This is a genomic window from Mesorhizobium sp. M0185, assembly GCF_040322175.1.
Taxonomy (GTDB): domain Bacteria; phylum Pseudomonadota; class Alphaproteobacteria; order Rhizobiales; family Rhizobiaceae; genus Mesorhizobium.
The window spans coordinates 1-80,778 of the sequence record NZ_JAMYSY010000027.1 but is presented as its reverse complement, the minus strand read 5'-3'; the positions used below and the strand labels follow the sequence as shown (position 1 = coordinate 80,778).

The 80,778-nt window shown below is 59.2% G+C and carries 66 protein-coding genes, 10 pseudogenes and 1 riboswitch; of the genes and pseudogenes, 38 read left to right on the top strand and 38 right to left on the bottom strand.

The window, feature by feature from the left end:
• From NKJ20_RS21010 to NKJ20_RS20990, 5 genes and pseudogenes are all read left to right on the top strand, one after another.
• Positions 1-584: TCP-1/cpn60 chaperonin family protein (locus tag NKJ20_RS21010; protein WP_352746546.1), on the top strand; the 584-nt coding region annotated here is incomplete at its 5' end.
• Positions 585-769: 185 nt separating this feature from the next.
• A complete protein-coding gene (locus NKJ20_RS21005) occupies positions 770-925 on the top strand; it encodes a hypothetical protein (RefSeq protein ID WP_352746543.1) in 156 nt (51 codons plus the stop codon).
• Positions 894-1,043 (top strand): hypothetical protein, encoded by a 150-nt coding sequence (locus NKJ20_RS21000; RefSeq protein WP_352711326.1) that lies wholly within the window; start codon positions 894-896, stop codon positions 1,041-1,043. Before NKJ20_RS21005 ends, NKJ20_RS21000 begins: the two co-directional genes overlap by 32 nt.
• Before the next feature lie 93 nt (positions 1,044-1,136).
• Positions 1,137-1,370, top strand: a complete 234-nt coding sequence (locus NKJ20_RS20995) for an ABC transporter permease family protein (RefSeq protein WP_352746541.1) — start codon at positions 1,137-1,139, stop codon at positions 1,368-1,370.
• A 644-nt stretch (positions 1,371-2,014) separates the two neighbouring features.
• Positions 2,015-3,098: pseudogene (locus NKJ20_RS20990) on the top strand (HPP family protein).
• 449 nt (positions 3,099-3,547) lie between these two features.
• On the opposite strand, the gene NKJ20_RS20985 reads toward NKJ20_RS20990, so the two are convergent.
• A complete protein-coding gene (locus NKJ20_RS20985; RefSeq protein ID WP_352746539.1) occupies positions 3,548-3,832 on the bottom strand; it encodes a hypothetical protein in 285 nt (94 codons plus the stop codon).
• Positions 3,833-4,687: 855 nt separating this feature from the next.
• On the opposite strand from NKJ20_RS20985, the gene NKJ20_RS20980 reads away from it, so the two are divergent.
• A complete protein-coding gene (locus NKJ20_RS20980) occupies positions 4,688-6,343 on the top strand; it encodes an MFS transporter (RefSeq protein ID WP_352746537.1) in 1,656 nt (551 codons plus the stop codon).
• Positions 6,344-6,375: 32 nt separating this feature from the next.
• Positions 6,376-6,918: pseudogene (locus tag NKJ20_RS20975) on the top strand (ABC transporter transmembrane domain-containing protein); the annotation flags it as partial.
• Here NKJ20_RS20975 and NKJ20_RS20970 read toward each other — a convergent pair.
• Positions 6,893-7,510 carry a cold-shock protein gene (locus tag NKJ20_RS20970; protein ID WP_352746535.1) on the bottom strand — a complete coding sequence of 206 codons (618 nt, stop codon included), beginning with the start codon at positions 7,508-7,510 and terminating at the stop codon, positions 6,893-6,895. The pseudogene NKJ20_RS20975 and the gene NKJ20_RS20970 sit on opposite strands and share 26 nt — an antisense overlap.
• A 261-nt stretch (positions 7,511-7,771) precedes the next feature.
• Positions 7,772-7,988: pseudogene (locus NKJ20_RS20965) on the bottom strand (3-methyl-2-oxobutanoate hydroxymethyltransferase); the annotation flags it as partial.
• A gap of 147 nt (positions 7,989-8,135) precedes the next feature.
• Here NKJ20_RS20965 and NKJ20_RS20960 point away from each other — a divergent pair.
• Positions 8,136-9,098: an NUDIX hydrolase gene (locus NKJ20_RS20960; protein ID WP_352746532.1), complete on the top strand. Its 963-nt coding sequence runs from the start codon at positions 8,136-8,138 to the stop codon at positions 9,096-9,098.
• 73 nt (positions 9,099-9,171) lie between these two features.
• On the opposite strand, the pseudogene NKJ20_RS20955 reads toward NKJ20_RS20960, so the two are convergent.
• Positions 9,172-9,381, bottom strand: a pseudogene (locus NKJ20_RS20955) (IS630 family transposase); the annotation flags it as partial.
• 209 nt (positions 9,382-9,590) lie between these two features.
• On the opposite strand from NKJ20_RS20955, the gene NKJ20_RS20950 reads away from it, so the two are divergent.
• Positions 9,591-9,875 carry a hypothetical protein gene (locus NKJ20_RS20950; protein ID WP_352746530.1) on the top strand — a complete coding sequence of 95 codons (285 nt, stop codon included), beginning with the start codon at positions 9,591-9,593 and terminating at the stop codon, positions 9,873-9,875.
• A gap of 166 nt (positions 9,876-10,041) precedes the next feature.
• On the opposite strand, the gene NKJ20_RS20945 is transcribed toward NKJ20_RS20950, so the two are convergent.
• The gene (locus tag NKJ20_RS20945; protein WP_352474847.1) at positions 10,042-10,728 is read right to left on the bottom strand and encodes an isopentenyl transferase family protein; all 687 of its coding nucleotides are present in this window, start codon (positions 10,726-10,728) and stop codon (positions 10,042-10,044) included.
• Between the two features lie 734 nt (positions 10,729-11,462).
• Here NKJ20_RS20945 and NKJ20_RS20940 point away from each other — a divergent pair.
• Positions 11,463-11,803: pseudogene (locus tag NKJ20_RS20940) on the top strand (PIN domain-containing protein); the annotation flags it as partial.
• 227 nt (positions 11,804-12,030) lie between these two features.
• Here the strand turns inward: NKJ20_RS20940 and hemN are convergent.
• Positions 12,031-13,371, bottom strand: a complete 1,341-nt coding sequence (gene hemN, locus NKJ20_RS20935) for an oxygen-independent coproporphyrinogen III oxidase (RefSeq protein ID WP_352746527.1) — start codon at positions 13,369-13,371, stop codon at positions 12,031-12,033.
• A gap of 1,044 nt (positions 13,372-14,415) precedes the next feature.
• Between hemN and NKJ20_RS20930 the strand changes: the two genes are divergently transcribed.
• The 10 genes and pseudogenes from NKJ20_RS20930 to NKJ20_RS20885 all read left to right on the top strand — a co-directional run bounded on the left by NKJ20_RS20930 (position 14,416) and on the right by NKJ20_RS20885 (position 24,292).
• Positions 14,416-15,576: a porin gene (locus NKJ20_RS20930; protein WP_352746524.1), complete on the top strand. Its 1,161-nt coding sequence runs from the start codon at positions 14,416-14,418 to the stop codon at positions 15,574-15,576.
• Between the two features lie 14 nt (positions 15,577-15,590).
• Positions 15,591-15,800 (top strand): annotated as a pseudogene (locus tag NKJ20_RS20925) (bifunctional hydroxymethylpyrimidine kinase/phosphomethylpyrimidine kinase); the annotation flags it as partial.
• Positions 15,801-16,203: 403 nt separating this feature from the next.
• The gene (locus NKJ20_RS20920) at positions 16,204-17,736 is read left to right on the top strand and encodes a Fic family protein (protein WP_352746522.1); all 1,533 of its coding nucleotides are present in this window, start codon (positions 16,204-16,206) and stop codon (positions 17,734-17,736) included.
• A gap of 15 nt (positions 17,737-17,751) precedes the next feature.
• Complete coding sequence (locus tag NKJ20_RS20915; protein WP_352746520.1) at positions 17,752-17,874, top strand: hypothetical protein; 123 nt, start codon at positions 17,752-17,754, stop codon at positions 17,872-17,874.
• Positions 17,875-18,296: 422 nt separating this feature from the next.
• Entirely contained in the window at positions 18,297-18,653 is a 357-nt protein-coding gene (locus NKJ20_RS20910) for a hypothetical protein (RefSeq protein ID WP_352746518.1), read from the top strand.
• A 229-nt stretch (positions 18,654-18,882) separates the two neighbouring features.
• Entirely contained in the window at positions 18,883-19,422 is a 540-nt protein-coding gene (locus tag NKJ20_RS20905; RefSeq protein ID WP_352746516.1) for a hypothetical protein, read from the top strand.
• Between the two features lie 73 nt (positions 19,423-19,495).
• Positions 19,496-19,705, top strand: coding sequence for a hypothetical protein (locus tag NKJ20_RS20900; protein WP_352474793.1), 210 nt, complete (start codon positions 19,496-19,498; stop codon positions 19,703-19,705).
• Between the two features lie 917 nt (positions 19,706-20,622).
• A pseudogene (gene glyA / locus NKJ20_RS20895) lies at positions 20,623-21,961 on the top strand (serine hydroxymethyltransferase).
• A 53-nt stretch (positions 21,962-22,014) separates the two neighbouring features.
• Positions 22,015-23,190, top strand: coding sequence for a methionine adenosyltransferase (metK, locus tag NKJ20_RS20890; RefSeq protein ID WP_352542141.1), 1,176 nt, complete (start codon positions 22,015-22,017; stop codon positions 23,188-23,190).
• Positions 23,191-23,299: 109 nt separating this feature from the next.
• Positions 23,300-24,292: an adenosine kinase gene (locus NKJ20_RS20885; protein ID WP_352746514.1), complete on the top strand. Its 993-nt coding sequence runs from the start codon at positions 23,300-23,302 to the stop codon at positions 24,290-24,292.
• A 32-nt stretch (positions 24,293-24,324) separates the two neighbouring features.
• Here NKJ20_RS20885 and NKJ20_RS20880 read toward each other — a convergent pair whose 3' ends face one another.
• On the bottom strand, positions 24,325-25,002 hold the full coding sequence (locus NKJ20_RS20880; RefSeq protein ID WP_245274818.1) for a transposase: 678 nt from the start codon (positions 25,000-25,002) through the stop codon (positions 24,325-24,327).
• Between the two features lie 204 nt (positions 25,003-25,206).
• Positions 25,207-26,014: pseudogene (locus tag NKJ20_RS20875) on the bottom strand (IS5 family transposase); the annotation flags it as partial.
• 247 nt (positions 26,015-26,261) lie between these two features.
• Between NKJ20_RS20875 and NKJ20_RS20870 the strand changes: the two are divergent.
• The 4 genes and pseudogenes from NKJ20_RS20870 to NKJ20_RS20855 all read left to right on the top strand — a co-directional run bounded on the left by NKJ20_RS20870 (position 26,262) and on the right by NKJ20_RS20855 (position 30,794).
• Positions 26,262-26,498 (top strand): hypothetical protein, encoded by a 237-nt coding sequence (locus tag NKJ20_RS20870; RefSeq protein WP_352691541.1) that lies wholly within the window; start codon positions 26,262-26,264, stop codon positions 26,496-26,498.
• A 446-nt stretch (positions 26,499-26,944) separates the two neighbouring features.
• Positions 26,945-28,204, top strand: coding sequence for a tyrosine--tRNA ligase (gene tyrS / locus NKJ20_RS20865; protein WP_352746511.1), 1,260 nt, complete (start codon positions 26,945-26,947; stop codon positions 28,202-28,204).
• 230 nt (positions 28,205-28,434) lie between these two features.
• Positions 28,435-29,749 (top strand): annotated as a pseudogene (locus NKJ20_RS20860) (MFS transporter); the annotation flags it as partial.
• 211 nt (positions 29,750-29,960) lie between these two features.
• Positions 29,961-30,794, top strand: coding sequence for a helix-turn-helix transcriptional regulator (locus tag NKJ20_RS20855; RefSeq protein WP_352746508.1), 834 nt, complete (start codon positions 29,961-29,963; stop codon positions 30,792-30,794).
• Between the two features lie 22 nt (positions 30,795-30,816).
• Here NKJ20_RS20855 and NKJ20_RS20850 read toward each other — a convergent pair whose 3' ends face one another.
• Positions 30,817-31,497 (bottom strand): hypothetical protein, encoded by a 681-nt coding sequence (locus NKJ20_RS20850; RefSeq protein ID WP_352746506.1) that lies wholly within the window; start codon positions 31,495-31,497, stop codon positions 30,817-30,819.
• Between the two features lie 412 nt (positions 31,498-31,909).
• Positions 31,910-32,110: riboswitch (cobalamin riboswitch) on the top strand.
• Between the two features lie 95 nt (positions 32,111-32,205).
• Between NKJ20_RS20850 and metE the strand changes: the two genes are divergently transcribed.
• Positions 32,206-34,551: a 5-methyltetrahydropteroyltriglutamate--homocysteine S-methyltransferase gene (metE, locus tag NKJ20_RS20845; protein WP_352746503.1), complete on the top strand. Its 2,346-nt coding sequence runs from the start codon at positions 32,206-32,208 to the stop codon at positions 34,549-34,551.
• 265 nt (positions 34,552-34,816) lie between these two features.
• Here metE and NKJ20_RS20840 read toward each other — a convergent pair whose 3' ends face one another.
• The gene (locus tag NKJ20_RS20840; RefSeq protein WP_352746500.1) at positions 34,817-35,719 is read right to left on the bottom strand and encodes a dihydrodipicolinate synthase family protein; all 903 of its coding nucleotides are present in this window, start codon (positions 35,717-35,719) and stop codon (positions 34,817-34,819) included.
• Positions 35,720-35,771: 52 nt separating this feature from the next.
• A complete protein-coding gene (locus NKJ20_RS20835) occupies positions 35,772-37,004 on the bottom strand; it encodes a trans-sulfuration enzyme family protein (RefSeq protein ID WP_352746498.1) in 1,233 nt (410 codons plus the stop codon).
• A 74-nt stretch (positions 37,005-37,078) separates the two neighbouring features.
• On the opposite strand from NKJ20_RS20835, the gene pdxR reads away from it, so the two are divergent.
• The 4 genes from pdxR to NKJ20_RS20815 all read left to right on the top strand — a co-directional run bounded on the left by pdxR (position 37,079) and on the right by NKJ20_RS20815 (position 40,516).
• Positions 37,079-38,584: a MocR-like pyridoxine biosynthesis transcription factor PdxR gene (gene pdxR, locus NKJ20_RS20830; protein ID WP_352746560.1), complete on the top strand. Its 1,506-nt coding sequence runs from the start codon at positions 37,079-37,081 to the stop codon at positions 38,582-38,584.
• Between the two features lie 87 nt (positions 38,585-38,671).
• On the top strand, positions 38,672-38,824 hold the full coding sequence (locus NKJ20_RS20825) for a hypothetical protein (RefSeq protein WP_352650871.1): 153 nt from the start codon (positions 38,672-38,674) through the stop codon (positions 38,822-38,824).
• 215 nt (positions 38,825-39,039) lie between these two features.
• Positions 39,040-39,747 carry a B3/B4 domain-containing protein gene (locus NKJ20_RS20820; RefSeq protein ID WP_352458254.1) on the top strand — a complete coding sequence of 236 codons (708 nt, stop codon included), beginning with the start codon at positions 39,040-39,042 and terminating at the stop codon, positions 39,745-39,747.
• Between the two features lie 439 nt (positions 39,748-40,186).
• Positions 40,187-40,516 carry a helix-turn-helix domain-containing protein gene (locus NKJ20_RS20815; protein ID WP_023679674.1) on the top strand — a complete coding sequence of 110 codons (330 nt, stop codon included), beginning with the start codon at positions 40,187-40,189 and terminating at the stop codon, positions 40,514-40,516.
• A 277-nt stretch (positions 40,517-40,793) separates the two neighbouring features.
• Here the strand turns inward: NKJ20_RS20815 and NKJ20_RS20810 are convergent, their stop codons facing one another.
• Together NKJ20_RS20810 and NKJ20_RS20805 are read right to left on the bottom strand one after the other, a co-directional pair.
• Positions 40,794-41,849, bottom strand: a complete 1,056-nt coding sequence (locus tag NKJ20_RS20810) for a cytochrome-c peroxidase (protein WP_352746495.1) — start codon at positions 41,847-41,849, stop codon at positions 40,794-40,796.
• 782 nt (positions 41,850-42,631) lie between these two features.
• A complete protein-coding gene (locus NKJ20_RS20805; RefSeq protein WP_352746494.1) occupies positions 42,632-42,952 on the bottom strand; it encodes a DUF982 domain-containing protein in 321 nt (106 codons plus the stop codon).
• A gap of 560 nt (positions 42,953-43,512) precedes the next feature.
• Between NKJ20_RS20805 and NKJ20_RS20800 the strand changes: the two genes are divergently transcribed.
• Positions 43,513-43,983, top strand: a complete 471-nt coding sequence (locus NKJ20_RS20800; protein ID WP_352452644.1) for a Ros/MucR family transcriptional regulator — start codon at positions 43,513-43,515, stop codon at positions 43,981-43,983.
• A gap of 227 nt (positions 43,984-44,210) precedes the next feature.
• On the opposite strand, the gene NKJ20_RS20795 is transcribed toward NKJ20_RS20800, so the two are convergent.
• The gene (locus NKJ20_RS20795; protein WP_023679670.1) at positions 44,211-44,423 is read right to left on the bottom strand and encodes a cold-shock protein; all 213 of its coding nucleotides are present in this window, start codon (positions 44,421-44,423) and stop codon (positions 44,211-44,213) included.
• Positions 44,424-44,796: 373 nt separating this feature from the next.
• On the opposite strand from NKJ20_RS20795, the gene NKJ20_RS20790 reads away from it, so the two are divergent.
• The 3 genes from NKJ20_RS20790 to NKJ20_RS20780 all read left to right on the top strand — a co-directional run bounded on the left by NKJ20_RS20790 (position 44,797) and on the right by NKJ20_RS20780 (position 49,366).
• Positions 44,797-45,024 (top strand): hypothetical protein, encoded by a 228-nt coding sequence (locus tag NKJ20_RS20790; protein WP_352572122.1) that lies wholly within the window; start codon positions 44,797-44,799, stop codon positions 45,022-45,024.
• A gap of 953 nt (positions 45,025-45,977) precedes the next feature.
• The gene (locus NKJ20_RS20785) at positions 45,978-47,399 is read left to right on the top strand and encodes a M16 family metallopeptidase (protein ID WP_352746491.1); all 1,422 of its coding nucleotides are present in this window, start codon (positions 45,978-45,980) and stop codon (positions 47,397-47,399) included.
• Positions 47,400-47,908: 509 nt separating this feature from the next.
• The gene (locus tag NKJ20_RS20780; protein WP_352746558.1) at positions 47,909-49,366 is read left to right on the top strand and encodes an NAD-dependent succinate-semialdehyde dehydrogenase; all 1,458 of its coding nucleotides are present in this window, start codon (positions 47,909-47,911) and stop codon (positions 49,364-49,366) included.
• Between the two features lie 372 nt (positions 49,367-49,738).
• Here the strand turns inward: NKJ20_RS20780 and NKJ20_RS20775 are convergent, their stop codons facing one another.
• The 7 genes from NKJ20_RS20775 to NKJ20_RS20745 form a co-directional block, all read right to left on the bottom strand.
• Entirely contained in the window at positions 49,739-50,062 is a 324-nt protein-coding gene (locus tag NKJ20_RS20775; RefSeq protein ID WP_352746490.1) for a hypothetical protein, read from the bottom strand.
• Between the two features lie 129 nt (positions 50,063-50,191).
• Positions 50,192-52,369, bottom strand: coding sequence for a class I tRNA ligase family protein (locus tag NKJ20_RS20770; RefSeq protein ID WP_352746487.1), 2,178 nt, complete (start codon positions 52,367-52,369; stop codon positions 50,192-50,194).
• Between the two features lie 161 nt (positions 52,370-52,530).
• Positions 52,531-53,310 carry a phytanoyl-CoA dioxygenase family protein gene (locus tag NKJ20_RS20765; protein WP_352746485.1) on the bottom strand — a complete coding sequence of 260 codons (780 nt, stop codon included), beginning with the start codon at positions 53,308-53,310 and terminating at the stop codon, positions 52,531-52,533.
• A 45-nt stretch (positions 53,311-53,355) separates the two neighbouring features.
• A complete protein-coding gene (locus tag NKJ20_RS20760) occupies positions 53,356-53,820 on the bottom strand; it encodes an FAD-dependent oxidoreductase (protein WP_352746482.1) in 465 nt (154 codons plus the stop codon).
• Positions 53,817-55,121, bottom strand: a complete 1,305-nt coding sequence (locus NKJ20_RS20755) for a lysine N(6)-hydroxylase/L-ornithine N(5)-oxygenase family protein (RefSeq protein ID WP_352746479.1) — start codon at positions 55,119-55,121, stop codon at positions 53,817-53,819. Before NKJ20_RS20755 ends, NKJ20_RS20760 begins: the two co-directional genes overlap by 4 nt.
• A 246-nt stretch (positions 55,122-55,367) precedes the next feature.
• On the bottom strand, positions 55,368-55,631 hold the full coding sequence (locus tag NKJ20_RS20750) for an iron-sulfur cluster assembly accessory protein (protein WP_352746476.1): 264 nt from the start codon (positions 55,629-55,631) through the stop codon (positions 55,368-55,370).
• A gap of 603 nt (positions 55,632-56,234) precedes the next feature.
• Positions 56,235-56,360 carry a hypothetical protein gene (locus tag NKJ20_RS20745; RefSeq protein WP_352618636.1) on the bottom strand — a complete coding sequence of 42 codons (126 nt, stop codon included), beginning with the start codon at positions 56,358-56,360 and terminating at the stop codon, positions 56,235-56,237.
• Between the two features lie 357 nt (positions 56,361-56,717).
• On the opposite strand from NKJ20_RS20745, the gene NKJ20_RS20740 reads away from it, so the two are divergent.
• Positions 56,718-57,398 carry an OmpW/AlkL family protein gene (locus NKJ20_RS20740; protein WP_352746556.1) on the top strand — a complete coding sequence of 227 codons (681 nt, stop codon included), beginning with the start codon at positions 56,718-56,720 and terminating at the stop codon, positions 57,396-57,398.
• A 377-nt stretch (positions 57,399-57,775) separates the two neighbouring features.
• Here NKJ20_RS20740 and NKJ20_RS20735 read toward each other — a convergent pair.
• The 3 genes and pseudogenes from NKJ20_RS20735 to NKJ20_RS20725 all read right to left on the bottom strand — a co-directional run.
• Positions 57,776-57,973: pseudogene (locus NKJ20_RS20735) on the bottom strand (ArdC-like ssDNA-binding domain-containing protein); the annotation flags it as partial.
• A 446-nt stretch (positions 57,974-58,419) separates the two neighbouring features.
• Positions 58,420-58,578 (bottom strand): helix-turn-helix domain-containing protein, encoded by a 159-nt coding sequence (locus NKJ20_RS20730; RefSeq protein ID WP_352746474.1) that lies wholly within the window; start codon positions 58,576-58,578, stop codon positions 58,420-58,422.
• 230 nt (positions 58,579-58,808) lie between these two features.
• A complete protein-coding gene (locus NKJ20_RS20725) occupies positions 58,809-58,955 on the bottom strand; it encodes a transcriptional regulator (RefSeq protein WP_352746554.1) in 147 nt (48 codons plus the stop codon).
• Positions 58,956-59,170: 215 nt separating this feature from the next.
• Between NKJ20_RS20725 and NKJ20_RS20720 the strand changes: the two genes are divergently transcribed.
• On the top strand, positions 59,171-59,446 hold the full coding sequence (locus NKJ20_RS20720; protein ID WP_352473864.1) for a DNA -binding domain-containing protein: 276 nt from the start codon (positions 59,171-59,173) through the stop codon (positions 59,444-59,446).
• Positions 59,447-59,458: 12 nt separating this feature from the next.
• On the opposite strand, the gene NKJ20_RS20715 is transcribed toward NKJ20_RS20720, so the two are convergent.
• From NKJ20_RS20715 to NKJ20_RS20650, 14 genes are all read right to left on the bottom strand, one after another.
• Complete coding sequence (locus NKJ20_RS20715; RefSeq protein ID WP_352746552.1) at positions 59,459-59,734, bottom strand: DNA -binding domain-containing protein; 276 nt, start codon at positions 59,732-59,734, stop codon at positions 59,459-59,461.
• 277 nt (positions 59,735-60,011) lie between these two features.
• Positions 60,012-60,269 (bottom strand): transcriptional regulator domain-containing protein, encoded by a 258-nt coding sequence (locus NKJ20_RS20710; RefSeq protein ID WP_352746472.1) that lies wholly within the window; start codon positions 60,267-60,269, stop codon positions 60,012-60,014.
• Between the two features lie 33 nt (positions 60,270-60,302).
• Positions 60,303-60,929 carry an acyl-homoserine-lactone synthase gene (locus tag NKJ20_RS20705; RefSeq protein ID WP_352746470.1) on the bottom strand — a complete coding sequence of 209 codons (627 nt, stop codon included), beginning with the start codon at positions 60,927-60,929 and terminating at the stop codon, positions 60,303-60,305.
• 90 nt (positions 60,930-61,019) lie between these two features.
• Positions 61,020-61,748, bottom strand: coding sequence for a helix-turn-helix transcriptional regulator (locus NKJ20_RS20700; RefSeq protein ID WP_352746467.1), 729 nt, complete (start codon positions 61,746-61,748; stop codon positions 61,020-61,022).
• Positions 61,749-62,252: 504 nt separating this feature from the next.
• Positions 62,253-63,659 carry an aminotransferase gene (locus NKJ20_RS20695; protein ID WP_352746465.1) on the bottom strand — a complete coding sequence of 469 codons (1,407 nt, stop codon included), beginning with the start codon at positions 63,657-63,659 and terminating at the stop codon, positions 62,253-62,255.
• Positions 63,660-64,614: 955 nt separating this feature from the next.
• Complete coding sequence (locus tag NKJ20_RS20690; RefSeq protein ID WP_352746463.1) at positions 64,615-65,112, bottom strand: Mov34/MPN/PAD-1 family protein; 498 nt, start codon at positions 65,110-65,112, stop codon at positions 64,615-64,617.
• Positions 65,109-66,545 (bottom strand): ThiF family adenylyltransferase, encoded by a 1,437-nt coding sequence (locus NKJ20_RS20685; protein ID WP_352746461.1) that lies wholly within the window; start codon positions 66,543-66,545, stop codon positions 65,109-65,111. The genes NKJ20_RS20690 and NKJ20_RS20685 overlap by 4 nt, the downstream gene beginning before the upstream one ends.
• Positions 66,546-67,344: 799 nt before the next feature.
• Positions 67,345-67,842 carry an Lrp/AsnC family transcriptional regulator gene (locus tag NKJ20_RS20680; RefSeq protein WP_352746458.1) on the bottom strand — a complete coding sequence of 166 codons (498 nt, stop codon included), beginning with the start codon at positions 67,840-67,842 and terminating at the stop codon, positions 67,345-67,347.
• Between the two features lie 479 nt (positions 67,843-68,321).
• Entirely contained in the window at positions 68,322-69,866 is a 1,545-nt protein-coding gene (locus tag NKJ20_RS20675) for a fumarate hydratase (RefSeq protein ID WP_352746456.1), read from the bottom strand.
• A 6-nt stretch (positions 69,867-69,872) separates the two neighbouring features.
• Positions 69,873-71,306, bottom strand: a complete 1,434-nt coding sequence (locus NKJ20_RS20670; RefSeq protein ID WP_352746454.1) for an NAD-dependent succinate-semialdehyde dehydrogenase — start codon at positions 71,304-71,306, stop codon at positions 69,873-69,875.
• A 199-nt stretch (positions 71,307-71,505) separates the two neighbouring features.
• Complete coding sequence (locus NKJ20_RS20665; protein ID WP_352746549.1) at positions 71,506-72,432, bottom strand: LysR family transcriptional regulator; 927 nt, start codon at positions 72,430-72,432, stop codon at positions 71,506-71,508.
• Positions 72,433-72,554: 122 nt separating this feature from the next.
• Positions 72,555-73,451, bottom strand: coding sequence for an HpcH/HpaI aldolase/citrate lyase family protein (locus NKJ20_RS20660; protein WP_352746452.1), 897 nt, complete (start codon positions 73,449-73,451; stop codon positions 72,555-72,557).
• 132 nt (positions 73,452-73,583) lie between these two features.
• Positions 73,584-74,735, bottom strand: a complete 1,152-nt coding sequence (locus NKJ20_RS20655) for a CaiB/BaiF CoA transferase family protein (RefSeq protein WP_352746450.1) — start codon at positions 74,733-74,735, stop codon at positions 73,584-73,586.
• A 15-nt stretch (positions 74,736-74,750) separates the two neighbouring features.
• A complete protein-coding gene (locus NKJ20_RS20650) occupies positions 74,751-76,004 on the bottom strand; it encodes a methylaspartate ammonia-lyase (protein ID WP_352746448.1) in 1,254 nt (417 codons plus the stop codon).
• A 533-nt stretch (positions 76,005-76,537) separates the two neighbouring features.
• On the opposite strand from NKJ20_RS20650, the gene NKJ20_RS20645 reads away from it, so the two are divergent.
• From NKJ20_RS20645 to NKJ20_RS20635, 3 genes are all read left to right on the top strand, one after another.
• Positions 76,538-76,834 carry a hypothetical protein gene (locus NKJ20_RS20645; RefSeq protein ID WP_352746445.1) on the top strand — a complete coding sequence of 99 codons (297 nt, stop codon included), beginning with the start codon at positions 76,538-76,540 and terminating at the stop codon, positions 76,832-76,834.
• Between the two features lie 188 nt (positions 76,835-77,022).
• Complete coding sequence (locus NKJ20_RS20640) at positions 77,023-78,351, top strand: aspartate aminotransferase family protein (protein WP_352746444.1); 1,329 nt, start codon at positions 77,023-77,025, stop codon at positions 78,349-78,351.
• Between the two features lie 14 nt (positions 78,352-78,365).
• Positions 78,366-79,445, top strand: a complete 1,080-nt coding sequence (locus NKJ20_RS20635; protein ID WP_352746441.1) for a phosphotransferase — start codon at positions 78,366-78,368, stop codon at positions 79,443-79,445.
• The last annotated feature ends 1,333 nt before the right edge of the window (positions 79,446-80,778 follow it).

The following is an 80,778-nucleotide window of genomic DNA, read 5'->3' as shown; positions in this document are numbered from 1 at the left end:
CGGACTACGACAAGGAGAAGCTGCAGGAACGTCTCGCCAAGCTGGCGGGCGGCGTTGCCGTCATCCGCGTCGGCGGTGCGACCGAGATCGAAGTCAAGGAAAAGAAGGACCGCGTCGATGACGCCCTCAACGCGACCCGTGCGGCCGTCGAAGAAGGCATCGTTCCCGGCGGCGGCGTCGCCCTGCTGCGCGCTTCGCTGGCCATCACCGTCACTGGCGCCAACTCCGACCAGACCGCGGGCATCGCCATCGTGCGTCGCGCGCTGCAGGCTCCGGCCCGCCAGATCGCGGCCAACGCCGGTGCGGAAGCATCGATCGTTGCCGGCAAGATCCTCGAGAACAAGGGGGCGACCTTCGGCTACAACGCCCAGACCGGCGAATATGGCGACATGATCGCCATGGGTATCGTCGATCCGGTCAAGGTTGTGCGCACGGCTCTGCAGGACGCGGCCTCGGTCGCCGGCCTGCTGGTCACCACCGAAGCCATGATCGCGGAGGCTCCGAAGAAGGAGTCGGCTGGCGGCGGCATGCCGGCTGGTATGCCCGGCGGTGGCATGGGCGGCATGGGCGGTATGGATTTCTAATCCAGCCCCCTATCAATCTACAGCGGAAAGGGCGGCAGCAATGCCGCCCTTTTTTGTGTGCCGAGCATGATCGACAGCTTGGAGGTGCAAGTCCTCTACCCAGCTGATGGCGGCGAAGCGCAACGGCGTCGTCGTGAGACGGGTCTGGCCGTGTCCTTTCGTTCAGCCGCTGGTCGAAACTCACGATGATCGTGCTGCCTTCCGCCGTGCCGTGGATCTTTACAGGGCTGCGAGAAGGCCTTGTCAACGGCTGGCAGACCCTGGTTGCGGTAGAACTCATCGCATCGTTCGAAGGGCTCCGATTACCTGATGGCCTATGGTCGTCAGCTCTTTCAATTTGAACTCGTTCTTTCGGCCATGATCGTGGTCGGCCTGACCGAATTGGTGATCCACGGCCTGCTCACGCTTGCCGAAAACTATCTGCAACGCTGGCGTCCGGAGACCCCACGATCAGCCTGATCACGATTGCAGGTCGGGATAGGCTGTCGCACGGCGCTTCCATCGCACCGCCGGCCTTCCGCTTCATCGGCCGACATATGCGGCCCGGTGTCGATGGCGCTGCTCGCGATTTGGGAGTTGCTCGCCCATGCCGGCGCTGCTGACCCACGTTTTCTACCGCGGCTGGAAGAGGTGGCGGCCCGCGGCATGGCAGAGTTCAGCCGAGGTGGCCTCGGCTCCAATCTTCTGGCGAGCCTGGAACGTGACCTGATCGGTTTCGTGTGTGGCAGTGTGGCGGAATCGCGCTTGGTCCGGCGATCGGATTTTCCCGCCTTATCGAACGCCTGAGAAGGCTCGTGGTCGCGGTTGTGTTACCGCTATTACGTGACCTGATCACGTTGACGATGCCAGCACCTTCATTGGCCACTTTCTGGACCATGTACGTCACATCAGGCTCCCCCGCCCCATCGACACGAGCCGGCTCTGTAACCACGCCGCCGTCATATAGCGGTTCCACGACGGCACTGGCGGCAGTCGTCTTCTCAGCGGCTACTGGTGGACGTTTCAGCAGCCAACGAATCCAATGGTGACAAGGACAGGCAGACCAAGCACCGCGTAGAAGCCGTACTCCGCTGGAGTTCGCCTCGGAAGTGGAGCGACAAGGGCCTGATTTGTCTTGCCATGCCGACATTGTCAGCACGCTTTTCGAAGCCTCTGAATTCCTTAGTGTCCATCCCAGCTCGACCTCCGACCATCCCCATTTCCGGCTGCCCGCGGCACGGCAGCCCTTGGCCTCTAGCTGCGCTCGAGCGGATCAGCGTGCCGTCCGCCTCCTCTGGCTGATCAAAATGTCTGCACCCATTTGGCAATGGCCGCTTCGCGCAAAAGTTTTCCCCCGTGAGCCGACTTTCCGAATTGGCTTAACTTCCAAATCTGTGGCTTTGCCTGCATTGCGGAGCGCGAAGTTCCGACCACTCGCCCAAGGGTATGCCATGGCGTTTCGTCTCTTTGTTCCGATCCTTGCCGGTGCAACGCTGCGCGAGCGGCTGCTCGCCTGCATCGGGGCCATGATCGGCATCGCATTGACTGGCGTGATCAGTGCGCTGGCGAACGGGTCTGGCCCACATGTCGCACTGCTGGTTGCTCCAATGGGAGCATCGGCCGTGCTGCTCTTTGCCGTGCCTTCAAGCCCGCTGGCGCAACCTTGGTCGATTATCGGTGGCAATACGATTTCGGCGCTGGTCGGGGTGATCGTGGCGCATTTCGTGCATGAACCCATTCTTGCTACCGGCATTGCGGTGGCGCTGGCCATCGCCGCCATGTCGTTCACGCGCTGCCTGCATCCGCCGGGTGGCGCCGCCGCCTTAACTGCGGTGTTCGGCGGACCGGCCGTCTTCAGCTCGGGCTTGCTGTTTCCCTTCGTTCCTGTAGCGCTGAACTCGATCGTGCTGGTCGCACTCGGCTACGGCATCCATAAACTGTCGCGGCGCAACTATCCGCATGTGGCGGCCCCCGCCCTTAAAAGCGCGCATGGAACCATCGATCCGCCCGCGCGGGAGCGGGTCGGCTTCCAGCCCGAGGATATCGATGCCGCGCTCGGCGCGCTGGAGGAAACCTTCGATATCGACCGCAACGATCTTGAGCGGCTGCTACGGCAGGTCGAGTTGCAGGCGATGGTGCGCTCCCACCGGACCCTGCTGTGCGAGGACATCATGTCGCGCGATGTGATTTCGGTCGATGAACATGCGCCGGCCGACCAAACGCGTCATTTGCTGCTCGATCACAACATCCGGACGCTGCCGGTGACTGACGCCGAGGGCGGGCTGGTCGGTGTAGTTGGCCTGCGAGAGCTGACGAAGGCGACCGACACGGTGAGGGCTGTGATGTCGAAGGCTAGCACCGCCTCTCCCGATACGCCGGCGATGAGCCTGCTGCCGGGTGCTCACCGACGGCCGCAGCCATGCCGTGGTCATCGTCGATGCCGAGCGACGCATTATTGGGCTGATCACCCAGACCGACCTGCTGGCAGCGGCAGCGCGCGTGCACATGGCCGACACAACGCTGGCAGCGGCATAAAATAGTGATCCGGACTTGCTCAATCCGGGAACCCGATGGGGCGCCAATAGGATAGCGGTATTAAGTGCGGCCTTCCGCCTAAGACAATTCCTTTTTACGAGTAGATCAACCCTGAAACGCGACCGCGTGCTCAGGCATCTGGTTCACGTAGGCCAAGTACGACTGCACCAACGGAACACTCTTCAACCTTGCCGGTGGCCAGAGCCAGTCCGCTATGTCGACTAAAGGCGTGCGGACTACAAGTGCAACCATCTGGTGGACGGCTCCTCTGCAACGATGGTAGCGCGGTTCGCGTGTCCAAGGCTGGGTTGAAGCTCTACGTCGCGGGTTGAGTGATCGTTGGCAAGGGTCGCGGCTCAGACGCCGAGGACGCGGTTCGCAATTCCATGCAGGTGGTCCTTTCCTTTGGTTCCTGCATTTCGCCTCTGGTGAGGCGCGGCCGACTCCCGTCATGCATCACGCCGACGACCGTCGCTTCCTCGCCGCGCCAAGGGTTTGACTAGGCCGACGATAGACCATGCGATAAGCAATTCCGAAACGATGTGGCTTCCTTGCGCCAAGTCGGCTCTGTCGAACAGCGATGTCAACATGATCCTGAGTTCCGAGGGTTCGCCGCGCATCAATCCTATAACCTTGATGACGTTCCTGACTAGGAGGATGAGGCTGCTCCAACACGTCCACGGTGTTAGGAATTGCCATTGCACGAGTTGATCTCGGACTTCTTCGTCGCGCATCGCCAATTTCCAGCCCAATACCGCGCCTACGCTTGGTACCCTAACCACGCGGCCTATCGCCCTCATGCCCGCTTCGAGGACCCTCCAGGATCGGGCCTGTTCGGATAGGTGTGGGAGGCCGAGGCATCAGAGGGAACGGCCAGACGCTACCATGAGGATGCGCCATTTGCCGAAGAGCCGTGCCGTTACCTTCGCCACTGTGCGGAACGCGGGGCGACCGTCGCTTCAGCCATCAGGCTTTGGGTGTCATTTCTCCCCTGGCGGAGTCCACCGCCCCCGACAAAAAGTCTGACCTTTGCCAGTCTTCTACGGGCAAGCGTTCGCGCCAAAAGTTCAAAGCCGCGTCCATAACATTCAACAATGAAAGTCAGCCTAATCAGATCGAGCAGAAAGTCGTCGATGGCATGTGTGAGCGCGTGAGACTTTTGTTCAAGCTGAAGCAGCAAGGCGCGCGCCTCTTCGATCGCGGCCCGGCAACCGTCTGCGTCTATCAGGAATCAATCCTGTCTAAGATCTGCAAGCCCTCACCTCGCCCCAAGCCAGACTCAGCGCATCGAACGCCGTTGGAGAGAGTTTCCGACGAAAGAACATCGTCGCGTTTCGCGAAAAGGCATCGCTCGGCAAAGTGCGCGTTGATGAAGCATGCTGCGTCAAACTACAAGCAAGAATCCGGGCTCCACCCAGGTGATGTCTTCGAAGGCGGGGTGAGCCGGCTCGGACATGCGTCTCGGCCGCAACCCTTAATCACGAGGAACTGTGCCGCAAGGCAAACAGTTTCTCTCTATTCTTCTAGCCGCCACGGTTCAGCCTAGATTACATGGGAAACGGCAATAACGGAAAGCAAAGGTTGGCAAAATGAGTAGGGTGGCTGGATCAAATGAAGATTTGGCTGCACCAACGACCTTTGCGCCACTTTTGCAGCCCACCTTTCGGTCGATCTGGCTCGCCACGCAAGTCTCGAGCCTCGGCTGGTTGATGCAGACTGTTGCCATCAGTTGGCTGATGGCTACCATCTCGACTTCCGATCTGATGGTTGCGCTGGTGCAGGCTTCATCGAACCTGCCGGCTTTCATTTTGTCCGTGTTCGCCGGGGTTCTCGCTGACAATTTCAGCCGTCGCAGGGTTATGTTCGCCGGCCGCTGCCTTATGGTGATAGCATCTGCGATGCTGACCGCTGTTGTAGCGCTGGGCTTTGTCGACCCATGGATGATTCTCGGCTTCAGCTTTTTAATCGCATGCGGCGGCGCTCTCAACGATCCCGCCTGGCAGGCGTCGGTTGGCGATATGGTGGACCGGCGCGATGTTCCCGCTGCCGTTACCCTGCTTTCCGTTGGCTTCAACACCGTACGGACCGTGGGCCCGGCGCTCGGCGGCATCGTGGTTGCCTCCTTCGGGCTTTTGGCCGCTTTTACCGTGACCACCCTCACCTATTTGGTACCCTTGGCCACCATATGGCGCTGCAAGTGGAAGGTCCGCTCGTCGCCTCTTCCGCGCGAGTCGATGAGGAGGGCCATCTATGACGGGCTGCGCTTCACGGCGATGTCATCGGAAATCAAAGCGGCGATCGCACGCGGAACCCTCTTTGGCCTGGCGAGCATCGCCATACTCGCGCTGCTGCCGCTGATTGTCCGCGACCAGTTGGGAGGAGGCCCGCTCGCCTATGGCACGCTCATGGCAGGTTTCGGAACAGGCGCGGTCTTCGCCGGCCTCTCCAACAGCCTGTTCAGACGGAGCTTGTCGCAAGAACAGCTGATGAGGCTCTCCTGCGTCGCCTGCGCGGCGTGCTCCCTCTCCCTGGCGCTTACCTCTTCGATCGGCGTGGCGGCAATTGCACTTGCTTTGGGCGGCGCAGGCTGGGTCACTGCCTGGTCCGGGGTTGGCGTGAGCGTGCAGCTGGCAAGCCCGCGCTGGGTCGTGGGGCGCACGATCTCCATCTACTATGCATTAATAGACGGCGGCATAGCGGCCGGCAGCTGGGTGTGGGGCACCGTTTCCCAGAACCATTCGCTGACCTGGGCGCTAGAGGGTTCCGCTGCGGCCCTGCTGCTCGTTGCTGCAGCGGGCGTTCTGTTTCCTCTTCGCGAGCGCCGCGAGTCCGAGCCCGATCCTTTGGATGAATTCGACGCCCCAGCTGTCGCTCTCAGTTTGAAGCCGAGAAGCGGCCCGATCGTGGTCAAGATCGAATATCTGATAGCCGAGAGAAATGTCGAGGCCTTCCTCGACCTCATGCGGCAGCGGCGTCATGTACACAGCCGCGTCGGTGCTCGGAACTGGACGCTCCAGCGCAACCTTCAGAAGCCTATGCAGTGGACAGAAACATTCCGAACGCCGACCTGGACCGACTACCTTCGCCTCAATCATCGTCTCACGGAAGTAGACAAGGAACTGGACGAGCGTGTCTTCCAGTTACACGCGGGAGAGAAAGCGCCTCAAATGACGCTTTCGATTGAGCGGCCGACAAGCTCGGCCCGGAAACCCGACCAGTCAATCCTTCACCTTCCCCGTCATTGAAGCCTGACCTTCCCATATCTGGGCATCAGCGATCGTTAAAGATCCGGGTGATGGATGAGAATCTCGGCGGCATCCGTGTCGTGCGTGCCTTCGCCGCGCAGCCGCACGAGCTGGAAAAGTTCGACGGCGCCAAGCAGGACGCGCCTTGATCTCGCCAATGAGCGCGTCGACATCCGTGTCGGCAACACCAGCGCCATGAATTTCTCGTTCCTGACCGCCATGGGCCTGGTCTCGGTGGCCAGAAAGTGATCGCAGGTCAAATCAGCGTCGGCACGCTGGCCCTGTTGCTCACCTTCATGACCATTCTGCAGATGCCGGTGCGCTAGCTCGGATTGATGGTCAACTCGTTCGCGCGCGCCTCGACCTGCGGCACGCGGCTCTTCGAGTTGCTCGACGCCGAACTTGACATCGAGGACGCGGCGGGCGCCAGGGATCTCGTCGTCACCGACGGCGTGCTGCGCTTCGACAATGTCGGTTTCTGCTACGCGGGCTCGGGCGGCCGCCCGACGCTCTCCGGCATCTCCGTCGAGGCGAGCAATGCATCGCCGTCTAGGCAAGGCGAATGCTCCGGACTTCCCAGCCTTTCTTGCCTTGCCCGCATTCGACAAACACCTTCTGTCCCGCCACCAGCACGCTGAGCCCTGAGCGCGTCAGGGCGCTGGCATGAACGAAGACGTCCTTCTCACCGTTGTCAGGAGCAATGAAGCCGAAGCCCTTTTCGGGTTTGTACCACTTGACCGTGCCCCCGCTCTCCAGCTGCGCACCGGTTTCAACGAAGGTCCCTCCAGCGACGCGCGTATGTGACGGAGTTTTCGCGCGGTGATCGCCGATCTCCAGCACCTGCGCGACTTGATGACCTTTTGGACTTTTTTCGACCGTGATCTTGAGAGGCGTTCCCGCGGCAACATCCCGGCTTCCGGCCGCCTCTAACACTCGCACGTGCAGATAGGCCTCCGTGCCGTCCGACAGTTTGACGAAGCCAAAACCCTTGCTGACTGTGAACCACAATACCTCCGCATCGACAGGATCTGCCACCACGGTCGGCGGGCGCTGAAAATAGCTTGGCTCGGAAGTCCGTTCCGAAAAGGAAACGGGGTCATCGTCATAGCGATGCCGGCGTGGCTCGCGATGGTCTCGATATTTGCCCATGATCATCTCGACTGGCATGGATGGCGCACTGCGCTACCGTCAAGATAATCTCAATCGGGCGACGCGTTTATGTCAAAAAGGCCGTGAAGACCGCAGCTGTGCCCGGCCTATCGGCCGAACCCTTTGAAACTAGATTCATTTCCCCTGAAACAATAGTGCCGCCGAGTCGATTTACTGACTCGCATAGGTTGTGTTGGAGTGAGAGTGCGATGATGCTGGCGCGGGCGCACTGGAAGGGCTTTATCAGGCATTGCGGAAAGCCTGCTCCGGGTTTCTTCAAAAGGAACCGAACGGCGGGTCGACGACCATTTGCGCCGGCTCCAGGCCACGGCGCAGGTCTGACCGTGCATGATCGTCATCTCCAGCGTCACGCCCAGCGTCGACGCCAAGCCGTGGAGAACTATGCCGCGCTGTCGCCGACGAGAACAACGTCGCAATGTCGATCGACGAGCTTTGAATCGGCGCACTCAATGGGCCTCCTTCCCCAAGCACGGATGTCGCGTTGGCACTTTTTGTGCAGCTGCGAAGAGCTAAAATCGCCACGACGGGTGGTGTTGACGCGCCGACAATTATCAGACAAAAACGGAATTCAATCGGTTCAGCCGCCTACGCGGCAGGGCTCTGCTCAACGACGTCGGGGACCATGGACGATCGCGCAAAAGGGATTAGGAAAGGCGGAGCTGGAGGCAAGGCCAACGACGTCAATGCGGACTTGATCGCCGTTGTGGTCGCCATGGACAGCAGCGCCCCCTGCGTTCTGACCATCCCGCAGGCAAACGCCCTGCCCTCCGGCCCGTTCGAGCTTGCTCACCGTTCGCTGCAGTCGGGCCTCAGGGGATGGGTGGAACAACAGACCGGCCAGCCGCTCGGCTATATCGAACAGCTCTACACCTTCGCCGATCGCGACAGGGTTGGCGCTGACGACCGCGTGGTCTCTATCAGCTATCTGGCGCTCACCCACCAAGACGAAGCTGGCGACCCGGCCGGGCGACACTGGGGAAGCTGGTACGACTATTTCCCGTGGGAGGATCACCGCTCCGGCACACCGGCGGTCGTGTTGGACGAATTGCGGCCGCGCCTGATGGAATGGGCGGATGGCACTGACGACGCTACGACACGCCTCGACCGACGACGGCGGGCGGCGATCGCCTTCGGCTTTGACGACCGCCATTGGAACGAGGAACTCGCGCTTCAACGTTATGAGCTGCTCTACGAAGCCGCCCTGGTGGAGGAAGCAATACGCGCCGGACATTCCGCTGCGCCCACCTCGGTGTCGGGCAGATCGATGATCGCCGATCATCGTCGCATCCTGGCGACCGGCATTGCGCGGCTGCGCTCCAAGATCAAATACCGGCCGGTCGTATTCGAACTGATGCCGCCGGTCTTCACGCTTTTGCAGCTGCAGCGCACCGTGGAGGCGCTTGCCGGCAGGCTCGTGCGTAAGCCGAACTTTCGCCGGCTGATCGAGCAGCAGGAGCTGGTCGAGGAGACCGGTGAGACAACCGCGGAAACCGGCGGCCGGCCGGCGCAACTTTATCGCTTCCGTCACGCCGTTCTCGACGAGAGGGTGATAGCCGGAACAAAATTGCCGCTCTCGCGGGCTTGACCCGCCTTGCGCCAGCAGCCCTGACGATGTCGCGGACGGCTTGGCCCTTGTGAGAACCGGGATTGTTGAGAATGACGATGTCGCCCGGCTTCAGTGTTTTGTTGAGTTCGGTTTCGACATAGACGCGAAAGGCCTGCGTATTGATGGGTCCGTCAATGACCCAAGGCGCCTCCACCCGATCATGCCGCAGCGCGGTGATGAAGGTCATCGTCTTCCAATGGCCATATGGTGCGTGGGCCATCAGCCGCTTGCCGCGCACACCCCAGCCGCGCAACGGCGCCATGTTGGTCTTGACCCATGTTTCATCCAGGGAGACCAGGCGCGTAGGGTCAATGCGGGTCTGATAGCGCATCCATTGCGCACGCCCGCGCATCAGCTTTGGCTTGAGCTGCTCGGCCGGCAGAACGGTTTTTTTGAAGCTCTTGCCCTCGCGGTGCAGGAAGCGACCGACGCTCGCAGGAGACCACGTTCAGCCAGTGCCGCCGTCAATTGATGAAGCGTCATGTTGGCATCTCGCTCAACCTCGCCCAGGACGAAAGCACGGTGCTCCCCGTCGATCAGATAGGGCCGATGACCACCCATCTTGCGGGGTGCCGCACTGCCAAGGCGACGCTTGCGGCCTCGGGCGTTTCCTGGGCGAAGGCGGTGGCGATGAAAGCCGAGACGACGCCACAGACTGGGCTGGCGGATAGTAGTTCGCGAGTCAGCCACGGTAGCGGTCGCTACGAAGCGCGCAGCACTTTGTCATCGGTACATTCCGTCCCATGCCTGAAATGAGCAGTGCAGCCATGTCGCCTCCTCCGCAGTCACCGTGGCGAAAGCAATCCTTCCGCTGCCACACGGACCTAATGTCGCCTGGCACTAGCTTGCTTCAGCAAACCACTTAGCGCAGTTCTCAGGAGCTACCGTGCCCGCACCGCAGGCGAGGTCCGGGGAGGCTTGCTCACTCAGTTTGCCATTCTGGAAAGTCGCGTTCTTGCCAACGCGCATATTCGAGATATTCTCTCGCAATCGCCTCTACAAGATCTTGTTGGAGCTCTTTGCGAAGGCACGGCATTTCGCTGATTGCCAAGCTGTGCTCTCTCGCAAAATGAATGGCGCAACGATATCCGTCAACGTCTTCCAAAGTGGGACGGACTGCATCTTCCTTCCACTGATCCGCAAGTTCCTGCAGCAATGAAGGTTGTCCTTCTCTTGTGACAAACATGTCTGTGACCCGACGCTTGGCTCTCTCCAGAAAGGCGTCCGAGTTGCCGAGCCGCAACCGCCTTACATGCCACCGAAAAGCGCCATCCCAATGCTGACTTCGCGCCATTAAATTGAGAAGGGAGATCGAACCGCCTTCGAGGATGAGCCCCGGCTGGGAACTACGCTCATCCACTTGCATTATCAGCTTACGATGGGCGGTCTCGGCGTCGATGATGCCCGCGGTTAGCGGGCGCGAGTCCAAGTAGATCCGCTGGGTAGATTGCAGTTCGGAATCCGAGGGACGCCCGCTGCCGGTGGCGATTTGAGGACAGCATTGTACACGATCCAGCGCAATGACCGGCCATCCGGTCTCTCGTGCAATTTGGATTGCCGCGTCTGTTTTGCCGCTGCAGGTCGGCCCGTAAATCAAATAGATTAGCATGTGTATGCCGCTTAGTTTATCGGAACTAACCGCCCCCCAAGCACAAGATACTCGGTAGGCTTTCACCGGACTTGTCGCAAACATTTTGACAAGCGGCGATTATGCCCTGAAACGACGCCATTTTCGAACTTTGTGAAGTCCGAAAGGGCGCAAGCAGCCCGTTCTGGTCGTTCAGTCCAGTCACCAACGCCTCTGTTTGACGTTTGACGACGGTCCACTTTGCACATCTCATGCCGAGTGTGACGCAACGCGGCACCGCAGGATGGTGACCTCGTTGTCTCCGGCAAAAGATCCTTGCGCGTCTTGGGTTAATCGAGGCGGCGGCGCACGGGCGCCTTATTGTCTCGGAACATGGCCAGGAAGGCGGCTGATCAACAAAAGTGGAAGACGGTGTCCCGACGACCTCACCGATTTGTGAGGCGACCGAGGATCTGCCCGACATCGTCGATCTCGTCCTCGAGGTGGGCCGTGTGCCGGCCGCGCCGCCAAAGCCTCCTCCCCTGCCGGTCCGGCTGGAAGCCTCGTCGAAACGGCACAGGAGTACACCAAAGCCGCCAGCGCGCAAACACACAGACCGCCGGCGCCAAGGATTTGGCGCTTTTTGCGTGGCGTCCGCTCCGATCTTCCGGAAGGGGAGCTGGCTGCTGCTTTCTGGGCACTCGCTGCGCATCGCCGCTGCGCAACGCCGAACTGGACATCGAGCGGCTACGCGATGAACCGCATGGTCTGCCATTGTGAGGCTCTTGCTCGACACTAATGGCCTCTCCGAGGTGACGAGGCCGAGCCCTGACGCGCGCGTGCTGGAATGGATGACGGGCTCGATGAAGACCGCTCATTTATCAGCGTTGTGTCGATCGCCGAGATCCGGCGCGGCGCGGCCCTCATGGACAAAGGTCGGAAACGTGACGCACTGGCCGGATGGCTCGCCCGGGACCTGCCGCAGCGCTTCGAGCCGAGAGTCCTGCCCGTGGACGAACTGGTTGCCCTGGCCTGGGGCGACCTGACGGGCCTCGCGAAGCGGCGTGGCCGCGGTCTGTCATCGATGGACGGGCTGATTGCAGCCACCGCGATTTCCTGACCCATCACATGGCGGGGATATTCATGCCCTGACGGCGAAACACCCAGATGCCCCGCACCTACCACGATCAATATGGAAACGCCTCGGTGGCAGCCACGAGGTCGATGTCATTGAAGATGAGATGAAATAGGCGGATCAGCTCTGCTTTTCGCATCCTTGACGCGCGCTTCATGACAGGCCTCGGCCAAGGGCGTCGAGTTTAGCTTCCGGTTGGATGCTTGCCCTCACCTGTGGCTATGCTTACGGCCATCCCGATCGAGAAAAGCATCGAACGCGGCAGCGACAGCGCGAATTACAAAGCGATGCTCCCGCCGTACGCGGACAAAACCGTTTTCGAAGTCCACTATCCCGTCCTCGGCCAGCATCGCCAAGCGTTCAGCTGAATCGAGAAGACGGATCGGATCAGATCCGTGGGCGGTACAGATTGCCTGCATATCGGCCTCGAGATCGCACATTAGTCGCTCGATAATTGCGGCTCGCACGCGGTCGTCGTCGGTGAGGCGATAGCCCTTTGACGTCGCCAGACGGCCAGCTGCGATGTGCTGGATGTAGGAATCCCGTGTAACTTCGTTTTGGACGTACCCCTCGCCGACGCGGCCGATAGCCGACGCGCCGAAACCGATCAGGGTTCTGCAGGTGGTGGCCGAGTAGCCCAGCGAGTTACGCCGCAGGCGACCCGTTTTCTGTGCCAGCGCGAGCTCGTCGTCCGGCAAGGCGAAATGGTCGAGCCCGATCTCGCGGTAGCCGGCGGCAATCAGCGTCGCGGCCACGGCCGCATACTGTTCGGCGCGGGCAGCGCTGCCCGGAAGAACTGCCTCCTCGATGAGGCGCTGATTCTTTATAAGCGACGGGATGTGCGCATAGCCGAACACCGCAAGCCGGTCGGGGCGCATTGCGACCGCCGCCCTCGCGGTCTCGACGCAGGACTGCACCGTTTGATGCGGGAGACCGAAGATGAGGTCGAAGTTGATGCGGCTTACTCCATGCCGGCGCAGCATTTCCACGGCAGCCGACGTCTGCGCCTCACTCTGAACCCGGTTGATTGCTTTTTGAACAATGGGATCGAAGCTCTGCACGCCGAGACTCACACGGTTCACGCCGGCTGCTCCTAAGGCCTCGGCCATCTCGGCCGTGAACGTGCGCGGATCAATCTCGACGGCAACCGTAGCTGTTTTCGTGAGAGCGAAGCGGCGTCGCAGGAATTCCATCAGAGCCAGGAACTCGGCTGGTCCTATGAGAGACGGCGTTCCGCCGCCGAAATGCATGTCGCTCACGGGCAGCGTCTGCGGCGCTCGCTCCGAGACCAAACGGATCTCGTCACGCAGGGCCGCCAGATAGTTGAGGATCGGCGCATCATGGCGGGTGATGGTGGTGGGGAAGCCACAATACCAGCAAGCTGATCGGCAGAACGGAACGTGGAAATAGAGCGACACCGGATCGTCAGCCGGCAGGTTCCTGAGCCATTCCTCATAAGCCTCGGCGCCGACCGCCCCAGAGAACTCCGACACAGTCGGATAGATAGTGTACCAAGGCAGGCCGGCCTCGCGATATTTTGTGGTCTGCAACAGTTACCGTCCCATGCTGATAACCGCCAACCTTACCGCTGCGCTCGCCTGTGTCTTTGCGCTATGTCAGTCCGTTCCGCTTTGGGCTCGAAACTTGTATTTCTCAGCAAAGCGGCCGTTCAGTCTTGGCTGGACGGTCAGCGACTGGCCATGGCTGTTCCCGCCGCGACCCTCACGCGCACCCTTTGGTTCCACCATCCCTTCCCTTCAGCCTGCGCCTGGTCGAGTAGATTCTGCTGAGCGCGGCTGCCGCATCCAACGAGATAACATGGCGTTGGGACCAGACTTTGCTCGCCAGCTAGCGCAGCCCCATAGTGATCTCTGGCATCTCGATGAGCTCGTTGTGTGAATTGCTGGCAAGAAGCATTAGCTGTGGCGCGCCGTCTATCAGGACGAGAGGCTGCTCGACGCGACCGTCAGGTCGGCCGCAATGCCAAGGCCGGCGCGCCTACTGACTCCGTGGTGGAGGCAAGGCTGCGCGTCAGCGCGTGATTACCGATCATCGCGCTCGCCAAAATGACGGCGTCGTACCGAGCGGTGCCGCCGCATGATGTCTCAACGTCGGGGCTCACAGCAAACAAAGCTGTCGCCATTGAACGAAACTGTCGCGAAGCGAACAGACGAACCGTAGCCGAAACGTTTGCCCTTCGTGCTTGGGTTGATCCGCAAGGCAAAAAGGAAGGAAGAGCGAACCAAGGTCCGCCGGCACACTTGAGTTTAAAGCCGCAGCTGCGTCGTCAGGATGGCACGTCATTTGCAGTAGAAGCCTTTGCGACGGCCCGCCCACAACTAGCGGAGATGACGGGGATGATTTGTACAGAAATGTTGGATGGCGTCGTTTCGGCGATTATTATATTTGTAATAACAATCGCATATTTGTAACAATAACACCCAATCATATTCTCAATTTCTGATGAATATCTGGCGTGACGAGCGCATCAAAACTGCTAAAATTCAACTCAATGCGCATCGTTATCGACTGTTTCCTTAGCAAGAGTTCATCACTGACGTCCATTCCTTTTACTCTTTGAACGGAGATCAACAATGAAGATTAGGAGCCTCCTCCTCGGCTCAACTGCGGCACTGATTGCCGTTTCCGACGCTCGCGCCGTGACCGCCGTTGCCGAGCCTGACCCGACTGAGTACGTTAAAGTCTGCGACGTCTACGGCTCGGGCTACGTCTACATTTCAGGCACTGAGACCTGCGTGCGCATCGGCGGCTATGTCCGTTACGACGTCGGCTTGGGCCATGTCGGATTGGTTGATCACGCAAGAACCTCGGATGTGAGGACTGGTGAGCATCAGGGCACATGGCAAAACAACACGCGCTTCACATTGAAAACTTGGACCGGCCAGGAGACCGAACTCGGCACGTTGAAGACCTACACCGAAACCCGCATGAACTTCGGCAACCGCGGCGCTTCGGTTTCGGACAGTTCTCGGCCCTATGCCTTCAACGGAGACAGCACTTTGACTTTCGCCTGGATTCAGCTTGGTGGCCTCCGAGTTGGTAAGGACTGGTCGGCCTTCGACATGTTTATTGGCGGCGCGGGTGACGTACTCAACCAGACGCCGGTTTCGTACGGCGCTTTCGATACCAATGTGGTTCAGTACTACTTCGACGCCGGGAACGGCTTTTCGGCCGTGGTTTCGCTCGAAGAAGGCTCGGGCGTGGTCGGCACAATTGACAGCTACGCTCCGCACGTAGTCGGCGGCTTGGAATACACACATGGCTGGGGCGCGATCACCGGCGTTGCCGCTTACGATAGCAACTACGAATCGGTGGCCGCCAAGGTCCGTGTCGACATCAATGTCACCAACGAACTGTTGCTGTTCGGAATGTTCGGCTACGGTTCCAGGGGCAAGCTCAACGACGACTCCACGAACGCGATCGACGCTCATGGCCGCGGCTTCTATAAGAGTTGGGGCGGGAACTGGGCTTTCTGGGCTGGCGCCACTTACAAGCTCAACGAGACAACTTCGTTCAACCTTCAGCTCTCCGGTGATCAGCTCAAGAACCTTGGTGTCGCTGCAAACGTCGCCTATGCGTTTCTTCCAGATTTCACAGTTACGGCGGAACTCGACTATGGCCGATACGGTAACTTCGCCGTCGGCAAGGTGGACGGCGCTTCCAACATGAATTGGACGAACGCCAACAAGAAGAGCAGTGTCGGCGGAATCCTGCGTTTCGAACGCTCATTCTAACGGATGAAGGGGCGCTGAGGCAGGCATCGCATGTACTTGTCGTCGCCGGATTGGACTCCAGTGGGGGTGCCGGAATCGCGCGCGATATCGAGACGCTCTCCTTCATGGGCGTGCGCAGCTGCCTTGCCGTCACTGCGGTGACGGTGCAAACACACGACAGCGTCACGGACATCCTTCATCTGCAACCCGGTCTGGTGGCCGATCAGATGCGTGCAGCGATCTCGCGGGCGTCGCGGCGTAGTGAGCGCGGGGGCGGCCGTGATGATCGTGGCGGGAGGGAGAGGTAAGGAGCGTCTTTCCTTTGAGAATTCGCGTTTACGGGTACCCACGATGCACAACGGGCGAGTTTTTCAAAGAGGCGCGTCCTCCTTCGAAGCGCTTCGGAGGGCCAGGCTCTAGGCTCGCCCCGAGCCCCTGCGTAGCCTGCGGGGGAGCTGGGTCTCGGCCCATCCGGGTAACGATCCTTCGCGGGGCTATGGAAACGATCGCATTTGCCGATTAGCGCATAAAAAACTTGTTATCGCACGACTTAAAAAACTTGCAACTCCACAGCATCATTGACTTGTCGCCTATCAGCACTATATACTTGTAATCGCACAGCTCTAAAAAAGTTGCAAAGGCACGGCCATGGCCAAGCCCCATGAAAAACTCGCTGTATCACTGGCCGTCCTCAAAGAGCTGCAGGAGGGTGGGCGGCGCATATTCAAATCAGATGAGCTGACCCGCGTCCACCGGGAGCGGCTGCTGCAGAACGGGTTCCTGCGCGATGTTATCAAAGGCTGGCTCATGTCGACCGGCCCGCAGGCACGGCAGCAAGACACCACCCCTTGGTACGCGAGCTTCTGGGAGTTCTGCTCCCTTTACTGCAATGACCGGTTCGGCAAGGACTGGTTCCTGTCACCGGAGCAGTCGCTGCTTCTGCACGCGGAAGCGCCCACTATTCCGCCTCAGGTGGTGGTGAACACCCCCAAAGGCACGAATAACAAAATCGACCTGCTGTTCGGCACTTCGCTCTATGACCTCAAGGTCAAGGAGATGCCGGCCGAACTGACAGAGAAAAACGGCCAGCGCGTGTTCACTGTCGAGGCCGCCCTTACCCGGGTGCCGGAAGCGTTCTTCCAGCGCGCCCCTATCGAGATGCAGATCGCCATGGCGTCGGTGCGCGACGTATCAACCGTTCTGGCCCTGCTGCTTGATGGCGGCCATTCCGCCGTGGCGGGACGGCTTGCGGGGGCCTTCCGTCGCGTAGGACGCGACTCCTTTGCCGATGAAATCGTGGCCGCCTTCAAAGCCACCGGCTATGACGTGCGCGAATCCGATCCGTTCGCGGGACAAATTGGAGTGACAACTATTGCGGCGGGCGTACCGCCGTTGGTCGCCCGCCTGCGCGCGATCTGGCAATCGCAGCGCGAAGCCATCATCGAGGTATTCCCGAAGGCACCCGGACTGCCGTCCGACAAAGACGCCTATATGAAGTTCGTCGAGGATATCTACGAAAGCGACGCCTACCATTCGCTGTCGATAGAAGGGTACAGCGTCACCCCGGAACTCATCGACCGGGTGCGCGAGGGGAGCTGGAATCCGGAGATTGATGAAGAGGACCGCAAGAACCGAGATGCGCTTGCCGCGCGTGGCTACTACCTCGCATTCCAGAAGGTCAAAGACTCTGTTGCCGCGATTATCAACGGCAAGCCAGCCGGCGCGTTGACGCGGGACACTCACCGGGAGTGGTACCGGGAGCTGTTCGCGCCGTCAGTGACCGCCGGCATCCTCAAAGCCAGCGCGCTTGCGGGATATCGCAATCACCCTGTGTACCTGCGCGGCTCGCAGCACGTGCCGCCGCGTACCGAAGCGGTGGCCGATGGTATGAATGAGCTGTTCGATCTGCTGGAGGCGGAGAAGGAGGCCTCCGTGCGTGCCGTGCTGGGGCATTGGCTTGTGGGCTATGTGCACCCCTATCCGGACGGCAACGGACGAATGGCGCGGTTCCTCATGAATGCGATGCTGGCTTCAGGCGGTTACCCCTGGACAGTCGTCAGAGTCGATGACCGGAAGGCCTACCTCGCAGGGCTGGAGGAGGCGAGCGGCAATATGAATGTGAAAACGTTCGCCGCCTTTCTCGCCGAACGGGTGAAGTGGTCTATGGAGAAGGCGGCGTGAGGTCGGTGGTGTGCCATGTTTAACTTGCTTGTCTCGGGCCACGGCGAGTGGTGGGAAACGCCGCCGTTCACGTCAACCATTGATCGGTTCAAGGAATCTAGCGGCGCCGAGGCCAAGGCTATCGACCTCGCGCCCTGAAACATTGCGCCGGCTGGAGGAAATCCCGGCGCTTTTGATGTACGAAGTCGGGGCGGGAGGCCCGCACGCGCGCGTGGTCCGGCACAGCCGCATACGCAATATCGTTCGGCGCGGACACGAACTGGCCTTCACCTTCGAGCCCGATCCGAAACATGCCTTTCTCGACCGGTCAGCGGTGTTGAGAATTGCGGACCGGCTGGGCATTCAACAGTTCGAACAGCACCGTACGCACTGGGCGATCAAGGATGGTGACATTCCGGCCGAGCTGATTGCCACCAGCACCGCTGAACGGGCGCAGCGCACCGTTGCCGTGGTTGCGGCAGAATATGTAGAAGCGCCGCGAGGGACGAAGGAGAGAAGCTGCCGAACTGGCCGAAGAACTGGAGGATTTTCCTCCCTCGCTGGAGAAAGCACTGTCGCTCGTGCCGGCGCGTATCCTTCAGCAGCCCACACCCGAATTATACCCGATCCTTGGGATAGAGCCCCGCACGCCCGAAGGCCGCAACGCCGTCGTGGCCGTCGTCGCAAGGGATCACAATGGGCAGGACTTGCCTGCCGACTGGTCTTATTCGCTGGCGTGGTTCCTGGACCTTTACGGCAGCGCGACGGAAGCGGGGCGCCTTGACGGCGCGCTGGCCGAATGCGCAACGCATATGATCGCGCTCGGCACTGGCGAGGGAGAAGCCGCCGCCCCGGTTGAAGATATCGGCTACGCACTCTGGCGCTGTTCGCCAAGCCCGAAACTTATCGGCGATCTGCGCCGGGAATCGCTGAGATAGCGCAGGAGATTTTGTCGCTTACCAAAATCAACTGGAACTCGACCCAGATCAATCAGAAGCTTCCCATTCCCATTCTAGCAGCCAGAAGAGTGGGTGAGCTCTTTAAATATTTATCCGAGGAATCGATAAGCTCAGACTATCGCAAGTATGCATAGTTTTTTCTGTTATATGGTCTGCTCGGCTGCAGGCAAAGAGCCCCGGATAAACTTCAGCACGAAAGCAGAATTGAATGAAGGTGGGCTACACGGAGTTCTCATTTGGGTATGCCTTCACCGAAAACCTTATCCGGTCATCGTCAGCCGCACCTGTAGGCGCGCCGGTCTTTCCAAACCTCATACAGGAGGGGCATTCTGGCGTTGACATCCGCATCAATTTCCCAGGGGTTCCGCTGTTTTTCCAGTACAAGCTTCCGGAGCTGATGAAGCGAGGAACTGCCTTTGAGATTGCGAGCGGACATTGTCCCGGTTTGTCGATACCATTTTTTCGGATTGCGATGATGCGCAGGGATGTGTCGCGTCAGCATGAACTGCTTCTTCGGCTTGAGGCGCGCTATCCGTCAAACGTCTTCTATGCGGCTCCTTGTATTGCAAACATCAGCGATTTCGACCGCTCTTATAATGGAGCAACCGTAGCACGGCAGTCCATTTCGTCTCACCAGGGGATATTGGGCCCTTGCCAGACGACAAAGCGTACAGCCTTGCCTATAAACCTGGACTGGCAACTGGATATTTTGCTCGAAACCCAAGCCCACCAAAGTTCAAACATTTGATGATCTCGCTGCGCTCTTTAAGGAGCAGTTCGCCGAGAAGCGTTTTGCGGAAGTCGGCGAGGCGGCGCGTGAGATGCGCGAAAACGTACTTGAGCTTGCTTCGCCGTCAATGCGGCAAGCCGAACAGCTCATTGCTGAACGGGTCGGCGCGAGACGCATTCAGATTCTAGACGGCGCAGCCAGACCGCCCGAGGAAGAGCGCGCAGTCACTGACATTCTCGGAGCGCGGGAAATTGCGCGTGTCGATCTTGGCGTCGACCTGCTGGTGGCCCAACCACGCTAACGACATCATACCTCGCTGATTAGCCCAGCTTTTGTCTAGGCCACAGTTATGAGACTACGAACTACTTGGCCAGGAAGAAGATCGGATTGAAAGCGAACCTTCCTTGTCATCTTTGCATCACGGTCAGTCTGCACGAGATTGACCGCTGCAAGCCGGGAGCAAGACCGGGCTGCGCAAACGTTGCAACAGATCCTTCAAGGAAATTCATAGACTCTTAGCAACTCCGGTTCGCTGTGAATGGTAGGCTTATTGCAACGTTTGAGTCAGTGGGGTCCGAACCGTGGCTTATTCTCCGACCCGCCGAACTGCGTGCAATTTCGGCTAAAGGCAATGGCAAGAAGAGCGCCCATCTTGTTTGTTCGACACAGCCATATCGGCTCAAAACAGTATCTTCACGGCCACCGAGATTGTCCGGTCGGTGGACAAGCAACCATATTATTTGGTTCGAAAGCTGCAACATCTGTGGAGAACGCGAAATGACAAATTCAGTAGGACGAGTGCCCAGGCTTTCCAAGTGGCTTGGTCCTGACCAATGCTGAAACTGGTCAGTCGCCTACGGACGGCAGCGCATTTAGATCGCCTTCGAATTCTAGGCCTTTGCGCGCACGCGGACCTAACTGTCTGCCAGCTAGCGGAGATTCTGGGTCTGCGTCGTGAGCACGTTGTACGACACGTCCGGCTGCTGGCCAGAGCCGACTTTCTTTACTGCAACGAACAACGTCCGTGGTGCTCGTACAATCTCAAAACAGGAGGTAAGGACGGCGGGCTGGTTCAATTGTTGGTTGATCTCCTGCCCCACGGCGATGGCTATCACAAACGAGACCTTCAACGGCTCGAAGCGATACGAGACACGCGGCCGAAGGGGACCGCATGCTTGACCGTGAAATAGATCAATCCAATTGGAGCGCGAAGCTACCATGGACAACTCCGCCGACAGCGCCATCGCGCAGCCCGACACTTATGGACGGTCTCGCTTGGCGACGGTTGATTGCCGCGTTCACGAACTGCTTCTAAGACAGGAGCGGCAGGAGCGGACGACGCTCAAACTGATCGCATCTGAGAACTTTGCCTCCTCGGCCGTGCTGGAAGCAACCGGTTCGATTTTCATGAACAAGTACGCCGAGAGGTACCCCGCTGCGCGCTACTACGCGGGAAACGAGATCGTCGATGAGCTTGAGAACCTCGCCATTGAGCGCTTGAACACGTTATTCGGCAGCGAACACGCCAACGACCAGCCTTATTCCGGCTCGCCGGCCAATCAGGCTGTCTATCGAGCGCTTTTAAGCCCCGGTGACAAGGTGATGGGTTTGCCAATTCCGGAAGGGGGCCACCTCACTCATGGTTGGGCCATCAATTTTTCCGGAACAGACTATAAGCGCGTCCCCTATGGGCTGCACGAAAAGACGCAGCAAATTGACTATGACCGTTTGCGCGAAACAGCAAAACGCGAACGGCCTCGGCTCATTTGGGCTGGCGGTACTGCTTATCCCCGTATCGTCGACTACGCGGCAATGGCAGAAATCGCTCTGGAGGCGAACTCCTACCTCGTGGCCGACATCGCGCACATCAGTGGCCTGATTGTCGCTGGAGTGCATCCGAATCCCGTACCCCATTGCGACGTCGTCAGCAGCACGTCTCACAAGTCGATCCGCGGTCCCCGCGGTGGTTTCATTTTGTCCAGGAACGAAGATCGCTATCAGGCCCTGTATCATACAAAGAGCAAATACAATCTCGCCAGACGAATAGACCGGGCGGTCTTTCCTCACCTGCAAGGCGGGCCTCATATGAATGCCATCGCTGCGCTAGCAGTTGCCTTGCACGAAGCCGCGAACCCGTCCTTCCGAAGCTACGGCCAACAGACCGTCAAGAATGCCAAGGCTCTTGCACAGGCACTGATCGAGCGAGGGTATGACCTGGTTACCGGGGGGACGGACAATCACATGCTGATCCTTGATCTGCGCGATCGACCACTATCGGGCAAGGCCTATGCCGAGCGGCTAGCAAAGGCAGGCATCATCACAAACTTTAATATGGTGCCTGGCGACCCGCGGGATCCGGCGGTCACAAGCGGAATTCGCCTGGGGTCGCCAGCAGTGACGTCAATGGGCATGCGCGATGTGGAAACCGTGCAAATTGCTGGCTTCATGGACTCCGTCCTCCGGCGAGCCAGAAGACGAAGATCTCCATGCCTGCGTGCGAAGAGACGTTGCCGACTTGTGCGCTGCGTTCGAGGTCCCGGGCCTCACCGACAGGTAAGGTGGGCTAGCAAAATGCCCCATACAACTCCAACACCCGAAGCGAGGCATTTCATGGCTAGGCAGTTCGTGTTCTCTTCCGAATCGGTTGGCGCGGGACACCCGGATAAGTTGGCCGACAACATCTCGGATGCCATCCTCGATGCCATCCTCCGCACCGATCCCAAGGCGCGCGTCGCCTGTGAAGCGTTGGTAAAATCAGGGATGGTCGTTCTGGCTGGCGAGATTACCAGCGATGCGCAGGTGGATTATAGCCAAGTTGCGCGCGATACGATTCTCGATATTGGATACGACAACGAGGCCGTCGGCTTTGACGGCCGGCGTTGCTCCGTCGTTCATGCACTCACCGAGCAGTCGCCCGACATCAGCCAGGGCGTTGACGAGGGACGAGGGCAGGACCTCCAACAGGGAGCGGGAGATCAGGGCCTCATGTTCGGCTACGCATGCCGCGAAACCGATACTCTGATGCCTTTGCCGATCCAGCTCGCTCATCGCTTGACGAAACAACAGGCAGATGTCCGGAAAGCACGACAGCTTGGCTGGTTGCGTCCTGACATGAAATCCCAAGTCTCAGTGCGCTATGAGGGGTTGCGCCCGGTCGCCCTGGATACCATCGTCGTATCGACCCAACATGACGAGCAGGTCTCGCAAGAGACGGTCCGCGAGGGCGTCATTGAGGAAATCATAAAGCCTGTCCTGCCGACCCACCTGGAGACGGAAGGCATCAGAATTCTGGTCAACCCGACGGGGAGGTTCGTAGTCGGCGGGCCGCGCGGCGACTGCGGTCTCACTGGACGCAAGATCATCGTCGATTCCTATGGTGGGATGGGTCGTCACGGCGGCGGCGCCTTTTCGGGCAAGGACCCGTCCAAGGTTGACCGCTCAGCTGCCTATGCGGCCCGGTATGTCGCAAAGAATATCGTCGCTAGCGGACTTGCGGACGTCTGCGAGGTGCAGCTTGCTTACGCAATCGGCGTGGCCAGTCCGGTTTCTGTCATGGTCAACACGTTCGGAACAGCGAGGGTTGAGGAAAGAAGGATCGAGCGCCTCATTCTTGAGTTGTTCGATCTCAGACCGAAGGGCATTATCAAGATGCTTGATCTCTTACGCCCTATCTACCGCAAGACCGCGACCTATGGCCATTTCGGCCGTGAAGAGCCTGATTTCACCTGGGAGAAGACAGACAGGGCCGACGAATTGCGTCGCGAGGCAGGACTTGCCGCCCCGTGAGGGCTGGCGCCGAACCGATTGGCAAGCGGAAAGCCCATTCCCACTGGCCAGACCCGCCGGCGGCCGGCATGCCAGAAAGCCGGTGGGCTTTTGGCGGAGACATGAATTGATGCCGGATTATGACGTGCTTTGTATCGGGAATGCCATCGTCGACATCATCGCCCAGTGCGACGAGGCGTTCCTGGAGACGAACGGCATCATCAAGGGCGCGATGAATTTGATCGACACGAGGCGCGCCGAACTGCTCTACAGCCGCATGGGCCCGGCCATCGAAGCCTCGGGCGGCAGCGCCGGCAACACGGCGGCGGGCGTCGCCTCCTTCGGCGGCCGCGCCGCCTTCTTCGGCAAGGTCTCGAACGACGCGCTCGGCGAAATCTACGCGCACGACATCCATGCCCAGGGCGTCGCCTTCGACACCAGGCCGCTCAGCGGCGAGCCACCGACGGCGCGCTCGATGATCTTCGTCACGCCGGACGGCGAGCGCTCGATGAACACCTATCTCGGCGCTTGCGTCGAGCTCGGCCCGGAGGACGTTGAGGCCGACAAGGCGTCGGGCGCCGCGGTCACCTATTTCGAGGGCTATCTGTGGGACCCGCCGCGCGCCAAGGAGGCGATCAGGCAGACGGCGAAGCTCGCCCATGCCGCCGGGCGCGAAGTGTCGATGACATTGTCGGACTCGTTCTGCGTCGACCGCTACCGCGACGAATTCCTAGAGTTGATGCGCTCCGGCACCGTCGACATCGTCTTTGCCAACAGCCACGAGATCAAGTCGCTCTACCAGACCGCGTCGTTCGACGAGGCGCTGGCGCAGATCCGCAAGGACTGCAAGATCGCCGCCGTCACCCGCTCGGAAAAGGGCTCGGTGATCGTGCGCGGCGACGAGACCGTGACCATCAATGCGACCAGGATCCGCGAGCTGGTCGACACCACAGGCGCCGGCGACCTCTACGCCGCCGGCTTCCTCTACGGCTACACGCAAGGCCGCAGCCTGAAGCAGTGCGGCGATCTCGGCTCGCTAGCGGCCGGCCTGGTCATCCAGCAGATCGGCCCAAGGCCACGCCAGAATTTGCGCAGAGAGGCCGAGCAGGCGGGGCTGCTGTAGGTGGCGAGCCAAGAACCAGCTGCCCACCCTCCTTAATCCAGCCCGAGCCTTTTCTTCAGTTCCGCATTCTCCTTGCGGAGACGATCGGCAAGCAGGCTCTTTAGCCGCTTGTTTTCTTCCTCGAGCGCGACGAGATCCTTCAGCCCGTCACTGTCCGCCGCAGGCGCCGCCGCCTTCTTCCAAAGATAATATGTCTGTTCCGAGATGCCGGCTTGCTTCACCGCGCTCTTGAGAGTAGCGCCGCCGCCGATCGAGGTCTCGATCTGCGCCAGCTTCTGGGCACGATCCTTCGCGGAGTAGCTCTTTCGGCCTGTTCGCGCTGACGGCGGTGCTTCAGTGGTCGCGGATATCGGCTTGGCGCCCTCCTTGCGGGCAGGCGCGCTCGCCTCAGCTTCTGGCTTCCTCGACCGCCGCGCTCTCGTCTTCGGTTTTGGCGTTTCCGCTTTGTCTGCCGGTGCGCTAGGAACTACTGCTGACTCGGTTTCCAGGGGATTGGCCATGAAATGCTCCACTCGCGGTTTTTGCAAAGGTTCAGCATCAAGGGCCACTACAGTAGAGTCAACAAGCTGACGATTTAACGGCTCGACTTCCTTTGTTGTCTCGGCCATCGCCGCGGCGATGTCGAAATTGCCCCAGATGGAACGTGCGGATTTTTGATAATTGCGCTTTTGTTTGACTTCCACGGTGAATGGTCGCGTCTGCCGCCTCATAGTTCCTTCCTGAATAGGAGAATGAAGTCGCCGCTCGAATTTTTGGCGCTTGCTGCTTAGCGCGGAGCATTATCGTATAGCCGCTCAACGGGCAAGTGATGCCGGTCTTCGATGGCTGACCCATCTGGGGAGATTTGAGCGGCTTCGCGCGTCCTGCGCATGCCTGTAAGAGCCTGACTCGAAACTCGACGCACGACGTGGAGCTGCCATGCGGCGAAGCATGAGGCGGATCGAGGCGATGAAGATCGATGCCTCGGCGCTGGCGATGGTCGCCTCGAAGTCTTTGGCGAGCCGGCGACAACGTCCCAGCCAGGCGAAAGTTCGCTCGAGGACCCATCGTCGTGGCAGCACCTCAAAGCCCTTGGCCGCGTCGGAGCGCATGATGATTTCGATGGTCCATGTGCCGAGATTGGCCAGTGCCTGCGACAGTTTTTCTCCGGCATAGCCGCCGTCGGCGAACAGATGCCGCAACCAGGGAGAAAGCCGTCGAATGGAGGCGATGACGCCGACTGCCTTCCTGGATGTCGGCCGTGTGCACCGTCAGCCCGACCAAGTGTCCCTCGGTGGCAGTAATGATATGGCGCTTGCGGCCTTTGACCTTCTTGCCGACGTCGTAACCACGCAAACCGGCAACGTCCGTGGTCTTTGCCGATTGGCTGTCGATGACACCGGCGCTCGGGCTCGCCTCGCGACCAAGCGCCAGGCGTGCCGCAGCCACCAAGTGGAAGTTGATGGTCTTCCACAGCCCGTTGTCCCGCCAGGCATAGAAATAGCGTTGAACCGTCGAGACCGGCGGGAACCGATCCGGCAATGCCCGCCATTGGCAGCCGGTCCAGGCGATGTAGAGGAGCACGTCCACGACCGCCCGAAGTTCTGTCGTCCGCGGTCGTCCCGTTGTCTTCGTTCCCGGCAGGAACGGCTCGAGCAACGCCCATTCCCTGTCCGTCAACGCGTTTGCATCTCGCTGCCCCGCGCGGCAATATCGCCGGCGGGTGGTCTCCGTCCAACCCATGTCGTTATCCCGTTCAAGTCTAGACAACTCAAGCGAATCACAACGGACGGGGCCACTCAACCGCTTCCACCCCCAAAACCGAGTTTCGGGTCAGGCTCTAAGGGCAAACACCATGCCATTGTGGGTGGTGGTTTGCGTGGCGAGACACGCCTGGTAAGGACCCTCGTGGTTCCGGTACGGCCCCTGAATATCGTGGTCGCAATTGGGGTGGTAATGGTTTGGCGGGATTTGCTGACGCGAGAAAACGGTGTCGCTGCCGCCGCCGCAAACCTTCCTCGATGAAATCGCCGCCACTGCAGCCCTTTTCGCCTGCTTCACACCAATTGCAGGCGTAGGTTTCAGGATTCACGCCGTTTTTGCCGGTGGCGCAATACGGCGTCGGAAAATTACCCACATTGAACTGACCTTGAACATCGGCAAAGGCGATGCAGGCCTTCTTCCCTGTCTTGAACCAGCAACTGATCGCGTGCAGTCATCCGGATAAGCCGCCCCGCCGGAGGCCAAGCTGACTTGGTGACACACGAACGCATTATTGTCTTCCGGTCTGGCGGCAACAGTATCAGCAGGACGGCAAAGCTGACCGGCTGCAGCGAAGCGCAGGTGAAGCGCGCTGGGCTCGACATCAGAAGGAAAGCGGGAAGCAGGAAATGTTGTCGCAAAAGTTGAGTTCTGCGAGGTGCAAAAGTCAGTTGCAAATCGTCGCGACAGAGGCTCGGCAGCTCCCCGAAGTAGCCATTTCAGATTGCTTGCAGGTGCGGATAAAGTCCTTTATGCATCGGCACATGATCAAGTCCGCGCTCATCGCTGCAATCTATTATGCGACGCTTCCATAAGGAGCGGCGCGTTTCGATCATACCTTGAAACAAGCCGCCGTCAGGCGGCTTTGTTCATTGAGAGGACCCCCTGGCGGCAATACCAGGAGGATTCCCTATGGCACTTCCCGATTTATCAACCGGTCATTCCAAACCATATTCGGCGGCTTTGAAGACGCTCATTGAGCGCGGCTATGTAAATCAAGGGACCGACCTGCCGGGTGTCGATGCCGCCTTTGAAGCAGGCATCGTACCCGCTTACGCTGGTTTCGATGCGACGGCTGACAGTCTTCATGTCGGCCATCTTCTTCTGATCATGGCGCTTCGTCATCTTCAGCAGACTGGCCATAAACCCATCGTTCTCATTGGGGGTGGGACCACCCGCATCGGCGATCCCAGCTTCCGTTCGGACGCGCGGCCGATGCTGACGGACGAGCGGATCGCCGCCAACATTGAAGGGATCAGAAAGGTCTTTGGCCGTCTCCTTGTCTTCGGAGACGGCCCGACGGATGCCGTGATGGTGAACAATGCCGACTGGCTGGACAGCATTCGTTGGATCGACATGCTGAGAGACGTCGGCAGGCATTTCTCCGTCAATCGGATGCTCTCTTTCGACAGTGTGAAGTCGCGGCTGGAAAAGCAGGAGAATCTGAGCTTCTTAGAATTCAACTACATGATCCTCCAAGCGTTCGACTTCCTTGAGCTAACCCGCCGGACCGGTTGCCGTTTGCAGATGGGTGGAGCCGACCAGTGGGGGAACATCATCAATGGCATCGACTTGATACGGCGGACGGATGGAAAGGAAGTGTTCGGAGTGACTACGCCGCTTCTGAAGACTCCTTCAGGTGTCAAGATGGGTAAGACGGCTGCCGGAGCTGTGTGGCTCAACGAAGATCGCCTTTCGCCATACGATTACTGGCAATTCTGGCGTAACACGGAAGACGCTGATGTCGTTCGGTTTCTGAAGCTTTTCACCGATCTGCCGATGAACGAGATTGAGCGATTTGGACAGGCTGAAGGAACCGAGCTAAACGCCGTCAAAGAACGTCTCGCCAACGAAGCTACGGCCCTGGCACATGGAACTAACGCCGCCAAACAGGCGGAGGCCACGGCTAGCCAAGCATTTGGGCAGGGCGAAGCCGCAGAGGGGCTACCGACGCTTCATCTAAATGACGCCGAGGGGTTGGCCGGAGTAGCCCTTGTGGATTTGCTGGTACGCGCCGGATTGACCTCCTCCAAAGGGGAAGCGCGAAGGGCGATCTCGGGACGAGGTGTGCGGATCAACGGCAACGTTGTCGAGGTTGATACAATGATATCTTCCCAAGACCTCCCGATCCGGCTTTCGCTCGGCCGGAAGCGCCACACTGTTGTAAAGTAGGGTTTCAGCAAATGCTGTCGCAGAAATTCTGCCCGCTTAGCGGATATTGCAGACATTCGCGTCGAGTTCCCTGAGGAATGTCGAGAGACACTCCTCAGGGGGTAGTTAAGGCCGCCAAGTTTTCTGGGTTAGCAGGCGCGCCACTGTGGCAGCTTGGCTTGTATGGCGAGGCCATGGTTGAGTGAGGCGAACCAAATCCAGCCCCGCGGTCGATCCCGAAGCTTCCCACAATTGCGAAGAGAACATCTTCACTGGTTCCTTTTCAGCACAAGACCTTCCGTTCGCTATGGTCGGCTGCACTCATTTCGAACCTTGGCACCCTAGTGGAAGGTGCGGCGGCAGCTTGGCTGATGACGAGCATCGCCACCTCCCATGGAATGGTGGCGCTCGTCCAGTCATCGACCACCCTCCCCTACATGATCTTCTCGCTCGCGGCGGGAGCGCTCGCGGACAAGTTTGACCGTCGCCGGATCATGTTGACTGCGCAACTGCTGATGGTCTGCGTATCCGCCTTCCTGGCGTTCCTGACCTATGCGGGGAATGACACCCTGGACCCTTCTGGGTCTCACCTTCCTAATCGGCTGTGGTTGGGCATTGCACGATCCCTCTTGGCAAGCCTCCATGGGAGATATCCTGCCTCGCGAACACCTGCCAAGCGGGGTTGCGCTCAACGGCATGAGCTACAATCTCATGCGCAGCATCGGGCCGGCGATTGGCGGCATAATCGTGGCCACAGCCGGTGCGGCCTTCGCGTTCCTCTTCAACGTCCTTTGCTACTTCGCTCTGATCGCTGCGCTGTTGCGATGCAAAGCCGAAAGGGCACGACAAGCGCTGCCGCGGGAGGCTTTCGGCAGTGCGATGGCGGCGGGCTTCCGTTACGTGCTCTTGTCGCCGAACCTTCTCAAGGTGATGTGCCGGAGCTTTTCGGCCTCACCGCCGTTGTCATTTTGGCTCTCCTGCCGTTGGTCGCTCGCGAACAGATCAAAGGGACCGCAGTCACCTACGGCGTGATGCTCGGCTTCTTCGGCCTGGGAGCGATTTGCGGCGCGCTCCTCATCGGGCGGGTCCGAGAAGTTCTCTCCAACGAATGGGTCATTCGCGGTGCGTTCTTTGTATTGGCGATCAGCTGCTTCTTTCGGGCATGGAGCGAGCACGTTGGGCTGAGCTGTCTCAACCTCATGCCAGCCGGTGCGGCCTGGATTCAATCATTCTCGCTGTTTAACGTCACAGTGCAGCTTTCGGCGCCGCGGTGGGTGGTTGGACGCGCCCTCTCTCTATCAGACGGCCACATACGGCGGCATGGCGGCGGGAAGCTGGCTTTGGGGCGAACTGGCGGATGTCCAAGGTGTTTCGGGAGCCTTGCTCGTCCGCCAGCTGGTTCTTGTCATTGGGGGACTGATGGGCATCCTTCTGCGTCAGCCGGATTTTGAAACGCTCAATCTGGATCCGACCAACAAGTTCAGCGAACCGACGCTGCATCTTGACCTGCGGCCACGAAGCGGTCCGATCATGGTGATGGTCGACTATCGTGTCGATCAGAGAGATCCAGACTCGCCCACAATAATTATCTGAATTTCAGCAGTAATTTTTGATCGCCCATTCGTGCTGTGTACCAGCCCTGTGTCTTGCGCAAGTGGTCACGAACGGCTGCCGGAGCCTCGAAGACGCCCTAAAAACACATGCTGCGATTTTTGAACACGCTTGACGATTAGATTAATTCATCCACAATGCGTGTGTTGAACACGCGAGGTGAGTTATGAACATGAAAGAGCTTAGGGTTCGACTGGGCATGACTCAAAAAGATTTGGCAGAGCAGATGGCAACGACGCAACAGACTGTGGCCCGTTGGGAAACAGGCAAAACGCAGTTGAACGTCGAGCAGATCAAGGACCTTTGTCTCACGTTGAAATGCACGGTCGAGGAGCTGCTGGGCTGGAAGATTGATGTCGAGGAGTGGCGCACGAGCCCGTTTGCAATTGCCGATGCCGAAACGCGATACGGCACGCTCAGGATCAAGACGACTGTTGGCAGCCGCCAATATCCTATCGATGAAAAGGCGCGTGAATCGATTTTACGTCAGTTGAAGGAACTTCATAATCTTCGTAGAAATAACACAAGCAGGCCATGGCTGTATTGTTGGAGCCTTGACAACAAAATACTCTTGATAAATCCGCAATATGTCCGCACCATTGAGCTTATCGGTGACGATGTAGAGGAGATGCCAGAGTATTATCATCCAGAAATCTATCGGGCTTTGGATGACTGGGATAAGGGTGAGGTTTCAGGAAAGCTGAAGAAAGAATGCGATGCCATCATCGCAGAGATGGGTGATCAGGAAGCCGTGCGCATGGCCTCCTATGTTCGCGTCACATATGACGACGGAGAAGATGAGTGGAACTTCTTGGATGAAGAAACCGCTACGACTTTCTTCGGATTGGAAGCTGCGACCTTTGACGTTCCCCAGTTTAGTTTCGCCGAAGTGGAGGAAGAAGGTTACTACCGAGCGCGATACGCCAACCTTGATCGCGTCGCGGTGATGGAGGTTCCAAGCGACCGTTATCACAGATTGACCGCGCCCGAGGAAGCTTAGAACCATCCACGAAGGGCGCATGTTACATCTCGACCTTGCGTGGTGCGTTTTCAGTACGAGATGACGTTAAGCGTAGGTAGTGGCAGGTAAGAGTGCTCGACCAGAAGCTCAACTGCCTCCTCAATATCGCTGCCGATGTGCCGCAGGACACGTCCACGGGAGCGTGGATAGGCGTAAAGTTCCTGCACTCCACGGTCCGCTCTCCCATCGCCGGTGTGTGCCCGACGCCATCTTGTGGACGAGCTTGGCCGCCTGCACCCGGTTGTATTCCGGCTTGCGGTCCGCCTGGGCGGTTCGCCGCGATGGCTATCTCCATGTCAATCGGCGCCGAACTTTGACGCCCGCTGCTTTTGATGAATTTGGCGAGGTCCCGCGCATAATCACTCTTGGTCTTCTCCTTGAGGCCCTGTGTCGCGAACTTGTGGTCCAGCAGGGCAAACAGGTCCAAGTCCCCTTCCGCCTGTGGCGCTGGCTTGCCCTCACCGCCCTCGGCTTCCCAATTGGGGACCGCTTCTGCGCGCTGCACCGTGGCGATTGTCCGCCCAAGACGCATCACAAGATCGAACGCCAAACCGTGCGCGTGCACGACGATTTGCCGCTCAGGCCTCATTTGGACAGGACTTGAGCTGGCCGGTGGTTTGAGCCGGGTTACCTTGAGCCGGTGGGCTGCGAACAAGCAGTTCGAGACATTGGCCTCGATCACGCCGCTGCGCCTGGCCTCGGTGTGCTCCCCCCGAAATCGTTGTGTCATATCACCGAGGGCATCACGGCCAACAGCTTCCACATGGGCAACAGCCTCGCCATTGAGCCGAATATGGTCGCGAGCAGATCACCAACGAAGCGGTCGGAACCTCGGAGCCGAAGTTCGACGCCGAGGTGGTTCGCATGATGCGGGAAGCAGCACCACGGCGCTTGCCGGTATGTTTGCTGCCGGCAGCCGACGAACTCCTATCCTCCTGGACAAGGGCGCCGTGCGTCATTGCTTTGATTTACCGGCCGCTCAAGGCTTCCACAGTTTTCGCTTTCGAGGCGACCTTTGGAACATGCCAACGGAAATTTAACATAACGACATAAACATTTCTTTATGCGGCGTTGACAAAGAGGCGAACTGCTGTAATTGTCTCCCGCGTCGTGGTTCTCCGTACGGCGCTGCCGCAGCGGAGCTAAGAGGGAAGCCGGTGCGATGCCGGCGCTGCCCCCGCAACTGTTAGCGGCGAGCCAACCCCACTCATGTCACTGAGGCGAATAGCCTTGGGAAGACGGGTAGAGGCTATGACCCCGCGAGCCAGGAGACCTGCCACGGCGAATTACGTCCACGGGCGGGGTGTCTCGGTGGCCGCTGCAGCCTGGCGTTCGTGCCGGCCTGCTAGCGCCTTCCTTGTCACCGACGCCCCAACCATCGGGGTCTGGCATGACTGTCTCTCAGCAAATTCCTGTAGCAACGCTCGGCGTGCCCCGCTTCGGTCGTCGGCGAGAACTGAAATTCGCGCTTGAAAGCTACTGGTCCGGAAAATCGTCCGCTGCCGACCTTCTCACGACCGCGAAGGCGCTCCGTGCCGCTAGCTGGGAGGAGCAGCACGATCGCGGCGTGTCGAAAATCCCGTCGAACGACTTCTCGCTCTACGACCATGTGCTCGACACCGCAGCCATGGTCGGCGCCGTTCCATCCCGTTACGGCTGGAATAGCGGCGAGGTTCCACTTGACATCTACTTCGCAATGGCGCGGGGCAACCAGGGTCAGACGGAGGATTGTCGACACGCTGGTCACCAGCAGGCGGCTCATCGGTCTGATGTAACCGCGATGGAAATGACCAAGTGGTTTGACACCAACTATCACTACATTGTGCCGGAACTCAACGATGATCAGACGTTCGCCCTCTCGTCGACGAAACCGGTCGATTACTTCATCGAGGCTAAAGCTCTCGGCGTTCACACACGCCCAGTCATCCTTGGACCGATCACCTTCCTCAAGCTGGCGAAATCGCCTGCCGAAGGACTCGATCCCATCGCGCTTCTGCCGCGGCTGCTGCCCGTCTACGAGCAACTCCTGCAGAGGCTGAAGCTGTCTGGAGCCGACTGGGTGCAGATCGATGAGCCAGCGCTTGTCCTCGATCTGAACCCGAACGAACGAGCTGCGTTCGAATTCGCCTATGGCCAGCTGTCGAAAGCCGCGCCCGAGCTGAAGATCATGCTGGCTACCTATTTCGGGCCGCTGGGAGACAATCTCGAAACCGCGGTTTCTCTGCCCCTGGCCGGGCTGCATATTGATCTCGTGCGCGCTCCCGAGCAGCTGGAAACGGTGGGTCGGCTCGCACCGAAGGATCTGGTGCTCTCGCTTGGCTTGATCGATGGTCGCAACGTCTGGCGTGCGAACCTGCCCGTCATTCTCGACCGCATCAAACCGATCGTCGCCGGCTGGCCCTTGGACCGCGTCGAGATCGCGCCTTCTTGCTCGATGCTGCATGTGCCGATCGACCTCCGCATGGAGACGGAACTCGACGCGGACATCAGGTCGTGGCTCGCCTTCGCGGCCCAGAAGACCGACGAGTTGGTGTTGCTTGCCCGGGCCCTGTCCCAAGGCAGGGATGCGGTGGCAGGCGCGTTGAAAGCGTCTGCCGAGGCTGCCGCCACTCGCGTGACATCCACGAAGATCCATGACCCGCTGGTTGAGGGGCGGATCGCCAGCATTGACGACAGCATGAAGCGACGAGAGAGCGCTTTTGCCGAGCGCTCCAGAGTCCAAGCCGGCACGCTCGGGCTGCCGCCGTTCCCGACGACGACCATCGGGTCCTTCCCGCAGACGCCGCAGGTACGCAGGGCGCGGGCCGCTCATGGGAAGGGCCAGCTGAGCTATGTCGACTACGAGACCTTCCTGAAGAAGGAGATCGAGGCTGCAATTCGCTGGCAGGAAGAGATCGGGCTGGACGTGCTGGTGCACGGTGAGTTCGAACGAAACGACATGGTACAGCATTTCGGCGAGCAGCTGTCCGGCTTCGCCTTCACCCAGCATGCCTGGGTGCAGAGCTATGGGTCGCGTTACGTGCGCCCCCCCATCATCTTCGGCGACGTATCGAGGCCCAAGCCGATGACGCTGCGCTGGTGGCAATTCGCCCAGTCGCTTACGGAAAACCCTGTGAAGGGAATGCTCACAGGCCCGGTGACCATTCTCAACTGGTCTTTTGTTCGCGACGACGTACCCCGCTCCGAAGCATGCCGCCAGATCGCGCTCGCCATCCGCGACGAGGTGACGGATCTCGAATGGTCCGGCGCAAGGATGATCCAGATCGATGAGGCCGCGTTTCGCGAAGGATTGCCACTGCGCCAGTCTGATTGGAACGACTATCTCGACTGGGCTGTCGAATGCTTCCGGATCGCTTCAACGGGTGTAAAGGACGCGACTCAAATCCATACCCACATGTGCTACTCGGAGTTCAACGAGATCATCGACGCGATCGCTGAAATGGATGCGGATGTCATTTCGATTGAGACGTCGCGCTCGAAGATGGAACTGCTGGACGCCTTCACGAGCTCCAAATATCCGAACGAAATCGGTCCCGGAGTCTACGACATTCACTCACCACGCGTCCCGGAAGTCGGCGAGATTTCGGATCTCGTCATGCTTGCCCGCGAGCGACTGTCGGATTCCCAACTGTGGGTAAACCCGGACTGTGGCCTCAAAACACGCAAATGGGAGGAGGTCCGCCCTGCCCTGATGAACATGGTCGATGCAGCACGTGCGCTCCGGTGGAAAGTGTAGGCCGGAGGGTTTCCTGGTTGCTCACCATGTGGTGAGTTACCGGCTGCCGCATGTCGGCTGTGAATGTGCCAAAACGCGATCACATCCTTTGAAATAAGTCACTCGAGCGAAATGTGCACTTTCCTTCGGCACGTGTATTAATCGCGCAGGAGTAAAGGGTACCGTTTTCTCCCTGTGACGTGTCGAGTTCGATTCTCGGCTCGGTTCATCGAAATGCGCGGGTACATACATGACAGGTTCCTTCACTGGCCGCCGGGTTCGCTATTCACCGGTTGACATCCGATGGCAAGCGTTCCAACGCGGCGGCGATCTGGCGCTTCGCTGCTGAGGGCAGAGGCAGGATGGGACGCGGGGGGTCGGCACGGCAAATGTCGAGCAATTCGGCAAGTGCATAGACGACGCGAAGGCTCGAGAACTCCTTGAAGAGTCTCCAGAGCGGCGCAAGCGTGGCATCGATCCGTCGCGCTTCGGCCGCATCGCCCTGTTGCGCCGCCGTGACGATCTTCACGCAGACCTCGGGCAGGATGCCGGCGAGGACGCTGTACCATGTGTCGGCGCCGGCGATCATGGCCTCTGCGGCGTTCCAGTCGCCGCTGTAGCCGATCGAGAACCCTTCCGGCACAGTGCGCCTCTGGTCGGCCAGATGGCTCTTGATCGCATCGCCCTTGTCTGTCGGATTCTTGATAGCGACAATCCCACCCACCTTTGCCAGGCGGCTGACGAGTGCTGGGGTGAAATGGAAATGCGTCGTTCCTGGATTGTCGTAGACGACGATCGGCAGGCCGCTCTCGCACGCCACCGTCGAGAAATGTTCGAACACCTCGTCATCAGTGAGCGGGGTGTAGGAGGCGGCCGCAAGCAGCCCCGCGGCAGCTCCAAGGGCCTTGGCGTCTTGCGCGAACCTCACTGCTTCATCGGTGCGCAGCGCGCCCACACCCACCAGGAGCGGCATTCGCCCGGCGATTTCGTCCAAGGTCTCGGCGAGCGTCCGTCGCCGTTCCTCGCGCGACAGATACATATAGGTGCCGGTGCTGCCGAGAAGACCGATGGAGTCGACCTGAGCGGCGCCAAGCCGAGCAATCAGCCTGCGCAGAGCAACGGTATCGACGCGGCCGTCACGATCGGCGGGCGTGATGGGAAACGCGGAAAGACCGCTCAGGAATGCCATGGCAAGGCTCCAGGTTTGTGCGTGAGCGCAGGACTGGCCGGACGACAGGTCATCACAAGGCGTCCAGAGCCCGCCGCAGGTCGGCGATTAGGTCATCGACGTCTTCAAGACCCACCGAGAGACGCATGAGGTCCTCGCCGACTCCATCGGCCAGATGCGCATCCTTGCGGATCGGCTGACGAGCACGGGTCAGGCTTGCCGGATGATAGATGAGGCTGTCGGCATCGCCGAGGCTGACAGCCCGGGTGATCAGGTTGAGCCGGTCCATCATCCGCCGCGCGCCCTCGAACCCAGCGTGGAGGCCAAAGGCCAACATGCCCGACCCTTGGGACATCTGCTTTCGCGCCGTCACCTGATCAGGGTGCGAGCCGAGGAAGGGATAACTCACCCATGCCACCGCCGGGTGCGCCTCGAGCGCCTGAGCCACCGCAAGGGCCGTGGCGCTGTGCCGTTCCATGCGCAGCGTGAGCGTCTTCAGACCGCGCAGGATCAGGAAGGCTGACATGGGCGAGAGCGCTGCGCCGGTGATGTAGCGCAGGCCCGTTTCGTGCAGCGTGCGGAGCGTTTGCGCGTCGCCGAGAATCCCCCCACCAAGGGCATCGCCGTGCCCATTGATGTATTTGGTCAGCGAGTGGAGCACGAGGTCTGCCCCATGTTCGAGCGGCCGCTGGAGCGCGGGGGAGGCGAAGGTGCTGTCGACTGCAACCTTTACACCGCGCGCGTGGGCGCGCTCGGCAATGGCAGTGATGTCGAGGATGCGGCTCAGCGGATTCACCGGCGTCTCGAAGAAAACAAGCCGGGTCCGCTCGGTGATCGCGGCATCGAGATTGTGAGGATCGGACAGGTCGACCGCGACGACCTTGATGCCGAAGCGGGGGACCGCCTGTTCGACCATGGCAAGCGTGTTCGCATAAAGCGTCCTGTGGACGATGAGTTCATCGCCTTGGGACAGGAGCGACAGGATCAGCGTCCCGAAAGCCGCCATCCCCGAGGCAACGACCAGACCTGCCTCGGCTCCTTCCAGATTGGCGAGCCGTTGCTCGAGGATCTCCGTCGTCGGATTGTATTCGCGCGCATAGAGCCTTCCGCCAAGCGCGGCGGCGGCCTCGTTCGCTGCCACGCTTTCGAATCCATAGGTCGAGGTCAAGAAGACTGGCGGCTGAACGGCATTGGAAAAGCCGGCGGGATCGTAGCCATGATGGATCGCCCGAGTGGCGAATCCGGGACCGGTGTCGTTGAGCGACCGCGTGAGAGCATCGGTTTCCGATTGATAGGAGCGGGTCATTCGGCCTCTAAGATCTTGCTTGGGTTTCCGAAAGATTGACGGCAAACTGGCCAATGTGAAATATCCAGTTGGCGATGAATGAAATGGTCCAGTCTTCAAGTGCCGGTTCTGCAGGTCGCACGCACGCGATGGGTGCACGCCAGATCTACGAGGCTCTTCGCGAGCAGATCCTCGGAAGTGTCTACGAAACCGGCAGTCAGCTGCCTTCCTCCCGAGGCCTCGCAAATGACCTTGGGGTTTCGCGAACGACGGTGACGGTCGCCTATGAGCAACTGGCCGCGGAAGGTTTCATCGACGTCCGTCAAGGCGCACGACCCCGCGTTGCATCTTCGTTGATCGGTCCTGAGACAAGCCGCACGCCTGCGAAACGGGTCGGCTCGGTTCTTCTGTCCGCCTATGGGGGCCGACTGCGCGTCACGCCGCCCTGGCCGGATTATCTGCCGACTGGGCTGAAGGTCGATTTCCGCTATGGTGACCTGGCGCCGTCGGATTTCCCTGCATTGATCTGGAAACGCGCGATGAACGAGGCGATGGCGCAGCGCCCGTTGCGTCTTGCCTATGACGATCCTCGCGGCTCGCGCCGGCTGCGCCAAGCGTTGCAGGGCTATCTCTGGCGCGCCCGAACCCTGAGCTGCGACCTCGAGCAGATCATCATCGTCAACGGTTCGCAGCAGGGCCTCGATCTGTGCGCGCGCCTGCTTCTCGATCCCGCCGACAGCTTCGTCATAGAGGATCCGTGCTACAGGATGGCGCGTCAGGTCTTTGCCAGCACAGGCGCCTCGCCCGTCCCCGTCACCGTCGACGAGGACGGGATGAAGACGGAGTTGCTGGCGGGGATTGGTGCACGACTGGCCTATGTCACGCCATCGCATCAGTTTCCGTTGGGCGGCGTCATGCCGATCACGCGCCGCCACCAGCTTCTGGAATGGGCGCGGCACAACAATGCCTACGTGATCGAGGACGACTACGACAGCGAATATCGCTACGACATCAATCCGGTCCCTCCGCTGCACAGTCTCGAGGGCCACGGGGCTGTCATCTACCTCGGCACGATCTCCAAAACGCTCTCGCCGATGCTGCGTATCGGCTACCTCGTCGTCCCGCCGGAATTGCAGGAGGTCTTCGCAACCGCCAAACAATTCGCGGACCGGCATTCGCCGGTAGCTGAACAGGAGGCTCTGGCCTCTTTAATCGAGAGTGGCGGCTACGAAAGCCATGTGCGGCGCGTGCGCAGGCTGAACGGCGAGCGTCGGGAGACGTTGTTGGGCGCCTTGCGGCGCAGCTTCGGCGATCGCATCGCTGTCCAGGGAGCAGAGGCCGGTCTGCACGTCGTCGTTTGGTTCGACGAACTGCCGCGATCGCGGGAAACGACCCTGGTCGAAGCCGCCCGAGGCGCGGGCCTGGGGCTGCACCTGATCTCGCCCCTTTACGAGCGGCAATCGGACGAAGGCCACATCGATCGCGTGGGGCTTGTCATGGGCTATGCCGCCTTGAGCATTCGGCAGATCGAGAAGGGCGTTGAGATCCTGCGAGCGGTTGTCAAGCAGGTGCAAGACGCGTTGCCGGGACACGGTGGCTAAAACGGCGGGACGTGGCGTGCTGGCGAGGAAACCGACCCTTGGGCTGAACCGCATTTCGTGCAAAGCCAACTGGACTGGGAAAACGCCATGCAACTGGCGCTGTTGATCAGGCCAGTTTGGCGGCAGATTTTCGTGCGAGACGAATTTCCGAGAGCGATGCATAACCGGCAAGGAAAGCTGCTTCACATCCATATCGCGCCCGCTGCCTTTTATGAAATGGAGGATCTGGCGGAGGCGTAGCTTGTTGCCGGCCGAGGCGGGCTCGAGCACCCGCAAGAGATAATCGACGATCTCTACCAGGCCTTGTCCACGGCCGAATGATGGAATTATCCAGCGCATGGTGCGGCATGCACCATGCCGATGCCAGAAGATCTGGACGCTCGACAAGCACCTTTCTTCAAACATTTCCCGAACGACCCGCAGCGCAAAGCCTCCCCATGAGAAAAGAGCATCCCATGTCTTTCACGCCATTGATTGCCCCCGAGATCAAGGCCCGCTACCCGGATTTTCATCTGATCAGCATTGTGGTGCGGAACGCTGAAATCGACGTGCCGGATGCACAGGCGTTGAACGACACGATTGCGGCGGCGGAACAGGCGGCGCTTCGCGATGACGCCCAAAGGGACGCGCATCTTGCGGCGTGGGCCGTTGCCTACGAGGCTTTCGGCACAAAGGCCAATCGAACGCCGTGCTCGGCCGCCGCGCTTCTCAAGCGGGTGCGGAAAGATGGCTCTCTCCCGCGGATATCCCCACTGGTTGATGCCTACAATGCCGTCAGCGTGTTGTATGGCGTTCCGATTGGCGGGGAGGATCTCGATCTCTACCAGGGGGTCCCGAGACTTTTAATTGCGAAGGGAGCGGAGCCATTCGACACGATCCAGCAAGGTGAAATGGTAACCGAGCATCCTGAACCGGGCGAAGTCATCTGGTGCGATGATGCCGGTGTCACGTGCCGCCGCTGGAACTGGCGGCAGGGGCGGCGCACCATGGTCACGGTCGATACCCGCGCCATGTGGCTCGTGCTGGAAGCCCTCGGCCCAATGTCAGCTAAACAGATGACGGCCACCGGAGAGCATTTGATGGGACTTATCCAAGCGTTGTGCCCGGGTGCGCGAATCGAAACCGCGCGGATCGACGAGTCCACTACATCTCGTGTTCCTTAGGGCATGGCCCCATCTTTCGGAGAAACACCCCACTCAGCCCTGTCCGGATCTGGCGCTCCTTGCTCGCTCCGCTGGCCTACACAGTTGATTGCGAACGACCCAGAACGGCTCTCGAAAACGAGCGTCGAACGAAATCAGATCACTGCTTGTTCTCCCTTAGCGTTGTTTGGCGTACTTTTATCGCGATGCCTCCAGTGGGGATGGTCCAAATTGCGCAAGCTCGGTCGAGTGATCGCGGAGAAGCTTAATGTCGACTACATCGAAATTGATGGAGCGGTACGGACAACGGGTGCGAACCCGGGACGTCGTCCCGGTGTCGTCAGGCTCTCCCGTCCGACTGAGCCTCAGTTTTCTTCACGGCGCGAATACTCCTGAGGCCGCCCGGATTCTCGTTAAGAGACAGCTGCCGCTCAGGACGGCCCACGCGATACTCACGGAGATGGTCGATCACGGCAAGGCGTTCGTGACGGTTCCTTGCGTCGACGACCTATTGGCACTGAAGAATGAACTGTCGTCCGCAGGCGTGATCGCGAAGGTTCATGCGCCGCGGCCGATAAGTGTTCGCGAAGTCCGGGATCGCACGAAGCTCTCTCAGGAGGCATTCTCAGTGAGGTATGGCCTCGATCTGGCAACGCTTCGAAACTGGGAGCAAGGTCGCTCGAAACCGGATGCAGCGGCGAATACTCTCCTTTGGACCATCGCCCGGAATCCGGAAGCAGTCGAAGAATCGCTGGACATGGAGGACGGAGTGGCTGCCCCTTCGCCCTAAGGGGGCCGATCACTTCGGCGCGCGGCAATTCGGCCGCCAGCGCGATGGCCGGCCGCCGCGCGGTATCGACAGCGCGCGAGCCTCATGCGTCAGACGCCTTCCTTGGCATGTCGCACGCCAGATCCCAAACATGATTCCATCGCAACGAGCTGGTGACGGAAGCAGTGTCTGCACTTTGGAAACGAGCCATTTGCGTTCTCATGGACGTCGCGACTCGTCTCGTCCAGTAAAAGTCGCAATCATTGTCAATTGCGATGTTCGGCAGTCAGCTGGCCGTTTATTTTCCTAAGATCTGCGTTATAGGCCGGGGTGTTGTCGCCGTTTCGGCGGGTAAGATGGGATAGGCGACCTCGGGTGCCTTTCCGGTCAGCGAGTTGAGGAAGGCAACAAGCAGGTCGACTTCTTCGTCCGCCAGCACCACGCCAAGCTGGGTGGTTCCCATGATGGCAACGGCCTGTTTCAGATCCCAAACCTTGCCCGAATGAAAGTATGGCGCGGTGAGTGCAACGTTGCGCAGCGGCGCCACGCGGAAAACATAGGAATCGTCGGCTGCATTGGTGACCGCAAATCGGCCCTTGTCTTTTTCCGGCAGGACCTCGGCGCTGGGCTGTTCCACGAGGCCGAATGGGTAATAGGCTTGCCCACCAACGTTGATACCGCCATGGCAGGACGAGCAGCCTTTGTCCATGAAAAGCGCCAGGCCCTGTTTCTGTTCGGAACTCATGGCGGCGTCATCGCCATTCAGGAAACTGTCGAAGGGGGCCGGCGTGACCAGTGTCGCCTCGAAGGCTTCGATTGCCTTGGCGAGGTTGTCGAAGGTGACCCGATCGGCTTCAGCCGGAAAAGCTGCATCGAACCACTCGACATATTGCGGCATGGACTTGAGCGTGGTGATGACTTGGCCCGGTGTATTGGCCATTTCGATCCCGGCTTGGACCGGTCCCTTCGCCTGAGCCTTCAGGTCTTCGGCACGACCATCCCAGAACTGGGCGATGTTGAAGACAGCGTTCAGTACAGTCGGCGCGTTGCGCTGTCCCTTCTGCCAACCATGGCCGATCGAGGTTTCGTGATTGTCGTCGCCGCCGGTGGCCAGGTTGTGGCACGAGTTGCACGACAAGACGCCTGACGCAGAGACGCGTGGATCGAAGAACAGTGCCTTGCCGAGAGCGATCTTTTCCGGGGTGATCGGGTTGTTGGCGACTGCCGGCGTGGTGGGTGGCAAAGCCTTGAAAGTGGCCATTGCCGTTTCTCTGAGGTCTGCGGGGATCGAATCCGCAGCAAAGGCGGTGGCCGTCAGCAAGGGGACAGCCATCGTACTGAATAGGATTTTCATAAATGATCTCGCTGCGTCGTGCACGCAGCCACTCTGGGATATGCGGCTCATGAACGCCCTGCGCTAGATCAGTTGCGGGAGAGGACCGGGGGTCTGACACCTGTTTTTGCGGCAGAGCTTGGACCGTCCCGGAATTGAACGCTCTTCTCGATTGGATTTTGGGAGGCGGAGGATCGCTGCTCGGCAAGCGGCGGCGCCGGAGCCGTGCTCCGGTTCTCTCTGCGCCTTCAACTATGAAGAAATCGGGGCCACCGTGTCGGATTCGGTTTGGGGCCGGTTATCTGTTCCGCAGCAGGTCCTGCTCGACTTCCGCCTGCCTTCGCCAGATCGACCTTGGCCCAAATCGATCCGCGATAGTGTCTTGTAGCACCTTTGCGGGACGATCTTATTTCGACTGTAGAGGGCCGTTTGGGGTGAGCAGAATTACACGAATTTCAGAGGCGCCCGAGTAGCTGTTTTAATTGGCTTGTAGGCCTCCATAGAGCGAATATTGGCAGACGACGGAGCACAATTTTGGCTTCGTTTATCATCTTGCTTCGATGGGACAACTGCTTTGCAATCATTACACGGCAATTTACCGTCATGAATTTGAGAACCAAGTCCCACGCAGTGATTTTCACACCGGAGGCGTTGCAATCCTATCGCGAGATAGCTGATTTACAAATACAACAAGATGATAAACATCGCCATAGCGCCGCAAAATATTGTTTGTTCGCTACACTACGCTCCAGATGCCGGCGAAATCTCGACACAATAACCTCGTCGGCGTACCCGCTCCAGCCTCACACACGACTGCGGCGCCTATATTGCGCTTTTCCATTGCCCGACATGCAGGCAGCGAGCCATTGCATCGCCGAGGTTGCATCTTCCAATATGGCGACCTGTTTCGCAAAGCGGAAAACAGCCTTGCGCGCTGCGCTCGCAGGTTTTCGTCCGTTGTATGCATCAAAGCACGCCCTGAGGGCGGCTTCGTAGATCCGGTCTCTGCGATCTTCTGGCCATTCGTTGAGAAAATCGATAGCATCCGCAGGACTGGCAATCTCTTGCACGATGTGCGCTGCACGCCTTACGAAAAGTGGGCTGCTGAAAGTCCCTGAGCTCATTCGTTCCTCCCGACCTGCTGAAACCGCTAGTTTTGCGTGAACAGGCGCCTCCTCTACACCCGCCCACCATTGCGGAATGTGTTGTCACAGCGATAGCGGTTCAATAGCAAAGCAGCGGCGTGATGTCCTCGGTTTGCCAGCGGGTCAATCCCTAACATCCTGCTGCAAGAGCGGCTCACCGGATGAATCTAGATCGTTTCGACCATTGCGAATCAACGCTTGATAGTTCCTCCACGCGCCACCAGGAAGCGGCCACTGCTCTGCCATCGATTTCACAGCCAAAAAGAGAATGGCGAAACAGGAATAGCCCGCTTCGTTTCGAGATTACTGGTCATTTTGGCGCAAAGCTTACGGCCGAGACGCGCCTGAAAATGCGCAAGCACCGCGGCAGGTCGCCAACAACGGAACGCATCAACGGTCATGACGGCGCGATACTGCGCCATAGATCTCGCTGGACGAGCATCGCAATAATCCTGTCGAGACCTTGGTTGCTTTCAGCGGAGACCGCCACTATGAAGCGACGCTTCGCCGACTGTGTTTCACGCCGCCTGGAGAGTTTCATGACAGAAGAAGCCGAAAAAAACATCAACACCCTCATCGAGCTCACGGCCGATGTCGTCTCAGCCTATGTCTCCAACAATCCGATCCCGGTGGGGGATCTCCCTGCCCTCATCGGCCAAGTGCACGCGGCTCTGAAAGGGACGGCGGAAGGTGTCTCTGCAAAAGAGCCGGTTGCCCTTACGCCTGCAGTCCCGATCAGGAAGTCGGTGACACCGGACTACATCATCTCCCTTGAGGACGGGAAGAAATTCAAATCGCTAAAGCGCCATCTGTCGACCCACTATGGGCTAACGCCGGATGGATATCGGGCCAAATGGGGCTTGTCGGCGGATTATCCCATGGTCGCGCCGAACTACGCCGCGGCGCGCTCGTCATTGGCCAAGACAATGGGGCTCGGCCGCAAACCGAAAGCGCCGGAAGCGCCGGAGCCGGCGCCGACGAAGCGAACCCGCAAGAAGGTCGCGGCTTGATTTCGGCAATGGAGATTCGTTCTGGAGCGTTGCAGCCATCGGCTTAATCTGCGCGTCATATCGTCATATAAAAAGGCGGGGCCAACCCCGCCTTCCTTTTTTGTTTCATGAGGAATTCGCGACGCCTGCAGCAATCTGCTGCCCTCAGTTTTTGCTCGCTCCTATCGAGCGGCCGTGAGGACCTCCGGACCTACGCGCCCACTCTTGCCAGGACGCAGGAGAAAATTTCAACCAGCTTTGCTGAGGCTGCCAGCGGAGGATTTGCCGGTGCGGCGATCCTGCTCGATCTCATAGTTGATCTTCTGGCCGTCAGCGAGGGTCGAGAGGCCCGCGCGTTCGACAGCGGAAATGTGGACGAAAACATCCGGACCGCCATTGTCGGGCTGGATAAATCCAAACCCCTTGGTGCTGTTGAACCACTTTACCGTTCCAGTAGGCATATACGTGTTCCTCCTTAACAATTGCAACGTCGGGCAGGCCATTTGGCCTGCCTGACTCATAGCCGAGACTTGGGCGCAGCAAAAAGCGAAAAATTGTTAAGCCCCGATCAGCTGGCGCACTCCATTTTGGCCGTAGTCGCCAGCAAGCACTGTCCTACACTACCGCTCGAGCATGGCCGGAAGCGCCCGATCCTTCCAACGCTCCTCAGCGCCACGTCTAGGGCTGGTGCTTGGAGGCACGGGACGTAAGGCCGACCGCTGCTCGTGCCGCCAGGTCAAAGGCCGGGTAGTTCACGGAGCTACCTTCGTGCATAACGGCTTGGCAAGCGCTTGAAGGAGTTTCGAATTGGATTGTTTCAAGAGGGTCGAGGGGTTGATCGATGCCACCAGCGTGGAAGCGATCGATAACGCGCGCGTTTTGCTGGACCAGTTCAAGGGCAAGTCAGAAACAATCGCCCAAGCGATCGACGACTTCCTACTTGATTTCATGACCTTGCTGTTTGTGATAGAAGCTACCCGCGAGCGGTTCCACAATCCGGCGAGGCGGTTGGCGCGCATCAGATTGAGCAGGATCAGGCTGTTACTCACCCGATGCTCTTGACCTTAGGGACCACGCCGGCAGGGATGCGTTTGCAGCCGCAAAGAAGGCAAAATCTGCTCGCCGGCAAACCGAGCACAGCCAGGCGGTATTTACGCAGATGAATTCGATCGCGACCGCCAAATTCTCCTGTTTGGTACCCAGCGACGACGGCAAGCGCGGACAGCTTCCGTGCTGCTGTCCTCCAGCGACAAACGTGCCTGCATGCCCCCATCCACGGCGAGCTCGACGGTGTTTCTCACGTTTGACCAAGGTCCCGCGCAAACACTCCCCTTTCCCGCAGCAACTCATCAGGCTCAACGGCCTCGCGGCAGGCGCATTACACCAGAAGCGCGCAACCGCATCGTTTTTTCACGCCTGAGTCCTACGATCTTCGTTTTCCAGCGCCTCGCGGATATCGCCCAACTCGCCGATTTTTGGATCAGATCCGTCCTAGCGCGAGCAGGCTCCGCGCTCGAGTTGGCTGGGCTGCTCACGCCTCTGCCCTTCAACATCGACCCGGTCTGGCTGTCGAGGACAGGGTTCCGCTGGCCAACATCTCCATTCTCACTGTCAGTGCAGCGGCCATTCGAAGCGCATCCTATACCCCTCCCCGGCAGCGCGCCCAATCGTCTTCCGAACGAAGAAGATATTCTCAGCCGCGCGCGCGTCGCGTTCGGCCCTGTCCGATGTCAGACAATGTTGGATGCGCAACATGGCAGAGCCCGATTTGTCCACTGCCTCGAACGGTTTTCTGATCTGGCACGGTGCATGCTTGGTCATCCGCAAGGCGTCGCGGACCAAGGAGAATCCGTCCCATGATCACCTCACCAAGAAATACTGCCGCACGTCTCCTGGGTTCATCCAAAGATGAGGCTCGAGTAGGGCCTGGCACCATGAAGAGCTTGTTCATTTGGCTCGGCGCTGCCCCCCGATCCTCCCACGCGGGGAGACGGGGACGCAGCGACTTCATCAAAATGAGGAACAAATCACTTTGCCTCGAAGCTTGCCTTTCGACCAGCCACCACAACGGGAGCCATCGATCGTCCCCCTGGCTGCGCAAGGCGTTCATTGCCACCGCGCTGGCCCTGGTGACAACCACTCCGGCTCTGGCCGCCACCGACGGCGGCAAGGTGACGGATTTCCTGCTCGACAACGGCATGGAAGTGGTCGTCATCCCCGATCACCGCGCGCCGATCGTCACTCATATGGTCTGGTACAAGATCGGCAGCGCCGACGAGCCACCCGGCAAATCCGGCCTTGCCCATTTCCTCAAGCATCTGATGTTCAAGGCGACAACCAACCACGCCGCCGGCGAGTTCGACCGAGCTGTGTCAGCCATTGGCGGCTACAATAACGCCTTCACCGCCTATGACTACACCACCTTCCTCGAGACGGTGGCGCCCTCGGCGTTGGGTGAGATGATGGGCTTCGAGGCCGATCGCATGTTCAACCTCATCCTCAACGACGATGATATCAAGACCGAGCGCGACGTGATCCTGGAGGAGCGCCGTTGGCACAGAGAGACGAACCCGCAGGCTTTGCTGGATGAGGAGGTCAACGCGACGTTGCGGCAGAACCAGCCCTACCGCATTCCGGTCATCGGCTGGATGCAGGAGATGGAGAAGCTGAACGGCACCGACGCATTCACCATCTACAACAAATACTACCGACCGAACAACGCCGTGCTGGTGGTGGCCGGCGACGTAGAGCCTGAGGCGGTGAAGGCGCTGGCCGAGAAGACCTATGGCAAGGTTGTGCGCGGGCCGGACCTGCCCCCGCGCAACCGCCCGGTCGAGCCGGAGCAGAACACCAGGCGCACAGTGACGCTGACCGATGCGCGCGTTTCGGTGCCGAGCTTTTCCACTCAATGGGTGGTGCCGTCCTATCATACGGCAGAGCCCGGCGAGGCCGAGGCGCTCGACCTGCTGGCCGAGATCCTCGGCGGCGGTAACCGCAGCCGGCTCTATCAGGAGCTTGTCGTCAAGCAAGGCATAGCCTCGGCGGCCGGCGCCTCCTTCCAGGGCACCATGCTAGACGACACCAATTTCACCATCTCCGGCTCGCCGCGCGGCGATGCAAAGCTCGTCGATCTCGAAGCGGCGGCCTTTGCCGAAGTCGCCCGGATCGCCAAGGATGGCGTCACCAGCGACGAGCTGGACAAGGCCAAAGACCGCTATATCCGCTCGGTGATTTTTGCGCAGGACGAGCTGGACCACATCGCCAACATTTATGGCAAGACGCTCACCACCGGTGGCAATGTGAAGGACGTGCTCGAGAGGCCGGACCGCGTCCGCAAGGTCACTACCGACGAGGTCAAGGCGGTCGCCGCGCGTTATCTGGTGCTCGACCATTCGACCACAGGCTATCTTTTGCCGCAGCAACAGGCGGGGAATTGATCATGAGCTCCATCCCCATGCAAATGCGCCGGCCGGTCTTCCCTCGGCGCGCCTTCACCACCCTGTTCCTCTCCATCCTCTTTCTCATCTTGCGGGCGCTCGCCCGGTAAACGGGATCTGTTTAAAGCCGCGAGGAGCGGTTTTCGCGGGCCTTGCCAGGCATTTGCCGGTTCAGGCGTCATTATTGGGGTGCGCTCCTCCTCAGGCCAGCCTCTCTTCGAGTCGATCGAGTCGCCGATTCGTGGTCCGCAGATTTTAGGCGCAGGCCACCAGCATCCACTCCGCGCGGCTGGCGAAGCCGATGTCCGTTGTTCAATCGTTCGACTAGTAGAACCGCGAGGCATCTTCTAGCGTATTCAGGTATTCTCCCTTTCCAGTTGGGTACCGTGGTCTATCAGCTGTCTGGCCGAGGCCCTATAAGGAACCCGGACGTCGCGGAGTACACACCGCACCTGCTATATATACCTGCTGCGTTGAGGAGGAATCCGGTATTGCCCCTGTGCCTGCCGATGATTCGTCACCTGAGATCCCCTGACCTGTTTGGACCCATTGATCGCCTGCCGGCACTTGGCACGCGGACTAGCGAGCGGACATTCGAGGTCCTCAACCCGTCGACTGGCGAAGTGCTGGCAGAACTACCCGACATGGGTGTCGAGGAGACATGCGCTGCGATCGACAAGGCCTATGTCGCTCAGCCTGGATGGGCAGGGTTGACCGCACGTGAGCGCAGCGACGTTCTATGGCGATGGCATCAGTTGATCATCGACCACGCCGACGATCTCGCCGAGATTCTCACCGCGGAGATGGGCAAGCCGCTTGCAGAAGCCAAGTCGGAGATATCGCATGCTGCGGCGTATCTGCAATGGTACGCCGAGGAGGCCAATCGCGTCTATGGCGAGACGATCTCCGCACCATCGATGGACCGCCGAATGCTGGTAATCAAGCAGCCCATCGGAGTTGTTGGCACGATAACGCCATGGAATTTCCCGGCCTCGATGGTGGCGCGCAAAATCTCGCCAGCCTTGGCGGCGGGCTGCACGATCGTCCTCAAGCCCGCTGAACAGACGCCGCTCGTGGCGGGAGCAATGTTCGCCCTCGCCCATCAGGCTGGCTTTCCCGAAGGCGTCGTCAACCTGATCTATGCGTCCGAAGGTGACGCGGTCGGCCGCGAACTTTGTACCAATCCCAAGGTCCGCAAGATCAGCTTCACCGGGTCGACTGAGATCGGGCGCCTGCTCATGCGCCAGTGCTCGGACCAGATCAAAAAAGTCAGCCTTGAGCTCGGCGGCAATGCACCTTTCATCGTCTTCGATGATGCCGATATCGATGCCGCGGTTGACGGTGCGGTCCAGGCGAAGTTCCGCAATGCCGGCCAGACCTGCGTTTCGGCGAACCGCCTTTACGTCCAGTCGGGCGTTCACGACGAGTTCGTCGAGAAATTCGTGCAACGGGCTCGCCAACTTCAAGTTGGTGACGGTTTCGCTCCCGGAGTGGACATCGGACCGCTCATCGACAAGCACGCTTTGGCCAAGATCGAATCCCATATTGCCGATGCCGTCGCCAAAGGCGGCGCAATTCGATGCGGGGGCAAACGCATCGGCACGAATGGCACGTTTTTCCAACCGACAGTCCTGACCGGTGTCTCCAGCGAGATGACCGTCGCGCAAGAAGAGACATTCGGGCCGCTGGCACCGATTATTCGCTTCAAAGATGCGGATCAGGTCGTGCGTGAGGCTAACGACACGATCTACGGCCTCGCGGCCTACTTTTATGCCTCCAACCTGAAGCGTGTCTGGCGTGTGGCCGAGGCCTTGGAATATGGAATGGTCGGGGTAAATACCGGCCGGATGTCTTCAGAAGCGGCGCCGTTCGGTGGGATAAAACAGTCCGGCATCGGGCGGGAGGGATCCCGCCATGGCCTCGAGGACTACCTCGAAATGAAATATCTCTGCATGGGCGGCATCTGAATTTTCGGCTTGCAGGGTTCACAGACCGGATAACCTAGCGAGCGATCTCCAAATATGTGAATTGTAGGATCGCTCCTCAATTGGGAACTGAGGGGCGGCTCCGTACCCGAGCAAACACGCATCCTGAAGGAGCACCCTGGCTGGACTTATCTCTCGACGAGACAAGCGTCTGCATCGTCGGCGAAGACGGCGTGCATGTGAGGGAGGATACGCTTGCGAGGGATTTGGCGGCCCTCGCCGACTATCTTCAGGCGACGGGCTGTCTTTGCACGGGTCTGGTTGGAAGCTTGTACACCATCGCGATCGTGAACGCTGGTTGTGCGCAATATCCGGTTTCTGAGGCAGAATTTTGAACCTGCTACCTTCCGATCGTCAATAGCTCAGTTGTTCTTCGGCCGACTGCCGCGCCAGTACAGGCTCGGACAAAGATACCATCAGGCAGGCATTCGCATTCGACATTTCCGGTGATCGGCGCACGATCCAGGGCGCGCCAGGGTTGACCAAGCGCCTCGAACCGCATGACAGTCTTGACCGGCTGGAGGACGGAAATCCCGCGTTGCCGAAGAGGTTGGTCAGCGCAGTCGAGCCCACACGGCATTTGCGGCACGAAACAGCAAGGGCTGGGAAGCGATCGGCCGAGCGGTCCTCGAAGGCGCGGGCCAGGGTGTCGACGATGCGTTGGTTCAGGTCCGCCAATCTGGTCTCTACCGTCTGATAGCGGGTTGGGTCGCCAGTGACAGCGAGTAAAGATATTTGGTATCATCGGCTTTGATTGCCGCGCAGATCTGGTCGAGATTGGGATAGCTTACTGGTGCACCTTTGGGCTCATAGTGCTTCCTCCTCATCGAGATGAGGATTGCCGGATTTGGCGTAGAACACCAACACGGGTCCGAGATCAAAACGCGTCCCGGGCGCAAGGCGCTGGACGGACCGGGGCCATGTTTCGGTTGATACGCCATCGATGCCTCGCGCCAGCGTTCTGGCGAATCGGGGCATCAGCGGAGCGAGTGTCGGTGCCAGGATCGCAGCGGCCGACGTCTGAAGGGCTAGCGAAGTCCGATTGCGGGCGGGATAGAAACGTCGCGCCGCCGCATAGTCTCGCGCCCGACGGTAGATCACGCAATCGCGCACGAAATCGCAGACCTGAGCGGCCGCGCGCCGGACCGAGAAGCCTTCGTCCGAATAGGCGCGATCCATCGCCGCGCGATAGATCTCTATCCGAGCAAAGAAGGCGCGGTCGACCGGGCTCCAGTCGCCTGCATCGGGTACACGGCCGGCAAAATCCTGCTTGATTTCCTGGTTCAACGCATCAAGCCAGTTCAGCCAAATCCCTTGGAACACCTCGTTCTCGGTGCGGCGCAGCGCCTCCAGCGTGAAATCCGTCCGCTCACCTTCCGGGCGTGTCAGGCCCAAATGGAGGCGCACGACGTCGACTGTCTTTGGGCTCAGAACCTCCTTGCCCCAGACCGCATGGCGGCAGCTGGTTGAGAACTTCTTGCCGTCGAGCAGGTAGAACTCGTTGACGTGATAGTGGATGCGTGGCGTCCAGTGGGAGAAGACCTCGGCGTAAAGAGCGGGGTAGAGTAGCGCGTGGTAGAACGAATTGTCGAAGCCGAAGAAATGGACAATCTGCCAGTCGTTGCCGGGCATCTCCGCCTTCCAGTCGCGACCCAGCAAGCGGCCGAGCGCCTGGATGTTGTAAAGAAAACCGAAGGCCATTTCCGGCCAGACCCAGATCACTTGCCCCGGGAACCCTTCGGCCGGCAGGCCCCAGTCCGAGGGGTGGGTAATGGGCACTGAAAAGTTGCCGCGTCGGCGTAGGCGCGCGAAGAGATCCAAGATCCGTAGCGGGACGCCCGATGCCCTTAGATGCCGGTCGATATTGTCGTAGCATCGGTCCAAGGCAAGTTCCGGGCGGCGGACGGAGCCGACAAGCGGCGCCTCGGCAGACTGCCGTGACCGGGCTGCACCCAAGTCGTGGCAAAGGTTTGGGGCGCCGCATTCCTCGCAGATGTTGCCACCGGCGGAGCCGCCGCAATCGGGGCAGAGGCCGCTAACATCCGGCTCGTAAAGATAGTGGCCTGTCACAGCATCGAAAAGCGCAGGGCTCTGGCGCAGATCTACCGCCGTGCTGCTCAGAAGACTGCGGAAACACGCGGCTTGGAACTCGCCGTAACCGTCATCGCCCATTGTGGGTTGGAAGCTGTGGACGTCACAATCGAGCAGTGCAAGCGTGGCGCGAATCTCGTCGGCGTAGTAGCGTGCCACGTTTGCAGGCGTCGATTGATCGGCATCGGCGCGTATCGTGACGTAGCTCTGGTTATCATCGCTTCCAGTGAGGTGATATGCTTCGACTCCTTTCATGCGCAGGAAACGAGTATAGACGTCGGCGCCGAAATAGGGGCCAGAAAGATGCCCCAGATGCAGATCGCCATTTGGCGTTGGCGGCGTGGAGAAGACGAAGATCGGCCCGCGTGGAGCCGTGGTCTTTGCAGCGGCATCGAGGGCGGCCTCGCCGTCTCGCCAGTAGACATCGACGAAATCTAGGTCTTCGTTTCCGTCGTTGCGCAGCACATGCGCTTCAAAAGGGTGGAACAGAACGACATCGCCCGCCTCGACCGAAATTTCCCCAAGGTCGGTCCTGACCTTGCCCGATCCTGACAGGATCACGAAGGCCTCGATTTCGTCGTGTCGATGGGGCTCGGATGTGACGCCGGGTCCAACCTTTCCGAATGAAAACCCCGTGCGAGCGCTTCCCGTTCCAAGCGTGGCCATGTCGATACCGAACGCCCGCGACAGCTCCGTTCGAGAAAACCTGTATTTGCGCATGACGAACCTAAGCTGTTGAAGCAGTGGGATCTTCGGCTGCCAACGCAACAGTCTCCCGTGCAATTTTTGGAGAGAAACGGTAGCCCGACCCGTTGGCGCCCCCGGCCAGGATAATGCAGCTCTGGGCCGCCAGGCGGGCGACGAGGGGGGCGCCAGTCGGGCTGTAGGCGTCACAGAAGACCGCCCTGCGACCACCTCCACAATCCACGTGCCGAAGCGTCGTAACGGGCTGCGGTCGATGCTCCGCGAGCCCGCAAATCAGAACGCCATACTCTCCGCGCATTTTTGAGCGGTCGATCAGTTTCATGTGCATGCCTCCGCCTGGCTGCGTGAGCTCAATCGCGATAGAAAATGCCATTTGGGGGCTTGAGTTTGTCGAGATCGGCCACTTTGCCCTCGGGCGGGTTAAGGGCACGCTTAAGCACGTTATATTCAGCGCGGGTCGGTCCACCGGTTGAAGCACGCTGGAACACCAAGTAGAGTGTCCGCCGCGAACGATTGCTTTTGTTCGGTCGTGAGTAGTGCGGTGCGTAATCGTCGAAGATGAAGATGTCGCCAGCCTTCCATACTACGGGTTCCCAGGAGAACATTTCGGCGACTTGAGGATCGATCACCCCACCGGCATCCATGGGAAACACCCCCTTCTTGTGGTTGCCGGGGCTGAAGAAAAGCCCGCCGTTTTCCGGGTCGGAGTCGTCGATGCCTATGGCAACCACCGCATGAACCATCCGGTCGGGGAGTTTGTGTGGAATGTGATAAATGTCCTGATGCGGGAGATAGCCGCCGCTGTCGGGGTAGTGGAAAATCAGCAACTCCTTGAGCCTGCGCGAATCTTCGCCAAGCAAATCCTCGACCGCTGACTTTATGCGCTGATCTTCTAAGAGCAAACGACGCAATGGATCATGGAAGTCGAGAAAATTCTCGATCTTGGAGATGATCTTTCGATTGTCCGTCGTCTTCTCGAACCACATGAGCCATTTATCATCGCTGACATCCCAGCGTGACATGTCTTCGACAAAAATAGAGATATCTTCCTGAGCCGCTGGAGCGAAGAATCTTTCGAGCCTGAGGTATCCGTCTTTCTGCCACTTTTCTCTTTGTGCATCAGTCAACATGCGAAAAGCCTCCTGTTGGAAAGACTGGTTGGTCGGACATCCCAATTAGGGCAGTCGGGCGCTGGTCAAGTTGCGGGTCCACAGAGACGGACTCACGTCATGTGGGACGGCGATGCTAAGTGCGTTCCGCTCCGGCGGATATTGCCCGCAGAAGCTCGGCGCGAGACTGCCTATGTCAGGCTCAGCCGGGTCCAGGGGTTCCGTAAACTGGGCCGGATCAATCGCTTCACCCGGTCCAGCCACGACACGCATCGCTAAAGGCCGGCACCATCCGCTGACCGCCGACCCAGCCATGGCCGCCAAGACCACGGCGCTCTTTCGAGTGAGCGACCTGGTACGGTCTTGACAACCGTAGGGGAAATGCACGCCCCCAGAATAATGCGATGCGCCGCTTGGTCCAAGGGCTTGTTCGATCACGATAATTTCGGAGAAGCCTCCGGCCTTCGCCACAGCGGAGGCGGACATCATTCCTAGGATGCCACCGCCGATGATCAAAAGTCTACGAGTCATATCCCGCTGCCCATTTCTTCGGCTGCGGAGGCGGGCCAGCTCTCGATCGAGGTATGGCTGATGAAGCTAGGATGCTCGGGGTTCGCGCATGGCGCGCGCCCAAGAAGGCTATCGAGGATGCGGCGCGCGCGCCAGGCCAGCAGGCTTAGGTTCGGATCGGCCAGGCCGCGCTGCCCGAGGCTCGCGTTTTGTACGAAGATGCGTCTGTCACGCGGTCCGTCCCAGCTCACCGAAAAATCCTCGCGAATAGCTAATTCATTGTCGATCTGCTCCAGCCGGTGCGCGATGGGTTCCAAGAAGTCTGGCACCGCGTTCTCGTAACCGGTGGCCAGGATGACGATGTCAGCCGTGACTTCTTCGACCTCGTCCATGCCGTGCTGCAGGGTCAGCCTGTGACCCGGTCCGGCGTTGATGCAGTGCGAGACGGTGCAGCCCGGCCGCAGTGTGATGTCGCATCGGTTTGGCTCGACAAATGCGTGGCGGTACAGCGCCTGATAGATCGCGCGCAACGTGCTTTCCGAAATGCCGTCCGAGGCAAGCACGAAACGCCGCAGGAGCAGCTTACGCTGCGACTCGCTCATCGCCGCGAAACGATCCGAAAAGCAGGGCATGAACAACTCGTTTGTGAACGGGCTGTTGTCCAGAGGCAGATAGTTTTCGCGCTGCGAGACCCAAGTGATCGAGGCAGGCCGCCGTTCTTTCGGCAGGCCGACAAGATGCAACATCACCTCGGCTCCCGACTGGCCTCCGCCGACCAGGCAGACATGCTTTCTCCGCACCTCGGGATGGATGTGCAGTAAAACAGATGAGTGGAACAGGTTGCATCCAGTCCAGCCCTGAAACTGAGGCGGAATTTGCGCCTGCTTGCCGATGCCAACCACGACGTTTCTGGCGCCGAGAACCGCGTTATCGGTCCGCACCCGAAACGCGCCGTCAAAGCGGATTTCGTGCACGGTCTCGCCGCCATGGACAAGTGGGTTCCTGTGGAAGGCCCAGTTCAGGTACTGCTCAAACTCAGCTCTGAACACAGCCTCGAACTGTGCGTTCAGGAAGTGGTACAAACGCCCGTTCTCGTGCAGGAAGTTTACGAAAGTGTACGCTGATCGCGGATTCACCAGTGTGACCAGATCCTTGAAGTGGCTCACCTGGAGCTCCGAGGAATCGAATGCGATGCCTGGATGCCAGCGGAAGTCGACCTGCCGATCCAGGAACAGTGCCCCTTGCCCAACTTGCTCGTGTATCTGACACGCAAGGCTCAAATTAGACGGCCCGGCACCGACCCCAACGCAAGATAACTCCACTGCTTCCTCCTATAGAGTCTTCCCACTAGGCGGCTTGTTCGCGGCGAATATCGGCCATAGCCATTGGGCCCCCTCGCGGACGTTTCGAGCCCCGGTCCCGACCGGCTTTGCGAGAATTTGTCCAGCGCGTTCGGGTCGTCGAATGTAGACCCGAGCATTCCAGCACGGTGACAATCGACGGATCAGGCCGGCGACGTGGGGCAACGACGTATGTCCTTTCCGCCCGTCTGGATGCCCGCGTCGCCGTCACGCGAGGAGCTTTCCAGGCCCATTAAGGTGTTTGAAGCCGGCGCAATCGCCCGCCTCGACCATGACGCGCCGGCCTTTCGGCGGCTTGATGGCAGGCGAGAGCGCGGTTTTCACTGCGGCGACGGCATTTTCGGTGCGCATGATCATGGACGACGTCTCGCTGATGCGTTCGCAGAGTCCCATGCATGGGCCGTGCCAGAGAAGGAAAACTTTATTTAACAATGGGTTGGCTGATTTGCGATCCTGTCGGAAATCCGACATTGAGGGACGACTCACGGCGGCGCTCGATTTGCACGTCGATGTCGCCTTTTTCCGAATAGCTAATCGGGCACTTTCTGCACCAGAATACTTCTCTTATGGAGACCAGCACGACGTCTTCATGAACGGACAGTGCAGAACCCTGTGTCTCTGCCGGACAGATCGCGATATACCTTGTCCATCGAGGTCGGCAGTTGCAAGAGCTGCCAGATCCTTCGCCCTATCGTGCCGTTGCTCGATCCCGACGTCCTCGGAGGCCGCGATCATGAAGAGTGACGCAAGCTCATGTCCGCCGCGAGGCCTCTCTCATGGGGAAGCAATTCTCTATGTTGGTGTCGGATCGGTGCTCTTGATGAGATGCTTGCGGATGGGCGCATGCCCAGACCAAAGCGCATCAATGATTGCGCGATATGGGACCTTCACCAACTGGATTGTCGAATCTCGGTAAAAATAGCCGGAAGACAATTGCGTCATGACCACTCTGCCGGTTCCAAAAGCACGTGCGCCATTCGGTCCCTGCGACTCAATCCAGGCAAAGGGATGAGGCCGCAAAGCAGCCTTTTGCGCGCCCACCGGTGGGCCAAGATGGAGCCATCGTAAACGCAGCTATTCGATGATCGCCGCCGCGGAGTCTTCAGGCTGTGCCGCGCCCGACACCGGCGACGTCGTGGTCGGAATGGCCCCGTCGCCGATGTCGATCCGAAGCTCGGGCAGTTTCGCGGTGAGCTTCACTGCTTATTCCGCATTGCCCACCGAGTGGCACAGGAGGTTCTATCAGGCGGTCACGGCTGCGTTCGTTGTCGGATCTTCGACGATGTCGGACATGAGACACAGCGCCATCAGGGTGATCGCATTGTTATGAAATGATTTTCTCATTTGGCACGACACCTGCAGCGCAGTCCGCAAAACGCGCTGCGGCACGGAAAGAGGAGAAATCACCCATGATCATGCGCGCCGAACATGCGGTCGCAGCCGCGAAGCAAACTGGGCATGAGCGCTCCGCCAATATCAAGCAATTCGAGCAAGATTTTTCGTAATTCAGTCCACATCTTTGAAGAGCAAGGAGAGAATATCATGGCGAGAAACCAAATGCGGGCTGCGCGGGGAGTAGCAGCGGCCGTTGTCCTCATCGTGATGGGACAGCAGGCCGTCGCGGCGGACCTTGCGCAAGCGGCGAGCGTCCCGCAGGCGGGAGCCTCGGTCACGGAAGCGCCAAGCCCTTGGCAGATCCGCCTGCGTGCGTTGGGGGTCGTCACTCAGGATTCGGGCTACGTCAATGCAGTGCCCGGCTCCGATCTTTCTTATTCAAACACGGTGACGCCGGAACTCGATATCTCCTATTTCTTCACGGACAACATCGCCACGGAGCTCATACTCGGCACCACCTACGCCAACATCGACGGCCAAGGAACGATCGGCGGGCTTGGCAAGATCGGCAAGGTTTGGCTGCTGCCGCCTACGCTCACATTGCAGTATCATTTTACCGATCTCGGCGCTTTCAAGCCCTATGTCGGCGCCGGCGTGAACTACACGATATTCTATAACCAGGATGCCGGCAGCGCCGATGCTCTCAAGGTTAAGAACACGTTCGGCACCGCGCTGCAGGTCGGATTCGACTACATGGTGGATCAGCACTGGGGCGTCAACTTCGACGTGAAGAAGCTTTTTCTCAAGCCAGACTTCGACGTCACGGTCGACGGCGCGAAGCTGACGGGAAAGGCGGAGCTCGATCCCTGGTTGATAGGCGCAGGTGTCACCTACCGCTTCTAACAACGAAAGGTGAAGGCGGCTGCTGATAGCCGATCGGAAATGAAGGGCGCCTCGTGCGCCCTTTTTTACGGTCGTCCCTGCACGGGCGACACTTAAAGAAGCCTTTGTCTACGGGCGGCCGCCTTCCTCCAGCGGACCAAGAAGGTACCCCTGGTCAATGCGGCCTCGACTACCGCCTGAAATGGACGTGCTTAGATGCGCTTCGGATCAGGATGGCTGTTGGGTATTGTTGATGGAATGCCCGGCATCAGTCTCCCGGACATCATGTCAGAGCATGCGCCTGCGTAAGGCGAGCACGGAGCTCCTCGACGCCGACAAGATGTCCCTTGTTCAGCCATGCTGCGACAGCTGCTGTTCTTTTGCTGCAGGAGCGGTGGCTGGCGCCCAGTGGACGCATTCCTCGGCAGGCCAAGGCCTGCCTTTGCGCTGCCCCATGGCTTGACCCATGGCACGGTGCCGCGCTCCAGCTCGGCAATGATGCGGTCCGTGATCTCCTGATAAAGGCTGGCGCCGGGGCGCCCGCCCTTGCCTGCGCCAGCCTCTCCGCTGGGGGTACGCTTGCTGTTTGCATGCATCGTCTCATCCTCCGCTCGCCAATCGCCGCGCCTTTCCCCGGAAGGGGGATGGGCGGCGAGTCGCGACCGGAAAGGCCCGCCGTGGTAGGCGGACCGCATCCGAAGGACCGGAACGAAGAGGAGGACCCTGAGCGGCACGCGAAGGGTTGCGGGCTGCCGCGGCGGGCCTAGAAGGGAGTGCCGCCCACCCCGCGCCACCGGGAAAGGCCAACAGACAAACCGCGCCGCCCGCAAGGGCGGCGGCCGTCACAGCCCGAAGGGCTGCCCACGCCAAGGGGCGAAGCCGAATGGCCGAGACCGCCTGAGCTTGCCGAAGAAAAGCGGGCTCGGTTCACGAGCACCTCGTGCGCGTCGTTAGGCGCGCGGGCGCTCCTGTCAGCAGCATGAATGCCTGGAAACCTTCTGGTCGAGTCTCATCAACCGCGCTTTCGTCCGTGCTTCCAGATCTATTCAGCATGAGGGTTGAGTAAATCGACCGGCTCGATTCCGAGCACTCTGGTGAGTTTTTGCCACCATATCAATGCTGGCGGCATAGACCGACGCTCAAGTGCGCTGACGTATGTTCGGTCGACGCCAAGCTCATGCGCCAGCGCTTCCTGCGACAATTTCTTTTTTGGCGCTGCCTACGCAGATTGCGGGCAAAGACCTCTCGGATTTCCATGGACGAGAAGCACCTCTTGTCGAGGATTTCACCACGGAGGATTCTCTACAAAAATCAGAGACAACAAAGGGGAGCGGCTGCACGGCATTACTTTAGCGAGGGCAAATCCCGCTGATCCGAGAACTCAAGGACGTAAATCGTGAAGTTTGACACCCAAACAAAGTGCGACGCCACCTATAGGTCACGAGAGCGACGCATTTGTGCCAGAAGCTCGCAAGGATCGATTTTGAGAGCCTCGGTCACGTCGAGAAACTCAATTACGTCCAGCCCACGTTCACCACCCTCATACTTGGCGACGAACGACTGCGGGCGGCTTAGCATTTCAGCAACCTGGCTCTGGGTGAATCCGTTATTTTTGCGCGCCGCTATCAACCTTTTCAGCAGCCAGCGCTGGCGAGGTGATCGAAGGGATTTCGGCATCAGACGAACCGGCCAGGAAGAACTGGCTCACCGACTAATCCCAGTTTCGGATTATCCCATTTTAGGATATTGTCCAGTCAAAGGCGGACGCGGGATAATTCATAGCGAGATACGAGATGGAAGACAGATTGCTCCAACCTGCTGTTGCCGACGAGGTCCCCTGGGCGGAGAGCCTGACCGCTTATGACAATGAGCACTTCAGGATCTATCTGAGACTCATAGACGCATGCGCCGGGAATGCCAGCGAAGAAGAGATGGCGCAGGCGATATTGGGCATCGATCCAGTGCAAGAGCCGGCTCGCGCCCAAAAGGCGGTTCGCAGCCATCTCGCGCGCGCCCACTGGCTGGTGATCGCGGGGTACAAAGAGCTGTTCTCTGGCCAAGAGGCCTGATAGTGACGATCACTATAGAAGAAACCGCTTATACCCACCGTTCATAAGCGAGCGCCCGCGTCTGACTGCACGGCGGACGCTGTCGCGAAGATGGTCACCGGGGTCGGCCCAGTCCTGCTCGACGCGGGTTCTACCGAAGAGGGCGAGGCCGATCTCGCGGTGTGGCGCGCCAGCGATGGAGCCATCGAGCGCACGCAAGACTCGGCGCAACCGCGTGCGACGGGGTTCGGTTGGAAAGAATCCCGATTGCAGCCTTCCGGTCGAACGGAGGCCGTTCAGACATTCCATCCCGTTCAGGCGTTGCTTGAGTTCCTCAGGCGGCCAGAAGACGGAGGAAGTCAATCGCACAGGTTCGAGGAGGCTGAGGCCTGAAGCAGCCAACTGCAAGCTCCTGCCATTGTCCTCAACAAGGACGTGCTGATGCCCGTCTCCCGTAACGAGTATGGAGATGCGGCAGGAGCGCGCGGCGAGATCGAGCACGTCGATCCCGCCAGGCCGCGCCGCTCTTTCGGCAGCAAGGGGCAAAACATGCGGACATTGGCGGGGGCACCAGAAGACGCTCGCATCATTTGCTTTCGAGCTTGCAAAACAGAAGGCCCCAGCGCGAAAGATCGGCAGTGTTCGACGGCAGGCTGATTATGTCCACGGCCCCGGCGTTCGTACGCTCGGCACGGCGCAGCGCGTTCGCCAGATCGTTCTGGAAGTCCGGATTGCGCCTGAGGAATTCCCAGGCCCAGCCTCGGCTGGTCAGCCGCTCGACATAGCCATAGGCATCATCATCTTGCCAGTCCGGCCACGCAGGGCCAGGTCTTGTTTCGTCCATTGCATTATTTCCAGAAAGGGTTGGATTGCAGGCTCAGGCGATCTTAATGACCGGGGTCCACAGGACCGGGCCCTTGAGCCCGCCATTGCGACGGAGGGCTTCCAAGCTCTCTCTCGAGACGTCGAGATATCCGGCAACGGCGCGTGTGTTGCCAATTGTTTGCGGATCGGACAACCGTTCGAGTGGCCAGCCGGCGCGACGCAAGATGCGCTCTATGCGCAGATCGGTTACGGTGACGATGCTGCGCAGACCGCGTGACAAACCAAACTCAACCATTCCGGCAAACAGCTCGTAGGTGCCAATTGCGATGCCCGCCTGTTTGGGCGCGGAAGGCGGCAGATCAAGCGCAAAACGGCTGCTTTCCCAAACACGCGGATTTTCCGGCGCTGGACGGTCGGCAAGGAGAGCGAAGAAGCTATCGCGCAGCATCGTCGGTCCTGTAGTCGGCAACAGGCGCACGCAGCCGTCGATGCGTCCGGCGGGCGCACGCAGCAATAGGTAATGGGGACGAAGCGCGTCGAACGGATCGACCTCAAAGCCACCGCTGAACGAAACGTCCCAATCAAGTCGATCCCTGAAAACGCGATACCGCAAGCGATGCATCTGCTCGAGCTCGTCGCTGAACTCAGCGTAACAATCCGGCGTGATCAACTGCATCATGATGGCCTTCTCCCTCGCATGGATAACACCTGCGATTGAAGGCAAAGGCCGGAGTTGATACAACCTGTGTATGTGCCCAGGTTTCGGAGATCAGGTGAAGAGAGATGGCCGGGACAGTGCAAGCCGAACAGCTGCCTGAATAGCCGTCTTCACTCCAAGCTTATCCCTGGCGTTATCCCGATGAAAGGCCGCGGTGCGCCGACTGATCCCAAGGATGCGGCCGATCTCCCACGCCGTCTTGCCGCGAGCCGCCCACTTCAGACATTCCATTTCCCTTCGCGATAGGGCAACGCCAGCCACGGTCCTGCCGTCGGCCAGCTTGCGACAGGCATGAAGATGGAAGAAGACCGCGATGAGCTGCAGCACGCGATCATATCGATCAATCAGGCGAAAGAACGGTGGTCGCCTTTCATCGGAGGCGAAGGTCAGTGCTGCAAAAGTACCGGTGCTGTCATGGATCGGGATCGTGAAGCCGCAGTGAATGCCAAATTGCGTCGCCTCATCCATCAATTGTCGCTGCTGCGTCGATAGTTCGAGATCAGGACCGTGCGCATCCCAGTTGAACGGTTCCTGACCACCACGCGCCTGATGGATAACGGGGTCAATCTTTTCATACCGACTGTGAAGGTAGTGAGATGTCCAGGATTGAGGGTAGGTGGAAATCAGGCGCACCTTGCGGCCCTTGCCAGGCGAAGGGAAAAGATAGGCAAAAGACGGCAAATCGAGCGAAGAGGCAATCTCGCCCAGAGCGTTGCGCAGGTCCGTCGCGTCAGCGCTGTCTGCTATCTGCTCTACAAATCTATGAAAAGCGTCTTGCATAGCTAAACTGCAGTGAGTTCTGCCCCTCCAGGAGCCAAGACGGGCGGGGCCAATGCGCAGCCATTCTGGGTTGAAGGCCCGGCCGGAGACTGAGCTCCGTGCCGGGCCGTGCGCCTTGGGAGGGCGATACGTGCTTCGACGGCGCTGTTATCGACATCGAGACCTCATTCCAGCGTCATATGTTAGCAGGTGGCAGTTTTCCTCTTGGTTGCACTACCTTACGGTCGGGGTGTCTGTTTGCGGGCTGTTGGGACTGTTTTCCATGGAGGAGCTCAGCATCACGGTAGATTGCGGTCTGTGGTCTGTGAGAGCGTCACCTCGACAATTCGTGCAGCAGCCCTACGTCACCGGACGCGAAGGCGGTGCTGTGTTTTAAGATTGGCGTCGCATTTCAGCAGCGGCTTGCACACAGTCGATGCAAGTTGCCTTAAAGCGAAGAGCGTGGCTTTGCGCCGGACGTGATATCCTGGGCGGTCCGAGTGGAAGGCGTCATCTCACGTCAGATCATATCGCGTCTTCCGCCTTCAGCGCGCGATAGGTCGTATCGACTGATTTCGCGGTCGCGTCGACGATGATGTCAATCTCTTTTCGGGTAATGATCAGAGGCGGGGCAAAGCCGAGGATATCGCCATGCGGCATAGCGCGGCCGATGACACCATTCTCAAACAGAGCAGCGGCGGCGCGCACGCCGACCTGAAGTCCGGGTTCAAATGGTACCCGCCCTTTAGGATCCCGCATCAGTTCCACGGCGGATAAAATGCCGACGCCGCGAACCTCGCCCACGATGGGATGTCCCTCCAGCTCGGCTTTCATGCGGGCTTGCCAATAGGGTCCGACATCCCGAACATGTTCCAAGATGTTTCTTTCCTTCAGCAATTTAATATTGGCAAGCGCGGCCGCCGCACAAAGCGTGTGACCGGAATATGTCCAGCCATGGCCGAGCGGGCCGTGCTTTTCCGTTCCTTGTTCCAACACCGACCAGACGCGGTCGCCGATGATTGACCCGGAGATGGGCAGGTAGGCTGAACTCAAGCCCTTGGCGATGGTCACGAAATCCGGACGCATGCCATAGAGGTGGGACCCGAATTTCTCACCGGTTCGCGCGAAGCCGCAGACCACCTCATCGGCAATCAGAAGGACGTCGTACTTGTCAAGCACCCCCTGAATCGCAGCCCAGTATCCCTTCGGAGGCGGAACGATGCCGCCGGTCCCAAGTACCGGTTCTCCGATGAAGGCTGCAACGGTCTCTGGGCCTTCAGCGAGGATAAGGGCTTCAAGTTCGATGGCACAGCGCCTGGAGAACGCCTCCTCAATTTCGCCGTCGCGCGCCTGGCGATAGTAGTGGGGCGTCGTCGTATGGCGCACCAAATTCAAAGGCAGGTCGAAGAAATCGTGAAAAAAGGGAAGCCCTGTCAGGCTTCCGGTGACCAGCCCGGACCCGTGATATCCGCGATTGCGCGAGATGATCTTCTTCTTTTCGGGGCGGCCGAGGATGTTGTTGTAATACCAGACCAGCTTGATGTTGGTTTCGTTGGCGTCGGAACCGGAGAGGCCGAAATAGACCCTCCGCATATCTTGACCGAAATACTCGACCACAGCCTCCGCCAAGAGAGCAACCGGCTCGGTGCCTTGGCTGGCGTAAACATGCGCGAACGGCAGTTCATGTGCTTGCCTGGCAATGGCGTCGGCAATCTCCGTGCAACCATATCCCATATTGACGCAGTAGAGTCCTCCGAAACCGTCAAGGCTCTTTCGGCCTTCCGTATCCCAGATGTAGACGCCTTCTGCGCCGGCCATGATTCGATTTGGCGTCTCGCCGCGGCTGTGCTTGGCCAAGTGCGTCGACGGATGAAAGACGAAGTTTCGATCTTTCTCCCGGAGTTGCTCGGTTCCCAGATTGCTCAAGCTCATAGTTCCTCTCCTCGCGAGCAGTCGGCGGAGAATCCTTGGCCAGCCGCTATTTGAAACAAGCATATCCATAAACACCTCTGGAGTTTCGCGGGAATGCACCTCTTTAACCGACGAATCCGCTGAAATCGGCCTGAAACAACGTGAAAACCAACTTCTGGATTTACCTTCTCCTTGAGGCGGATAAGGGCATCAGTGCGGCCGTCGCCGTGTTCTGTTCGTCAGGGAATGTCTGCGAAGGTACCGCATAAACCCGGTGACTGGTATTACGAGATGCGCTGTCCGAAGGCCCCCATCCAGCAGCCCAACAGAACCTCCGCGATGTGTTCTTCGTGTCGCCGGGATATGTTCGGACATATGGTGATGCGCACGCTCGTGGCGGCACGCCTTGGGCTATTCAGGATTGCCACCCTCTTTAAGCAGATTCGCAGCGTTATGAAGGCGTTGGGATCGCTGAGTCGCGCGGCAGGGGAAGCATGCTCGAGAAGACCCTCCGCGGTCTCCTCATCGAGCAGCAAAGGTCCCCTCTTCACATCACGATCGACTTACGATCCCAGGACGTGCTCTAGATTCTTCTTTCGCATAGATTTGGACGCTCGCCAAGGCTCGACACCGTGTCCACACAGCAGTGGACGCTTCCATCTGTCCCGATTGCAATTGGCTGTCTCGATCTTCAAGCCCTGGGTCTTCATCACTCGGAAGAACTGCTCGATGAGCCAGCGCTGCGTGTACAAGCGACAATCGGCCAGGCCCCGGCGGAGCAGGTCGCCGCATGGGTCGTCAGGAGCAATGCAGCGGGTCCACGCCGGCGGGCGCGGCCGTTTGCGACTTCACCCGCTGCAGCCCACGCTGTCGGGCAGGCCGTTCCTCGCTCAGGTTGGCCGGATCATCGCCTGACCGAAGCGGATGCCAGGTCATGCCTTTCATCAAGCCGCTGGCATCTGCGTGTGCGGAGATTTCAAAAGGCCCTTATCTGCACCGGATCGAGATGCAGCTTGTCCCAGAGCACCACCCGCGGCACCGTTTGTGCTCGCCACGCCGTCAGCTGCCATGTGCCGGAAGAACCCCATAGAATCATCATCAGCGGCAGTGCGCAGCGGGCTTCTGGTGTGGCGATAACGCGGCGAAGGACGCCGCGGTCGGTCCAACTCAGCGCGCCGCTCGAAGCGCCGGGGTGGCTATGCCAGTCGCCGAGGTAAGTCTCGCGGCGACCCGAACGCTCATAGTGGGCGGCAATCTGCTCAAGCTGCCATTGCTGATCCGGCTGGAACCGGAAGCGCTCGTGAAGGGCGCCGGGTCCGGGACCAATCATGGCGGTTACGACGGCGGTATCAGGATTCAACCACCAGCCCATGAAAGTGCCGCCGGTTTCTAATGGGAGTTTGGTGTCGGCTTCAACCGCGCATTCCTGAGTCACGGTGTTAGGCAGCCAGACATCGACATCCGGCAAAATCAATGCCCGCCCCGGCAGTCCGGATGTTTGGGCAGCGAATCGACACGCCAGCGCGGCGGACGCCGCGCTCGTTCATCATCAACAAAGCTGAGTGTCTGCACGACCGAACCATCGTCCGCCTTACCCGAGAGGGTATCGATGGCCAGCCTCACCGCCTGCAACGAAAGTTCCTGCAGATCATAGTCGGCACCGGTGAATGTGCGCTCGCTGCACCCCGCCGGCTGGGTCAGGGCCTCGTCACCGGCATCCTGTCCTGGCGGGGGTTCGATCTCGTGCTTGTGCCATGCGTGCAAAAGGCAGTTCGGGCAGCCGCTTTCGCGGACGTGCCGGACAACGGTGCCGCCCTCCAGCGTCGGCGTCGCGGACAAGCTTATGAGCGGAACGGCTACGCTTCGGCAGCGGTCATCCAGCAGCGTTGTGACGCCGTGCGAAGCGCTGCCATCGATAACGAGATCGGCGTCCCTGATGAGCGAGTCGAGGATATCGTCGTCACCCGGATCGCTCAGAGCCTGCGCCGCAATACCTATAAAATGCGAATGGCTACGGACTTCGGTTGCCGGATACTGGCGAGCGAGAAAAGCCTGCAAGGCGTCTGCCTTGCGTTGACCCCAGGCGGCTGCGCCCAGCGGCCAGCGGATCGTGTTTCCGGGCTCAAGAATGTCATGTTCGACGAGATCGAGGGTGCGGCATCCGTTGCGAGCAAGTTCGATCGCTACCGGTGCGCCGACGGCGCCAACTCCGACGACAAGGATCCGCTTGTCTTTGAGGAATGCAACGGCCGGAACGCGCCAGCCAATGTCGCCCGGCCCGGCGCGAAAAACGGGCAACGCCGTGATACGCAGTGATTTGGGGGCTTTGTTCTTCTTCGGCTCAAAGCCGTGCGCATGACCGAAGACCATGACGAAGCACCAGCCGAGGCCCGTCTCACCAAAGGTGAGCTCGCTCGGATAGACGAGTGCGCAGAGGTCAAACTTCAGACCTGAACCGTAGTTTCGTGACCGGGTACGCTGGAGCCATGAGTAATCTTGGCGGAGCCTTTTTAGCTGTGCGTCGAGCTGAGGTTCGGGCAGCATCGTGTCTTTTGATCTTACCCACGGAACCTCCAGCTGATTCTTGGCGTCGGCCAAGTCGGTTGGGAGCGGACCCGCCCATTGGTGAAGCACTTGGCCATCCTCAGCGCGAACCTCTTCGACATAGGCCCTGACCGCCGGAATATGGATTGGACCGTTCTCGGCCTCCACTTTGACCGTTTGATCTTGTATGTAACGCAGCTGCAATGTGCCCTGCGAGGTGTCGCCGACATCCCAGCCGCTGTCGATCAGACAATAAGATCCGGAATTACGGCCAAGGTTGTTCCACCAGTATTCGGCAGGCTCGCCCTGCTGGTCTTCCTCACCGGTACCACGCACGGAGTCGGCGAGCTGTTTTTCGAGCAACGTGCAAAGCGACCAGCCCGGTGTCCACTGCCGGGTGTCGCGGCCGAGCAGGCAGAGATTGCCCTCGATAGGACTGCGGTGGCGCGCCGGCGGGGGGGGCCAGGCCGGCGAGCAGAAAGACCTGAGGCCGAAAGTGCGGGTAGGCGTCGGGAAAGACAGCCTGCAAACGAAGGGGCGTCGCCGTATCGAGCGGCCAGTCGAATGTGAGCGATAATCGCCCGGCAGCGAGGGCCGGCTCGTCAATCTCAGGCGTTATCCCGGCGGCGTGCAGTGCGTCGAGTTCGTATTTAAGCCGCCCCGGATAACGCCTCTCCCAGCGGGGAACTGGCTGCGCCGGGGTCGTCATGGATGAATCGGGATCAACCATCCTCTCATCCCACCTTGCGCGGCGGGGGCATGGGCGGATCAGGCGGCCCCTTCGGAACACCGTGAAGCGGCCCGGAAGGCACTCCGTGAGGCGGTCCTTTTCCGGGATTATCTGGTGGTCCCTTTCCGCGGTTGTCGGGTCGTCCAGCCATAATTGGCCTCCATTTGTGAGCTTGTCGCAGGGCCGGCAGTCAACACGGTTGTTGGCAATAATGTGCTTCTGAGCTTACATCCTGGGCGTAGAACTTTTCGATCTTCCGACTAGATTGCTCAAACGCTTCGTTGCTTTCCGCCCGAAAAATTGACGGGGAACACTCGGTCGACTGGCTCGTTATATGCGCAATGGCCTCTCGAATTTCGTGGAAATGTGCGTATTTGACCGATGAATTCGCGGAATCGGGACTAATTACCGACGAAATCAACGCTTCAGAGTTCATCTCCGCTTGAAGGAGGACAACGGAATTGGTGAATTGGCTTTCACTGGCTTCGTCACGACAAGGCTGTAGTATTGGTTGATACCCAAGCCTGCCTGCAGCAATCCCTCCATGAAATCCTGATACGCAGCCATGGAATGAGATGAAACCCGCATCAAATAGTCGATCCGCCCTCCGATGGCCCAGCAGTCCAGGATTTCCGGAATCTGTTGGATCGCAGTCTCGAAGTGCCGTTGGTCCTCGATACGATGGCGGTCCAAAACCACTTCCACCATGATAGAGATGATGCCGCCGATGAGGGCTGGACTGAGTCGTGCATAGAAACCCTCAATGATGCCTGCGGCTTGCAGCGCGCGGAGCCGTTCTGAACAGGCCGACGCTGAAAGGTGAACACGCTGTGCGAGCTCGCTTTTTGAAATCCGACCATCTGACTGGATCTCTGAGAGAATCCGGATATCCCAAGCGTCTAGTTGCACTGGATTTGGTTTCGACTTCATGATCTGTTTCTCTCAACCGTGGTCGAAGGGGCAATTGGTGCCCAGAAATTCTATCATCGATCGAAGCGAGCGAATTTAGTGGACACATCTGTCTTCGGCCCGAAACGCGTCAGTGTGAGGTTGACGAATGTCATCTGACTGAGAGCGATCCAATCAGAAGGGATGCAGAACAGTTGGGCACGCGGGCGATGACGCACAGAGCGGTGATCGCCTGTCGGCATCGATCTGGGCGTAAATGGATGGTGCTTTGTCAGTACCGGCGGTGCTTGACCTGATTGCCACCCTGACAGCACCAAGCATCGATTCGCATGGCCGCCGATCGAACCAGTTTAACATCCGGGCATTTTCGAAACGAGAGCGACTTGAAGACCTTTCTTATTTGGATCGCCGAGGAGCTGAACCCCAGAGTGCAGTCTGTGTTACCGTTGCGGTCCAAAATCCGGCGCGAGAGTCTGGGCGGATCGCGCAGACCGGAAAACTCAAACTCCGATGCTACGGGCGATGCTGTCGGCGGCCATGCGCTTACGCCACTCAAGCGGCCCGGACTTATGAATAGAGTTTCCCTCAACATCGACAGCCATGATGACGGGCATGTCCTCCACTTCGAATTCATAGATGGCTTCCATGCCCAGGTCTTCGAAGGCAACAAGCCGCGCCGCCTTGATCGATTTTGAAATCAGATAGGCGGCACCACCGACTGCGATCAGATAGGGAGTTTTGTGTTTGACGATCGTCTCGATAGCTGCGGGTCCCCTTTCCGCTTTGCCAACCATCGCAAATAGGCCAGTCTCGGCGAGTATCTTTTCAGTAAAGCCGTCCATCCGGCTTGAGGTCGTCGGGCCGGCCGGTCCGACGACCTCGCCCCTCACTGCGCGGACGGGTCCGACGTAGTAGATCACGCGTCCCCGCAGATCGACTGGGAGCGGCTTGCCGGCATCGATTAAATCCACCATTCGCTTATGGGCGGCGTCACGGCCCGTCAGCATCTTCCCGGACAAAAGAAGGGTTTCACCGGAGCGCCACGCTGCCGTTTCTTCCTTTGTGAGCGCATTGAGATTGACCCGCCGGACGCCGCTTATGTGCAAATCCTCATCACCGATCTGGGGCCATTCGGAAAGGTCTGGCGGCTCAAGCCTGATGGGTCCAGAGCCGTCCAAGGTAAACTTCAGGTGCCGGTTGGCCGCGCATTGCGGAATGAGCGCCACGGGCTTGGACGCAGCATGGGTAGGATAGGTTGCAACTTTCACATCAACGACTGTTGTCAGACCTCCGAGCCCCTGAGCGCCGATGCCTAGGGCATTAATTCGTTCATAAAGCTCGATCCGCAACGCCTCCTCCGCGTTTGACTGCCCCCTGACGATCAGTTCCGACATATCGATGGGCTCGTTCATGGCCTCCTTGGCCAGCAGCATCGCCTTTTCAGCGCTGCCACCGATGCCGACCGAGATCAGGCCGGGCGGACACCATCCGCTGCCCAGCGTCGAAACGGTGTCGACGACCCAGTCGGCAACGGACGCGCTGGGGTTGAGGGTAGTAAAACGCGCCTTGTTTTCCGAGCCGCCCCCTTTTGCGGCGAGGGTGATCTCAATTTGGTTCCCGGGCAGGAGGTCTACGTGGACGACTGCCGGCGTGTTGTCACGCGTGTTCGCCCGGCCGGCAAGCGGATCCGAGACGACCGATGGTCGAAGGGGATTGTCGGGGTCGAGATATGCTTGGCGGACGCCCTCATTCACGAGGTCCGCGAAACTGGCCGTTGATTTGATGCGGGCGTCCATGCCGACCTTTGCGAAGACCACCACGAGGCCGGTGTCCTGGCAGATCGGGCGCCGCCCGAAGGCCGCCATGCGAGAGTTCAGCAGAATCTGCCCGATGGCGTTCTTCGCCGCCGGGCTCTGTTCGCGCGCGTATGCCTGCGAAAGGTACCGGATATAGTCGGGAGGATGGTAGTACGAGATGTACTGAAGGGCGTCGGCGACGCTCTTTGTGATATCCTTGCCGGCAATAGTCCGTGTTTTTTTATTCACGAGATCTCATCCGAATGACCCGAACCCGTTGACTAGTTTCAGGTGCTGGAAGCTCCGAAAACCCTCCTCGCCGCCCTCATATCCGTAGCCGCTTTGTTTGACGCCACCATATGGTGCATCTGCGGAAACACCTTTTAGGTAATTTACACTGATCGCGCCTGCCGCAAGACCGCCAATCAGCGCCCGTTTCGCATCGGTGGCGCCGGTGAAGAAGTAGGCAGCCAAGCCATACTCAGTGGCGTTAGCTTCTTCGATCGCCTCCTCGATAGTGTCGAACGGCGTCACGGTGAGGATCGGCCCGAACGGCTCGTCATGAAGCACTTTCGCATCCTTCGGCACCTCTGTCAGGATGGTTGGCGGCCAGTAAAATCCCGGCTGGTCGAGGCGGGTGCCGCCGGTTTCGATGCGGGCGCCGCGGTCGACCGCATCCTGGATCAGACGCTGCATGGCCTCGATTCCCCGCGCGTTCGCCATTGGCCCCATATTCGTCGCCGGGTCGTCGGGCGGGCCGATCTTCATGTTGCGGACAGCTTCTGTCATCCGGGACAGGAATTCCACATGGAGAGGCCGCGCGACGAGGATCCTGCTGGGCGCATTGCAGCTTTGACCCGCGCACTCGAACTTGTATTCCGTGATTGCCGGTATGGCCGTAGCCAGGTCGGCATCCTCGCATACAACGACCGGGGAATGCCCACCGAGTTCGAGGATGCACCGCTGCAAGTTATTCGCGGCGAGCTTGGCGAGCTGTTTTCCAACCTCAGTAGAGCCCGTGAACGTTAAGACCTTGACGATCGGCGAGTTGAGGAGATGCCGGGATATTTGCACCGGCACACCAAAGACAAGATTTACCACGCCGTCCGGGATACCCGCTTGTCGCAAGGCTTCGACGAAGTGGACAGCCGCGCTTGGTGTCTCTTCAGCCCCTTTGAGGATCACCGGGCAGCCCGCCGCCAAAGCAGGGGCGAGCTTGCGGGCGATGAGAACGGCGGGATAGTTCCACGGCGTAAAAGCAGCAACGACGCCAAGGGGCTCCGGGACGATCATCCGGTTCGGGCCCATCGGAACAGGGGCCGACAGCTCTTCGGCGTGCCTGCCGTTCCACTCCAACGTTTCGACGGCGCGCCCGTACTCACCTGTCGCTTCGGCTATCGTCTTTCCCTGTTCGGCCGACAGGTCCCTCGCTGCCACTCCAACCTTTGCTGCCAAAATCCTGGCGGCTGCTACGAGGATCTCGCCACGATCTTTTGCAGGCCGTGAGGACCAGGCCTTGCGGCTGCGTTCTGCCGAAGCGAGGGCCTCATCCAAATCCGACGCGGTCGCCGAGGCCACTGAGCCAAATACCTTCTCCGTCGCCGGATTGCTTACCGGCAGAGTGGCGCCGCTACCACCGGCTCGCCATCTGCCATTGATGAAAAGCTGATAGCTCGTGGCGTTGGACATCCCATGCTCCGCTTGAGTATTTCTGCCAATGCGAGACCAGCCGAGATCCGACCATGGGCTCACTTCTGTTCAGTTTCATCGCGATAGTTGCATGCGGTCAAATATCGATTGTCGCCGAAAACCATCTCGAATCCAGATTGATACCGCTCAAGCAGCCGCGAAGGGCCGTAGCGCTGGAAGGATTTGGCTTGGGGATTTTTTAAACCCGATCCGGAACCGTGGCTGACCAGCGCTTGCCCTCGATCAAAGTCTTCACCACCTTGGGGATTATTTTGCGGACGGCGGAGACGGCTGGAGAGCGCTCATCCTTCGGGTTTACGGCGATCACGACGGAACGGGTAATCACCGGATCGACGATCTTGACCGTCCGAACCAGACCTTGAGACGCTTCTTTCTGAATGGCCGATGGGGTAAGGATGGAATACGCCTTTCCTTCCATGACCATATTGATGATCGTAGAAAGGGAGTCGACCTCGAATCTGACGTCCAGCACACAACCATGTTGTGCAACGACATCAGCGACCGAACGCCTGACATTGTTATTGCGCATGGGAACTGCCAGCGGAAACGCGCGCAGTTCGGCGAGCGGAATCGTATCTTCGAAAGGCGGTTGACCCGGCGGCACTACGAGGCAAAACTCTTCGCGAGCAAGCACCGTCATTGGCCCCACGCTCTCCGCAGTCCGGTACAGAACCGCCAGATTGAAACGGCCCGCAGCCATCCACTCTTCCAGCGGTCCCGTCATGCCCTCGATCATCTTGAGCGAGATCCTCGGCAGCTCGTTTCTTACTGCTTCAAGCAGGGGACCGCTAAGGACGCGTGCGGCTCCTGACGGAATGCCGATGGTCACCTCTCCGGAAGGAGCAGTCACTGTGTTGGTCAGTTCCGCCTCGGTAAGCTGGATCTCTTTTAGGATGTTCCGCGCGCGCTCAAGCAGCTTGTCTCCGGACGCCGTGACGCTGACACCGGTCCTGTCGCGAACCAGCAGTTGGGTGCCAAAACCTTCCTCCAGTTGACGCACATGCAGGCTCAGAGCGCTTTGAGCAACGTTAAGAGTCGTAGCCGCCTTCGTGAAACTGCCGGCTTCGACGACGCCGACAAAATATCTTAACTGCCTGATGTCCACGATGACCAAATCCAACTGGGGCATGATCCCCAGCGCCTTCTTTTCTATCTCGAAACGAGATAGGGGGCAAGACAAACCATTTGGCCGTCCTGAAAACCGCCTTTTTCCGGCAGGCAGGTCAGTTATTGCTGACGCGCCAGAATCTCGTGGGCGCGACGCACCACTGGCGGGTCAACCATCTTACCATCCAACGAGAATGCGGACAGTCCACGCGTGGCGGCATCGTCTTCTGCCGCAGCGACGCGGCGGGCCCACTCCATTTCCTGTGGGCTAGGCGAGAAAGCCTCGTTGAATATGGCTACCTGTGCCGGGTGGATCGCCAAAGCTCCGGCAAAGCCAAGCCGCCGCGCATGCGCTGCGGTTTCACGAAGTTTATGAGTGTCCGAGAACTCGCCAATGCTTCCTATGAAGCCCAGCGGGAGCAACCCGGCCGCGCGAGCGGCAAAAAGAACAGAAAGGTTCGGCGTCAAGAGAAGGTCGAATTCCGGGGCGCCGCCAACAGCGGCACTGAAGTCTTCAGGACCAAGCGCCATTGCGACCATCCTTGGATGCGCTGACGCAATGGCCGCGAGCCGATGCAGGGCGCCCGGGGTCTCGATCTGGGCAAGGAACCGGATGCGTCCCAGCGGAAGATTTCTTTCTCGTTCAAGTTCTGAAACCGCATTCGCGATCTCTACAACCCACTCTGCCGAATCCGTCTTCGGAAGAACAAGCGCGTCAACACCTGCTATCACTGCTGCATCGAGATCCGCCGCCAAAGCGCGCAAACCATGATTGACGCGGACCAAAACAGATGCGCCTTTCCGGCTCACCTTTGTCATGCATTCACGAAGTTGCCGCCGCGCCTCGCCCTTCTGATCCTGGGGGACGGAGTCCTCAAGGTCGAGTATGACGCCATCTGCACCCCGCTCATGGGCCGTCTCCACAAACCGCGGAACGTGAGAGGGTACGAAGAGCAGGGATCTCCAGCGTGGTACAGGCATCGCGCTTTCAACGGCCGTAAAGCTGTCCTTGATCATGGAGTCGCCTTTGCGATCAATCCCAGGGAGAGTGGCGGCATGGGCTTGCTGGATGGCCGATGCGCTGAGATTCTCCGAGGTAAACAGGCTCTTCGTAAACCGCGAGCAGACCCACCTTACTCAGACGCGCGCTCACGCTGACGTGGCTCTTTCGCGCAAAAGCCCCAGAACCTCCTCGCGGGCAGCCTCGGTATGAGCGCCAAGAGCCGGAACCGGTCGCAGCGAGGGGTGCTCAGAATTGAAAATCGCCGCCGGCGCTATCGTCTGGACGGTTCCTTCGGGTGTTCCAACCTCGACCCTTCGAATGTGTGGATGCTTTGAAACATCCGCCACTTCGTTCAGTCGACCATATGCTAGGCCGGCCGCCTCGAGCTCCTGCATTGCTTGGTGGCAGGACAGTTCGGAAAACCGCCGTTCAATGATCTCGTCAAGTTGCGCACGGTGACCGAGACGCTCCATATTGTCAACAAAACCAGGTGCGCGTGTGAGCGCCGGCTGCTTCAGGAACTTCTCGCAGAAATTCACCCATTCACGGTCATTCTGAACCGAAAAGATGACCTCTTTGCCGTCGGCGCAACAATATGCGCCATACGGCGCTAGCGACGGGTGTTTCACGCCCGCGCGTACTGTGTGATAGCCGCTGTAGTCGTGTTGCAGGACCGGAACATTCATCCAGTCTGCGACGGCGTCGAAAAGTGACACCTGGATGCAGGTCCCTTCGCCGGTGACCTCGCGGTGATACAGCGCCTGAAGAATGGCACTATGCGCCGTCATGCCTGCCGAGATGTCGCAAACCGAGACCCCTACACGCGCGGGCCCTCGTTGGGTGCCGGTGATCGCGCATAAACCTGTTTCAGCCTGGACGATGAGATCATAAGCCTTCAAATGGGAATACGCCCCCCCCTCCCCGAAACCAGAGATGTCGCAGGTGATCAGCCGCGGAAAACGTCGACGGAGATCAGCAGACGCAAAACCCAGTTTTTCGATGCTGCCTGGCTTCAAATTCTGGATGAAGATGTCAGCATTGGCAACGAGCGTGTCGAGGACCTCGCGATCCATCTCCTGCCTCAGGTCTAGACAAACCGACTCCTTACCCCGGTTGAGCCAGACGAAGTAAGCGCTCTGTCCCCGCACCAACTTGTCGTAGTTTCGGGCAAAATCCCCTTCGGGCCTCTCGACCTTGATGACACGGGCGCCAGCGTCAGCAAGACGGGAAGACGCGTAAGGCGCGGCCACGGCCTGCTCCACGGCTACGACAGTGATCCCCTCAAGAGAGTTCTGCATGCGACACCGTGCTTTTTATACAACGTTTTCGGTTTGAGATCGACGACGGTTCAGCATCGCAAGCAACCGGCTTTGTTCATTCCCAACGATGGAGAATGCCTCGTCGACACCCATTCCGGGCTTTGCAAGCATCATGTCGGCCTGGGTTGCCACCGATACGTGGACAGAAACTTGGGCCGAGAGATCTGTCTCGGTACAGCTTCCCCCGACATACGCTCCGACCTTGTTTTCCTTGCAGAGAAGAACGGCCCGCGCTGTGTCGGCAATTGAGCCGACATCGGGCGTCTTGATCTGGACGAGATGCGTCGCCTTCGCTTCGGCGAACAGCCGAATATCTTCAAGCGTATTGCATCTCTCATCCACGACAATGCGCGCGCTGGAACCCCGGTCGTCCAAGATCGATACGATCTTGGCGTAGTTCTCAATTTGGGCTTGCGTCGAACCAAAATCCGCCGGGGACTCGATGTTGAGCGTGAAATCCGGGACGGTATCTGCAACTTTGCAGATAAAGTCGGCGATGCTTTGCGGCTCCAGGCCGATTTCCTGGCCGATCCAGCCATACACATCGAAGTGCAGCACCGGATGATACCCCGGGCGGCCGATTTGGCGCGTACGCCCTGCAACCCACTTCACGAAGTGCATGAAGGTCTGGCCGTCGACGCCGAATTTCTGCCGTGAATTGATCAGACCGTGGGGAAGCACATCCACGGCTTTCAAAATCATCTTGTCAACGTTGATTTCGCGAGCATCGCCGCTCTGGCAGTAGATCGGGACACTGCTCGTTGGCAGCGGTAGATCAAATTCACTGCATACAATCTCTGCCATTGTCGTACGTTGAAGGTGGGCTGCTGCGCGAAGGAGCGCCTGGCTGACGCCATACTCAATCGCGAGAGGTAACCGCTTGTGTCCGATGGGCTCGAAAACCTTCGCGCAGGCATCAAGGTAGCGAGACACATCGACATCGATAAGCCGAGGCACCACAACCCGCGACGTCAAATCCGAGATTTGAGCAGTTTCAAACAAAGCATCGCGTCCACCGGCACCAGAATACTGAACGCTCATCATATCGCCCCAAACTATGGTGTCGTCGACAAGGACAAGCCCGACACTCAGCGAAGATGCCGGAACGCGAATGGATCGGAAGTCGGGCGTAACGGGTTCGCCCACATAGACAAAACCGTCCTGCGTGGCGCCGGCTCTTATGGCTGCCTGATCGTCGTAGAAAAACGCGCCTTTTCCTGGCGCGAGGAGCACATCTTTGATCTGCACTTCAGTTCGCTCGATTTCTGTCGGACGGTGTTAACGGAGGCGGATGCAGTTCGATCCGCTACCCGCCAAGTATGTGCCACTTGGCATTGGGTCCGCCAATATAATGTTCCGCGCATTGCCATCGCGTTTTGAGATAGCTGGTGCCTTACTTTAGGACGGTCGCCGCCTCTTTTGTTCTTTGCAATACGATGTGGCTCCTGCGCTCGATGTTTGTCCGGTCTCATCCCGGTGGTCCTTTCATCATAGTCCAGCCGAACCGTCGGTATGTGAGGGGGGCTTGCCCAGTCGACCGGCGCTCGGAAAGGACCAAGTGGGGTGCGATCGATCTGGATGCGGAAGCCTTGCGCTCACAGGAAGCGACGGCTTCACTCCTCGAGGAAATGGGTCACGTGCTAGTGGAAGTCACACCGCCATACAAGTCAAGTGACTATACTCAATATGCTTGCAGCCTCCGGTCTATTCGCAGGTCGACGGCAATGGCGCCGGCATTGCCTCCACTACTTTGGAGCCGGTCAATTTGAAGCACTCCGAACATGGCCGGGCTGAGCAAATCGACCCTCGAGAGCTTATGGGGCCTTGCGGAAAATCCGCTTTCAGGTGGGTACGGCGACCCAGAGATTCGATATTCTGCTGACTCCCACAATGCAGCGCGCTGGGGAATGGCGTCGGCGTATCGCGGCCGACCTGCGCTGTGCTTGACGCCCGCTCGCACTGCTCCAATCATCGCCTCGCATATTGTCATCTCGTCGCGAGAAGACAGCAATCTGCAAACTGAATTGGACGGCCGCGGCCGCCGGCTGTTTATTGCTTATCAAAAGACATGGATTTGATTGCAGTCCTAGGGCACTCCGAATGAACGAATGCTTTTTTTTTGCAGCAGTTGGCGCAACGATTGCAACATCTCGCGCTCAGGTTGAACCTAGCATTCTTATGCGAACCGTTGCTCCTATTCGCCAGATAGAAGATGATGCGATGGAACCTCCGGTGGGTTTCTTCGATCGTTCACTGGCAGGCTGAGATGACCGCGCGCCACCCCAAGCTGATCGACGCGAGTGGTATCAGCGATCTGCCTGAACGACTCAAGGACATCATCCGACGCAGGGGCGCGGTACTCGGTCCTGGCTATCAGTTTTCCGAGACGATTCCGGTGGAGTTTGTCTCGAGTTTTGGCGCCCACCTAATTGACAGCGACGGCAACGACTATCTCGACGCGTATAACAATGTTCCGGGCGTTGGTCACGCCCACAGGCATGTTGTGGACGCCGTTTCTCGCCAGATTGCCGCAGTCAATAATGATACACGCTACCCCCAAGAGCCATTGGTTGCCTATGCTGAGCGGCTACTTGCGACATTCCCGGCTGAGCTGTCGAAGTTAAGCTTGCCCTGCACCGGATCCGAAGCAAATGATCTGGCAATTCGGGTCGCCAGGTTCCATACGGGCGGTGAAGGTATCATAGCTACTCGTTGGGCGTTTCACGGCCGTACTCGTGAAGTGGCGAGTTTTTCCCCAATGCTAGGCGTTGGATCCCCGCTCGGACCGAACGTCCGACTCATTGACGCTCCGGACCGAAGGCTTTGCGGAGCTGAACGATCTCTCGAGGGTTATATGCGGGATCAAGTGCGTTCCGCAATTATTGATCTCGAACGGCATGGATACAGGCTGGCAGCCTTGATTGCCGATTCCGCCTTCACCTCCGACGGCATTTTTACTCACCCAGTAGGCTTCATGCAGGCAATGGTGGACGAGGTTCACGCCGCTGGTGGTCTTTACATTGCTGACGAGGTTCAATCGGGGTTCGCTCAGTTCGGAGATTCGATGTGGGGGTTCAGTCGCCACGCGGTGGTTCCTGATATCGTCACGATGGGTAAGGCGATGGGCAACGGTTTCCCCATCTCTGGCGTCGTCTTTCGCGCGGAGGTATCTGACGAATTCGGGCAGAAGGTCAGCTACTTCAACACACTGGGTGGCCGATCAATCTCTGTAGCTGCGGCGTCCGCAGTGCTCGACGTGTTCGAGCAGGAGAGCGTGCGTGAACGCGTTGCCGTGAATGGCGCGACCCTGCTGGCAGGACTTGAAACGCTGACAAGGGATTCTCCCTATGTTGCGGAAATCAGAGGCGGCGGCCTGTATCTTGGGATCGAGATCGTCGAGGACCGAGTGACGCTCGAACCCGATCCCATTCGTTGCGAAAGCATCATCAATCAGCTCCGCGACCGTCGCGTTCTGATCAGCCGGACCGGCCCTGCTGGTAACGTATTGAAAGTTCGCCCTCCAGTCGCTTTCGCCGCTGCCGATGTGTCCCGATTCCTTGAGACTTTTGCCGTCGTAGCGAAACAGCTTCTTTAGAAAGCTCTAATAACATGAACAAATCACCTGGCGTGGTGCTGCAACGGCTCCTAGAGGAGAGCAGCCTGCTCTCATCAAGCGATTCTATCGACGGGTTGCTGTTGAAAAACATGCTTCAGACCCACTATGGGCTCAGTGGACACTTTGAGCGATTGGGCAGTGAAAAAGGCCATACGTTCAGGCTTAAGGCCGATGCGAATGAATACCTCGTAAAGGTGTCACCGTCTGACGAGCCCGAACCAGTTACGGCGCTGCAGATTGCTGCGATCCGTTATCTTGATGATGCCGCTCACGCGTTGCCGATCCAGCGGATCAAGTCCACCGTTGACCGAAGGGATAGCGTTCCAATCGACTTAGGGGACGGCACCTGTCGAACACTCAGCGTTTTCTGCTTTGTCGAAGGCCTGTTATGGGAGCAAATGGATGCCAACGTTGAGCAGTTGACCAAGGTGGGAGATATCCTCGGGCAGGTAAATATTGCACTGCGATCATTTATGCATCCAGCTGTCGGTCGCAGCTTAGTTTACGACATTAGGCACTTTCTCGATTGGGCGGGGCTTGTTGAGTACGCGCCAAACCCTAAGCACCGGATGCTGGCTCAACGGGTCTTCAAGCTCTTCGAAGAAGTCGTTCTGCCGAGGCTGCCAAGTCTTGAAATGCAAGTGATCCACGGTGACTACGCTCCCAACAATGTTGTGGTAGATCCGCACAGCGATGTCTTCGTGAAGGCCATCCTTGACTTTGGTGACACTGTCCATAGCGCGGTGATGTTTGACCCTGCCAATACAGTCGCGCACCTGATCGGTCGCACTCAGGATCACCCTTGGCAGGATGCCTTTGCCTTTGTCGCCGGGTATAAGCAGAGCCGGCCGATAAACGAGTCAGAACTTCCACTTTTACCAGTTGCGGCTCTCGCGCGGCTCACCATGCTCGCGTTGATCAGGTACTGGAAGGCTGAACGCGCACCTGACCAGAGCGAGGAGCTACTCGCTAGTGCCGAGTATTACTGGGCGAACCTTGAGCGGGCCATGGGCGCACCACTGGATGAGGTAACCGCGCGATTCCGCTGTCGCGCCGCTGATCCTGGTACTTGAGCGCAGCGATAGGAAGCAGGTGGCGCTAGAGGGAACACCGTGGATTACGTATGGCACTATTTCTCGCTTTTCCTACTCACTACCACTATACAATCGAGCACCTCGGCGACCGTACGTGCAATGCTAGGGGCTAGAAGTCGCTTGTTGTTTGTTCTTCAAAGTTGGTCCGTACATCGGCCGCCTCAAACTGACGGGCAGATGCGGGCTCTGGTGTCCGTCGTCAGATAAATTGCGACTGATTGTTGATTTCCACCACGAACTGACCCGCCATTCCGATGGCGCCGCCGCCATCGTGCAAAGGCCCGGAAACTCCACCTTCCGGCCGTCCAAAGAATGGTATAGGAGCAGAAACGGCCGAGGCTCTAATCGCCGCTGGATGAATGTTCAGTGGCATGTATGGACGGACGGCCTCCGCGTGGCAAGGGCTTTCTGACATTGATGACGGGTCGGTCGGGTGCAGGCATGGCCTTTGAGTGCGGCCTGTTCATGCCGCTGGCCCTGATGAAGTCCGCGGATCGGATCCCAGACAGGTCAACGCGCTTTTTGAGCGGCAGCCACTGAGCGGGTTTGTCCGATCCCGGTTCGACCATTCACCATCACACCATCAGCACCTCACCAATCCCTGCGAATCCCTTGCGACTACGTCAGTACGCCTCCGGCGAGGGCCGCCCTGCGCGAGCATGGAACGGTGTCGCGACCAGCCCGATCTATAAGCGGCGGCGCACGATGAGAGCCCGCGAGACGGGCTTTGCCGAAGTTGTCGTGGTTCCCGATAAGCCTTTCGCCGCTTCGGTGCCCGGCGGCGCCACCAGCGGTGATCGAGCTGGAGATCGCCGGCAAGGTGCGGCTACGGATTCCGCTGACCACGCCGCCGACACTGGCGGCGGCGATGGTGAAGGCGCTGGGCGTTTCATGATCCCGGTTCCGAGCCAGGTGCGGATCTGGTTGGCGGTCGCCCGAAACGATATGCGTCGCGGAATGCAGGGTCTCGCTCTGCAGGTTCAGGAGACGTTGGGCCGGGATCCGCATTTATGCGTCGGGCGAGATTATGTGGCGATAGTGTGCTGAAGGTTCTGCAAAAAGTATTGGAGAGAGAACGGCGCTTGCTCTGAGGGGCGAGCGGCCATGGCACGGTGGTGACGTTGCGATCACCGATTCCCGTGGAAGGGGAAGTGCCATGACCAATCGAGACGTTAGACTGAGCAGAGGCGAGTTGAAAGCGTTGCTGTTGTCGGATGAGGACGGCTTTCGCCAGGCATTGCAGAGTGTCGTGCAGGAGGTTCTTGAAGCCGAGATGACGGAGGCGATCGGGGCCGAGAAAGGCGAGCGGACG

Coding starts and splice junctions, on each gene's coding strand:
- NKJ20_RS21005 (WP_352746543.1), top strand. CDS start 770: ATGATCGTGCTGCCTTCCGCCGTGCCGTGGATCTTTACAGGGCTGCGA.
- NKJ20_RS21000 (WP_352711326.1), top strand. CDS start 894: ATGGCCTATGGTCGTCAGCTCTTTCAATTTGAACTCGTTCTTTCGGCC.
- NKJ20_RS20995 (WP_352746541.1), top strand. CDS start 1,137: ATGGCGCTGCTCGCGATTTGGGAGTTGCTCGCCCATGCCGGCGCTGCT.
- NKJ20_RS20985 (WP_352746539.1), bottom strand. CDS start 3,832: ATGCGCGACGAAGAAGTCCGAGATCAACTCGTGCAATGGCAATTCCTA.
- NKJ20_RS20980 (WP_352746537.1), top strand. CDS start 4,688: ATGAGTAGGGTGGCTGGATCAAATGAAGATTTGGCTGCACCAACGACC.
- NKJ20_RS20970 (WP_352746535.1), bottom strand. CDS start 7,510: ATGCCAGTCGAGATGATCATGGGCAAATATCGAGACCATCGCGAGCCA.
- NKJ20_RS20960 (WP_352746532.1), top strand. CDS start 8,136: ATGGACGATCGCGCAAAAGGGATTAGGAAAGGCGGAGCTGGAGGCAAG.
- NKJ20_RS20950 (WP_352746530.1), top strand. CDS start 9,591: ATGAAGCGTCATGTTGGCATCTCGCTCAACCTCGCCCAGGACGAAAGC.
- NKJ20_RS20945 (WP_352474847.1), bottom strand. CDS start 10,728: ATGCTAATCTATTTGATTTACGGGCCGACCTGCAGCGGCAAAACAGAC.
- NKJ20_RS20930 (WP_352746524.1), top strand. CDS start 14,416: ATGAAGATTAGGAGCCTCCTCCTCGGCTCAACTGCGGCACTGATTGCC.
- NKJ20_RS20920 (WP_352746522.1), top strand. CDS start 16,204: ATGGCCAAGCCCCATGAAAAACTCGCTGTATCACTGGCCGTCCTCAAA.
- NKJ20_RS20915 (WP_352746520.1), top strand. CDS start 17,752: ATGTTTAACTTGCTTGTCTCGGGCCACGGCGAGTGGTGGGAAACGCCG.
- NKJ20_RS20905 (WP_352746516.1), top strand. CDS start 18,883: ATGAAGGTGGGCTACACGGAGTTCTCATTTGGGTATGCCTTCACCGAA.
- NKJ20_RS20900 (WP_352474793.1), top strand. CDS start 19,496: ATGCGCGAAAACGTACTTGAGCTTGCTTCGCCGTCAATGCGGCAAGCC.
- metK (WP_352542141.1), top strand. CDS start 22,015: ATGGCTAGGCAGTTCGTGTTCTCTTCCGAATCGGTTGGCGCGGGACAC.
- NKJ20_RS20885 (WP_352746514.1), top strand. CDS start 23,300: ATGCCGGATTATGACGTGCTTTGTATCGGGAATGCCATCGTCGACATC.
- NKJ20_RS20880 (WP_245274818.1), bottom strand. CDS start 25,002: ATGAGGCGGCAGACGCGACCATTCACCGTGGAAGTCAAACAAAAGCGC.
- tyrS (WP_352746511.1), top strand. CDS start 26,945: ATGGCACTTCCCGATTTATCAACCGGTCATTCCAAACCATATTCGGCG.
- NKJ20_RS20855 (WP_352746508.1), top strand. CDS start 29,961: ATGAACATGAAAGAGCTTAGGGTTCGACTGGGCATGACTCAAAAAGAT.
- metE (WP_352746503.1), top strand. CDS start 32,206: ATGACTGTCTCTCAGCAAATTCCTGTAGCAACGCTCGGCGTGCCCCGC.
- NKJ20_RS20840 (WP_352746500.1), bottom strand. CDS start 35,719: ATGGCATTCCTGAGCGGTCTTTCCGCGTTTCCCATCACGCCCGCCGAT.
- NKJ20_RS20835 (WP_352746498.1), bottom strand. CDS start 37,004: ATGACCCGCTCCTATCAATCGGAAACCGATGCTCTCACGCGGTCGCTC.
- pdxR (WP_352746560.1), top strand. CDS start 37,079: ATGAATGAAATGGTCCAGTCTTCAAGTGCCGGTTCTGCAGGTCGCACG.
- NKJ20_RS20825 (WP_352650871.1), top strand. CDS start 38,672: ATGCAACTGGCGCTGTTGATCAGGCCAGTTTGGCGGCAGATTTTCGTG.
- NKJ20_RS20820 (WP_352458254.1), top strand. CDS start 39,040: ATGTCTTTCACGCCATTGATTGCCCCCGAGATCAAGGCCCGCTACCCG.
- NKJ20_RS20815 (WP_023679674.1), top strand. CDS start 40,187: ATGGTCGATCACGGCAAGGCGTTCGTGACGGTTCCTTGCGTCGACGAC.
- NKJ20_RS20810 (WP_352746495.1), bottom strand. CDS start 41,849: ATGAAAATCCTATTCAGTACGATGGCTGTCCCCTTGCTGACGGCCACC.
- NKJ20_RS20805 (WP_352746494.1), bottom strand. CDS start 42,952: ATGAGCTCAGGGACTTTCAGCAGCCCACTTTTCGTAAGGCGTGCAGCG.
- NKJ20_RS20800 (WP_352452644.1), top strand. CDS start 43,513: ATGACAGAAGAAGCCGAAAAAAACATCAACACCCTCATCGAGCTCACG.
- NKJ20_RS20795 (WP_023679670.1), bottom strand. CDS start 44,423: ATGCCTACTGGAACGGTAAAGTGGTTCAACAGCACCAAGGGGTTTGGA.
- NKJ20_RS20785 (WP_352746491.1), top strand. CDS start 45,978: ATGAGGAACAAATCACTTTGCCTCGAAGCTTGCCTTTCGACCAGCCAC.
- NKJ20_RS20780 (WP_352746558.1), top strand. CDS start 47,909: ATGATTCGTCACCTGAGATCCCCTGACCTGTTTGGACCCATTGATCGC.
- NKJ20_RS20765 (WP_352746485.1), bottom strand. CDS start 53,310: ATGTTGACTGATGCACAAAGAGAAAAGTGGCAGAAAGACGGATACCTC.
- NKJ20_RS20760 (WP_352746482.1), bottom strand. CDS start 53,820: ATGACTCGTAGACTTTTGATCATCGGCGGTGGCATCCTAGGAATGATG.
- NKJ20_RS20750 (WP_352746476.1), bottom strand. CDS start 55,631: ATGTCGGATTTCCGACAGGATCGCAAATCAGCCAACCCATTGTTAAAT.
- NKJ20_RS20740 (WP_352746556.1), top strand. CDS start 56,718: ATGCGGGCTGCGCGGGGAGTAGCAGCGGCCGTTGTCCTCATCGTGATG.
- NKJ20_RS20725 (WP_352746554.1), bottom strand. CDS start 58,955: ATGCTAAGCCGCCCGCAGTCGTTCGTCGCCAAGTATGAGGGTGGTGAA.
- NKJ20_RS20720 (WP_352473864.1), top strand. CDS start 59,171: ATGGAAGACAGATTGCTCCAACCTGCTGTTGCCGACGAGGTCCCCTGG.
- NKJ20_RS20715 (WP_352746552.1), bottom strand. CDS start 59,734: ATGGAATGTCTGAACGGCCTCCGTTCGACCGGAAGGCTGCAATCGGGA.
- NKJ20_RS20710 (WP_352746472.1), bottom strand. CDS start 60,269: ATGGACGAAACAAGACCTGGCCCTGCGTGGCCGGACTGGCAAGATGAT.
- NKJ20_RS20705 (WP_352746470.1), bottom strand. CDS start 60,929: ATGATGCAGTTGATCACGCCGGATTGTTACGCTGAGTTCAGCGACGAG.
- NKJ20_RS20700 (WP_352746467.1), bottom strand. CDS start 61,748: ATGCAAGACGCTTTTCATAGATTTGTAGAGCAGATAGCAGACAGCGCT.
- NKJ20_RS20695 (WP_352746465.1), bottom strand. CDS start 63,659: ATGAGCTTGAGCAATCTGGGAACCGAGCAACTCCGGGAGAAAGATCGA.
- NKJ20_RS20680 (WP_352746458.1), bottom strand. CDS start 67,842: ATGAAGTCGAAACCAAATCCAGTGCAACTAGACGCTTGGGATATCCGG.
- NKJ20_RS20670 (WP_352746454.1), bottom strand. CDS start 71,306: ATGTCCAACGCCACGAGCTATCAGCTTTTCATCAATGGCAGATGGCGA.
- NKJ20_RS20660 (WP_352746452.1), bottom strand. CDS start 73,451: ATGATCAAGGACAGCTTTACGGCCGTTGAAAGCGCGATGCCTGTACCA.
- NKJ20_RS20655 (WP_352746450.1), bottom strand. CDS start 74,735: ATGCAGAACTCTCTTGAGGGGATCACTGTCGTAGCCGTGGAGCAGGCC.
- NKJ20_RS20645 (WP_352746445.1), top strand. CDS start 76,538: ATGGCCGGGCTGAGCAAATCGACCCTCGAGAGCTTATGGGGCCTTGCG.
- NKJ20_RS20640 (WP_352746444.1), top strand. CDS start 77,023: ATGACCGCGCGCCACCCCAAGCTGATCGACGCGAGTGGTATCAGCGAT.
- NKJ20_RS20635 (WP_352746441.1), top strand. CDS start 78,366: ATGAACAAATCACCTGGCGTGGTGCTGCAACGGCTCCTAGAGGAGAGC.